A 115,343-nucleotide genomic window follows, 5' to 3' on the forward strand; every position below is an offset into this window, starting at 1 on the left:
CAACTACAAAGTATACAATTGCGTGTACGCTGGTAAGCTGCGCAACTAAAAGCTTATGTAAATAGCATTGAGAAAGCCTTTTTCAGTCTCTAGACTGAAGCTCGTAAGGCTTTCTCACGGCTGATATCCAAGGTGTATATAATGTTTAAACATGCAGTAACAGGTGCTTTGTTAGTGAGTGCTGGAGTGATCCTATCAGGCACAGCCCAGGCACAATCACTTAATCTGACGCAGCCGAGCTACACTCATTTTTCTGGCGGTGTTTCAGAAACCTCCAGTGGCAACCGTGGTTTCACCCTGGATGGCGAATACGAATTTGGCCATAAGTTTTTCATGACAGGCACCTACCGTCAGATACGACAACGCTTTTCAGATGGTTCCAGCTTTAATGAAAGCCTGATTGATGTCGGCGTTGGCCGTTATTTTAACGTCTATGATCGCACCACTTTAGACGCCTCGGTCTCTCTTGGACACTACGCATTAAGCAGTAATGTCTTCAGCAGCGACGGTTCTCCTTTTTACACTCTCAACTCCGGCATCCGGCAACGTCATGATGCCTTTGAATACCGGCTCGGTTATCGCTACATAGATATGGATGGTTATGACAGTACCCATGGTGCCGTCGCATCAGCTTACTTCTATTTCACCCCGCAAACCGCTATTGGCGTGCACTTTAATGACGTTTACTCCCGTTCCACCTGGAGTTTCGGCATGCGCTTCCTATTCTGAGCCCTCACTAACGCCATCGCGTTGAGAGGCTAAGGGGCACTGGTCAGTGCCCCTTAGCTCATGTATGCTTAGCCAGTTTTAAACCATTATTCTTATAAACAAGCACCTGCGCTAGACATACTGGGGAATAACCATGAGTGATAATAATACCGTCACGGAAAGCAAAGACGGCCTGCTCAATCGTATCCTGAACAAAGTAGAAGTAGTTGGTAATAAACTACCTGATCCAGCGGTAATGTTCGCTGGCCTGCTGGTCATTATCTGGGTACTGAGCTTAATCTTTTCGCAATTTAGCTTTAACGAACAACACCCGCTGACAGGCGAACAGCTTCAGGTTAACAACCTACTGGCCCCTGACGCTATAGCTGAATTTCTGGCCACCATGGTCACTACCTTTATGCACTTTGCGCCTTTAGGCGTAGTCCTGGTTGCTATGCTGGGTGTTGGCGTAGCTGAGCGCAGTGGTTTCATTAACGTCGGCATCAAACTGATGCTCAATGTAACTCCTAAAATGCTGCTGACTCCAATGCTTATATTGGTTGCTATTGTCAGCCACACCGCTGTAGACGCAGGGTACGTGCTGGTGATCCCGCTTGGCGGCATTATCTTCTATGCCGCAGGACGCCACCCGCTAGCAGGTATTGCGGCGGCTTTCGCCGGTGTATCCGGTGGTTTCAGCGCTAATTTCGTGCCCAGTGCTATCGACCCTTTATTGCAAGGTTTTACTCAAACCGCGGCTCAAATGTATGACCCGGCTGTACAGCTGAACCCCTTGAATAACTGGGGTTTCACGGCCGCTTCCTGTCTGCTGGTAGTTGCAGTCGGCTGGTGGTTGACCGATAAAGTCATTGAACCGCGCCTTAAAAATACAGAAATCGATGGCGACGCCAGCGATATGCCTGAAATAGAAGAAGTGAACTCTCGCGATCGCAAAGCTTTTTACAGCGCATTAGCGGTCATGCTTGCTGGTGTCGCGGTGCTAGTGGCGGTGACTATTCCTGAAGGCTCGGCTCTGCGTGATCCTGATACGGCCGAACTGGCTTCTTTCAATGCGCCACTGATGCAGTCTATTGTGCCACTGATCTTTTTAATGTTCTGGGTACCCGGCATAGTGCACGGTTATGTAGCCGGCACCTTTAAAGAAAGCCGCGACGTTATCATGGCCATGAGCAAAGCAATGGAAGGCATGGCGTATTATATGGTCATGGCGTTTTTCTGTGCACTCTTCATTAAAGCCTTTGGTGACTCTAATCTGGGCACTCTGCTTTCGATTAAGGGCGCGAACTTCCTGCAAGCCCTGGCTATGCCTGGCAGTGTGACTCTGGTCGGCATTATTTTCCTGGTTGGCTTCATCAATATGTTTGTGGGCTCGGCCTCGGCAAAATGGGCCTTAATTGCACCTATTTTTGTACCTATGCTGATGCAACTGGGTCTGTCACCAGATTTAACCCAGGCCGCTTATCGGGTCGGTGACTCGGCCACTAATATCATAACGCCGCTCCTGCCCTACTTCCCATTAGTTGTAGTGTACTGTCAGCGTTATGTTAAGGGCACGGGCATAGGCACCTTGGTATCCCTGATGCTGCCATACTCTATTGTATTGCTTATCCTGTGGTCGGCATTCCTGCTTTTATACTGGACCATTGGGCTGCCACTGGGGCTACAGTCAAGCTATAGCTACCCAGCAGGTTAACCAACGGCATAACTTATGCACGATAGATTTGAAAAGAGCATGCCCTGCATGCTCTTTTTTTGTATGCTGCATGGTATGCTCCTTATCAGATTCAGAATTCGTATTAAAAGGTGACCTATGTCCGCATTACCCAGCTTTCTGACCATGTATCGCGAGCTTATCGCGATACCTTCAGTTTCCTGTCTGGAGCCAGGCTGGGATACCAGCAACAAAGCCGTCATCGATAAGCTCGCAGGCTGGTTTGAATTGTTGGGTTTTAACGTGCAGATAAATGAACTTAGCGCGCAAAGAGGCAAGTTCAACATGCTCGCCTCTATTGGCCCGGGCACCGGTGGTTTACTGCTTAGTGGACATACAGATACCGTTCCCTGGGACGAAGGCCGCTGGACCCGCGACCCTTTTAGCCTGACTGAAGCCGATGGCAAGTTATATGGGTTAGGCAGTGCTGATATGAAAGGCTTTTTTGCTTTTATCCTGGAGTCCTTGCGCGATAAAGACTTAAGTCAACTGAAAAAACCTTTGCGTGTACTAGCCACTGCTGATGAAGAAACCAGTATGGCCGGTGCCCGGGAGCTGAAGAAATTTGCGGATTTAAAACCTGAATTTGCGGTGATCGGCGAGCCGACCAGCATGGCGCCAGTCATTATGCACAAAGGACATACGACCGAATGCATACGCATTACCGGTAAGAGCGGCCACAGCTCGAACCCAGCCGCGGGCCTGAATGCCATTGATGTGATGCATTCGGTCATTGGCCGCCTGATTAAAGTCAAACAGGACATGGCCGAGCGTTACAGCCAGCCGGCATTTGAAGTGCCCTATCCGACCATGAACTTCGGTCATATTCACGGTGGCGATGCCGCCAATCGTATATGCGCCTGTTGCGAACTGCACCTGGATATGCGGCCGTTGCCTGGCATGGACCTGCCATCGCTCTACGAAATGCTGCACGGCTCCTTAGCGCCCCTGCAACAGGATTATCCAGGCGTTATCGCCATCCATTCCATGCACGAACCTATTCCAGGGTATGCCTGCCCAGCAGACTCCGCCATTGTGAAACTGGCCGAAGAGCTCAGTGGCGAAAAAGCCATGCCCGCTAATTATTGCACCGAGGCACCTTTTGTTCAGGATCTGGGCTGCGAAACTATAGTAATGGGACCCGGCTCTATCCGTCAGGCACACCAGCCGGATGAGTTTATTACCCTGGCCGAGATCAATCCGGCCCAACAAAAAATCAGCGCCCTTATTCAGCGTATTTGCAATTAGAAGAAAAACATCTGTCATGAGCACAAACAAACTTATATGTGGTGTGGACGAGGCGGGTCGCGGGCCTCTTGCCGGTCCGGTCGTAGCCGCAGCCGTCATTCTCGACCCTGAGTATGTCATTGCGGGCGTTACCGATTCCAAAAAGCTCAATGAAAAAAAGCGAGCTTTACTAAGCACCGAAATTAAGCAACACGCCCTCTACTGGGCCATAGCGCAATGTGATGTAGAAGAAATCGATCAGCTGAATATTCTGCATGCCTCTATGCTGGCCATGTCACGTGCTGTCGCAGCACTGCCCGTTGCCCCCGACCATGTATTAGTCGATGGCAACCGTTTACCTCAGCTATCGGTGCCTGCTACCGCCATTATTAAAGGCGACGCCAGCGAAGCCTGCATCGGCGCAGCTTCAATTCTGGCGAAAGTAGAGCGGGACCGACAGATGCTGGAATGGCATGAACATTATCCAATGTATAACTTTGCTAAACACAAAGCTTATCCCACAGCCGCACATATAACACTTCTGCAGGAACATGGGGTTTGTCCTATCCACAGGCGCAGTTTCCGCCCCGTGCGTGAGCTACTTAATAAATAAAAAAGGCAGGTTATGAGCACTATTAACGGCAAAACGATTTGGGTCACCGGCGCATCTTCTGGCATAGGGCTTGCGCTGGCGGAACAGCTAGCGGCAGCCGGTGCAAACCTGGTGCTGAGCGCACGTAATCAAGATAAACTAAAGAGCCTTGCTGACCGACTTCCCGGCACGCATATCGTCTTTCCACTGGACCTTTCCCGGCCGGAAAAAGCCATGGCCAAAGCTGATCATTTCCTGGAAGACATTCAGGTTGATATACTGATTAACAACGCGGGCATATCACAGCGCAGCCTGGCGCTGGAAACCGACTTTGAAGTGTACCGAGACCTGATGGAGGTTAACTACTTCAGCGTCGTCGCGTTAAGCAAAATGCTCGCCCCGCATCTGATACAACAAGGCGGTGGTCATATAGTGACCGTATCCAGCGTCGCGGGCAAAGTAGGCACCAAACATCGTTCCGGTTATTCAGGAGCGAAGTTCGCAGTGATTGGTTTCATGGATTGCCTGCGGGCGGAATTAGCCGACAAAAACGTACGCTGCCTGACCGTTTGTCCCGGATTTGTACATACACAAATAGCCCACAATGCGTTAACTGGTGATGGTTCTCAGCTCGGCAAAGCGGATCCTGACAATGCTGGAGGCATTTCCGCCGAAGAATGTGCGCGCCAGATTATTCAGGCCATTCAGCGCAATAAAGATGAAATCGTCGTCGGCAAAGGACTCAGCAAAGTAGCACCGATGTTGCAGCGCTTCTTCCCCGGGCTCCTTCGCCGCCTCATCGCCAGGCGCTAGACCATAGGGCGTATACCTTTACTGTTTTCTTCAGGTTTACGCCAGAATCCTATAATGCCCGCTGAGCGCACCATCAACCAGGTTAAACCTACTAATACAATACCCAGTACCAAAGCCAGAAACCTTGAATACTTCGTGCCCGCATAGACACCACCATTACCTACAGGCACGGCTTCTTCAGGCGCTATAGGTAAACCATGCCGCTCAGCCATACTGCTAATTCCGATAAAATGAATAGCAGGAACACCCTCACGCAAAAAGTAACCCATCACAGTATCTACCGCAAAAGCACGGGCAGGCGCCGTACGTGACAGACCCGACGAGAACTGACTATCAATAGATGGAGGGCCCACGATAGTGGCACCGCCACCCACATTGACAAAAGCTTTGTAAGGACGGCCCCCTGAATGTTCACGAAACAGAGCAATACGATCCGCTACAGCTTCCTGATAACTTCCTGGCTCCAGCAAACGAATACCTGAAGCGCGAATAGTGTCACGTATAATCTCCACCCCTTCCGGAGACAGGTCAGCGCCCCGATCTTCAACACCACCGATAGATGCTGCCACAGGTCGGGAGCTTATAATACCCGCCTCACGCCAGGTGTTTTCCATATCTATCCACAACATACCGGGCACATTGGCGCCCCATTGTGACGACGAACCTGAAGCTATAATCACAGGTTCTGCTCCCATGGCTTCAATCGCTGTATAAACCGCCAGGTTTAACGCCGGAAAAGAGCCCGATACCGCAACCGCAACCAGATCGCCCTCTTCTACTCCAGCTTCTGCTATTAGCTTAACAGCCACAGCTGCCCAATTGGGATTGATCGTCGTCTGCTTAGACTGCAACCCACCTCGGGTAGTAGTCACATCGCTGGTCGCCACACCAATCAGGCCCGAGCGCTGAGGATCCGCTTCTGGATTAATCGGCCTGACACTGCCACGAACGGGTCTAATCACTTCAATCGCATCACGCATCTGTCGTGATGCGGCTACCATGGTTGAATAATTATCTTCAACAACAGGATCCCTTTGGGTAATATTCTCCACCGCCAACAATGCGCCAATCGACGCCACTATCAGGAACACCAGGCCCCAGGCGGGTATCTGCGAAGAGCGCCAGTAAATTTTTGTATAACGACTCATAACTATACTCTCCCTTACCAACCTGGCATTTGAAATACGCGTTGAGCCTCATAGGCATGTAACGCTTCAGGCATAATAATAATTAACGCCAACCGCACCAATACCGCGGTCACCGCTAATCCACAAAGGGTCTGTAAAACGCCCTGACGATCAAACCAGATAGCTATCAAGCCTGGGATAATATAACCCACAATGCTGGTTTCCATGACTGCCATTAACAACGGAGAATCCAGTTGAGCAACCTGGGCTTCAGCATCACCAGTCTCACCCATCATTTCAAGGTCTGCCCAGGCAACCATGCTGCCCAGAAATAAATCCAGCAAGCCTGCAATAAGGTATCCTGTTAAAATCATAATAATGGTTTGCCGACGACCATAAATCACCATATAACTGGAAACCATTCTTACAATAAAAAAAGTAGCGAGTGCAGCTACTAAAGTAACGCCTACATTGAGTGGATTCATTAACTGCAACGCCATATAACCAGGCACCACAAGACCACCAGCTGCTAAACCAAAAAACTGACTCAGTATTAAAGTAAAAAATAAACCAATGCCAATAGAAACGGCCAGAATATTAAGCGCAATCATAACTCTTCCTCTCGGGTAGCCCGGTTTTGGAAAAAGCGAGCCATTTCCTCGCCACCACCATGGATATTACACATTCCCACAACCAAAGCCCTATTACCGCATTCTGAAAAAAGCGTTTCCGTAACATCCACCATTGATGCATTCTCCATGACCACAAGTTTATTGGGATCCAATCCGTGTTTCATTGCTTTGCGCACAAACATCAAAGTTCCGGATCCTATTAACAAATACAAATCTGCAACTGGCCAGGAGGCAGCAGCTTCCGCCATTTGCTGCGAACGGTGAGGTCTGTCAGCACGACAATTAATGAGTGCTACATGAGTTCTGTCTTCACCATAGGAATTAATCATCTTGTTCCAGATACTACCGGTTGATTCAGGATCATTAGCGGCGAATGCGTTAACAAAAATAATATCCCGGCGAAAATATTCGACATGTAAAATACGCATAGCCCCGGCTTCAGGCTGCAAGCCGTACATGCCCTGCAAAGCTGCTTCGCGATTAACGCCAAGGTTTGCACAGACATGTAAAGCAAGAGCAACGTTCTCGGCGTGTTCGCTGTAATGAAAATGCTGCAAAATATCATCATCAATTTCCGCAACCTGTTGGGGCGTAATTTGATGAAGTTTGCTTCCACGATCATTACAAGAATGCTGAAACACCTTTATTAACTCCTGCTCTGCAGTGAATAACGCGCCTTTTACAGGCGTGCTGCCCGCCAAAGCCAGAGCAACATCTTCTTCCCCAGGCCCCATAACATCCAGGTGGTCAGGGCGCGCATTGGTAATAACCCCATGAGTAGAGCGCACCATTTTACGTTCAGTTAATGACTGGTAATGGGGCTGTAATGCCATGCACTCGACGATTGCGATATCGGGTTTAAACTTCGCCATTCGTTTCATCATGCGCATTTGTTCAATAATATTTGCACCACTGATGCGGAATAAGGAAAATTCACGCCCGTCAGGATCAGTAAATGCAGCCGCTGACCCTGTTGTTTTTGCACAGACTCGTTTACCTCCGCCCCGTAAACCCGCCGCAATTAAGCGAGTCACACTGGTTTTACCTCGTGTACCATTTACATGAATACGCACAGGAATTTGACTAACAACTTTTCTATGTCGCCAGGCTTCAAATATTCCAGCAAAAACTAAAAAAAACCAGAGCACGGCAACAACAACCAACATTTCAGGAACAGGCACCGTTTAACTCCTAATAGTGTTATTTAAAATCAGCCCTACTTATAAACCTAAACGTAAAGAAGCTAAAGCCTATAACCTTAACTTTACTTAGTTTTTAATAGCACAAAAAAATGGGGTCAGGGCTAAAAGTAACCATTTTAAAGTGGTTACTTTTAGCCCTGACCCCATTCTATTTACTCTTTAATAATTATATTCTATTCGTAATACTGAACACCGAGTTGAATTCGATCACGACCATTTTCCAGCCGCCATTTATTTGTATCCCGCAAAGAATATACACAACCACAATATTCCTGCTGATAAAAACGTTCACGTTTAGAGATTTCAACCATGCGCGCAGCTCCACCTTGCTTACGCCAGTTGAAGGTCCAGTAATGCATGCCTTCATAAGGTGCTACAGCACGCTGACCGCAGTCGTTGATCTGTTCCATATTCTTCCAGCGCGAAATCCCCAGACAACTGGTAATAGTGTCAAAGCCGTGCTCGTATGCATACAACGCGGTACGTTCAAAGCGCATATCAAAACACTCCGTACAACGCTCTCCGCGCTCTGGTTCCCATTCCAGGCCTTTAACCCGTTCAAACCAGTTTTTACTATCGTAATCGGCATCGATAAAAGGAACACCCAGCTTTTCTGCAAAACGAATATTCTCTTCCTTACGCAACTGGTATTCTTTTTCAGGGTGAATATTCGGATTATAAAAGAAGATGGTAAATTTAATCCCGGCATCTGCCATGCGTTCCATCACTTCGCCTGAACAAGGTGCACAACAGGAGTGTAAAAGCACATGATCGGAACCAGTCGGGGTTTCAAGAACAACGGTTTCCATAGATGATTTAGCCATATTAACTATCCTGCCTGAGAATAAAACAGCACACTATAACAACAAATAAGAGGCTGGCAAGGTCGCAAAAGGGTTAAAAGCGCCTTCCGTAGGGCTTTGTGTAAAACGAACTCGCACTGTGCAATCAGCCCGAATGCGTCCAGTGGTATAAATGTTTTCCTCACTCAGGCTGCCATTGCAACCGGAAACAGTATCCACTGTAAAATCCGGACCCGGGGTAATCTCGAAATCCACCTGTTGATTACGCCTCACTTCTATACTGCGTGGTGCCACATCACCTTCTGGCCCAACTACAGTGCTAACCACGAAGTATTCTGGCGGCACCAGATCTTCACGCTCAAAACCACAGGCAACAAGATGTATTGCCAAAAAGGTGCAAACGAATATATAGGTTTTCTTATGCATGATTATCTTATTTGCGGTCAGAGCCGAATTTCCCAGGCCACCTGGGTGGAACTTTCCACCAGGTTAACAACACCAGGGCCGCGAAACTTAAGTATATAAGGGTGAAAATCCAGCCAGGTAAATCATAATACAGAAACTGAGAGACCCAATAATCAATAAAAGAGCGATCATAACCGGCCTGTCCTGCTGCGCTCCTCAGATCCATTTCCCAGTAAGTCAACGGACAGTATCTGCCACGTAAAGCCTGAATGACAATCACCGCAATAATGCACAGATGTGTAGCTCTGAACCAGAAATTACGTATCCATTCCCAGTTTTTCGCCCAACCTATGCACACTAGCACAACAGCAATAAGTACAAAAAGAACCACAGCCGCATGCGCCAGCATCACGATATCGGCCAGTAAACCAGGCGCAGGCACTCGCTCATACCAAGGATTACTCATTCTTTTACTCTAGCAAATACTGCGACGGACACAATGAAAAAGGGCAAGCCTTACGGCTTGCCCTTTGAATTCTTTGCATTACAGGAGCCTGAAGCTAACCTGAATTGCTAAGCTGATGCGTAGATTATAGAGCTACGATGTTCTCAGCTTGTGGGCCTTTTTGGCCTTGAGTTACAGTGAACTCAACTTTTTGGCCTTCAGCTAAGGTTTTGAAACCTGAGCTAGAAATAGCGCTGAAATGAGCGAATACATCTGGACCGCCTTCGCGCTCGATGAAACCAAAGCCTTTAGACTCGTTGAACCACTTAACTGTACCAGTAACTGTATTAGACATAATAATAATCCTGAAATTTAAAATTTAAACGTGCCTCGTAGAGGCGATAGTGCGGGCAAAAAATAACTAAAACTTAAAACTACAGGACGATGAAATTACGAATAATATGGCAACGAATTGGAGTATCTAAATAAATATTTTTCTTTCCGACGCCCTGAAGTCTACTCCTCCTGCACCTAATGTCAAACATATTAATCAGTTATTTAGTAAATGCTCCCTGATCATACGTGTTCGTCGGTCGTGGACTTCAGATCGGTCCATAAAAGGATGACCAAAATCAGCTCCTTGATAGATACGCGCACCGAGCTCCTCTGCTCGGTCTCTTAATGGCGCTGTCATAGAGTCTCTTAGCACTGAATCTCTGTCACCGGTAATGATCATTAATCTATCTGCTGTATCCGGCGACAGGTGGCGAATGGGGTCTACAGATTCCGGACAGCCATGGTCAGACAATGTGGATGGGCTGGAATCTATCACCGCGGCGTCAAAATCCACTCCCGCGCCGATAGCGTTCATCATCACGATGCCACCAAAAGAGATACCATAAAGTAAAGCTCGCTCATATTCAGTGCTCAGCTGGTTAATCATCTCCTGGTAGTCTTTAAGTATAGCTTTCAATCGACGCCGACCATCAGAGTCAGCATAACCACGGTAGTCGTAAACATAGACATCATAACCCGCTTCAGCGTACTCACTCAGCGCTATAATCATGTCATCACTGACCATAGCATTCCCCATAGCAGCTAATAAGTAGCCTTCAGGCTCTCCGTTTGCCTGATATTTATAACCCCGCATGATCTTGCCGTCTCCGGCTCTGAATTCAGTAGTTTCGATTTGCGGATGGCGAATTACCTGCTGAGGATCGCGATCGGGTGCATTCATGCTCCATACCTGAAACATAAAACGTTCTTTTAATGCGCCACAAAGCGTAATTTCGCGATTGTCATTTGCCATCAAATCAGTACTCAACAGTAAAGACGCTAATATTGTCACCCAGGCTAACTGCTTCATAAAGACCTCCCTATCTGTTAAAGCATAGCTTACTCAGAGGCGTTGCAAAGTACGTAGCCGTACCTCCACCTGAACCTCTATATGCTGAAGTTCGGCTGCCAGGGCACGCCCTGCGGCGCTGGCGCGAAAAAGATGAGGAGTCATAAGCAGCAGGTCTGCAATTTGTTGTCCATCCGTGAGCCGTATCATGTAACTGATGGTTTCAATTGATTGCGTTGCGAAACCGGGAGGGTCGGTTTTTTCTTCAACACACTGGCTCTTAACTTGAGGATAGATGATTTCACGAAGCTGGCGCAGATGCTCTGGGCCAGGGTCCAGCATATATAGATGGCCGCCAGGTTTAAGTACCCGGGCAAACTCGGCATATACCGGAAAACCAAATACTGAAAACAGGCAGTCTACCGATTCGTTCTGCACCGGTAAACGCGCGTTACTGCCTACCACCCAACTTGGCCCTTTATCCTGCTTTGCAGCGCTAATTATCGCCGCTTTAGAAATATCCAGCCCCAGCATTTGTATAGATTTAGTCGTATTCAGGGAGGACAACACCCGTAAATAGTAGCCTTCTCCACAACCGGCATCCAGGCAGGCTAATTCATGGTGAGGGGAAGTTAATACAGCCTTAGCCAGAGTGTCAGCGACTGGCTGATAAAAGCCACTATTGAGAAAGCGGCGGCGAGCTGCAATCATTTCTTTGCTATCGCCGGGGTCGCGGGAGCGCTTTTGTTGTACGGGCAATAAATGTACATAACCCTGGCGGGCCTGATCAAAGCAATGATTATCGGGGCAGCGCCAGCTCTTATCCTGCAACTGCAAAGGCTTGCCGTCTATAGGGCAAGCAAGCCTGGTAAAACCAGCGTTAACCATAGCTTCAGTCCCAGATATGCCCATGTCGACGCCACCATTCGCGGGCAATGACTCTGTTTTCGTAATTATATCCTTCGTCCAACACAGTACCCAGACGAATATACTCGCCATTGGTTCGCCAGGTAATATCACCATCCTGAGTAGCCAGCTGCAATGCATACAGGGCCAGCATCACTTCATAAGGGTCGCGTGAGTTCAGCCGCTGCATAAGATGAGGGACGGCTGGCTTTCCTATCCAACCCAGGGCTTCAGCAGCGATATACCAGGTTTTCGGGTGTTCTTCCCCTCCATAGGTATCGGTATAGTCCCGATCTGGTAACTTAGAAATATAATACTTAATATCCTCTTCAATACTCTCAGCTGAGCGACGTGAAGATATCTCTGATCCCGCGCCCGTAGTACGTGTTGCGCCTGTTCCTGCTGAATCGGAGTCAAATTGAGCGCAGCCGGCAAGCAACAGAAAACAGGGAATCAAATAGGGCAAAAATTTCAAAGCTCGATCCTCAATGATACATATTCAACCTGAAGAGTCTGCTTATAATGCGTGCCGATTGCAAGAGCCTTAGGCAATGATATACTTGCCAACGCTATTTACCGATGTTGAAAGGCACACCATGAGAATTGTTATCCGCTACTTCTTTCGTACACTACGTCTGATTCTGACCCCAGTCATGCTGATTAGTGAAAAACTAACCACCCCCAAACCCATCCAGCGCGCTACGCAAGCGCAGGCTGCTATTGATAAAGCCTGTGAAGACCTGGCTCTTTATCAATTCCGCGCCTGCCCTTTTTGCATAAAGGTCCGCAAAGAGATGTCACGACTGGCGCTGCCGATAGAAATTCGTGATGCGCAACTGGATCCTGAACATAAGGCAGATTTAATCGCCGGCGGTGGCCGCGGCAAAGTGCCCTGCCTGCGTATTGGCAAAGAAGATCCTCAGGCAACCTGGATGTACGAGTCCGACGATATTATTCAATGGCTGCAAAAAGAATTTCCTGCTGAATCCCCTGCTGAATAAATAACAGCTCTTTTTGTTGTCTGTTTACGTATGTAATAAGCAGACAACAAAACAGGAGTTCCCCATGACCAGATTCATTCAGTGCAGTTTATTTATCCTCTGCTCATTCTCTTTACTCATCAGCACCGCCAGTGCAAACAGCCCGTATCCCCGATCCGCTGCTGAATTTAATAAACCCAGCGACTCTGAACTGCGTGAGATACTGACACCGATGCAGTATCGGGTGACCCAGAACGCCAGCACCGAGCCTGCTTTTGACAATACCTATCATGACAATCAAAGAGTCGGCATATATGTAGATATCGTCAGTGGCGAGCCCTTATTTTCTTCCCGTGACCAGTTCGACTCCGGCACCGGCTGGCCCAGCTTCACCCGTCCCATAAAAAGGGAAGTGGTTAGCGAACGCGAAGAACGGCACTGGTTATTCAGCACCCGGACTGAGGTCAGAAGCCGCATTGCAGATTCTCATCTCGGCCATGTGTTTGCCGATGGCCCACCACCAACCGGGTTACGCTACTGCATGAACTCAGCTGCCCTGCGCTTTATTGCCAAAGAAGATATGCAGGAGCAGGGATATGGTGATTATCTTAACTACCTGGGAAAACCAGATGACTAAGCCGACGAAGCGCCATCAATTTTGACATCGTCACCGTTCAGGAAAATAGCTTCTGGCGCTGTCAGATTCAATACCACGTCCGCCACCTCAGACGGCTGAGCAATACGCCCCATCGGGCTGTCAGCGCCGGCCCCTTCCAGGCTATCCACACCCATAAAACGCTTCAGTAATTCGGTATCAACACCACCCGGGGAAACACTGATCACCCGAATGCCATTTCCCGCCTCTCGCGCGGCAGCCGAGCGGGTAAAACCGATCACCGCATGTTTAGAAGCCGCATAAGCGCCGGCAAAGCTGGATCCGCGGTGAGATAACATAGACCCTGTGTTAACAATAACGCCCCCTTTCTCGCGCATTGCGGGTATTTCATAACGCAAAGCAAAATAAACACCGTCAGCATTGGTGCGCATCACATCCTGGTAACCATTCTCACCAACGACACTGATCTCATCTAGCCCGCCCCGAGGCCCTTCTATACCTGCGTTATTAAATGCAATATCAAGACCACCATAAGTTTCTATGCATTGCTGCACAAACTGGCTCATCTGTTCCTGTTCACGAACATCCGCGCGCATATAGGTAGCTTCCCCACCGTCCTCACGTATATCCTTTTGTACCTGTTTGCCCAGCTCCTCGCGGCGGCCACAAAAAAACACCCGGGCGCCCTGCCGCGCATAAGCATGTGCAGTAGCTTCGCCAATGCCCGAAGTGGCCCCGGTAATCAGCACTACTTTACCCTGATATCGCTTTGTCGGTTTGTTCTCTGCAGCATCCCCAGCAGCAAAAGAAGAAGCCGCCAGGGTCCCACCCAGCGCACTGGCACCAAGTGCCAAACCGGCTGCTCCCGCGGCTCCGCGCGTGATAAAGTCTCTGCGCCCTTTATTCAAAGTTGCCGACATTACTGGGGGATTCGCTTTTTCATTATCACTCATAATCAACTCCTATGGATTCATTTCCGCACTGTTCCGCCAATGCGTATTAGGCTTGTAAATGTGCATGCAATCTGCAGCTTTCCAGCTATTGTTTTGAGAGAAAATCTCTTTTACAGCTGAGGCATACTATGCAACCTACCCTTGAAAACCGTTTTTTCCTGCTGCTTCTGGCGACCATATCTATTGCATTCATGTTGCTGCTGATGCCTTTCTGGGGCGCCATCTTCTGGTCCATTGCCGTCAGTATTCTGTTTTACCCGTTATATCAATGGATAGAAGATAAAACAGGAGGTCGATCCTCCCTCGCCGCTGTCATCACCTTATTATGTTGCGTACTCATAATCTTGTTACCACTCACTTTAGTCAGTCTGCAAATTTTTCAGCAAGCGGCTTCTTTATACGAAGCCTTTGAAGAAGGTGAAATCAAACCTGCCGATATTTATGAAAATGTTAGTCAGGCCCTGCCTTTTATTCCAGATATGCTACAGCAGATGGGGATCAATATTGACAATATCGGTGAAAATATCGCCAGCGCAGCCTCAGCTTCCAGTCAGTATCTGGCTGAGGAAGCCTTTAAGTTTGGTCGGGGAACTATGAATTTAATCATCAGCATATTGCTGATGCTTTACCTCACGTTTTTTTTACTACGGGATGGTAAGTGGCTGGCCGACCTTATTTCCAAAGCCATACCTCTGGAGAAAAAGCGTGAAGATAATTTATCCAGCCGCTTTGTTAATGTCACCCGGGCAACAATAAAAGGCAGCGTGATCGTGGCCGTTATTGAAGGTGCACTGGGTGGTTTTATCTTTGCTATCCTGGGTATTCCCGGCGCGTTTTTATGGGGCGTTGTGATGGGACTGCTCTCTCTGGTCCCTGCTATCGGAGCCTTTCTCATCTGGGTACCCGTTGCTATCTATCTGTTTGTCACCGGTGACTGGGGCAAAGGGCTCATTCTGACTGTCTTCGGCACTGTGGTTATCGGCCTGACTGACAATATATTGCGCCCTATTCTGGTCGGCCGCAATATACGTCTGCCCGACTACTTAGTACTTTTCTCAATTTTAGGTGGTATAGTTATTTTTGGTGTCCATGGTTTAGTAATAGGCCCTATTCTGGCTGCACTTTTTGTAACTATATGGGGCATTTTCATGAAGGATTTTGATAAAAACGAAAAAGCCTGAATAAAATCAGGTATAAAAAAACGCTACCAGAGGTAGCGTTTTTTTTACTCTATCCAAAGGCTAAAAGAGTAGAATCAGCAACAGGATAAGCGGGATTGGTACACCTAAAAAGTATAATAATAAAAACTTCATTCTATATCTCCTTAATTCTCTGTTAATGAATCACGCTGACGACCACCAAAAGTAGCCATCAAGCTAGCGAAGAAAGCGCCTATCAATAATGCCAGGAACATCCATAACGCGGTCCGTGCAGCTGCACTACGAGCATCATCAAGGGCCTCTAACGCGGCTTCTGCCTGTTCCTCAGCGCGATTGTATATGTCACTTACACGCTGTCCGGCCTGCTGCTGGCTTAACTCAGTATGGCGCGCTACCAGATTGGCAAGATATTGTTGGTCATCCTGAATTAATTCACCTTCACGCAAACTGCGGACCACAATAGTTGTGACCTCACCCCGGACTTCTTCGCCAGGCCGCTGCTCAGCATCCTGGCCACGCAACAACGCATCAATATAATAATCCGGAGAATCAAAAGCCTCTTCGACTGAACGCTCGAGCGCAGGACCTGCAGCCTCAGTTAACTCGGCGCCCGCTTTGGCACCACTGCTTAACAGGCTATGGATACTACCCGCCATAAATATAACGACGACCAGGGTGGAAACTGACCAGGTAATCAAACCATGCGCGGTATCCCGAAAATAAACTTCATCGTTATTTATACCCGGCCATTTTACACGCAGTCGCCCAGCTAAATACCCGCCTAAACCAGAAGCAGCCAGCTGGATAACGATTACCCATATAATAGTTGAAACCCCTAGGGTTTCTGCACTGGCCCCGGAATCAGTCCAGGGCGATACTGCCGTCAGCCCAAAACCAAACCCCAGCATTAATAAAATAAATGACAGTGCTGAAGCACAAGCCGCACCTGCAAATACAGCGCCCCAGGAGACGGCTCCCGTATTGTTGGAAGATAAAGTTGGCATATATTTTCCTTAATCTGAATATGAAGTTAAAATGCTTTCACTTTTGAGCATAGACCAGGCATATAAGGGCTGCCTGTAAGTGCTGTGTAAAGGTGAGTGTTTACCAACCGCTTTTCTTTGCCTGCTTTGAAAACTCAACTATAAGATAGGTACGGATAAATATTTTCCGCATAAACACACAGTCAGGAGTACAACATGACAAGTATTAAGGAAGTTGCAGAAAACGCCCACAAAGGCATCGACCATGCGGCTGACGCTGCGATTAGTGCCAATGCAAGCATCCATCACAAAGGACAGCAGGTGAAAGCAACTCAGGAAGAATGGGTACAGGAGATCAAAAGTTACGTGCAAAAGAACCCAACAACCTCTATCGGTGTAGCCGTGGCTTCAGGTTTCATTCTGGGCTGGATGTTACGCCGCCGCTGAGTCAATAACCTTTACCGACTCCCATAATGGCATCACGATTGACTCTGGATGCCCGCTTTATCTGCAACAAACCCGCTACCAGCGGAACCTGAAAATCAGTGTCTGTGACCTGGCATGAAAGTAGCTCACAGGCACTGCAACGTTGCATCCTTCTAAAAACCGCTCAATTATAACTTTCACTGATCCAAATCCCCAATCAAAAACGTAACTGTATCCTGAGTTTTCGAAAAAATTGAAGTGTACATATACCAGCTGTAGTTACCAAGGGGTATGGGATGTCGAAGCAATCCTCTTATGAAATGCTGACCTCTATGGTGTGGCAACTACAAAGTACCCTCGACCACGTCGGGGCCTATGTATTTACAAAAGATCTGGAAGGCCAGTACACCTATGTTAACAGCATGGTGTGCGAGCTATTCGATCTACCCGCCGAAGCTATTATTGGTAAAACCGATGATAGCTTCTTTGATATGGATGAGTCCCAACAGCTTATTGAAAATGATCAGCGTGTCATTCAGCAGGGTATCAATATTGAAGGCGAAGAGCGCCACGTCCTTCAAGGTAGCGGCCGCATACGCTACTACTGGAGCGTCAAAGTTCCTTTACGCAATCCTGGTGGCAAAATTGTAGGTATGTGTGGTATTTCTACGGATATTACCGAACGTCGCGCCATGGAAAAACAGATGCGCGAACAAAAAGAATTGCTGGATACTGTACTCAATAACGCCGATGCTAATATCTTCATGAAGAATCACCAAAGCCGCTACCTCTATGCCAATCAGAATACAGCCCAGCTTTTTGGTTTGTCACAACAAGAGCTGATAGGGAAAACTGACTTTGAGCTGATGCCAGCAGAACAGGCAGAAAAGTTTGTTCAGTATGATCGCCAGGTTCTGAACTCAGGTGAAAAAACAAAAACTGAAGAAACGGTCATTGGCCACGACGGCGTCACACGCCATTATTGGACCATTAAAATTCCCTTAAAAAAAGAAATAGAAGAACCCGCTTTCATTGGTATAGCCACCGATATCAGCGATTTAGTCGAACTGCGCGAAAAATTTAAGTTACTGGCTCATACCGATGCACTTACCGGTATATATAACCGCCGCTTCCTGTTTGAAAATGCAGAACGTGAGCTGAAACGAGCTAAACGAACGAAAAAAAGCTTTTCAGTCATCATTATTGATATTGATCATTTTAAAAAATTTAATGACAGTTTTGGCCATGCTCAGGGCGACAGTGTGATTAAATCCGTCGTGGAAGCCTGTCAGCAAGTGGTGCGTGAAACTGATTTATTAGGCCGCATCGGCGGCGATGAGTTCGTTATCGTAACCCCCGAATGTGGAAGCCATGCAGCCTTAAAAGTCATCCATCGTCTGCAGGAGAAAATAAACTCTTTGCAGTTTAACTGGGCAGAAGGTAAATCGCTAAAACTCACACTCAGTATTGGTCTTGCTGTGTATAATGGGACTGAAACTTTCGATCAAATACTGGCCCGGGCCGATCGGGCACTGTATAAGGTTAAAAAGAACAACAGAAATGGTGTGGAGATGGCCGAATAAATGACCTGTCAACAGTCAACAGCACCCTGCCCATGCGGTAGCGGCAAGCCTTATAGTAGCTGCTGTCAACGCTACCACCAAGACCATGCAATACCCGCTTCACCAGAAGCCCTGATGCGTTCACGTTACACCGCTTTTGCCCTGAAGCTTGCTGACTACCTGATAACAAGCTGGCATCCCAGTAGCTGCCCGGCTGACCTGGATCTGGATAATTCACCGACATGGTTACAATTGCAGGTGCTGTCTTCGTCGCAACACGGCGATGAAGGAAAAGTTCACTTTCGGGCACTGCACACTGAGGGCAAGGGGATAGGTTTTCTCGAAGAACATTCAACATTTGTAAGAGAAGGCCAGCGCTGGTACTACCTGAGTGGCGAAACCACTCAGGGGAGGCTGACCTGAAGGACTTACAACGGCGTATGCTGATTCAGAATCAATTGTAACTTATCGTCTTCAAGCACGTACGTACTGCTAATCAAGGCTGCATAATCACCTTTATCTGCATGCTGCGCTGTAAGCCGGTAAATAAAAACAGCCACCTTATCAGATAACATTAACGCCCGTTCATTCTCAATCTTAAAGCCCTCCCAGGGCTCAGCTGTAATAGATTCAAGAATCTCTTTCTTACCCGCCAGGCGCTTATCGCCCGGACGCAGCATAACTGCATCATCATGCAAAATATCACTAAAAAACTGATGGCTTGTTTCGCTGTCAGTAGACAACGCTTGCCACCCTTCTTTTTCCAGTTTAATAATTTCTTTAATCATCTTAGCTCCTCCTGAGTCCAGTCAGAATGAAAGACGCCTGTTAAGTAAAGCACAGAAGCAGTATTTCTTCTAATCTCCCTGCAGCGTCAGTACCAGACTTCGACTACCTCCCCGGTTGCGATGTTCGCACAGATAAATACCCTGCCAGGTACCCAGGTTCAAACGCCCCTCGGTTACCGGAATGCTCAGGCTGGAGCCCAGAATGCTGCTTTTTAAGTGGGCGGGCATATCGTCCGGCCCTTCGAACGTATGCTCATAATAAGGTTCGTTTTCAGGCACCGCATGGCTAAAAAAGCGTTCAAAGTCGCCTCTTACCGTAGCATCCGCATTTTCGTTAATAGTTAATGAAGCTGAAGTATGTTGAATAAACACCTGCAGCAGGCCCACCTTTACTGCAGCCAGCTGCTCCAAGGCCCCCTCAACCTCTGAAGTAATCAGGTGAAAGCCCCGCGGTCTAGCGTCCAATTGAATCTGCGTCTGGTACCAGCTCATAAAAGTCCTCGTTTATATAATGTGATCAGCCATTTATCACTTATTTTGTCCGTTTATCATTTTATTTTAACAAAGGTCGATAATTTCTAATATGATGCAATTTAAACCAACAGGAGAAACCCTATGTTTGAACATCTTGCAATAATAGAAAAATTCAGTCAGATGAACCTGTTCTTAGTGATTCTGTTTGTGCCTTTGTTTCTGGCTGTGTACTTTATACCGGGCATACTGGCTATCTTCTTTAATCGCCGGCATGTTAAAAAGATATGGCTGGCTAACATTCCTGCGGGCCTTTCATTTATCGCCTGGGGCGCCCTTATTGTCTGGGCAGTCACCGGAAAACGCAAAGTCAGTGCCGACAGTAAAACAATCCCTGAATAATGCAAACAGATAATATCAAAGCCTTCTGGCGTTACAGCCTATACAGTTCGAAAGGTTATAAAATTGCCCAGGCGGGTGCTTTTATAGCCTTTATCAGTTTCTTTATTCTGTATGCCATTCCCTTCTTTGACATCAACAAGCCGTTGATAGCTTTGGCTTTTATCAGCCGCTCTTTACTTGAAGCCACTGTTTTTATTCTGCTTAGCCACTTTATTTTACGCTCTACATTTAAACTTTTCCTACTTCAGCAACAGTTTCGCGCCCGCCACTTCTTTATTTGCCTGTTTATGCTCACTCTGAGCAGCCTGATAATGACTGTGGTGTCCATAGGCATTAACTTGCTGCCATTGTTTCAGCTCACCGACATGAGTTCTATTGTGTATCAGGAAGTAGAGAGTACTCAGGGTTTGCATATTAGTTTTAATCTTCCCACCCTGCTGCTGATGTTCTTCTCCATGTACTTTTTCATGTTCATTGTATGGAGCTCAGCCTATGGTTTCTCGGCCATGCTCAAAGCCCGTAAACATCTGCAGCAACAGGTTCAGGAAGCCCGTATTCAACAACTCACCAATCAGTTAAGCCCGCATTTTTTATTTAACGCCTTTAATAGCATCCGCGCCCTCATCTATGAAGACCAGGACAAAGCGGCGCAAACCGTTACCGAGCTTTCTGAGCTGTTTCGTTTCCATTTACAGGCGCACTTAAGGCCCACTTCATCTCTTGCAGAGGAGTGGCAAATCAGCCAGAAATACCTGGAAATTGAAAAAGTGCGCCTGGAACAACGTCTGAACATCCAGGTCCATATTGCGTCTGACTTGTGGCAACAAAAATTGCCGACTTTAAGCCTGCTTACTCTGCTCGAAAATGCCATCAAACACGGTATAAGCCCCAGCAGCGAAGCAGGCCTGATAACCATTGAAGCCAGTCGTCAGGATAAACACTGGCGACTGGAACTATGCAATAGTGTCACGACAGGCAGCCAACAACCCGGTACCACAACAGGACTGAAGAACATAAAAAAATCGCTGCAACTGATGTATGGCGAAGGCATGAATTTGTGTTACGAAAAACAAAAAGAACGTTTTTGCGTCTGGCTGGAGTTACCCTATGTTCAAAACACTGATCGTTGATGACGAACGCCTGGCGCGTACTGAACTTAAACGTCTGCTGAAAGCTCACCCACAGTGTCAGCTGGTGGCAGAAGCTGCCAGCGCCAGCGAAGCCATCAACATATTATCTGAAGAAACAATCGACCTGGTGTTTCTGGATATTCAGATGCCAGAAGTAACCGGCCTGGAGCTAGCCGAACAGATACCGAGCCAGATACAGTTCGTGTTTTGCACCGCGTATAATAGCTTCGCTCTGGATGCCTTCTCACTGAACGCGGTCGACTATTTGCTCAAGCCAGTCGCGGCAGAGCGTCTGACCAGCACCATACAGCGTTTAAGGCCACCGCAGCATTCCAGCCAACCCGCCTACCTGCCCGATGATCATGGTTTATTGCTCAAGTTTGCTGACATTAACCGTATCGTCAGGCTGCATGAAATATCGCGTTTTGAAAGCATTGGCAATCATGCCGCTGTCTATACGCCTTATGGCAAAAGCTTCATTCACAGTTCGCTGGCAAAGATTGAGCAAAAACTGAATCCAGCGCATTTTTTTAAAGCCAGCCGCGGCGATATCATACGCATTGACGCCATCGCTCATATTGAACCGACCATGCAAAGTGGCTCGCTTATTGCTATTTTGACGGATAAGCAGCAAGTCGATGTCAGCCGCCGTCAGGCCAAAGCACTTAAAACCCGCTTTAGTGGTCTGTAGCGAATAGCGCTTTCAAACGTTGTATATCGGCTTCTTGCCAGCCTTCAGGTTCAGTTAGCGCCAGCCAGGCATCAATATAATGCTCAGCGGCGTATTCATGTCCATAACCGGGTGGCGAGGTGCCCGCCGCCAGATCCGCTGCTAGCTGTAAACCTGTGACTATTGGGAACCAACGCAAATCAGGAGACACATCAGGGCCTCGCGGCTCACGCATCCAGTCCGGTTCGCGGTAAAAAGCCTGGGGCTCAAAAAAAGTTACGGGGTCGCTGGCATATTGCAGGTAGGCAATACGGAAACTGCCCCACTCGCTACGGGCACGCTGCAGGCCCTGATATTGATTCATAAAACGCACTACAGATTCATCACGAAAACGTGGCAACCAGGCCGCTGAACCGGCCTCCCGCCGTGCCGTCACATTGCGCCAGGTTTCGCTGCGAAACGGAGGTCCACTCCACAGTGCGCCGTGAAAAGGATCGTCAATTACATCATAGAAATCAAAAGAACGGTCTGAATTCAAAGCTCCCAGACTCAAGCCATGCAAATACAAACGGGGTCGCTCATCCGTGGGCAGGTCACTCCAGTAAGTGTAGACAGCCTGAAACAGGGCGCGGGCCGTCTCTACGCCGTAATCCCCCTCCAGCACCAGCGACAGTGGGCTGGGCAAATATGAATACTGTGCTGTCACACTGGCAATATCGCCTCTTTGCAAGTATTCCAGCGTATTAATAGCTGCAGGATCGACCCAGCCGGTACCAGTCGGCGTGATTAAAACAAGTGTTGAACGCTGAAAAGCGTCCACCCTCAGCAATTCCTGCAATGCAAATTGAGCACGCTCTTCAGGGGTTTCCGCCGAATTGACACCCACATATACCCGTATAGGTTCAAACGCCTGATCATCACCGGTGAAATCACTAATGTCTTCTTGCGAAGGCCCTCTGACCACAAATCGACGTCCATGACGCCCCAAACCCTGCCAGTCAATTAAAGAAGCTTCACTGCCCGTTTTCAGTGCGTCGCCGGGCTGCTCAACTTCAGGTTCCAGTAATAAGTCCACTTCCTGATAAGTGCGATCAGCAGTGCGTAAAGCAAAAGAGAAGAACACTCCGTCGATAACAGACCAGAATACGAAAAACGCAATAATAAGGCCGCCCATATGGGACACTCGGGAAGGAATAAAGCGCTGCAACTTAGCCGCCAGAAACAAAAAAGTACGGCGAAACAGTTTAGCCATCAAGAGTATCGCGAAAAAGACCAGCAGAGCCACCAAACCAACTAACAAGGCTCTTACCCGAACATCATCTTCCATGCCCATGAGTAAACGCACTGAGTTCTGCCAGGTGCTCGCCTGCCATAAAAATGCGAAAGCAATAGCCGCACATAAAACACCAGCTATCAGGTGCACATAACGTTGCGCCTGAGCGGTCGGTAGCGGCAGCTGCAGGTAGCCCCATAACCAACGCAGAAAGACACCAACGCCATAACCAGCGGCCAGTGAGAAACCGGAGATCAGTCCTTGTACCAGGTCAGTGCGGGGTAATAATGTTGGCGTTAACGAAAGCGCGAAGAAGAAAATACCCACTAACCAACCCGTGGTACAAAAGAAGCTAGATTTTTGCATGCAACAGGACCCGTTGGTGAGTTTTATGCGTTCAAGATACAAAGGTTTCATCGGCATCACAAGCTACGCAAAAATTAAACTTGTACTAGAGCGCTCAATTGTTATATTTAAGTTACTTTTATAAGGCGCGTTTATGTGGATTATCCTGTTTTTTCTATTCAGTTTCATTGCCCCTGCTGAGTCTGCTAGCAATTCCGAATCAGCACCTCAAATCGTCAGATACCCGGCAGGTGAAAGCCCTCAGGATGCACGTCAAGAATACATTTATGATGTGCTTAAACTGGCTTTGCACCTGACAGAAAAAGAATTTGGCCCCTATGTATTAAAAGCCGAAGGTTTTGAGATGGTGCAGGAACGTCTGATTGCAGAACTGGCTGCGCAACGAACTATTGATGTAGTCCCTCTGCCCGCTCTGGAAAAGGGTTATACCGGACTGCAACCGATTCAGATTCCAATACGCCAGGGCTTACTTGGCTGGCGGTTACTGCTCATTCGCTGTGACGAACAGGTTCATTTTAATGATTTTGTTAACCTCCAGGATCTGAATCACAAGCAGGCAGGCTACAGCCTGAACTGGGGCGACCTGCCGGTCAGCGAATTCAACTTCGAACAACTGGCCAGCATTAGTGGTTATGAAGCTCTTTTTCAGATGTTAAGTACCGGGCGCTTTGACTTTATTCACCGCGGGCTGCATGAGGTCATAGCTGAGGCCGCGACCTTTACCTCACAATATCCCAATCTGTGTGTGGAGAAAAACCTGATACTTCAGTATCCGCTACCAGAGTATCTGTACCTTAATGAAGACGACGAGGTGCTTGCTGAACGTTTGCAAACTGGCTTAGAAAAAGCGGTTTCCAGTGGTCGCCTGCGCGCTTTAGCACTGAATGCCTATCAGGATATATTCAATCATTTCGATATTCACAATCGACGCCTTATTCAACTGCACAATCCGATGCCAATTGATAAGAGTAAGGTCGATAACAAGGACTATTGGATTCACCCGTCGCTATTACTTAATCATCATTAGTTAGTAGCGGCTTGCGAAAAAACAGTACTGACTATAAGGTATCGGAAATTAAAACGGGAACTCACATCAACATGCTTGCTCGCTGGCTAGGCTATCTGACTGTCATTTTCACCCTTACCCTCCCCGGACTCGCTTTATCTGCAGATTCGGACCTGGCTCAACGCCTGCAGAACCTGCAACAGCTGCACACAGAGCTGGCTCAGGATCGTGCCGATTTAAGCGAAGAATACAGGGTCTTAGCTGGCAATCAATTATTGCATCAAGTACTGCAGGAACAACGTAGTCAGTTACCGCAACTGGAAACCGAGGATGTCAGTCAACGATTGGCAGAGCTTCGCTTAAACTACTTCCAGCTACAAAGAGAACAACGCCAGCCGGGTCTATCTTTGCAACAACGTCAACAACTGCAGCAGGAACAGCAGGAACTAGGCGAGATAATTGAACAGCTGGTAGAACTCACCCGAGCCCAGTATTTATTAGCCGCAGACATAGCCGCTTTTCAGCAGCAACTGGATGAGTATCTGTTCTGGACACCCAGCAATCCGCCAATGAACGCGGACTGGTGGCGTCAGTTCCCGCAAAGAGCTCTGCAGCAAACTCAGCGTATCAGCAGCGAAATTACCACTATTCCTGCATCGATATCGCTTACGCTGACCCCCATTTCACTGCTACTGGCACTGTTATTAATATTGCTCATCGCCAGGCGCCGACGCATTAAAGCGCTTATAACCCTGTATGATACACGGATAAAAAAATCCGATGATCCTCCTCCGCCATGGATTATCCCGGCGGGGCTGGCTTTAAACGCGCTACTGGTGCTCCCTTTTTCATTGTCACTGTTACTGCTGGGCGAATTTATCAGTCACCGGGAAGCGGCAGGTATCAACCTGGGAGCGGGCTTTACCGCCGTTGCGCTGGCCTGGTTTATGGTGGCTTTTCTACGTAAATTAGTAAAACCCAGCGGTTTTGCTGAGCTTTATTTTAACTGGTCAACTGAGCGGTGTGACATATTACGCCGCTATCTCACTTACCTGGCCTATGGTCTGTTGCCAACCAGTTTTGTACTGGCTTTTACGACTCAACAGGAACTACAGATTTCCACTGACGTACTCGGCATGCTGATACTCAGCCTGGCCTCTGTCTACCTGATAGGTACTACCATCTATCTGCTGCGGGCATTGCCTCCTATGTATCATTCAACCTTCTGGCATCGTCTGATAGGCCTGGCCCTGTTGCTTTTACCCATCAGTCTGTTATTTATTTTAACCAGTGGTTATTACTACACAGCGCTCAAGCTCAGCGGTTATTACCTGGCTACCTTTTATATTGTGATTTTGTGGCTTATCACCGAAGCTAGTGTAGAGCGCTGGATGCAGTTTTCTTATGAACGCATGCGTCGTGATATCTCTGATGCGTCGACAGATGAACCCGCTACACTCGAGTTAATTGAAGAAAGCCAGACTCAAAACAGCAGTCAACAAGCTGAAATTGATCCTGATAAAGCGCAACAACAGTCACAGCGTCTGGCTCATTTTGCACTGCTAATTGCATTTTCTTTTATTCTCTATGCAATCTGGTCTGAAGCCACTGTCGCTCTGGAGTATCTGGATACACAGTTTCTATGGCAAAACATGGATGACGGAGAAAGCGCATTAAGCATCGGCAATCTACTGTCAGCCTTTTTCATCGCGCTCGTCGGCTACCTGCTGGCTCGCAACCTGCCGGGCTTGCTGGAAATGTTATTTTTATCACGTCTTAAGCTGGAAGTAGGTACTTCCTATGCAGTCACTTCACTACTTAATTACGTTGTAGTGAGCGTCGCTATTATCCTGTTTCTGGGCACGCTTGGGGTAAGCTGGAATCAGCTGCAGTGGCTGGCTGCCGGTCTTACCGTCGGTTTGGGATTCGGTTTACAGGAAATCTTTGCCAACTTTATTTCCGGCTTAATTATTTTCTTCGAACGCCCTCTGCGGGTTGGCGATATCATTACACTGGACAATCTGTCTGGCCGGGTGGCCAAAATCCGCATCCGCGCCACTGTCATTACTGATTTTGATCGCCGCGATATTATAGTACCCAACCGTAATTTCATAACCGGTAAATTTGTTAACTGGTCACTGAGCAATACCGTAACCCGACTGATTATAAAAGTCGGTGTCGCTTATGGTTCCGACCTGCAAAAGACACAGGAAATCCTGCTCGATATTGCTCAACAGGAAGAAATGATACTGGACGATCCACCACCTCAGGCCTTGTTCTTAAGCTTTGGTGAAAGCACCCTGGATCATGAATTACGGGTACATGTGGGCCATCTCAAGGACCGCAATCCAACCATAGATGCCGTCAACCGTGAAATTGACCGTCGTTTCCGGGAAGCAGGTATCGAAATAGCCTTCAATCAGGTTGATATACATTTTCGTAATGCTTTGGGTTTAGAACAACTGGTAGAACAACGCAAAGCATAAAAAAAACAGGACTCTAAGGTCCTGTTTCTTACTTCTGCTTAACCCGGTGTAGAAGACTCCTGCACCTTAGGGTTACGCCTGAATACAAAAGCAAACAAGCGTACCAGCTGACGTTTGAGGTCATCCAGGATCAGGTACAGACAAGGTACCAGAAGCAAAGTGATCATAGTGGCAAAGAGCACCGCAAAAGCCAGCGATATCGCCATAGGAATCACAAACTGCGCCTGCAGACTTCTTTCAAACATAATAGGTAACAACCCAAAGAAGGTCGTCAGTGAGGTCAAAATAATAGCCCGGAAACGCTTTCTACCCGCACCAATAACGGACTCATACATAGATATGCCCTGGGCCCGTGCATAATTTATATAAGAAGTCAGCACCAGGCTGTCATTAATAACCACCCCAGCAGCAGCTATGATGCCAAAGAATGACATAATAGATAAATCATAGCCGAGGATAAAATGCCCCCAGACTGCGCCTATCATGCCAAAAGGAATCACTGACATCACAATCAATGGCTGACCATAACTCTTCAGTGGAATCGCCAGCAAAATGTACACAGCCAGCAAACCTGCCACAAAGAACATCGCCATTTCAGTCATCTGCTGCTGTTGCTCAGCAAAGTCGCCTCCCAGTTCTGTAGTCACTCCAGGAAAGCGTTCACGCAATTCCGGCATAATATTCTCACGCACCGAAGTCGCCACATCGCCACTCGTGGTCACCGACTGATCGACACTGCCAAACACACGCACCGTGCGGAAACCGGATTCCCGGTTTACTCTGGCAATGCCGGGTACTTCCTGCAACTGTGCGACGTCGCCAAGCATAACGTAGTCACCATTACCCAGTCGTATACGCGTGTATTCCAGTTCAGATATCTGCTCCCGGCTACTACGCGGATACCGCACCATGACCCGCACTTCATCACCGTTACGAATCATCCGTTGGGCTTCAGCGCCATAAAAACCATGGCCAACCTGAGCCACTACTTCAGCCGGTGTCAGACCTAACTGATGCGCCAGCGGTTTAAGTTCGATATTGAACTCACGGGCTGAACTGTCAATGGTCGAACTGATATCGGTAAAACCAGGAATACGGCGCAGTTCAGCGGCCAGCCAGTTACCAGCATCGTTGAGTTCATTGAGGTTACGGCCAAACAAGCGGTAACCCAGGTCACCATCGCCGCCGCCAGACATGACCGAATCATCAATGTTCATTTCACGCAATCCCGGAATATCTGGCATTGCCTCACGCCAGCGACGGGACAACTCAAATGAATCATAAGGCCGGTCATCTTCCGGTACCAGTGTCATTAAAATACGACCCCGGGTCTGGCCATTTAAGAAGGCCAGTATATTGACCATCATAGGTTTGCCAAACTCTTCCTGACTTTCCTGCTCAACTTGATAAAACATCTGTTCAAGTGACTGTAATGCAGCCAACGTCTGTTGTTCAGAGGCCCCCTGATTCATCTCATAACTGATTGATGGGTAATCATGAGACACCTTAGGTTGACCCACATTGCGTACATGACCCGAAGTGATCAGACTGATACTGACAATAAGCAAAGCTACAAAGACTGCAAACGTCAGATAACGATGACGAATACAGCGGCGCAGGAAAGGCTGGTATACATTGTTGATAAACGCCTGAAAACGCCGGTTAAAACGCGCCCGAATGTCCTTTTCCTTAAGGGGTTTTAACTTAGTGTGGGCCAGGTGAGCTGGCAATATCAGTTTAGACTCAATCAGACTAAAAATCAGACAGAGAATAACCACGCCGGCAAGGGGTTTAAAGAAAGCGGCTTCCATACCCTGTGTCATCAAAAAAGGAGCAAACACAGCTATGGTGGTAAGCACACCGAAAGTGGCAGGTACAGCTACATGCTGAGCCCCCCGCACCACACTATCTATGCTGTGACCATTGACTTCAGTTTCAGCATAGGCGCTCTCGCCGGTAACAATGGCGTCGTCCACCACAATACCCAGCACCATAATAAAAGCGAACAAAGAGATAATATTAATGCTAATGCTGAAAAATGGCATCAGCCAGAATGCACCTAGAAATGCGACCGGTAGCCCCAGCATGACCCAGAAAGCAACCCGCGTGCGCAGAAACAGCATCAGCATCAGAAAGACCAGCACGCCTCCTTGCAGCAGGTTCGTCAGCATCATGTTTAAACGGCCATCCAGGTAGTAGGTCATATCGACCAGCACCTGCAATTCAAAACCTGGTGGCAACTCGGTATTTTTCCACTCCACAAAGTCGTTCACGGCACCAGCCACATCCGGCAACGACTGCGTGCTACTGGCGTTGACCCCCATAAAAGCGGCTGGCTGCCCGTTGTATCTCATGTAGTTAATGCGTTCTTCAAAACCATCATGAATAGTCGCAATATCGCCCAGCCGCACCATTTCACCCTGGCTACCCACAATCACTGGGATTTGTGCAAAATCGTCTCCCCGGTAAGCGCGCTGTTCAGAGCGAATGGCGATCATGCCGGACTCGGTACGTATGTTACCGGCTGACAGGTTGTCTGAATACTGGCGTATTGCGGTAGAAACATCCTGCAAAGTTATGGCATAACGGCGCAGAGTTTCCGGTGGGATTTCAACACCGATTTCCCATGCAGGCATGCTGTTAAAATCAACGAAGCTGACATTGTTCAGTTGCAACAGCTCGCGTTCAATATCACGGCCCATTTCTTTGAGTTGAATAGAATCATCGGTCCCCGTGAGCACCAATTCAACCGCTTGCTGACGAAACTCAACCTGGTAAATGGTCAACGGTTCCATCGCTCCCGGGAAAGTCGCTATGGCATCCACATTGAGTTTCACCTGATCCAGGCGCTGACTGATATTTTCGCCTTCATCCAGTTCAATAGAAACCTGGCCACCACCGCGCCAGGCAACACTACGAATGCGTTTGATACCCTCAACATCCTGCAATGCCTCTTCTATCTTGATCAAAATGCCTTCTTCAATTTCCTGCGGCGCCGCACCACGGAACACGGTATTTACGTGAATGTAGTTAATTTCCATCTGCGGAAACATCTGGCGTTGCGCAGTCGCATAACCAATCAGGCCAAGCACAATAATGAAAACCATCAATAAATTGGCTGCCACGGGGTTATTGGCAAACCAGGCAATAATGCCGGTAGGACGAGACTGTTCCTGAGTCATGCGCTTTACTCCTGCTGTGCTGTCTGCGTATCTTCAGCTACAGGGCGCACTCGCATCCCATGTTGCGGAAAGTTGGGGGGCATAACCACCAGGGTGTCTGATGATGAAATACCGTCACTGACCAGTACATCACGGCCTTCTTTGCGCAGAATATTAACCTGACGTCGTTGCAGGGTATTGTCATCGCTAACCAGCCAGATGCTGTCCCGCACTAAGGCTTCCTGCGGCAGGCGATAAACTTCTGCCACCGATTGCCCCTCAATGCGCACAGTAACAAATTGACCGAAACGCAAAACAGGTTCACCACTGTGCAACCCATAAGGGTCGTCCAGGCTCGCCACTAAACGTGTCATGCGGGTCTGACTATCAACAATGCCCAGATCGCGCACTATCTTCACTGCGCGAGTCACTGCCGGGGTTTCTATATAGGCCTGGCTACCAACCACCTGCTCCTGCAAAAAGTGCAGATCAAAACTGGCAATAGGCAGATGAATCTCAGCCTGTTCAATGTTATATATTTCGCCCAGCGTTGTGCCCATGGAAACCACCTGACCGACACCGGTATTACGGGATTTTACTAAGGCGTCATAAGGGGCGGTTATCTGAGTTCTGGATAAATCACGCTGCGCTTTTCGCAAACCAGCGTCTGCTGATTTAACCGCAGCTTCTGAACTTTGCAACTGAGGCAAACGTAAAGCCAGTGGCGTAGGATCCTTGGTGTTACGCAATTCCTGCTGGGCAACACGAGCCAGCGCCTGGTCCTCCTGCAGCTTAGCCTCTGCAGCAGCCAGGTTTGATTCCGCTGTGAGCAACGCAGACCGATAATCTGAATCATCCAGAGTCACCAGCACTTCACCTTCCCGGATCAGACCGCCTTCAATAAAGTTGGGGTGAAAGGCTATCACCCGGCCGGTCACTTCCGGCGTTAAGGTGGTTTTCTCCCTGGGCTGTAATTCGCCCCAGGAGGTCACATTATATTGATGAGATTGCGGTGTGATGCTGCGCACTGTCACCACAGGCCCCGGAGAGGCCTCGTTAACAGGCTCAACAGGCGGTGTGCCGGTTGCGTTGATTACGCTTGCGCCAACAATGCCAAGCACAACAACAGCAAGGGGTAAGGTGATTTTTAGCCAGGTTTTCATACATTCCTCTGGTATACTAACTCAGTAATATGAAATGCAGAATAGTGGCATTTTAAAATTTAGGCGAGCGTTATAATGTTAGAAGTTGTAACAGCGATGTTGTGAATAAGCGTTTTACTGTGGTCGAACTACCCACTCAGGATCCGCAAACTCACCAAGTGGCCGGATGTCACAGTAAGGCGCAGCACTGCGAATAATACTGGCAACCTCTTCATTATGTACTGACTCCATAACATCCCGCGCTGCTTTACTTTCCCAGTGCGCAATAGCAATCAATACCTTAGGGTCATCCAGCTTACGATGCAGTTCCGTACCTAAAGCTCCGGGGGCTTGCTGAATGATTTTACTTGCCTTTACCCAGGCTTGCGCATATTGCTCTGCGGTATAGCCTTCTTTAATCCGCACTTCAAAAATATATTTCATATGATCTCCTTTTTATTCAGGCTTACAGTCTCTGAACGACATTATATATGGCAGTGTAGCCCGTCTTACATCAACTCACAGCCGATATTCAATGCACTGAAAATATTAATAAAACTGACAGCAGCACAAATTTGTTCTACTGTTAACGGCAAAGACAAAAGGAGAACAATGATGAATAAAATTCAGGTTATAGGTACTACCTTTCTTGCTGGCAGTCTGTTACTTAGCCCAGCGGTGTCTTTTAATGCTCATGCAGACATAGTCAGCACTGAGCAGGTTGTTTCTGAACAGCAGTCTGGACTTGACCGGATCCAGCTGACTGAACAACTGGAACGAACGGATATTCAAAGCGAACTGATCCGTTATGGCGTGGATCCTGACGAAGCAATCGCCCGTGTACATGCTATGACAGACGAAGAAGTTATGGCTCTGACTGCAGGCATCGATGAGTTGCCTGCAGGTGCTGGTATCAGCATCAGCGTTATTCTACTGGGTATTATCATTTACTTACTCGTACGCTAATGCCGCAGCCCGTCACAAGCAGCCGTTTACCAAAGGTATTCTGGCTGCTTTTCTTTGTACTTTTTCTGTCCGCATGTGCAGGTGTCCCCCTACAATACCCTGCGCTGGCAGAAAACTCTGAACCCTTTAACCAGCCGGTTGAGCTGCACGACACGCCCTTTCATCCGCAAGAGGCGTATCAATGCGGTCCTGCTGCTCTTGCCACCGTATTGCAATACAGTGGAGTCGAACAGGCTAATCCTGAAGCACTGGCTGACCAGGTCTACTTACCCGACCGCCGCGGCAGCCTGCAACTTGAACTCCTGGGTGCTGCCCGTCGCGCCGATCGCATCCCTTATGTACTGGCCCCCAGCCTTGCAGACTTATTAACCGAAGTTAAAGCTGGCCACCCGGTACTGGTGCTACAGAACCTCGGATTACGCCGCTGGCCACAGTGGCATTACGCGGTCGTTATTGGGTTTGATATTGAACAGGAAAGCATTATTTTACGTTCTGGCACTACAGAGCGTGAGCAGTTGTCTTTACGACGTTTCGAACATACCTGGCAGCTGGCAGACTATTGGGCGCTTGTTGTCGCCGAACCTGGCAATACCCCGGCCACTGCCGAGGAACTAAAATACCTTGCTGCTGTGGCCGCGGTGGAAAATCAGCAGCGCCTGCACATTGCTCAACAAGGGTATGAAGCTGCCCGGCAACGCTGGCCAGATAATGCCACCAGCTATCTGGGGCTGGGCAATATTGCCTACCAACAACAGGACTACGCCGCCGCAGAACAACACTACCTTGCCGCTGCAGCACTAAAGCCTGAACAAGCGTCTATTTATTACAATTTAGCCTGGGCATTTCTGCGTCAGGGTAAATTCAGTAAAGCGCAGCAGGCGGCTCAGGAGGCTGAAATTCTGGCTCCGGAACATGAGCGGTACGGTAATGCTGTCGCTACTGTTGAAGCAGCTATTAGCGACGGTTAATTTCTGTTACAAAAAACCACGCAAAACAGCATAGAAACCAGCAATCGCCGAGATACTTAATAAAAAGCGTGTAAACCAGGAAGCTGGCAAGCGACCACCAAAACGTTGCGAGAGATAAAACCCGGCAAACATAGCAGGTGCTAATAACGCGCTCACTACCAGATCAGCCAGGCTAAAACGACCGATATGCCAAAGCGCGATGAGTGAGACTATACTGGCGGGAATAAAGGTTGCGGAGAGCGAACCCCGTATACGCCCTGGCGTGGCTTGTTGATAGGCCAGACCTATGGGTGGACCGCCGACACCGGTAATGGTGCCCATCAAGCCGGTACCATAAGCTCCTGCAAAAATTGTCACATTTCCAGGGCCGTCAGAATGTACACGGCTGTTACGCCTGAGGTAACTTACTACGCTCACTGCAACAGCAAGCAATATTAAACCACCAAAAATAATATCCCAGGCGGCGGCACTGAGCAGCCCTGCCACCAGCCAGGCGGTGAATACGCCAATGAAACTGCCGGACAGCGTAAAATACAGGTCTCGCCGGACCACATGCTGATAATTATCGCGCAGCACCAGCAAAGACATAATACCTCCCAGGATAATCAGAGGGGCAGGTACGAAGCCGGGATAGATCAAAAACAATAAAGGCGCACTGAATAGCGCAATACCATAACCAATGACGCCCTGAATAAAACTTCCAATGGTGATCACCAGAATAGCGATTAACCAAAGATACAACGATAGTTCCGGCAATAATGTCATAACAAAGGCGTTCCTTTAATGTTAAATACCGTAGGGCAGGTTCCACCTGCCGTGACAATCATCCACATACACAATGCAGCATTCGAAAACCCAACCCCTTATAGCCAACGTTTCAGGGTGGCTGAAGGATTTCCCCTGGAGGACACTAATATTTAAGCATTATCAAGCAAGATAGAAGGCATCACTATTACTGTTACAGCTCTGTTTCCAACGATTTCTTCAACCCTGAAAAGAACGTCACCTACCGTAAATTCAGCAAATTCAGCGAAGTCGCTTCCGAGTTGCTCTCTTGCTAATTCATCCAATGTAAAATGCTTGTTTATACCTTTATTAATCAACAACTCATAGCACCATTCAATATCTGCCAGCGTACTGGCACCTTTCAGACGCCAATGTGCCGGTAATTTGGAAGAGCGAAAACCTTTTTCAGAAAATACCTGTTCAACCATTTCCTTGTAATCATCTTTTAACACCACAAACAAATGATCTTTTGCTTCAAGTATCGTTGACCCTCTTGGTGGAATGATTTTTGCTCCACGGGAAATCATTGCAACCACTGCACCTTCAGGCAAAGCCATTCGCGCTAACCGCCGCTTCACAGCACGAGAATTTTCTGACAGCGTATATTCCACTATTTCGCCATCAACTTGTCCAAGTGCTGTTATTTCAAGCACAGCGGCTGCTTTTGCCGGAGTACGTTCAATCAGCCCTAGCTTCCTCGCTACGAAAGGCAATGTAGATCCTTGCAGGGTGGAGGAAATTAAAACAACAAAAAATACTGCATTGAAAATCAATTCAGCACCAGGAAGGCCAAACAATAAAGGAAAAATAGCAAGAATTATAGGTACAGAACCACGCAGGCCAACCCAAGACATTAAAGTAATTTCACGAAGGTTAAAGCCAAATATTTTCAGAATAGGAATCACAGCAAGTGGCCGTGCCACAAATAATAGAATGGCCCCAATCACCAGCCCTTCTAGCCAGACATCCAGCAGTGAACTTGGATTAATGAGCAATCCCAGCATCACAAACATAGTAATTTGGCTCAGCCAGGCAAGACCATCGTGAAACAGGAAAGTAGTACGCTGGAACACAAAACGCTTATTCCCAATCATGACACCACATATAAAGATGGCGAGAAATCCACTGCCACCAAAATAAGTAGCGATGCCGTAAGAGAGCAAACCAGCAGCAGTCACCAGAACCGGATAGAGGCCAGTAGCCTGTAAATTTATTTTATTAATCAGACGAACTGTAAAGTAGCCGGCTATCAGCCCACCCATTGCCCCACCACCCATCTGGAGGACAAAGAACAGAAGTAACCCTAAGCCAATTTCTGCCTCATTCAGAATAACCTCAAGCAACGCAATGGTCAGAAAAATAGCCATTGGGTCGTTGGAGGCACTTTCAATTTCCAGAGTCGCCTTAACACGATTATTCAGGTTAATGCCCGCGTTACGCAACAGGGAGAATACGGCGGCGGCATCAGTTGAGCCCACAATCGCACCCAACAACAAGCCCTCCATAAGGGTTATTGGCAGTATGACACTGGCTGCAGCGCCGGTTACAACAGCAGTGAAAACCACACCCAGGGTCGCCAATACTGAGGCCGGTTTCCATACACGCTTAATAGAGGCAAGCGGTGTTTGCAAACCACCATCAAACAGAATAAGTGCGAGCGCCAACGTGCCTATAGCATGAGCGATTTCCGGGCTGTCAAAAACGATACGCCCAAGGCCTTCCTCACCAGCTAACATTCCGACCATCAAAAACAGAACCAGCATCGGCAAGCCCAGTCGCGCTGAGAGCTTACTGGACAAAATGCCAATCAAAATAAGCGCGGAGCTTAACAGGATAAGCTGGTCAATTAAAAACATAGTGGTCTTACTCAGGATCGAAAGGTATTTGTGCCTCTAAGAGTTTCACATGCTCAGATAGTCCAAGGGCTTTGTCCACATCAAGCAAAAGCGCAATTCCTGTGTCCAGCCGCTCATCAAGTCCGCCTACTTTTACCACTTGCGCAAGCACATCATCAGCTCTGCGCTCCTCAACTAAAACCAACACCACATCCCGCTGGCTATGTACCTGGAAACCAAAAATGCCAATAGCTTCTTTTAAACCTACTCCCTTGGCGCTAGTTATAATTGTGGCACCAGTCGCACCTGCCTTTCGGGCTGTATCAATTAGTTTCTCTGTTTTATCCACATCAACAAAAGCCATTAAAAGTTTAAATTTCATAAGGCCCCCTAACCATTAATTGTTCCTAAGTGTAGATTACAAACCAACATACGCGTGCTCAATAAGTATATTATTTAACCTTGATATACATCGTTCTAATACGAGAAATAAAAATGTCACAGGCAAAGTCGTTTTAATAGATTTAATTTAATGCATTAAAAAACGCTCCCTCGGGAGCGTTTTTAGAAGTTTAGGCGTTAAGACATCTCAACCAGCATGGTGGTTGGGTCTTCGAGAAACTCCTGCCAGCGCTTATTGAAGTTGGCGATAGTACCGCCGTCAATAATACGGTGATCGCCTGACCAGCTTGCAGTCATAATCTCCCGTGCTACCACTTCCCCGGCTGCATCAAAACGCGGTAACTGCTGTACGCGGCCAAGGGCAACGATAGCAGCTTCCGGCATATTGATGATTGGAGTGGTCACAGTACCGCCAACAACACCAATATTGGAGATGGTAATAGTACCGCCTTTCATATCCGCCTGGGCTACTTTGCCTTCACGAGCGGCGTTGGTTAAACGGGTGACTTCTTCTGCAACTTCCAGCAGGCTCTTCTGATTCACCTGTTTAATGTTAGGCACCATTAAACCAATTTTGGTCGCCACGGCCATACCAATGTTGTGATCATCAAAATAAGTAATCTCATTGGCTTCTTTGTTCAGCTGGGCGTTCATAATCGGAAACTCTTTCATCGCCAGCGACAATGCTTTAATGAAGAACGGCATGAGGGTTAGCTTAATGCCTTTTTCTGCATACTTAGCTTTCAATCGCTTATGCAATGCACGAAGTTCCGTTAGATCAAAGTCTTCGGCATAGGTGAAATGCGGAATAGTGCGTACTGACTCGGCCATCTGCCGCGCCATAGCTGCCTTAACGCCCCGTAGCGGCTCTGTGCGGCTACCACCAGCCACTGGCTTGCTCTGTGTCTGGCTGCTTTGTTGTGCAGCTGCAGCAGGCTTAGCGCCACCTTCCACAAAGGCTTTAATATCGTCTTTTAAGACCCGGCCTTTGGCACCGGAACCTGGCACTTCACTGATATCAATATTTTCTTCCCGAGCACGACGGCGTACTGCCGGGCTGGCTAAAGCTTTGCCTTTAGCGGCGGCTTTCGGTGCTTCGGCCTGAGCTGAGGTTTCTTTCTTAACTTCAACTTTGGCTTCTTTACTCTGTGGCTCAGATGCGGCGGCACTGCCGCCAGCTTCCTGCAGCGCAAAAAGCGCTTTGCCCACTTCAGCAACGTCACCTTTAGCGTAATAAAGTTTGCTGACCACACCGTCCGACTTCGCCGGAATTTCGACTACGGCTTTGTCAGTCATTACTTCGACGACAACCTGGTCTTCTTCTACAGTGTCACCTTCCGCTACACGCCACTCAACAATTTCACACTCAACTATGCCTTCGCCGATATCCGGCAGGATAAAATCGGTCAAGGCACCATCTGAACTGTCTGCAGACTCAGAAGCTAATGGCTCGATGTCTTTTTCTTCGCTCTTAGAAGAGTCAGCCGGCTCTTTAGTTTGTGGTTTGGTTTCGCTTTCCGCTGGGGCCGAATTGCCCTCGGAATCAATCGAAAATAAAGGCTCGCCAACAACAGCGATGTCGCCTTTGGCGTAATAAAGCTTATTCACAGTACCGTCAAACTTAGCCGGAATTTCTACCACGGCCTTGTCGGTCATCACTTCAACCACGACCTGATCTTCTTTTACCGTGTCGCCTTCAGCAACCTTCCATTCAACGATTTCGCATTCAACAATGCCTTCGCCAATATCAGGTAAGATAAAATCTGTACTCATGCTCAGGCTCCTGTTAATAATTCAACGAACGCTTAATAGCTTCGTAAGTTTTCAGGTGGTCAGCCATGTATTCTTTTTCATGGGCTAGCGGATACGGGGTGTCTAAACCAGAAACCCTCATGATCGGAGATTCTAAGTATAAAAACGCCATTTCCTGAACCGTAGCGGCCACTTCACTACCAAAAGCATTAGTATGAGGGGCTTCCTGAGAAATCACCAGGCGTCCGGTTTTACGCACGGACTCAGCGACGGTGTCTTTATCCCACGGCAGAATGCTGCGCAAATCGATAATTTCACAGCTTACTCCGTCTTTTTCAGCCAGTTCTGCCGCTTTTTCGATGATTTCCATCTGCGCGCCCCAGCCGACCAGCGTAATATCTGAACCTTCTTTCATCACGTCAGCTTTGCCGAGCGGAATGGTATATTCTTCTTCCGGCACTTCACCCACCGCAGCACGGTACATGCGCTTAGGTTCCAGAAAGAGAACCGGATTAGGATCAAAAATTGAACTCAGCAGCAAACCTTTAGCTTCATAAGGATTACGTGGGATAACAATTTTCAGGCCCGGGGTATGTGCAAAATAGGCTTCCGGTGACTGTGAGTGATAATGGCCACCGTGAATACCGCCGCCGTAAGGTGTGCGTATGGTCAGGCCGCCAACATTAAATTCGTTACCTGAACGGTAACGGAATTTAGCGGTTTCATTCACAATCTGATCAAAAGCCGGGAAAATATAATCGCCGAACTGAATTTCAGCTACCGGGAAACTGCCCTGAGCCGCCAGACCATTGGCAAAACCAATAATGCCCTGCTCGACCAGCGGCGTATTGAAGCAACGGTCCCGGCCGTATTTTTCCTGCAAACCACTGGTGGCACGAAAGACGCCGCCGAAATGACCTACGTCTTCACCAAAAATACTGACTTTGTCGTTTTTTGCCATCGCCAGATCAAGGGCGCTGTTGATGGCCTGTAATAAATTCATTTTAGCCATTACTTCACCCCTTCTGATGTTTTTGGATAAGCATCCGGATACTTGCGGATATGTGCTTTCAGATCATCCAGCTGCTCTTTTAGCTGTTGAGTTGGAGTGTCGTAAACATCATTGATGATTTCGTCAATGTGAGGAACCGGGATTTTCTCTGAAGTCTTCAATTCAGCCAGTACCGCGTCTTTATGGCGTTTTTGCTGAGCGTCGGCTTCTTCTTCAGTAATCCAGCCTTTATTCAGCAGCCAGTTACGCATGCGCACTAACGGGCACTTATCGCGCCATGCCTGCTCTTCTTCGCGGGTACGGTAACCAGTAGGATCATCTGAAGTTGAGTGACCGGCCATGCGATACGACATCGCTTCGATCAATACAGGTTCATTTTCTTCTACGGCAAGACGACGGGCTTCTTTAGTAGCGGCATAAACAGCCAGCATATCGTTGCCGTCAACACGGATGGTTTTCATGCCATAACCAACACCACGTGGCGCTATGCCATCACCCGCTAATTGCTCATCAATAGGTGTGGAAATCGCATATCCATTATTACGGCAGAAGAAGATTGCGGGCACTTTAAGTACCGCGGCCATGTTCATGCCGGCATGGAAATCGCCTTCTGAAGCGGCACCTTCACCGAAATAACAGATAGTGCAGGTTTTCGACTTCTCTTGTTTTTGCCCGTAAGCATAACCAGCAGCCTGCGGGATTTGAGTTCCCAGCGGCGAAGAAATAGTCATAAAATTAAGCTCAGCAGAGCCATAATGTACCGGCATCTGACGGCCTTTACCTAAATCTTTGGCATTCGAGAACAATTGATTCATAAATTGTTCTACGGTGAATCCACGATAGGCTAATGCGCCCTGTTCGCGATATTGCCCCATGATCATGTCTTCAAATTCAAGGGCAGCAGCAGAGCCTATGCTCGTAGCTTCTTCACCCAACGAGGACAGGTAGAAACTAATACGTCCCTGACGCTGAGCGGCAAACATGCGTTCATCCAGAACACGGATAAACTGCATGGTTTCAAACATTTTTAGTGCCAGTTTCTTGTCTACATCCGGTAACTTCGCGCCTTTATGCGGAGTACCATCAGCTTTCAACAACTGAAACATTGGAATTTTCAACGCGTGCCCGTCGATAACATCGATCTCGGTGACTACGGTTGGCTGTTTCGTCGATACTTTAGCCATAACTTACTCTCGTTATACCTGAAATGAGCGCAACTTTACCTTTACGTCAACGGTGATGCAAATTGATTCACATCCAGCTGTCGTAAGGTGGTGTTCATCAAGCGCTACAGCAATAAAACACATGCTGTAGAGCCCTTTATTCACGTGTGCTGCAACCTTTGTCTCTGTTCTGGCGGCTGGCTGCCACAAACTACTCAGACCAGTTCAATCTGATCGGCGTCTACTTCAACCACTGTGATTAACGCGCGCTGGCCCAGTGCTACTTTAGCATTGGGAAAAATAATAGATTCGCCCTGAGTCTGCACAGGATAGGTTTTATCGCCATCCCGCGCCAGTTCATAACCGACTGCAAACTCGGTGAAGTTTGCCACGTCATCCGGGAAATTAAGTTCAAAGTCCTGTTGTGTCCGGTTGATACTGCGCAGAACCTGATAAATATGAAAATCAGATGGCTCAAAGTTGCCCAGTTTCAGTTCCTGATTACAAATCAGTTTCTGCAAAACTTCCTTCACCGCAGCAAATTTATGCATGTCATTGTGCCCGAAGGGGCGCACTTTACCCAATTCCAGAGTGAAAGCGTCGGCAGCAAAGTTACGTACACTAAAGTAAGAAAAAGTGGTCGTTGGGCCTTCATGCAAAAGCACGGTATTAACACCCATCGCACCCAATAACTGTAACTGGTGCTTTTTGTAAGGGGCACCATGAGTAAAAGGATAAACAGCAAATTTTTCGTGCTGCGAATCACGAATGGCAGTATGCATATCATAATGCAAACGCTGGCGTTTTCCCGCAGGCGCCTGCTCGTAGAAACGGGCGACGTACTGTTCCAGTTTTTGCGCCCGCACTCGCTCTTTATTGACCAGCCCCTCGCCTTCACTATGAGCGCCGCTGAATAAACGGTTCATATTCTCATCAACAAAACGTTTGCCAATATTAATGGCCGCTGGGTTAGCGATTAAGAACATCACCCGATTACCTGACTGAAGATACCCCTGCCGCAGCTGTTCAATCAGCTCATCACAAATCTCAATAGGGGCGGTTTCATCGCCATGTACCGCGCAGGACAAAATCAAATCCAGTGGTCCAGGATTGGCGGGAGTAAACACAATAACGCCACTGTCCCAGATCTCAACCTGAGTACCATCCGCCAGACATTCAGTCTGATCGATATCAACACCCCATTCATGCTCTCGGGTGAAAGTTAAAAAATTCTGTTCCGATAAAACTCGTAAATTCACTCAGATTTATCCTTTTTTTCACTAATATCCTGTACCTGGGTGCTCACAGCTGCATGTTGAGCGAGGCGCTCATGCTCTGGCATGGGGCCAGGTTCATAGCCCTTGGTAGCGAGCAACGCACGTAATACCCGTGAACGATATTCACGACGATAAAGCACACCCACCACCACAGCACTAGCGGTAATAAAGAACCAGGGGTTCGCGAACCAGCACAAATACGCAAGGGCAAAATAGTAGGCACGCAGGCCATAGTTATATTCATGGCCAGCCTGATCCAGAACCTTGGCTGTGTTGCGCGCATAACGATCGCGTTCTTCTTCGCTCACGGTTGAGCGACTCATGTTCGGTGCCATACCCAGTAATACGGAAACAAAACCAAACTGACGAATGGACCAGGTAAATTTGAAAAAGGCAAACACCATGATAGTCGCCATGCCAGCAAGCTTAAATAATACCAGCGTAGGACTTTGTTCGACGGTAAAGGGCAGCTGGTCAATAACCCGGACAAACTGCTCACTAGAGGCCAGTACGGTTAACACACCGGCCAGTACCAGAATGGTCGATGAGGCGAAGAAAGTAACGTTACGTTCCACATTGCCAATCAGCGCAGCATCCGCAATGTGTTGGTCTTTATGGGTGACTGCATACATCCAGTCCACCCTTAAAGTCCGTAGAATACTGGACAGGCAATGAATATGACGCGCCCGCTTTTTGGCAAACAGCGAATAGCCAACCCAAAGTAACAAAAACCAGCCAATGGCAATTAAATCAATTAGTGGAATATCTCGCATCCGTGGGTTCCTTGCGCCTCTGCTTATGCCTCAGCATCATAGACGCAAGCGCGCCCGGCATCAAGCCGGGCTCACTGATTGCTGAGTACTCTTATCGCCTCTGAAGTAATTTTTTAAATCATCCAGCACCAGATACAAACAAGGTATCAGCAGCAGGGTGATTACAGTCGCAAACAAAATACCAAACGCCAGCGAAATAGCCATTGGAATAACCATCTGCGCCTGCAGGCTGCGCTCCAGTACTATAGGTAGCAGACCAGCAAAGGTGGTCAAAGAGGTCAGCACAATAGCGCGAAAACGCGCACAACCCGCATCTACGACCGCTTGTTTAAGGCTGTCTCCGTGCTCCCTGCTTTTATTCACATAATCCACCAGGATCAGACTGTCGTTCACCACCACCCCAGCGAGCGCGATAATACCAAACAGACTCAGGATGCTAATCGGCATGCCTAAAATCCAGTGGCCAGCCACAGCACCAATAATACCAAAAGGTATGACTGACATGATAATCAACGGCTGACTATAAGATCGCAAAGGTATAGCCATCAATGCATAGATCCCGAAGAGGGCAAATATCGCACCTGTCGCCAGCGAGCCTAAAGCGTCCTGTTCATCCTGGCTGGCCCCTTCTAAACCAAAGGTCACATTCGGATACTGGGCCAGAATATCCGGAATATAGTTCGCCCTGATGTCACGGATAATAGTAAAAGGCTCAACTCTGTCAGTATCCACCCGCGCTCTTACATTTACCGAACGCACACCGTTAACCCGGCTAATGGTGCTGTAACCGTCCGCTTCGATAGCTTCGGCAACAGCATTGAAAGGGATCTGTCGACCATCCGCTGTGCGGATACGCATATTTTCCAGGTTACCTATGGATTGCCGCTCCGATAGCGGATAGCGCACCATCACCCGTACTTCTTCGTCATCCCGTTGAATACGTTGTGCTTCAGCACCAAAGAAAGCATACCGAACCTGGGTTGCCAGATCCTGCAAAGTAATGCCCAGAGCGTCAGCTTCTGGCTTCAGTTGTAATTGAATTTCTTCCTGCGGTGCGCCAAAGGTATCTGAGATATCAAAAACCCCGCCATACTCGGCCAGCGCGGTGCGGATATCCAGCGCGGCAGCTGACAGCTCGTCCAGATTACTTCCGCTTAGCTGGAACTCAATATCATAACCACCGCCACCACCAATGCTACCTTCAAAGTTTAGCGCCTTAACAGCGGCCATTTCCGGTACCCGCTCACGCCATTGGTTAACCACCGCAAACCCATCAATTTCGCGGGACTCGCCTTTTTCCAGTTCCACCATGATCATGCCCCCCTCAGCGGACTGTAAAAACACATTCACATGGGCAATCATGGGTTGGTTGTAACGTTCCTGATATTCTGCATCGACCTCATACAGCGCCGCGCGGATCTCATCCAGAGCTGCAATAGTGCGACCTTCATTGGTGCCGGGCTGCATTTCGACTGAAGCCTGCACGAAGTCACTGGGAATATTAGGGAAAAAGACCCAGCGCACCATGCCGCCAGCAATCAGCCCTATCATCAGAATGAATAAAGCAATGAAACTGGCAATCGTGGTGTAACGGTAATCCAGGCACTTTGCGACAAAAGGCCGATAACGAGTTTCGACGAATTTTTTCAGCTGATTAGCAAAACCATTGCGAAAACGTTGAAAGGCATTCTGTTTAGTTTCCGGGGTTTTAGAAAATTTCATGCGGTTAATATGCGCCGGTAAAATCCATTTCGATTCAATCAGTGAAAACGCCAGGCAAAGAATGACAACCCAGGCTATGGACTGCCAGATACCAGCCATAGCGCCACCCACCATCAACATAGGTGTGAAAGCCACCATGGTTGTCAACACACCAAAGGTAGCAGGTACTGCAACCCGCTTGGCCCCCCTTATGACGTTGTCCTCGGTCTTACCGTATTTTTCAATTTCCGAGTAGGTACTCTCACCTATAATAATAGCGTCATCGACCACTATCCCCAGCACTAATATAAAACCAAAGAGCGAAATCATGTTTACCGAAACATCAATCATGGGCAGCTGCATCATCATGAAAGCACCCAGGAAACATACCGGTAACCCCACCATGACCCAGAAGGCCAGGCGTAACTGTAGAAATAACGACAGGGCCAGGAAAACCAGAAGCACGCCGATATACATATTATTCAGCATCAGGTCGAGCCGACCCTGCAGATAATACGAACTGTCTCCCCAGTGCGCTACCTGAACCCCTTCCGGCAGCTGGCCACGCTTGTCCTCCAGATATTCTTTTACTGTGGCGGCTATCGCCAGGTCATTCTGATCGCCCACTGAATCCACCCGCACGAAGGTGGCAGGTTTGCCATCAAACTCAGCAAACCCTCTTCGCTCAACAAAGCCATCATTGACCTGAGCAATATCGCCCAGTGTTAAGCGCGTGCCGTCGTCACGGCGTAATAATACAATTTGCTCAAATTCATCACCGGTATAACTCTGATTTTTGGCCCGTAACAAAATATCGCCGCTGGGTGTGCGAATAGAGCCACCGGGCACATCCAGCGAGGTTCCGCGAATGGCTTCGGTAATCTCATTAAAGGTCAGATCATAACGTTGTAAATCGTGCTCTGAAATTTCTACCGCAATTTCATAGTCGCGAGCACCAATAACCTGCACCTGACTGATTCCCGGAAAGGTACGTAAATCATCACGTAATTCTTTTGCTAGCTGTTTACGCGACCCCTCATTAATATCGCCGTATACCGACACCCAGATAATCTGTCGCTGTTGCCGTGTCCTGTATATATTCGGGGGTTCTATCTGGGCCGGAAAGCTGGCAATGCCATCCACGCGCATTTTAACTTCGTCCATCACCTCCTGAACCGGATAACTGGTTTCAACTTCAATTGAAAGTGAAGCTAACCCTTCGTTCGAGGTACTGCGCACATTTTTGATGCCTTCAACGTCATCAATGGCATCTTCAATGCGAATAACGACGCCTTGCTCAACCTCTTGCGGAGCTGCCCCAGGAAAAGGCACCTGAATAGTAATCATATTCAGTTCCACGGTCGGGAACATTTGTTTACGAATCGACATCACCGACAAAATACCGCCGATAATGATGAAAGCCATTAATAAATTTGCGGCCACGGTATTACGGGTAAACCAGGCAATAAGGCCTTTTTCAGGCGGTCGTTGAGGTGGCGGGGTTTGTGGCGTTGAAGGTTCCATTAATCGTCCCCTCCGTTTTGCGTATCTGGCTGGACGCTGTCGTCGTCCATGCTTTCTTCAGCAGGTTCGACTTCATCACCGGGTAATCGCACTCGCTGTCCGGGTAACGGATTATCCAGCTGAGTTAGCAGCACTTTTTCACCAGCTTCCAGACCAGCACGGATAAACACAGTATGCCGATCGCGTCGCTGCACTTCGACTTCACGGCGTTCCAGAATGCGCTCTTCATCACCACTGATAATCCATACAAAACCACCAGAGTGAACCGCATAACGAGGCAGCTCTACCATATCCGCCAGCGTAATACCCTCAATTTGTGCTTCTACAAAGCGGCCAAATGCGAGTGGAATTTCGTGGCTCGGGCCTTGCCTGTTGTAAGGATCCTGCACTTCAGCGACCGCATAAGTCACCTGGCTTGTGGCATCCAGTACCCCTTCAGTACGCACAACACTGGCCTGCCAGAGCTGCTGGCGTCCGGAAATTTGACTGCTTAAGGTAACTGCCGGGCCCGCTTCATCGGCACGTAAACCGGTCGGAATATCAAGTAAGGCCAGGTCAAGATCAGTCAACGGCAGCCGCACTTCAGCAACGTCAGTACCATAAAGTCGTCCGACAACACTGCCTGTACCAACATATTGTCCCAAATTGGCCTGCTTTTGTTGCAGCACACCAGAAAAAGGTGCCCTGATGTTGGTCCGTTGCAGGTTTCGTTCAGACTGAGCCAGACGAGCCTCGGCAGATTGCAGGTTAGCCATAGCACTGGCTAACTGAGGTTCACGCAAACCTAACGCTGGAATCTCAATATCACCTTCCTGAATAGATCGCCATTCTGTTTCTGCCACCTGGCTTAATGCTCGTTCTTCTGCAACCTGAGCTTCCGCCTGGGCCACATTAGCCTGGGCTTCCTGACGCGCCGTTTCATAATCAGAGGGGTCAATACGCAACATCACATCGCCCGCTTCAAAAAAACCACCAGCGACAAACTTATCAGCAACATAAACCACCTGTCCGCTTACCTCAGCAACTAAATCTGTATCGTATTTAGGTTTAACTGAACCCTGAGCGGGTACACGGAAGGCCTGGTCTTTGATTTCGACCTCCTGATACTCCACCAGTACAGGTAAACGCTCCGGGCCTCCGCGCTGCGGCGGTGTGCGGGAGGAAGCCAGAACAAAAGCAATAACAAGTGCCAGAACCAGGATAATTACTGGTAAGAAAATACGTTTTTTTGAAGCCATAACGGTATACTATTCTCAGATTTATACAGGCGATAAGTAATTTGAGTTACTCAAAAAAGACAAGCACATAAGGTGCATTAGTTGATGACACTATTATGAAGTAACTTTTATCAGTAAGTAAGCAACAACTAGTAAACATTTGTAACAACTACAGGAATAATGTAACTAACTGTGTCCAGCGTAAATAACTATAGAGAGCCTGCGCTTATGCTAACCGGTGGCGGAGCGCGCGCTGCCTACCAGGTAGGCGTACTTAAAGGCATTGCAACACTTGTCCCCCGCGCTCACCCGCTGCCTTTTCGGATCATGTGCGGTACTTCTGCCGGCGCCCTGAATGCTTCTGCCATGGCCTGTTATGCGTCTAACTTCCACCTCGCGGTGAAAAAACTCGAACATGTCTGGGCTAACTTTTCTACCGACCAGGTGTACCGAAGCAGCAATACTGAGCTGGTAGGTCATTTATTAGGTCGTGTCGGCCGCTTGTTCCAATCAGAAACGATGGAGAACCCAGCTTCCAGCCTGTTTGACAACCAGCCTTTGCGGGAACTTATTATGAAAGTCGTCGATTTTAAAAAAATTGACCGTCATATCGCCAATGGCTACCTGCGCGCCTTATCGGTCTCCGCATCCTGCTATAACAATGGCCACTCTATCTCTTTTTACGAGGGCTCGTCTCACTACCGGGACTGGCAACGCTCTAAACGTCGCGGTATACGCACCCGACTAACTCAGGAGCACCTGATGGCATCGGCCGCGATTCCGCTGGTTTTTCCAGCAATTGAAATTCAGCATCAATTTTATGGCGACGGCGCTATTCACCAGATATCACCATTAAGCGCACCCATTCATTTGGGCGCCAGCAAAATACTGGTAATCGGAGTCGATGAAGCGCATATGGAAGACCCACTTAATCGCCATTATGTACCTTCCAGTGCAGCTATTGCAGGTCATTTGCTGGACACCATCTTTGCAGACACTCTGAACTCAGATTTGGAACGTCTGCAACGTATTAACGAAACTATCCGGCAATTAGATAAAGCAGGCATTGAACACCCACAACTGCGCCGTATTGATACCCTGATAGTAAAACCAGAACTGGACTTCAATCAGTTAGCCCATAAGCATTTTTTAACCATGCCAAAATCCGTGCGTCGTTTACTCAGCTTAATTGGTATTGACCAGGACACACCCTCAAGCATTGTCAGCTATCTGTTATTTGAAAAACCTTATTGCCGTGAGCTGATTCAGATTGGTTATCAGGATGCAATGAGACAACGCGAGGACATTCATCATTTTCTGGAACTGGGTGGCCGCCCCATAACCTGATTTTAATATAATAATTTCAGTTAAAGCATGTTACTTTTATTTATCACTGGCTAAAATATAGTCGATCAGGCAGCCCAAAAGGAAATCTGCCACTACAGTTTATAAGGGAGGCTTATAATGACAGTACCTACAGGTAACAAGGCAGCAAATGAACAAAAGCCACTGGTAAGTTCCTTGCCAGCCAGTGAGCAACTGCTTAAAGAACTGCAAACCAGCCTTAATATCAATAAAGTGCTGACTATTTTTGCTCAGTTCATTAGTCGCCACCTGCCTCTGAAAGCACTCTCTTTTTGCCACCACCAGGAAAACTTCCCGATACTCAACCAGGTTTCAGGCCATGAGCATGAAACCAGCTTATCGACCTTATATGTAGAACAGCAGTATTTGGGGGAGCTGACCTATACAACACAAGGCCGCCTCAATAGTAGTCAGAAGAACTGGATGAAAAGCTGCGAGCAACAACTACTCTATCCATTGCGTAACGCCTTATTGCATCATGAAGTCTGTAATCAAGCGGTGCGCGACCAACTAACTAACCTGGGTAACCGGGTGCTGCTTGAAGAAGTACTGGCACAATTATTAAATGTGCAGGAGCGTAGCGATCTGCAATATGCAGTCATGCTAATCGACTTAGATAACTTTCAGCAGTTTAACCAAAACCACGGCCATACTCAGGGTGACAAGGTTCTCATCGAATTTGCCCATTTACTTCGTGAGCAGTTACGCAGCTGTGACCAGTTATTCCGCTTTGGCGGCGATGAGTTTTTGATTATCGTAGCCAATCCGGATGAAAGCGCTTTACAACTTATTTTTCGACGTTTGCAGCTGGCTATCAGCGATAACTGCCCACTTAACAGCCAGAACATTAGTTGTTGTGCCGGAGCAGTCATGGTGAAACCGGCACATACTGCAGACAGTTTGCTGGAAGATGCCAGGCAGGCACTACTGCTAGCTAAAAATAAAGGGCCTAATTATTTAGAGGCCCCGCTATCTTTTAGCCAGACCGGGTGAAGATAACGTAATGGTGATTCAGGCTGGTAGTCTGCATTTACGCCTAACTGCGGAGTCCATGCAATTTGCCCAGCAACAACTAAAACCGGCCAACGCTGGCGCTCCCAGGGCTTAACACCCACCTTGCCCAGGCTGCGGCTTAACGACCGGCTCTGCTCCCGGCCCTGGCCGCGAAACTTGTCGCCCGGCTGCAGCAAACGCAGGCTTAACTGCGTCCCTTCACTAATCGCCAGCTCATCACCCTGCTGTGGATCAGCAACAATACTGCCGAGATTATCCGGTAACTGAAGTTCGCTTTCCCCATCCCAGTGCTGATAGTACTCCTTTAAGTCAGCAAAAAGCGGCAATAAATACAATTCGTTCTGATAACGACGCAACTGTTGTTGCCCCCAACGCACCTGAATATTGGCATCCTCAGCCGCAGTAGTTTGCTGCAACAGATTCTGCATTACTGACTGACTGGGCATACTGGCCCCACATTGTTGCAACCAGGCACGCAGTAACGCAGACCGATGTGGTAGCGACAACGACTGCCATTGTGTTAGCTGAAAGCAGTGGCCGCAGGCACGTTGCTTTAAATCATTCTGCAGCAACGAATCCAGCAGTTCCTGCTGCTCCGCACACAATTTAGCCGAGCGCGCGACCACTTGCTCAAACTGAGGCCAGCGCTGGCGCAACAGTGGAACGACATCGTGGCGTAAGAAATTGCGATCAATGCTGGTGTCCAGATTAGTGTCATCCTCTATCCAGGGCACCTCTCGCGTGCTCGCATAACGTATGATTTGCTCTTTATTATGCCCAAGCAGAGGTCGGCATAAACGCCGTTGACCGGTAAAAGGTGCCTGGGCCGCCATAGCAGCAAGGCCTTTCGGACCGGAACCTCGTTTCAATTGCAGCAGAAAAGTTTCGGCCTGATCACTTAAGTGCTGACCGAGTAAAATAATGGCATTGTCATCGGTGAGTTCAGCCAGACGCCGATAACGGGCGCTGCGTCCCTGAGCTTCTTTACTGTGCCGATTAAGCAGGTCTACCGGTAAAGATTCAACAATTGCGGGCATATCCTGAGATGCGCAGTAGTCACGCAAAAATTCAGCCCATTGCGGCGAGTCCGGATGAAAAAAATGATCCAGATGAATAGCCAGGTAATTAAGTTCAGGATGCTGTTCGCGGTAGCGCAGCGTCAGGTCAAGAACACTCTGAGAGTCTGCCCCACCGCCTAAAGCAACTACCAGTTGCTGTCCTGGTTCAGGCTGCAACGCCTGTATTGCAGAACAGTAACTGGCATATAAGTCGTCAACGATATTCAAGGCATCTGCCTGTTAGCAATAACCAAAAGACATCAGTTTCTTATAACGGTTATCCAGTAGCTGATCGGTGCTCAATCCCTGCAAAGAAGCAATGTCTTTTTTCAACTGAGCTTTTAGCAGCTTAGCTATATCTTCATAATTGCGATGAGCACCGCCCAGAGGTTCTTCAATAATAGTATCAATCAGACCCAGTTCATGTGAACGCTGGGCGGTCACACCCATAGCATCGGCAGCTAACTCGGCTTTACTGGCACTTTTCCATAAAATGGAAGCACAGCCTTCAGGAGAAATCACCGAATAGGTGCTGTATTGCAGCATATTGACCTTATCACCCACACCTATTGCCAAAGCACCGCCAGAGCCGCCTTCACCAATAACGGTACAGATAGTTGGCACTTTAAGGCGTGACATTACTTTCAGGTTACGCGCAATGGCTTCACTCTGACCACGCTCCTCAGCACCAACCCCAGGGTAAGCACCTGGCGTATCAATGAAGGTTAGCACCGGCATCTTAAAGCGCTCGGCCATTTCCATTAAGCGCAGGGCCTTGCGATAACCTTCGGGTTTTGGCATACCAAAGTTACGGCGTACTTTTTCCCGGGTTTCGCGACCCTTTTGCTGGCCTATAACCATTACCGGAGCACCGTCCAGTCGGGCCACGCCACCCACAATAGCTTTATCATCTGCGTAGGCACGGTCTCCAGCCAGATTATCGAACTCAGTAAACATAAGGTCGATGTAATCAAGCGTATAAGGACGCTGCGGATGACGTGCCAGCTGAGCCACCTGCCAGGAAGAAAGATCAGAGAAAATTTTCTCTGTCAGCTCTACCCGCTTTTTTTGCAGCTGTTTGACTTCTTTTTCAAGATCAATATTCAGCTCACCTTTCGCACCAACACTTTTCAATTCGTCAATCTGTGCTTGCAGCTCGGCGATAGGTTTTTCAAAATCCAAAAAATTCAGGCTCATTATTACATTCCAAGTCAGTTAAAAGGCCAGGTGTACCTGGCTTACGCCAAGGATATCCCAAAGCTCATACATCAGGGCGTCTGTCGGGTCTACATACCATGCCGCGCCCGGCTTCAAATTTACGCTGGCAGTTTCCAGCTGACAATGCATAGTAACGGGGCAAGTGCCGCCACTGGCATTACGCAGTGCCTGTTCAACCGCCTTCAGCTGTTGCTCTGCAACACTGGTCAGGTCCAGGGTAATGGCCAGCGCTTTAGCATATTGTGCTCGTGCCTGTTCGATTGTCATCAGATCATAAGCGGTCATTGTATTGCCCCCGCTGTATTGATCAAATCGGACTTCTCCTTTTACCCACAAAATCTGGTCTTTTTGCAGTAATTCTTCGTGTTTCTCAAATTCCTGATTATACAAACGTACATCAAGACGGGCACTCTTGTCATCCAGAGTCACTATAGCCCAACGCTGGCCTTTTTTATTTACCATAGGTCGGACATCGAGCACCAGCCCGGCACTACTTACGTGATTGCCCCGTCCGGTCTCATTTAAATCCGCAAGACGGCCGCTGGAATAATGTTTCAGCTCAGCCCGGTAACGGTTAATAGGATGTCCGGTTAAATAAAGTCCCAGAGTTTCCCGTTCACCATCCAGCCATTGTGGTTCCGGCCATGGTGAAACTGTTTCAAAAGCAGCTTCAATTTGTTCCGGTTCTGTAGTCAGCACACCAAACAGATCCGTTTGCCCCCTGGCTTCATCTTTAGCATGTTGATCGGCCTGGCGCATGGCTTTGCTTAAGCTCGCCATTAAAGTGGCCCGGTGTGGTCCCAGGTTATCCAGCGCACCGGCCTTGATTAATCGCTCCATGACCCGGCGATTCAGCTTTTTCAGGTCTACCCTACGGCAGAAATCAAAAAGATCGCTAAAAGGCCCATCGGCCTCCCGCGCCTCGATAATAGATTCAATCGGGCCCTCACCCACGCCTTTGATAGCGCCAATGCCATAAACCACACGCTGATCTTCATCAACACTGAATTTATATTCGCCTTTATTCACGTCGGGCGGCAAAATAGTCAGCCCCATACGTTCACATTCGTCCACCAGGGTTACTATTTTGTCGGTATTGTCCATATCCGCCGACATCACCGCTGCCATGAATTCCGCCGGGAAATGCGTCTTCATCCATAAGGTTTGGTATGACACCAGAGCATAAGCAGCGGAGTGTGATTTATTAAAACCATAACCTGCGAACTTTTCTACCAGATCGAAGATTTTAATTGCCAAATCAGGATCGATGCCGTTCTCTTTGGCTCCCTTCTCAAAAACCGCACGCTGCACTTCCATTTCTTCAGGTTTCTTTTTACCCATTGCCCGACGCAACAGATCCGCCGCGCCCAGACTGTAACCCGCCATGACCTGAGCAATCTGCATCACCTGCTCTTGATACAGAATGACCCCGTAGGTCGGTTCCAGAATGGGAATTAACGAGTCATGCTGGTAGTTCTGATCCGGATAGGAAACCTTTTCCCGTCCGTGTTTACGGTCAATAAAGTTGTCTACCATGCCCGACTGCAAAGGACCGGGCCGAAATAAAGCAACCAAAGCGATAATATCTTCAAAACTATCCGGCAACAGGCGTTTTATCAGCTCTTTCATGCCCCGTGATTCAAGCTGAAAAACCGCTGTGGTTTCAGCTTTTTTCAGCGAACGAAAACACTTAGCGTCATTCAACGGAATAGAAGTAATATCAATAATTTCGCGACCTTCCTTTTGCAGCCGCGGATTAACCATATCCAGTGCCCACTGAATGATAGTCAGCGTGCGCAGACCCAGGAAATCGAATTTGACCAGGCCCGCCGTTTCTACGTCGTTTTTATCAAACTGAGTCACCGGGAAGTTGCCATCTTCATCGCAATACAATGGCGAAAAGTCGGTTATCTTGGTGGGTGAAATTACTACACCGCCAGCGTGTTTACCCGCATTACGGGTTACACCTTCCAGACGCCGTGCCATATCAATGAGTTCTTTGACATCGCCATCTTCATCATACAGCTGTGGCAGTCGAGGTTCTTCTTCAAAGGCTTTCGACAAAGTCATTCCAGGCGTGCCCGGAATAAGTTTAGAAATACGGTCTACAAACCCATAAGGGTGGCTCAGTACCCGGCCAACATCGCGCACTGCCGCTTTTGCTGCCATGGTTCCGAAAGTAATAATCTGGGATACCGCGTCGCGGCCATAGAGATCGGCCACATGGTCAATCACTTCATCGCGCCGATCCATGCAAAAGTCGACATCAAAATCCGGCATGGAAACCCGTTCTGGATTCAAAAAACGTTCAAACAGTAAATCAAACTCAAGTGGGTCAAGATCGGTGATTTTGAGCGCATAAGCAACCAGCGAGCCCGCTCCGGAACCCCGCCCAGGACCGACCGGAATGTTGTTATCTTTGCTCCACTGAATAAATTCCATCACGATCAGGAAGTAACCAGGGAACCCCATGTCATTGATTACTTCAAGCTCGATCTGTAAACGCTCGTCGTAAGCTGGACGCTCTTTAGCTCTGAGTTCAGGATCTGGAAATAAAAACTGCAAACGTTCTTCGAGCCCTTCCTCTGATACTTTAATCAGGAAATCCGGAATGCTCATATCACCGGTTGGGAAATCGGGCAGAAAGTATTCGTTCAGGCGCACGGTGACGTTGCAGCGCTTGGCTATTTCCACTGTGTTCTGCAAAGCTTCCGGAATGTCTGCAAACAACTCCTGCATTTCTTCCGCACTGCGCATATACTGCTGTTCACTGTAGTGCTGGGGACGGCGCGGATCCGCTAAGGTGAAGCCATCATGAATAGCGACCCGGATTTCATGGGCATCAAAGTCTTTGCTATGCAGGAACACCACTTCATTGGTAGCCACTACGGGCAGGTCATGCTGGCTCGCCAGCGTTACAGCCGCATGTAGATAGTCCTCTTCCTGTGGCCTGCCCGTGCGAATCAACTCAATATAAAAGTGGTCAGCAAAATGCTGCTGGTAGAACTGCAGACTATTGGAAAGTGCCTTATCCTGACGTTGCAGCAAAGCGCAGCCGATATCCCCTTCCCGTGCACCGGACAAAATAATAACACCCTGCGCATGTTCAGCCAGCCAGCCTTGATCGATGCAGGGCACGCCGTGCTTATGGCCGCGAAGATAGGCCTTTGATATAAGCACGGTAATATTCTGGTAGCCCTCATTATTGGCAGCTAGCAGAGTCAAACGGAAAGGCTTGTCGGGCCAGTCATCGCTAAGCACCCAAAAATCCGTCCCAATTAAAGGTTTCATGCCCAGGTTTTCGGACTGCTGGTAATAGCGCACCAGGCCGCACATATTCATTTGATCAGTAAGAGCCATCGCAGGCATGCCAAGATCAGCAGCTCGCTGACAGAGCGGCACAACTTTCTGCACACCGTCGATCATCGAAAAATCGCTGTGTACACGCAGATGAACAAAGGCTGGCGATTGGTCCATAAACAAAAACCCTGGGTTTTTATACTCTTATATAAGGCTGCATATTGTGCCTGAAAGCTTGGGTTGGGGAAAGACAACCTTTGTAAAACGACACTCGTCGCAAGGATATCTTAAATAAGTTAACAGCCGGTAAAAAATTTGCTACACCTTAACGATTACTATTTTTTAACAATTGACTAGGGCTTTTCATGGAAGTACAAAACAGCCAGGGTATTAAGGCGCAACTAGACGAGGTGCTATCGACGTGCCCTTCAGTGATTTACACCATGTCTTACCAAAATGACATACCTGTCGTGGACTGGATCAGCGAGAATATCGAGAGCATTACAGGGCACCCGATAAAAAAAATTACCGAGCCGGGCTGGTGGACCCAGAATATTCACCCAGACGACCAGGTCGTCGAGAGCGAAGCCAATGAGGCACTGCTAAAGCACGGCAGTCTCAGTTATGAGTACCGCATTCGTTATGCCGACGGACAGTATCGCTGGATATATGACCAAATGAGGGTACTTCGCCATTCCGATGGAAGCCCTCGCCGGATTGTCGGCTCCTGGCATGACATTACCCGGGAAAAAAGCATGACCATGGCATTGGAGCAACGCGACCAACTGCTTTCCAGGCTCAGTAAGTGGGTGCCAGGTATGCTGTACCAAATGATTATGCAACCCGATGGCAGGTGTTATTTCCCCTATGTGTCAGCAGGTATTCAAGACATATACGGCGTCTCGCCTGACGCCGTAGCCGAGGATGCTGAAATCGCTATCCGTCACATCCACCCTGCAGACAAAGAGCTTTTTCATCGCAGCATACAAGAATCAGCACGGCAATTACGCACCTGGCATTGTGATTTTCGTATTCAGCACAACAAAAGAGGCTTGCGCTGGGCTCGTGGTGAAGCTGCCCCTGAACTATTAGCAGACGGCAACATTCTATGGCATGGCCACATTAGTGACGCTACCGAACAAAAAAACCTGGAAAATGCATTAAAGGAACAACGCCTAAGGCTGCAACAACTGGCCCATTACGACCCACTGACCGGTCTGCCCAACCGGGCGCTTTTCGCCGATCGCATTTACATGGCCATTGAACAGGCAAAACGTAAGCACCAGTGCCTGGCTGTGGTCTATATAGATCTGGATAATTTTAAACCGGTCAATGATACCTTAGGTCATTCAGCAGGTGACCAACTATTGCAGCAGGTCGCCAAACGCCTGCTCAAATCAGTGCGTAATACCGATACGGTAGCTCGTATCGGGGGCGACGAGTTTGTACTCCTGATTGCCGATACCGGGCCGCATGGATATATGCGCAGCATTAATCAAATTATCGACTTTATCCGTCGCCCTATCCCCTTACAAAACCAGTCCGTAGAGCTTTCTGCCAGTATAGGCATCGCCACCTACCCACAGGATGAAACAGAGCCCGACGCCCTGGTTCGCTACGCTGACCTTGCAATGTATAAAGCCAAAGAGAAGGGACGCAACCAGATCTGCCACTTCCATGATCTGAGTCAGTAAAAAGAACTACCTCTTTTGATATAAACATGCTCACTCTTATTGGGGTACCTATTCTACCCCTTGAAACCGCTTTACAGGTGTAAGCATGCGAAAGAACTTACCGGTAACCGAAGTTGAAAAAATTTATCCTGCCCATTATCGTCTCATTTCATCCACAGATACCCGGGGAGTCATTACCCACTGCAATCAGGACTTTATTGACGTCTGTGGTTTCAGCGAAGAGGAGCTAATAGGTGCGCCGCATAACCTTGTCCGCCACCCGGATATGCCGGCTCCGGTTTATAAGGCGATGTGGGAAACCCTGAAAGCCGGGAAACCCTGGATGGGTGCGGTTAAGAACCGCTGTAAAAACGGCGACCATTACTGGGTCAGCGCTTATGTCACACCGCTTAAAGATGGCAATAAGATCATCGGTTATGAATCAGTGAGGGTAAATCTGGACAACGCGTCTAAGCGTCGGGCTTTAAAAATGTATCAACGCCTCAATCAGGGCAAAAAACCGATCTCCCCGGTTCTGCAATTGAAAAGCTGGGTATCTCAGTTAGCGCCTATTGCCATTCCGACTCTGGTCGCCAGCGCTATACTGGCATTCAGCACCGGAACTATGTCTGCTGTAATTGCAGGTTTAGCGGGGTTCGGCGCGTTAGTCTGGCAACAAAGCGCACAGAACTCGATTTATCAAAAATTATTTCAACAACGCCCGGAAGCCTATGCTGACCCCCTGGTCGCGGAAACTTATTCTGACTGGCGCGGCCTGAAGGCCCAGTTAAGCCTGGTACTGATGAGCGAAGCCGCCCGCACCCGCACCGCCCTCACCCGTATCAGCGATGCCGCAACCCAGTTGCATAGTATTGTCGCGCAGACCCGCAAACAGGCAGAGTCAAGCAACCAGCTTATTCAGCAACAGAATCAGGCCACTGAACAAACCGCTTCTGCAATTAATCAATTAGCTACGTCCATTGTAGAAGTGGCGGGCCAGGTAGAAAATAATAGCAAACAGGCTGGTATCGCCGGAGACTATGTGACCACCAGCACCGGCCTGGCATCGGAAGCTATGCAGTCTATTCAGCGCCTGAATAATTCTGTGCACAGCGTCGCTGAAACCGTCCGCGCGCTGGCAGACTCGACTAGCTCTATAGGTCAGGCCGCTGATTTAATTTCAGAAATTGCAGATCAAACCAACCTGCTGGCACTAAATGCAGCTATTGAAGCCGCACGAGCGGGAGAACATGGCCGTGGTTTTGCAGTAGTCGCACAGGAAGTTCGCTCTCTTGCACAGCGCACCCGTGAGTCAACTGAAAACATTCACTCTATCGTTAACAATCTCAAAAGCAGAGCCGAACAAGCGGTTGAAGTTTCCATGCAGGGTGAGGAAGTTGCAAATGATGGCGTAGATAAGGTACAGCAAACCGAGGTTGCTCTGGGGACTATTGCTCATTCAGTCGCCGATATAAATACCGCGTCGTTACAGATGGCGACCGTCGTCGAAGAACAAAGTGAAGTCGCCGACCAGATTAATCAACAAATCGCTGCTATTTCTGGCATTGCCCAACAAAGCCAGGACAATGCTACCGGGACTTACCAATCCAGTGTTGAACTGGAGCAAACAACGCAGCACCTGTATTCACTCATTCAGCGTTTTGCTGCCCGTACCGACAATGTACGTTAACCTGATACAGGTAAAACTAAGCATAGCTAAAGGCAATAATGGCCTGATACCGCTAGATAATGCCAGAAACTGGCTACAAACAAGGTGAAGGATGTTGGCGGAGTGGACGGGACTTGAACCCGCGACCTCCGGCGTGACAGGCCGGCATTCTAACCAACTGAACTACCACTCCATAAAGCAGTGATTTACAGTGTCTTATCAAATTGCAGTTGGCGGAGTGGACGGGACTTGAACCCGCGACCTCCGGCGTGACAGGCCGGCATTCTAACCAACTGAACTACCACTCCGCATTCTGGATGCTGCAAATGATAATTGACTGTAAGCGAAAAAATGGCGGAGTGGACGGGACTTGAACCCGCGACCTCCGGCGTGACAGGCCGGCATTCTAACCAACTGAACTACCACTCCGCATCTTCTCTGCGTTGATTTAAAACAGCTAGTGTTTGCCCTCAACGCGGCGAGATAATACGAGTCTGCCGTCAGCGAGTCAACCATTTTTTGACGCTTTGTGCCTGTTTGCACACGAAATCGCCAAAAACCTATGATTATTACTTTTTCAGCTTCCGCTGACGCCACCAGAGGTAACCTATCCAGGCCAGCACCAGTACTCCATTAAAAGCAATCACCAGAATAATCAATGTACGGCGTTGTCTGATTTCCTGCTTCTCTGCCTCAATGCGCTGTTGCTGTTGTGCCTGACGTTCTGCAGAACGTTGCTGAGCCAGTTCCTGTTCTGTTGGAGGTGGCGGCTCAGGTCGACGTGCGGAAAATTCATACGTAGGAACTTGAGCAGCAAATTCACGACCGTCCCGGGCAGTTGCGAAAATCTCCAGGTTGATAGCAAAAGTTCCAAATACATAGTTGGGTATACGTTGGCGCAAAGAATCACCCTGTCGGGTTCTGATGTCCAGCCGCTGTACTTCCCCATTAGGGTATTCAATATCTCCCCGAATAATGACATCATCCACCTGCAGCTGATCTTCGCTCAAGCTGATTTCAAGCATATGAGGTTGTTCTTCACGAGGCCCAGCCTCGACATGCAAAGTCACAGGCAAGGATTTAACCACTATAGGATCCTGCTCGTAGTTGCGGCGAAATAATGGCGTTTCTGCACGATAAGAAGGAATGTACTCACCCGGTGTTACATTAAAATCTATTTCCCCGGTAAAAATACCGTCGCGCGCCCGCGCGTCCATGCCGCGACCGTCATCCCGAAACTCAGCTAATTCCCGCGGTGGCACACCAAAATTTTCATACTCAGGATTATTGGTGCTTACCAAAAATAATCGGGTAGTAATGACGCTACGAAAGTCGCGCTGCGGTATAGGTTCGCCAGCTTCTGTAAATGTACCCGTAATACGCAGCGTTTCACCAGCAAAAACAACTGGTGGTAACGAATCTGCATGAAACTGAATATCCGAAGTGATCATCACCCGGCTTTCCGGACGTAATGCACCTGAAATCTGCCAGGGCCCGCGCATAGGCTGTTCAATACGCACCTGATCGAAATCAGGACCGCTTTCCCACTGCACATGCTCAGGATGACGGGAGTGATACCACTTGGTTCCGTCAGGTAAAATCAGCACCACCGGCTGAGTTCCGTAATCGCGGAAAAAAACCATGCTGATCTCATCCACTGCCGAATCAATACGGAAACGATCGCCTAATAACGGCAATTGATTGTCCGGTGTCGCTTCCGCTAACTGAAAGGCCCGGGTTGGATTCTGGGGGGTGTCGTTAGCCATAGCTGGGGCTATGGCTAAAAAAACAGCCAGGGCTGCAGTGATGAAACAGGTTAAGCTGAACCGGGCCAAAGCGATTTTCCTCCGCTTGCAATAAGTTGCTCAAGACGTTGCCTGTGCGCTTCTTCTTCATCGGCAGATGCAGCTAAAACCTTTAATGCTGAGCGTTGTTCCGGCAAACGCCGAATCGCATCATGATCAATGCTTTTCTCCCCTTTACCTTTACCCGCCAGAGACAGCTTTCGTTGCCCTCCAGTCATCCAAAGGTAAACATCCGCTAATATTTCCGCATCCAGCAAGGCCCCGTGCAGTTCGCGGTGCGAATTATCAATATCAAAACGTTTACACAATGCATCCAGACTGGCCCGTTGTCCCGGATACAGCGTCCGTGCCAGGGCCAGAGTATCGAGTACGCTGGCATAATCTTTAGTAAAACCTTTGCCCGGCTGCATACGCTGAAACTCAGCGTCCATATGGCCGACGTCAAAAGGCGCGTTATGAATCACCAGTTCGGCGCCGTGGATAAACTCAATGAATTCATCGGCAACCTGAGCAAATACCGGTTTGTCTTCCAGATATTCATTGGTAATTCCATGAATATTAATGGCTTCCTGCTCTACCAGACGCTCAGGGTTAAGATAAACGTGAAAATGATTACCCGTTAATTTGCGATCAATTAATTCGACGCAACCAATTTCTATAATTCGATGCCCCTGACGCGGGTCAATACCCGTAGTTTCAGTGTCCAGTACGATCTGGCGACTTACCTTTGATTCCGTAATATCCTGCATTTGTTCCGACCTCAGTTCCTGCGTATACTCTGCTGGCATTTGCAGCTTATAGTAACAACATCAGGAACCGAGAAGAAGCATGACAACAAAGCAGGTTAGTATTTTTACCGATGGCTCCTGCCTGGGCAATCCAGGTCCCGGAGGTTATGGCGCTATACTACGTTATGGCAAACATGAAAAAGAGCTGGCTGCTGCTTTTCGCCTGACCACCAACAACCGCATGGAGCTCATGGCGACCGTAGTGGCACTGAATACCCTTAAAAACGGCTGTCAGATAGAACTATACACAGACAGCGAATATGTCCGTCAGGGCATTACTAAGTGGATTGATGGCTGGAAGAAAAAGAACTGGCGTACGTCAAACCGGCAACCTGTTAAAAATCAGGACTTATGGAAGCAATTAGATGAGGCCATAACCCGCCATAAAATCAACTGGCACTGGGTTAAAGGTCATTCCGGGCATGCCGAGAACGAGCGTTGTGACACGCTTGCCCGGCAAGCCGCAGAAAATGGCCCTCATAAAGAGGACAAAGGCTATCAGCCGAACGCTTAACGAATAAACAGACGGCGACTGATAAACCAGCCTAGTATCATCATGGCAACAAACACTAAAGTGCCTGAACTACCCGATGGAAGCGCGGCAATAGCCGGTCCAGGGCAATAACCTACCAGGCCCCAGCCCAATCCAAAAATCACCGCCCCAACGACCAGCGGTTTGTTAATGAGCCGACTGGAAGGGGTCGCAAAGCGCGCTTCGTAAACCGGTTTAGTACGCTTTTTCAGTAACTGATAACCAAGTGTATAAACAATAAGCGCGCCCACCATGACCAGCGCCAGGCTAGGATCCCAGTCACCCGCCAGGTTCAGAAAACCCAATACTTTCTGAGGGTCTATCATTTGCGAAACCGCAATCCCGGCCGACATTAACAGGCCACATAAAAAAGCAATTAAAATTGGCATCAGATTAAGCCTCCATGCACCAGACTAGCGACCAGCATGCCTACCAGCATAAAAATCAGAGTAGCTACCAGAGAACGCGGCGAAAAACGGCCAATACCGCAAATACCATGCCCTGAAGTACAGCCCGCACCCCAACCAGTACCCAGGCCAACCAGTAACCCAGCCACTACAACCCGCCAGTCAAGTGGTGGCGTACTATAAGTAAAGTCGCCCAGTGTGGCGGCAACCAGCAAAGGTCCGAGCAAGAGACCCAACACAAAAGCTAAGCGCCAACTACGCCCCTGGCGACTGAAAATAGCATTGCTTGCAATACCAGAGATGCCCGCAACCCGGCCTATCAGGGCATACATTAAAATAGCCCCCAGGCCGATCATGGCACCGCCGATCAATGCGCTGAACGGAGTGAAATTTTGCATTAACAGTTACCTTTAACCAGTGACGTTTTTATTTTCCTGCTTCCAGGCCTGCATACCGCCCGAAACCGAGAATACCTTGTTTAAACCCATATCCTGCAAAGCAGCGGCAGCCAATGCTGAACGCCCACCTGAACGGCAGATTAGATAGAGCGGGCGATCCTGCAACTGTTGCAACGCTACCTCAGGCGCACAACCACTGGCCGCAACCGCGGGATGGCTGCTCAATTGAAATTCAAGCACTCCACGAGGCAGGTTAATGGCCTCAGCGATGTGTCCCTCGGCATACTCCGCAGGCTCGCGTACATCAATAATCAATGCGTCATTATTGTCTAACTGAGCCAGGTCATCGGTACTCACTTCCTGAATTCGCTGCTTCACCTCAGCAACCAGTTGTTGAACTGTTTTCATAGCTATCTCCTGTTATTGCTAACATTTATAAAACGGATTGATAAATAACCACTATAGCCATGATCAGAAGGAAACCAGCAAAACCTTTTTGCAACTTTTCAGTTGCTAATCGCCGACCTATCCAACCTCCCGCATAGCTACCTATCGCACCTGCGAGAATCATGACCAAAATAACTTTCAAATCAAATTCGTAACCAGCCTGCTGCATAGGTACATAATACTGTGTAAAACCAACCAATGACTTCATCGCAATAATAACCAGGCTGGTGGCTACTCCTACCGGAAGACTTAAACCACCAATCAGCACTAGCGCTGGCACAATAAGAAAACCACCACCCACTCCGACAAAACCTGTGATAGCACCGACAGCCAAGCCTTCAAAAATAATTTTCAAAGGTTTTATTTTGCTAGCAGCGTTTAATTCAGGTAAGCGCGAACGCCACATGAAAACAGCCGCTACCGCCATCAAAAGAGCAAAAACAAGCAGCTGCCAGCGCGCATCAACGACCAGACCTGCTAAAGCGCCCAGCCAGGTACCAAAAATGCCAGGCACACCAAAATAAAGCACATGGCGCCAGCTAATAAGCCTTTTCCAGCCATTTTGCACCGACCCCAACAGGCTGATCCCACCCACTATTAACAGCGAGGAGGCAATCGCCACCTGGGGATCCTGTCCCAGCAGGTACAACAGCACCGGTACCGTAAGTATCGAGCCTCCGGAGCCAAACAACCCCAGACTCAGGCCTATTATTAAAGCACCTAAAAGAGCAGTCACCGATAATTCCTCATTTCTTATATTCAATTTTGAAATATACATATTCCCAAATTGAATTACAAGTTTTTCATTAACAGTCAGAAGTAATTATTTGAAGTGGCTACGTGCCTGCGCCGTACCCGGCACCTGCGCTGGCTGAGCAAAACGTAAAAAAGAAGGTTGCAGTTTCAACGGAAAGACCCGCTTCCGCGCCACTATGTAATAGCAACATCTTAATACAGGAGCTTGCTGCAGCAGCCAACTAGTGCCCCGCTCCGGGTCTTTGGATAAAGAGCTTAATGCACTGTTACCCAGGTATCCTTCAACCACGACCTCGTAATTCAATAAACCAAGCCAGTCCTGAATACGCCCTTTGCTAAAGTAGCGCCCAGACCAAGGCGGTCGATGCCGATTACCAGGCCAGAGTCCGGTCAGGCTAGCCAGGCTAAGCGGGTTATACAAAGTCAGTACCATATAGCCATCAAAGGCTAAGACACGGTCAGCTTCACGCAGCACCTGATGCGGGTCTTTCTGGTATTCCAGAACATGAGCCATCACCACGATGTCGATACTGCGACGGGCGAATGGCAAAGCACTCAGATCCGCCCGGACTCTGGCATCACTGCTGTTATGCACAGTGATTTTTTCAATTGCTTTACAGCCTCCGGCAACACCATTGCTCAATGGGCCCAGTTGCAAAGCATAATTGCCGGCCATGCTTGCCCAGTGAGGTTGTAAGGCCTCCCGTTGTAGCCGTTGTAGCCACTTTCCATGCGGCAATTGTTGCCAGCTTTTGGGTGACGTCAGGACCTGCTCTATCAGAGCGGGTTTTATTAGCATGCGAAAGCCCCTTATACTAAGGTTTTTAAAGCAAGCAGGAATGACCATTATGCATATACATGCCATACCAGCTTTTAACGATAACTATATCTGGATTCTGCAGCCAAAAGACAGTACTCAATGCGTCATTGTAGACCCCGGTGATGCCCAGCCTGTAATGAAGTTTTTAGCAGAGCATCAATTAACCCCGGCAGCTTTGCTTATTACCCATCACCACCATGACCATACAGGCGGTATTCAGGCACTCACTGATCGTTATGCTATGCCTGTCTATGGTCCGGCAGAAGAAGATATCAGCGGCGTTACCGATAAGCTCAGGGGTGGTGACTCCCTGCCGCTAACCGTACTCAACCTGACTTTTAATATTATCGACTGCCCGGGTCACACTAACGGCCATATTGCTTTTTATTCTGCACCCTTGCTATTTTGTGGCGATACTTTATTTTCTGCAGGATGTGGCCGTATGTTTGAAGGCACTCCTGAGCAATTTATAAAAAGCTTACGCCGCTTTAAAGCACTGCCGGACGAGACTCTGGTATACTGCGCCCATGAATATACTGCGGCTAATCTTGAGTTTGCAAAAGCAGTGGAACCGGATAACCAGGCAATATCCAGCCATCAACAATGGGTAGCAGAACGTCGACAGGCGAATGAGATTACTGTGCCATCCACGCTCCGGCTGGAACGCAAAATTAATCCTTTCCTGCGTTGCCATTTGTTCAGTGTGCAGCAATCAGCTCAACGGTACGCACAGACTTCATTAGCCGACGAAGTTGAAGTGTTTGCCTGTATTCGCGAATGGAAAGATAATTTCTGATTGCCTGAAAATTGCCTATTGGCCCAAGAATTGCTTAAGATAACGGCGCAGGATGCGCTGAATAATTATATGCGGGAATTTTGACATTAAAGCGGTGCGCTAAAATAAAGGTCTTCTATGAAAAAACTTTGTATCACTATGCTTGGCACTTTGTTGCTTTCCGGCTGCCAGGCTACACATTGGGTAAATGATTACCTCACCTCAGAACCCTATACTACTGAGGATAAGACCCATGAAATGAATGAAGGCCTGGCTTTGTATGCGCTGAATGCTCCCAGTCATGAACAGCCGCCAGCGCAGGGTTCAACCTCGTTGTCACCGCAGCAACAGGCTGACCTGTGGGACCGGATTCGATTACAAATGCAATTGGATATACCGCAGAATGAGCGGGTACTTACCCACCTGAACTGGTACAAAAGACACCCTAATTATATTGACCGCGTGGCTCAGCGAGCGGCGCCATTTCTATACCTGATTGTCGAAGAAATTGAAAAACGTGACTTGCCTCTGGAACTGGTAATGGTCCCTGTCGTCGAAAGCGCTTACGACACCTTTGCCTACTCGCATGGCAGCGCGTCAGGAATTTGGCAGTTCATTCCAAGCACCGCCACTCATTACGGCCTGGATATCAACTGGTGGTACGATGGACGCCGCGATATCATGGCTTCAACTGAAACCGCTTTGGATTACCTGGAACGATTACACCGCATTTTCGACGGTGACTGGTTGCACGCCATAGCGGCTTATAATGGCGGCCAGGGCCGTGTTGCTAATGCAATTCGAGCCAATCGACAGGCCGGCAAAGATACTGATTTCTGGTCTCTCAGCCTGCCCCGTGAAACACAAAACTATGTGCCTAAGGTTCTGGCCCTGTCAGAATTGCTACTGAACAGCAATGAACATGATATGAACTGGCGCTACGTAGCTAATCAGCCAGTAACCACCATTATAGATGTAGGACAACAAATAGATCTGGCGCAGGCCGCTGAAATGTCAGGCATGACACTGGCTGAACTGCATCGATTTAACTCCGGTTATAATCGTTGGGCCACCAGCCCCGATGGTCCCCACCATCTTTTATTGCCCATCGCTAATGCGGAGCAATTCAGTCAGCAAATGGGCGCAACCGACCCTCAGGACTGGGTCAACTGGCAACGCCATGAAGTTCAACGTGGTGAAAGCCTGATTGTGATAGCTAACCGATACGGCACCACCACCCGGGCAATCCAGCTGGCTAATGATATTGACGGTCATGTTATCCGTCAGGGCGACCACCTGATGATCCCAGTGTCCTCCCTTGATTTAACCGAATACACACTCACCGCTGAACAACGCCGTACCAGCAGTCAGAATCGTTCCCGCGGTAACCACCGCATTGATCACCAGGTAAAATCCGGCGACACCTTATGGGATCTCAGCCGTACTTATCAGGTGCCAATACGTAGTCTGGCCAGCTGGAATAATATGGCACCTGGCGACTTTTTACGTCCAGGGCAAACTCTGGCTATCTGGCGCGACGAACGTCCTACCAGCAGTCAACGTGAAGCCGTAGTGCGCACGGTACAATACCGGGTGCGTTCAGGTGACTCACTGGACCGTATTGCCAACCGTTTCAGTGTCAGCATTGCTGACATCGAACGCTGGAATCAGATTAGCCGTGATCGCTTCCTGCAACCTGGTCAACAACTGACACTTTATGTTGATGTAACCCGGGTTAATATTTAATTATGAAGTTGTTTATCGCTACGCTATGTTGCGCATTGTTCTTCGGGTTGTTTCTGACGCCCGTTAATGCCGAAACTGCTGACCGGGGCTTTTCCTACCGTATGACAGGAACAGTAACCACTATGGACGGGCAACAGAGCGACATTAATATGCTGCTAGGCTTTCAGGAAAATAGCAGAGGCTGGTATTTTCGCGCGGGTTCTGAGCAGTTGTATATGAAAAAACCGCCAAAAGCATATAACCTGATTATTAATCTGGATGGTCGCGGACAAGCTTTTGTCAGCGACTTTAGCCAGAAGCCGGTTACTCATTTTCAAATCAACATCGAAGATTACGAAATAGAGCTTTTTCAGGCCAGCGACATTGCCTACGGCATGCGGTTGCGTATTAATGATCGCCAGTTCCTCTTCGATAGCGCTCACCCACGTATTCGATTTGAGCTTAGTGAAGAGGGTCTGGGTCATGTTATTGCTGAAAGCACCTTACGCGATCTGTCCATTCGCCGCGCCAATTAAGCAGGCACGGCTAATGGTTTCAGCTTTGTAACAAGGTTGCCAGTTGCTCCTCATTCAGCACTTCCACGCCCAAAGCCTCGGCTTTGCTTAATTTAGACCCGGCCTTATCGCCTGCGATCAGTGCTGTAGTACTGGCCGACACACTGCCCGTTACTTTAGCTCCCAGCGCCATCAACTGCGCTTTTGCTTCCTCCCGGGTCATACTGCTTAAACTACCAGTCAATACATAAGTATGCCCTGCCAGGGGTTTATCATCAGCACTTGCCGCTTCGACCTGAGGCCATCGTACTGCTTTATCGCCCTCGGTCAGTGCCTTAATAATTTCTATATTATGGCCTTCACGAAAGAACTGGTACAAGTGTTCAGCCACAATAACGCCAACATCCGGCACCTCTTGCAGAGATTCAGGATCCGCCTGCATAAGCGCTTTTAAATCAGCAAAATGCGCCGCCAGCGACTGTGCTGTCGCCTCTCCCACTTCACGAATGCCCAGGCTATATAAAAAACGTGCCAGCGTAGTTTCACGGCTCTTATCAATGGCCTCTACCAGGTTGCGCGCCGATTTTTCACCCATACGCGGCAAACTCGCTAACTCCCGCACCTGCAGGTGATACAAATCCGCCGGACTCTTCACCCAGTCGCGCTCCACCAAAGCATCGATCAACTTGTCGCCCAGGCCATCTATGTCCATAGCTTTACGCGAAGCATAATGCATCAGGGCCTGTTTGCGCTGGGCTGCGCAGTATAAGCCACCACTGCAACGAGCAACTGCTTCGCCTTCCACTCGTTCTATCGCTGAGTCGCACACCGGACATTGCGTAGGAAACTCAATAGCTGATGTTTCCTGCGGGCGCTCATCCAGCACCACCCCGACAACCTGAGGAATGACATCGCCAGCACGTCTCACCGTGACTCTGTCGCCAATACGAACCCCTAAACGTTCAATTTCATCGGCATTATGCAAAGTAGCGTTCGACACCGTTACGCCCGCAACAGTGACCGGTTCAAGCCGTGCCACTGGGGTAATTGCACCAGTCCGGCCAACCTGAAAGTCAACACCACGTAACCAGGTCAGCTGTTCCTGCGCGGGAAACTTATAGGCAATGGCCCAACGGGGAGCCCGAGATACAAAACCCAGCTGTTGCTGGCCTTCAATAGCATCGACTTTAAACACCACACCATCAATTTCATAAGGCAAACCAGCGCGCTCTTCACCTAGCTTTTTGTAATAAGCCTCACAGTCTTTGCTATCCGATAGCCGACGGGTCTGCGGACATACCGGCAAGCCCCATTTTTTTAGCTGCAGCAAACGCTGATAGTGACTGTCATCGTCCAACTGGCGTTGCGGTTCAACCTGGCCCATCGCGTAAGCATAAAACTGTAAAGGTCGTTGGGCGGTAATACGGGAGTCCAGCTGACGCAAACTTCCAGCAGCTGCATTGCGCGGATTAGCAAATACTTTGTCGCCCTGTTGACGTGCTTTCTCATTAAATTTTTCAAAACCAGCCAAAGGCATAAACACTTCGCCCCGAACTTCTAAGCGTTGCGGAAAGTCCCCGCGTAGCTGCAAAGGAACATTGCGAATAGTGCGCACGTTACTGGTGATATTTTCGCCTTTGTAACCATCGCCCCGGGTCGCCGCCTGCACCAGCTTGCCGTCTTCATACAAGATACTGACGGCAGCACCGTCCAGCTTGGGCTCGGCACACCAGGCCACTGGCCGGGTTTGCAAACGCTCTTCTATACGCTGTAAAAAGGCATTCATGGAGGTCTCATCAAAGGCATTGTCCAGCGACAGCATGGGCACTTCATGAGTTACAGTGGCAAAAGCACCCGCTGGAGGCGCACCGACTTTACGGGTGGGTGAACTGTCACTGACAAGAGCCGGATGCTCTTCTTCGATCTGCTGCAGACGCTCAAACAGGCGGTCATATTCCGCATCCGGGACACTAGGCTGATCCAGTACATAGTATTCGTAGCTGTATTGCTGCAGACGCTGGCGTAAATCGGCCAGCTCTTTTTCAAGGCTGGCCTGTTCGGTTAGTTCTGACATTTTCTTTACCACTGACTAGGTTTTCGGTGTAAACGCTGTTGCCGTTCAAACTCACGAATACGCTGATAGGCGTGCTGCACCGATTGTTTGGTTACCGGGTTTCGATTTCCATCCAGCACCGCGGCTCTGGGCATCGCCTCGGCTATTTTGTTCGCTGCATTATACATCATAGTAAAAGCCTGATGACCGTCGCCTTCCACTGGTAACGTCATGAAAAGAACAATGCCTTCCGTTGAAAAAGTTTCCATGCTGTAAATATCGAAAGTACCGGGGTTAAACATATTTGCCACGCTAAATAACACCGGACCATGACCGGACGATTCCTGGTGACGATGCAGAATGTCCATATCGCCGTACTTAAGCCCCAGCTCAGTTGTCATTTGTAAAAGAATAGCGCCCTGTATGTCACCGGTGACATACAAAGTAATGACTTCCATTTCCGGTTCAGCTGCCGGTTTTTGTTGCTCTTCGGTTTCAGAGTTTGCAACGACTTCTTCATCCACACGCTGTTCAGTATCTTCTGCAGTCACCTCATGCAATTCATCCTCGGTCCACTGCCCATCGTCCACCGCCTTCACTTCAGGTGGCTCAGGACTGTTTGTGGGAGATACAACCCGGTTTTCTTCATCTGACTGCAAATCAGCAAACATGTCGTCCTGTTGCGCCTGTTCTGCTTCAGCGGCAGAGAGGTCAATTTCGATCTGCTCCAGAGTAGGTTCGACTTTACTGGTTGTTGCAGAGCCTTTTTTATCTTTAGCAGAAGCGCTTTTTTTTGACCGGCTCATCGTCAGGGGATCAAAGTCTGCCAATTCGTCATCATCAACCTCAACCTGCTCAGCTGCACTGAACAAATCTGCAGGTTCCTGCTGCTGAGCACGACGGCGTTTACGCTCCAGGTTTTCACGTTGCCCACGAGCCACCTGGTTATTCTTACGGATGTTTCTCAGACCCTGCGCAAGCAGTGCGAGAATCACCAGCAAACCGATAATCATAAGTACTACACGTAAACTATCCATCTTTACATCAAACCTTTTATTATCAGGAGGCTTCGGCCATTGCTACGGCTTCGTCGACGTCTACAGCCACCAAGCGACTGACGCCAGGTTCCTGCATGGTTACACCGGCCAGATGTGAGGCCATTTCCATAGCTATTTTATTATGACTAATATAAATAAACTGCACTGATTCTGACATTTCCTGCACCAAACGGCAAAACCGGCCCACGTTGGCATCGTCCAGCGGCGCATCCACTTCGTCCAGTAAGCAAAAAGGTGCTGGATTAAGACGAAATATAGCAAATACCAGCGATAAAGCGGTAAGTGCCTTCTCTCCTCCGGAGAGCAGGTGAATAGTGCTGTTCTTCTTGCCTGGCGGGCGCGCCATTATAGTCACGCCAGTTTCCAGCAGGTCTTCATCGGTCAGTGCCAGATAAGCACTGCCACCCCCGAATACTTTAGGAAATAACTGCCCTAAGTCGCTATTTACCTGATCGAAAGTTTTGCGAAAACGTTGGCGGGTTTCTTTATCTATTTTCTTAATAGCGTCTTCCAGCAAAGCCAGGGAAGCCTGCAGATCGTCATACTGATTATCTAAATAAGCTTTACGTTCTGCCTGAGCTTCAGCTTCTTCGATAGCCGCCAGATTAATAGCACCCAGTTGCTGCAGCGACCGGGCTATTTTATCCAGCCGTTGTTGCCAGCTATTTTCTTCCGCTTCTTCAGGCATAGCTTCAAGCACTGCCTTCAGGTTATAACCAGTTTCCTGCAGACCTTCCAGTAAACTATGCCCGCGCTCGCGGGAAGCCGCCAGTTCCATTTTGCTGGCCTCTACTTTCTCGCGCTGCTGATTGATTTTATCCAGCACACCCTGCTGCCCCTGAGTTAATACACCCAGCTCCTGTTCAACTGCAGCCAGTTTTTCTGCAACTTCATTTTTTGCCAGTTCAACTTCTTCCCGTCGTGCCAGCGCAATAGCCAGGTCTTCTTCCAACTGCGCAATATCATCGCCCTGTTCTTCATGCTGCAAACTATGCAACTTCTCCTGCAACTGCTGCAACTGATTTTCAGTGCGCTTACCGGCCTGCTTTAAGTGTTGCTCACTATTGCTTAGCTGCTGCACCCGCAGCTGTAGCTCATGGCGCTGTTGTTGCACCTGTTGCTGCTGTTCCCGGGCTTGCTGCAGTTCGGCCCGCTTTTGCTCGCCCTGCTGCTGGTAATCCGTTTGTTCGGGTTCGTCAGCAGCTAACTGCTCTGTCAGAATAGCCTGTTCATCTTCTATCATAAGCAAGCGTTCATGCTGCTCAGCCAGACTCAGGTCGAGCTCTTCCTGTGTTGCTGAAAGTTCGTCCCGACGTTTATCAGCTTGCGCCAGCTCCCGGGTTATTGACTGCTCGCGGGCCTGCAAAGCAGCCAGCTGTTGTTGTTCTGCCATTAGCTGCTGACGCTGTTTCTGCAGCTGCACACGAAGTTGCTGCTGGCGTTCCAGTAAATTCTTCTTTTGCTGCTGTAAAGCTTCGGCCTCTGACTGCAGCTTTTGTTGCTGCGCAACCACATGGTCGTGTGTTTGCTGCCACACCAACTGACTGTCCTCTTCCTGTTGACCGTCACCCACCAACCAGTCCCGGCCAAACTGACGACCATCTTTAAGCACTACCCGCTGCGCCTTGTTCTGGCTTAATAACTGCTGAGCCTGTTCCTCATCGTCAGCTACCTGCACTTCCTGCAACAACGATAAATAGCGAGCGTCTCCCTGTACTTTTTCCGCCAGACTACCCGCTGGTGGCAACTGAGCAGGCTGCACAAACAACAGGCGACCACTGTCACTGCCTTGTGGCAAGCCGGATACCGGTTCTAACACCACCGGAGCCTGTAACCAGGGTCCTGCGATAGCTTCTACCGCCAGTTTCCATTCATCATCAGTTTTTAAAATATGCAGCAGGCTTTTGCTGTGTTTTTTATCGGCCAGCCATTGCCCGGCTTGTTGCGAAACAGGTTTGTTTGCGCTCGCTAACAACTGCTCTAAGGATGAAGCCCGCCCTGACAACTGCTGTACTTCCTGCTGCTGCCGATGCAGCTCATCCTGCAAGGCCTCAAGCTGCGCATCCACCTGCTGCTGTTTACCTTCGGCCTGCGCCAGTTCTTGCCGGGCCTCCGTGCACTGCTGTTCCTGCTGTCTCACATTCTGCTGCAGTTCCGTAGCATCTTTTTGCAATTGCCCGGTATCCAGCTCCTGCAGCTGTTTTTGCAACTGGTCCATTTGCTGCTGCAAACGAGAACATAAAACCTGAATACCTTGCTGTTCGGTAACAAGTACCCGCTGCTGTTGTTCCTTGGCCGCACGCTGCTGTTGTATACTCTGCTGCTGATGCTGCCAGCTTTGGTAGTCATCATCCAGCTGCGCAACTTTATCGCCAACTTCCATCGAAGCGGCTTCCGCCAGTTCCATTTCAGGTTCAAGCTCTGCAAGCTGGGTTTGTATCAACTCAAGCTCCTGCTGTTCTTCTTCCTGATGTTGTCGAAGCTGAGTTAGCTGAATACGCCCTTCGTCTTCTTCACGACGCCTTTTATCTGACAACTGGCGCTGGTGCTGAATATTCTGCTCAAGGCGGGTGATATCATTGTTGGCCTGATAAAAAGATTGCTGCGACTCATCAAAGCTATTTTTTAGTTCCTGCTGAGTATCCCGTAATTGGTGCTGACCACGCTCCGTTCCGCGTTGTTCAGCCACCCAACGCTCCAGCTCGGTCTGCTGCTCACGCAACTGCTCTTCTACGCGGTCGCACTGCTGCTGATAATGCAGCCATTTAAGCGCCTGCAATTGTGCCTTGAGGGTTCGCTCTTCCGCTTTAAGCTCTTTATAACGTTTAGCGGCAGCCGCCTGGCGCTGTAATTTATGCAATTGACTGGTCAGTTCTTCACGCACGTCCGTCAGGCGTTCAAGGTTGTCCCGGGTGCGCTGCATACGATTCTCGGTATCCCGGCGACGCTCTTTGTATTTGGAAATGCCGGCTGCTTCCTCAATGAAAACACGCAATTCCTGAGGACGTGATTCAATTAAACGGGAAATCATGCCCTGCTCAATAATAGCGTAACTGCGTGGACCAAGGCCGGTTCCCAGAAAGAGATCGGTGATATCACGACGCCGGCACTTAGTGCCATTCAGAAAATAATTCGACTGCGCTTCACGGGTAACCAGACGTTTAACCGATATCTCCTGATAACTGCCATACTCACCCTGTAAGCGACCACTACTGTTGTCAAATACCAGCTCAACACTGGCTTGAGAAACCGGTTTGCGGGACGTAGACCCGTTAAAAATAACATCCGTCATCGCATCGCCACGCAGGTTTTTAGCCGAACTTTCGCCCAGCACCCAGCGCACCGCATCAATCACGTTAGACTTACCACAGCCGTTCGGCCCGACAACGCAGGTCATCTGCTCGGGAAAAGGAACTTTAGTGGCGTCAACAAAAGACTTAAAGCCAACCAGTTTTATATGTTTTAAACGCATTGCTTCAGCTTATGGCCTGGCTAACTAATAAACCTTAGTCTAGCGGTAAAGTGATGTTCACTACAACTCTCGAAAGATGTAAAAAATAAGGCCGCTGATTGCAGCCGTGACAGCAAAAGTTTATTATTAGCCGCTTCCGGGTCATCGCCTTTATTTTCTCAGTATTCGCACTCAGGGAGGTCAGTAGTGCTCAATCAGAAAAGGACGCTGTTAATCACTGCTGCTCTATTGATGGCTAGTGGTTCCGCGAGATCCGCCGAGTTATTTTATGATATTGCAGATTTTTACTCTTATTCCGTACAAACTTCGGTGTGGACTACACATTTTAACCCCCAGCCAGAGCATAATAACCATCAGGAATTAATAGGTATTGAACGCTTTGGTGATAATTTTGCCACGCAGCCCATATTAGATAGAACAACGTTATTAAAGAATGCGACACCGCTCATTGGCATAAGCTTTTTTCAAAACTCTTATTCACAGTCAACCGTCTATGCCTATGCTGGTTTCCGGCAGCCGCTAAGTGCGAATCAGCGAACACATATTTATGCCAAAATAACAGCGGGTTTTATTCATGGCTATCGGCATGAATTTCAACATAAGGTGCCTTTTAACCACTTTGGCATTTCTCCTGCTGCGGTTCCCAGCGTGGGGTTACAACATCAGCGTTTTAATGCAGAAATAATTCTATTCGGGGCTTCTGGAACTATGATTAATGTCGGCTATAGCTTTTAATCTTCTCCTGACACCGACTTTGCTATGCATTTAGTCATCATCATCCAGTAGTCGCTCAGGATTCAGCTTCTTACCGGGTTGCACACCTAACTCACGGAACTTCTCCACCCGGCTGACCAGGTTGCCGCGCCCCTGACTTAACTTATTAAAAGCACCATCCAGGTGTTTGCCTGTATTTTCCAGTGCACCCTTAACTTTGTTCATATCATCCACGAAACCAACAAATTTATCGTAAAGGCGGGCCGCGTCGCTGGCGATGCGCTGTGCATTCTGGCTCTGGTATTCATACTGCCAGATATTATGAACGGTGCGCAAAGCAACCAATAAGTTGGTCGGGCTGACCAACATAATATTATTATCCAGCGCCAGCGAGATCAGATCCGGGTCCTGATCAACAGCCAACAGGAAGGCAGGCTCAATGGGAATAAACATCAACACGTAATCCAGCGTCCGCACACCGTCCAACTGCTGATAACTTTTATTGCCTAACTGCTTAATGTGAGTACGCACTGAGCGCACATGCTCTTCAAGGGCTCGTTTACGGTCGCTGTCTTCGGCGGCATTAAAATAACGCTCATAAGCCGTCAGCGACACTTTCGAATCAATAACTACGTCTTTTTCATTCGGCAGATGCACTATAACATCCGGTTTAAATGCCTTGCCTTCAGCATTGCGGTGCTGACTCTGAGTCTCATATTCATGACCTTCACGCAGACCCGACTGAGACAACATACGGGCCAGGACCACTTCGCCCCAGTTGCCCTGCTGCTTACTGTCACCTTTTAACGCCTGAGTCAGTGCATGAGCTTCATCCATCATGTGTTTATTCAGGTCGCGCAGCTGAGTCAGCTCCTGTTTTAACGAAGCACGTTCTTTGGTCTCATCAGTAAACTGCTGGGCAACCTGCTGGCGGAAACTATCTATCTGCTGCTGTAACGGCGCCAGTGTATGCGCTAACGACTGCTGATTGCTTTTCTCAAATTGGGCAGACTTTTGCTCTAGTACCCGGTTGGCGAGACGCTCAAATTCCTTTTGCAAACGCTCTTCACTGCGTTGCAGCAAACTGATTTTCTCAGCCGCATTTTGTCGTGCCTGGTCCGCCTGCGCACGCAAAGTCGCCAGCTCCAGCTGCAACTCCTGCTGCTCGAGCTGGCTCGTTTCCAGACGCTGTTGCAACTGCTGGTTATGCTGCTCCAGCTGCGCTTTTTGCGCCTGTTCCAGCGCCCGTCCACGCTGTTGCCATAAGGCGCAAAGCAGGACGCCTGAAACCACCGCAGTGACTGCCGCCGCAGCCAGTTGCCACCAGACCAGAGTTAACAACATTATTTTTGCAGTGCCTCGTCAAGCTCTGCAATTTTAACCGCCCAGGTAGCCGGGCCTTCTTTATGCGCGTTATTGCCCATAGAATCTACGGCGACGGTAACCGGCATATCTTCAACTTCAAACTGGTAAATGGCTTCCATGCCTAAATCATCAAAAGCCACAACGTCTGCCTTCTTAATGGCTTTCGCGACCAGGTAGGCAGCGCCGCCCACCGCCATAAGGTAGACCGCTTTATGTTTCGCAATGCTCTGCACGGTTTTATCGCCGCGTTCGGCTTTGCCTATCATGCCAATAATACCGGTCTGCTCAAGCATAGTGTCGGTAAATTTATCCATACGGGTCGCTGTGGTTGGGCCCGCAGGGCCTACCGCTTCGTCGCCGACAGGATCCACTGGGCCGACGTAATAAATAAATTTATTGGTAAAATCTACCGGCAGCTCTTCGCCTTTGCTGAGCATTTCAGCAATGCGTTTATGGGCTGCATCGCGGCCGGTCAGCAATTTGCCGGAAAGCAATACGGTCTCGCCCATTTTCCAGTCCAGCACGTCTTCTTTTGTAAGGCTGTCCAGATTCACCCGGCGCACGTTTTCGCCCACTTCAAAGGTAATGTCCGGCCAGTCTTCCAGTTTAGGTGGTTGCAAATCGGCAGGGCCTGAACCGTCCAGCGTAAAGTGCACATGTCGGGTCGCCGCGCAGTTCGGAATCAAGGTGACGGGTTTCGAGGCTGCATGGGTTGGCAAAGAATTGATCTTAACATCCACCACAGTCGTGAGGCCGCCCAGCCCCTGCGCACCTATACCCAGTTTATTGATACGCTCGTAAATTTCCAGACGCAGCTCTTCTTCGGCGCTTTGCGGGCCGCGGGCAATCAAATCCTGAATATCGACCGGATCCATCAACGACTCTTTAGCCAGCACTGCGGATTTTTCTGCCGTACCACCGATGCCCAGTCCAATCATACCTGGCGGGCACCAGCCAGCGCCCATTTTAGGCAACGTCTCTACTACCCAGTCGGCGATAGAATCACTGGGGTTGAGCATGACCATTTTAGATTTGTTTTCAGACCCACCGCCTTTCGCGGCAATCATGACATCTACTTCAGCGCCTTTCACCATATCTAAATGCAGTACCGCTGGCGTGTTATCACCGGTATTTTTGCGGGTTCCTGCTGGGTCGGCTACTATCGAGGCTCGCAGTGGATTGTCCGGATTGTTATAAGCACGACGGGTCCCTTCGTCCAGCATCTCCTGAATTGTCATATCGGTTTTATCCCACTTCACGTCCATGCCCACTTTGACAAAGCAGGTCACAATGCCCGTGTCCTGACAGATAGGACGATGGCCCTGAGCCGACATCCGCGAATTTTGCAGCATTTGAGCAATGGCATGTTTTGCCGCTTCGCTCTGCTCGCGCTCATAAGCGTCGGCCAGTGCTTCCACGAAGTCCAAAGGATGATAATAAGATATAAACTGCAATGCATCAGCGATGCTGTCGATAAAGTCCTGTTGCTTGATGGTCGACATATATAACCTCATGTCCTGGCAAATGTGGTGACCCGGCCGCAGCCAGGAAAAGTGATTCTTAAGCGGCGCTTATGATACTCTGTTCTACATGAAGCTGCCAGTGAGTGAAACCTTCTCATGCCTGTTGAACCCTTAGCCAGTATCGAATTGCCCTATGACCAGTGGTGCGATGCCGGACTGCTGTTTGCCCCTTTTGCCGACGAACCCTGGGCGATGTTATTAGACTCAGCTGCCAGTCAGCATCCAGACAGTCGTTACGATATTTTATTGCGCAAGCCTTTGCATATCCTGTCGACGCATATCCTGTCCACGAATATCCTGTCCACGAAGAGCGCCGACAATAATTCTGACCCTTTTGCACAACTCACTTTGTATTTGCAACAAATGCCAGATTATCAGGGACAGCATGAATTGCCTTTTAGTGGTGGAGCCGCCGGATATTTCTCCTACGATGCAGGTCGCCGAATCGAGAAAATACCCACTCTCGCTGAGGCCGATATTAAGCTGCCTGACATCGCTCTGGGGTTCTATCAATACGCGCTGATTATCGATCACCAGCAGCAGCGCACCTATGCGCTGGCTCCGCAAAGCGAATTAAGTCAGCAAGCTGATTTCTGGCGTCCTCATCAATTACATCAAAATTCTCCGTTTCATTTACTCGGTGAATGGCAAAGCAATATGAGCAAAGCTGAGTATCAACTTAAAATTGCACAGATACACGAGCACCTGCTTGCCGGAGATTGTTACCAGATTAATCTGGCGCAACGTTTTCAGGCTCCTTATGAAGGCAGCGAATGGCAAGCCTATCAGCGTCTGAAAGAAGCGAATACGGCTCCTTTTTCCGCTTTTATTCGTTTACCCGAAGGCGCCGTACTTAGCCTGTCACCAGAACGTTTCTTGCAAAGTTCAGCCACTGGTGAAGTGGAAACTAAACCCATTAAAGGCACCCGACCACGTCAGCAAAATCCGAAGCAGGACGAAGCAGAAAAAAATACACTCCTGCATTCGGCTAAAGATCAGGCCGAAAATTTAATGATTGTCGACCTGCTGCGTAATGACTTAAGTCGTGTCTGCCTGCCCGGTAGCGTCAAGGTACCAGCCCTGTTTGCTATAGAAAGTTTTGCCGCTGTACACCACCTGGTCAGTACAGTGCGCGGACAGCTGCCACACCCCAGTGACATAGTGAACTTAATCCGCGCCGCATTCCCCGGAGGCTCTATCACAGGAGCCCCCAAAGTCAGTGCCATGACCATTATCGAACAGCTCGAACCGCATCGGCGCAGTGTCTATTGTGGCAGTATTGGTTATATCAGTAAGAACGGCCGCAGCGATACTAACATTGCCATTCGTACTCTGGTGGCCAGTGAAGGACAGTTATACTGCTGGGCTGGAGGAGGCATTGTCGCCGATTCCGAAGCTCTGGCGGAGTATCAGGAAACCCTCGATAAAGTGAATAAAATTCTACCGGTATTAGCAGATGATTAAGACCCGAGCGCAGTTTTTACATCAGTTTCACTTATTCCGTAGTAGCCCGGCAAGGCCCCTGAAAATGAAAGGCCTGCGACCGGCTGCGGTATTAATTCCGCTAATTGAAGGCGAGCGCAGTATTGAGGTCGTGTTAACCAAGCGTACTCAGCATTTACGCCATCATGCCGGCCAGATATGCTTCCCGGGTGGTCGTCAGGAACCGGCAGATGCGGATCTGAAAGCGACTGCACTACGTGAATACGAAGAGGAACTGGGCGTTAGCGCTGAAGGCATTGATATTGTAGGGCAGCTACCGGATTACCCGGTTATCAGCCAGTTCATTATTCGCCCTTATGTCGGTTTTTTATCCAGAAAACCAGAATGGAACCCCGATCCCGGTGAAGTCGCCGACATTTTCACCGTCCCTTTGCACCATCTACTCAGCCAGGAACAGCACTACGCTTACAAAGTGGAAAGATTTATTTACGATAAGATCTGGTTCATACCCTGGCAAGAGCGGGTTATCTGGGGGGCTACCGCCGGTATCATAAGAAATTTAGCCGAACAATTGGATCCGAAACAGACACAGCTGTACAGACCACTGAATTGAATCTTGCGTTAACTCTCTGTCACCCCCACACTATCTGCAACATCGCAAATTAACAGAACGGAGCACGCAACTGAATGATCAGTGTATTTGATATGTATAAAGTAGGTATTGGCCCATCCAGCTCTCACACTGTGGGGCCCATGCGGGCAGCTTATGACTTTATGCAGCAAGTCAAAGCGGAGTCTGATTTAGCCAGTGTCACCCATGTCGAAGTCGAGCTTTTTGGTTCATTAGGGCAAACCGGCAAAGGGCATGGTACTGGCAAAGCAGTCATTCTTGGCCTTGCCGGCGAACTACCGGAATCTGTCGACACCAGTAAAATCGATGACTTTCTGGCTCAGGTCGACAAAGAACAAAAATTAACGTTACTTGGCGAACAGAACATTAAATTCCCTCGCCAGGGCGCTATCGTGTTTCACCGCCGTAAGTCTATGCCCAAGCATGCTAACGCTATGGAGCTGCGCGCCTACGCGGGCGACAAACTGTTATTGAAAGACCTTTATTATTCGATTGGTGGCGGCTTTATCGTCCGTGATGCTGATTTTGATGAAACCCTGGAAGAAGCCATCGAACAAAGCAGCAAACCAGCCCCTTATCCGTTTGACAGTGCAGCTGATTTATTACGCCAGTGCGAGGAACACAAGATCAGTATCGGTGAGCTGATGCTGGCCAACGAGAAGGTAGTACGTTCTGAAGCAGATGTACGTAAAGGTCTGATGCATATCTGGCAAACCATGCAGGACTGCATCGACAAAGGAATTCAAACCGAAGGTACCCTGCCGGGTGGTCTGAAAGTCAGACGGAGGGCGCCGGATCTTTATAAGCGGCTAAGCGAAGAAACTGTGCAGGATCCAATGGGTGCTATGGACTGGGTTAATTTATATGCGCTTGCCGTCAATGAAGAAAACGCAGCGGGGGGGCGTATAGTCACCGCCCCTACTAATGGAGCAGCTGGAATTATTCCAGCGGTAATGAAATACGCCGATACCTTTATTCGGAAACTGGACGAAGACGCCGTCATTGATTTCTTACTGACCTCCGCAGCTATTGGCATTCTGTACAAGAAAAATGCTTCCATTTCTGGCGCTGAAGTCGGTTGCCAGGGCGAAGTCGGCGTTGCCTGCTCAATGGCTGCAGGCGCTCTGGCTGAGGTCATGGGCGGCACTGTCAGTCAGGTCGAATGCGCTGCTGAAATCGGTATGGAGCACAATCTTGGCCTTACCTGCGATCCCGTAGGCGGGCTGGTTCAGGTACCCTGTATCGAACGTAATGCGATGGGCTCAGTGAAAGCCATTAATGCCGCACGACTGGCTTTGCGCGGCAGTGGCGACCATAAGGTCTCACTGGATAAGGTCATTAAGACCATGTGGGATACGGGTAACGATATGAAAACGAAATATAAAGAGACCGCTCGTGGCGGTCTGGCTGTTAATATTACTGAGTGTTAAAAAAAGAGCCGCCCCTTTCTATATGCAGCGTACCTGTATGCAACGTACCTGTATGCAAAGTAATGGGCGGCTTTCTTAGTAAGTCGGCAATTCAATATCTTTAAACATCGCCTCAAGTTCATCATAACTGCGCATCGTCATGGCTTTATCGACCACATCCCGGGTCAGGTGGCTCGCAAAACCTTCAATAAAGTCATACATATAACTACGCAAAAAAGTGCCCTTGCGAAAACCAATTTTAGTAGTTGAATGGTCAAACAGATGCCCGGCTGGCAAGGCCACGAGGTCATCATCTTTACCCGGCTCATACGCCATGCTTGCCACTACACCAATACCCAGCCCCATACGTACATAGGTTTTAATAACATCAGCGTCGGTAGCCGTAAATACAATCTGTGGATCCAGTCCGGCTTTGCTGAAAGCCTTATCCAGTTCCGAGCGCCCGGTAAAACCATACACATAAGTAACTAACGAGAACTTAGCAACATCCTCAATACTGAGTTTATCCAGTTTAGTCAGCGGATGATCATGCGGCACCAGAATTGAGCGATTCCAGTGATAACACGGCAACATTACCAGGTCGTTGTACAAATGCAGTGCTTCAGTTGCGATAGCAAAATCAGCTTTACCTTTAGCTGCCGCTTCGCTGATTTGCTGTGGCGAGCCCTGATGCATATGTAAAGACACCTTCGGGTACTTATCAATAAAACGCTTAATCACCGGTGGCAACGCGTAACGCGCCTGGGTATGAGTAGTCGCAATATTAAGCTTACCCTGATCAGGTTGAGTATGTTCCGCAGCCACAGCTTTAATAGCATCCACCTTAGACAGTATCTGCTGTGCAATCTCAATCACATCCTGACCGGCGGGGGTAACGTGAGTCAGGTGTTTACCACTACGCCCAAATACCTGCACGCCCAGCTCATCTTCAAGCATACGAACCTGTTTACTGATTCCTGGCTGCGAGGTGTACAAATGTTCAGCCGTTGCTGATACATTCAGGTTATTATTAAGTACTTCAACAATGTAACGTAGTTGCTGCAATTTCATAGAGTTGCCTTGGTTGCATGCCAGCGTAAAAGCAGGTGGCGTTTTAATGTACTTATATTCCCAATAAGTCTAAGATTCTCAATATCTATGCAAGCTGTCAAACAATTATAAGCAGATTCAGGAGTTCTGAATGTCAGATAAAAACCAAGCCGCTGATTTTTCGACCATATTAGGTGCTGCAGTACATGATATGAAAAACTCGCTCTGGCTTCTGCTGCAAAATATCGAAGAAGTGGCTGCGGATTTAGAAGGGTCTCCTGCCGCCCGCTCACTGGCTGACATTCAGTATGAAGCACAGCGCCTGAATACTGGCCTGGTTCAGCTGCTAAGCCTGTATCGTAATGAACAGGATGCACTGCCAGTGAACCTGGAAGAACAGTTTATCGATGAATTAGTTGAAGAGTTAATAGCCGAGAATGAATTCTACGCCAAACGCCATAATATTGAACTGCAACATTCAGTGGAAGCCGGGCTTACCTGCTTCATGGACAAAAGTCTGATTACTGTGTTATTACAGGACGTTGTCATTAACGGGTTACGTTATGCCCGTTCCAAAGTCACCATTGAAGCAAGCAGAGAGCAATCGTCAGGCATGTTATTACTCAGAGTCAGCGACGATGGCGAGGGTTATCCGCCAGCTATGCTAAATACTCAACATCAGATGGCAACTGCCGATATAAGTTCTGGGCGTACTGGACTCGGCCTCTATTTTGCGCACCGCATAGCAAGCGCTCATGTGCGACAACAGGGCTGTGGTCAGATAACGCTACAAAATAGTTCGCAGGGTGGCAGCGTTTTTGAACTGCGGCTACCGTAAAAGCCAAAAGTCAGTTAACATTGGCCAGGCTATAAGCAACATAACAACGATAAAGGATCGCCAAGCGCATGCCATTTACCATTATTATTGTACTTATTATTGTCCTGGTATTGCTCGCCATTGGCGTCAATGCCATCCAGCAACATAAACAGCGTCAGGAATTAGAGCGTCGGCAGAAAGTTGCGCGTTATCGCCATATTCTGGATGAATCTGAGACTCTGATTAATAACGCGGTTTCATTTCCGGTAGGTAGAAGTTTAATTTACGTATTGCATGCCCGTGCCCGCGATGCTTTGCAAAACCTGGTTGAAGCCTCCCCTAAAAACAAAAGTTATCAGGATCGTTTACGTGACTATCAGGAAAACATGAAAAACCTGAAACCCGATGATCACAGTCTGATGACTGAAAGCTTCGTCTTACCAGAAAGTGATAAGCAGATTATCACTATGATTCAGTCATTAAAAAAACTACGCGCGGTACTTAAAAGCGAGCATGCCCGCGGTCGTGTCGACTCTCAGAATTTTCACGAAGAAGATCGCCGACTGGAGTTTACTCAGTTACGGATTAATGTTGAAAGTCTGGTGCGACGCGCAGATACTGCCTTTAAATCGAATAAAACCGGTTCGGCACGCCAGTATTACGAGAAAGCCCTGACCACCTTAAAAGATCAGGACTACAGCAACGATTACATTACAGAGAACAAGCAAAAAATTCAGAATCGCCTGGAAGAGATTACAACCTCTCTGCGCGAGGAGAACTCACGAGACGCCGCCGAGCGTGCTAAAGATGTCGATGAGTTAGACGAATTATTTCAACCCAAGAAAAAATGGTAACCCATGTCTGAAGATAACCGTCTGGTTTACAGCACAGATAAGGGTCGTGTGGAGACTCCTGAAGCACAACCCAAAAGAGCAGCAAGCGATGGCGTAGTACGCATTCAACGGGAAACTAAAGGCCGTAAAGGCAAGGGTGTGACTCTGATTACCGGGCTACCCTTGTTACCCGATGAAATGAAAGCACTCGCTAAGAAACTAAAAAAACACTGTGGTGTCGGTGGCAGTGTGAAAAATGAATGCATTGAAATTCAGGGTGACCAGCGCGATAACTGCAAGGTCTGGCTGGAGAAAGAAGGCTATACAGTCAAACTGGCGGGCGGTTAACTCTCTAATCTCTGAGTGGCAGAGTAAACGCCACCGTCCGGCCCTGATTTTTCCAGTGCAGGTTTACCGAAAGCTCCTCGACTAAACGTAAACCACGACCAAAATTATCGTCCGTCTGGTCGTTGTTAGTCTCCGACTGACGATTAAAGCCCTGACCCGAATCCGTTATCTCGAAATTTATACAGCGAGTTTCAGCCTGATAGCTAATAAAAATATCTATGCAACCTTGCTGTAGCTCGCCTAAACGGCGCTGATACTCCTGATAGTAATATTCAAAACCTTCCGGCGCACTTTTCCAGGATGAATCCAGTTGTAACAGACCATGCTCCAGAGCATTACTGTAGGCTTCCGACAGCAGTGTAAAAAATTGCGTCTTATAACGTGCGAAACCCTCTACGTGCATGAGATCGCTAACCAATCGATTAACCGGGTTCTGTTGCCTTATATGTTCTGCTTCGAGCTTCAGTCTGAGTTCAAACGACAAAGGTGACGGCAAACTATGATCAGCCTGAGGAGCTATACCAGTTGGCTTACAGCGCAATAATGCCAGAGAGATATCATCACGTTGCGGCTGCTCGGTAAAAAGCGGAACCAAATCCCGACTTAGCGACAGTTGACTGGCATTCGACTGCCCGACAAGCTCGCAGAGGCCATCAACGCCTAACATGCCAGTCTTCCTCTGATATTGCTCAATAACCCCGTCACTATAAAGCAGCAACGAGTCACCCTCTTCTACGCTAAGACTGCTAAGTCCGCTATCAAACTGAGCATCCTGCAAAATACCTAGTGCCAGATGTTGCGGCTGCAAAGTGGGCTGTACCTTATTATCAGTTGTAATCAGAAGGCCAGGAGGCATACCGCCATTCCAATAGCTCAAGCGGGTTCCTGAAGCTGAAATTTCCAGAATAATCGCGGCCAGGAACATATCTGAAGGCAATAACTGATGCAGGCGTTTATTGATCTCGCGACTCAATTCCCCGACCGAGGAGCCATCCCGACTCATACTAAAAAATGTTTCAGCAGTAGGCAGTGCACCAATAGCCGCTGACAGACCATGCCCGGTAAAGTCACCCAGTAAAAAGTACATATTGCCCAGCGGACCAGGAGAGGCCAGCAATAAGTCACCATTAAACATCGACATTGAGGACAGGTAAGTCTGTAAATGGGGGTAATCGAGATGATTACTAAGCAATGAATTATGGAAAATATGCTCTACTATCTGATGTTCGCGCTCTACTCTGGATGAGTGGTAAGCGAGCGCCTTATTCTTCTCTGCCAGTGTAATACTAAGTTCCCGACTGCGTTTATGTGCCAGCAACTTAGCTTCCAGCACTACCGGTTCAAAAGGCTTACTGACAAAATCATCGCCTCCCGCCTGCAAGCAGCGCAACAAGGTTTGCTGGTCATCCAGGGCGGTAATGAAAATTAATGGCAGGTGTACATCTCCAGCAACCTGTTTAAACTGCGGTGCTGCCTCTATACCGTCCATTTCAGGCATTAATACGTCAAGTAGTACAATGTCAGGCTGAAACTGTTGAAAAGCCGCCAGGCCCTGTTTAGCACTACTCACGCTCAGGCACTGAAAACCAAAACCACTCACCATATCGCTTAACAGAACACGATTAGGCGCCTGATCATCAACAATAAGAATGCGCATGATCAGTCGATGTGAAAGAGTTTGTCGAAACGGGCGATTTCCAGAATGTTACGGATTTCCGGGCGACAATTTACCAGGTATAGCGGACGTTCACCTGCCCCTAAGGATTTACGCATGTTGAGCAACATGCCCAAAGCACAACTATCAATATATTCCGTTTCCCGAAAATCCACCACTACGGCTATAGGTTCATCAGCAATATCCGCGTAAGACTGACGAAATTGTTGCACCAGGCCAAAATCAAACTTACCCTTTACGCGAATAATAAATTGCTTACCATCATTAGAATATTCAGTAAATAACGTCATTACCTATGATTGCCTCTCAATTTAATTACGTCTCAATTACCTGTTGTCCTGCACAAACAACTTCTGGTCGTGGTTCCTACTGATAAAGCTTGTCAAAGCTATCCTTATTTTTTACTCTTAGACTCACTTTTTCCGTTAGGAAGACCCTGCATGTCGGCAAATTTAAAAGCCAGCCAGTTATCCATTCTACTCATCGAACCTTCTGAGGTACAACGTAAAGTGATTAGCCGGCATCTCGCTGATGCGGGCGTAAGCCAGGTTGACACTGCTGCCAGCATTCAGGAGGGCAAGCAAAAACTGGCTTATCTGAATCCTGATTTAGTCGTCAGCGCCATGTACTTTGCTGACGGCGATGCTGACCAATTGCTGCACTTTATGCACGAGCAGCCTCAATTGCAAGCAACGCCTTTCATGCTGGTTTCCAGTGAGCATAAAAAAAGCCAGCTGGAGCAATTCAAACAGGCTGGTATCATTGCGATTCTGCCCAAACCTTTCACGATCGAACACTTACAACGCGCACTGAACGCCACCGTTGATCTAATGGAACCCACAGTACTGCAACTGAACAATTTCGATGCCGAAGATCTGCGTGTGCTACTTGTCGACGACAGCATGACCTCACGCCATTATCTGGCTCGCGTCTTACGTAGTCTGGGCGTAGAAAATATCAGTGAAGCCGAAAATGGAACTGATGCTATTCAGCACTTAGAAAGCCAGCAATTTGACCTCATTGTCACCGATTACCACATGCCGGTTATGAATGGGCAGGAGTTTGCAGAAACTGTGCGTATGCAGCCAGGTCAGGAACATGTACCTATCCTTATGGTATCAGCCCGTGCCGACGAACTGCAGTTGGAACAAATCGAGCAAAGCGGTGTAAACGCGCTGACCGACAAACCTTTTGAACCTGAAACCTTACGTAACCTACTGGCACGACTGCTTGACGATAGCATCTGATAAGCAATCTCCACGAAAAAAAAGCCCGTCAGTTAATAAACTGACGGGCTTTTTCAATTAACGCCGTTACTTAACGCTGCTTATATTTTTCATATAACTGACGCTGCCGATTACTTAAATCAACCAAACGACCGTCAATGAACATAAACTCAATAGACTGCCCTAAAGGATCCAGAATATCGCCAGCTGATACCACCAGGCTTGCCTGTTTGCCAACTTCCAGCGACCCCAGTTTATCTTCAGCGCCCATCATTCTGGCCGGAGCCATCGTAATAGCATACAGAGCCTGATCATAATCCAGACCAAAAGCTACCGCATGACCGGCGGCAAAAGCCAGGTTCCGGGTGTCCCAAAAACCTGGATAAGCAATCGCAAAGTCGACGCCAGCTTCAGCCAGTTTTTTCGGTGTAGTAAAGGCCGTATCGTAAGCGTCGTCAGTGCGTGCAGGTATACCGTAAGGGTCACCAAAAATAACTGACACCTCTTCTGCTGCCAGTTGCTCAGCGATCATCCAGGCATCCCGGGCGCCAACTAAAGTCAGTGGCATACCCTGTTCTTTCGCGAAGTCTATCGCCTGTGTCATCTGACGTCGATCATCAGCGTGAACAAAGAGTTTTTTGCTACCATCAAACAATCCAGCCATGCCTTCCCAACGTACATCCTGCTTTGGTTGCCGACCGGCTTCACGGGCATTGTAATAGGCACGAGCCGTAGTAAACGCCTCTTTCAGCTCTTCCAGTTGTTGCGCATTGGCACGACGCTGTTCTTCTGGTGAACGGCGTTCCCAGGGCGAAGTATTCAGACCTACACGAGGCCAGCTTACATGCATACCTACATCAGCCTGTTCCAGACCGTCACGATAGTTCCAGCTATCCAGTTTCATCAGGCTTGAATTACCACGCACCAGGTTACCCTGAGGCACTGCCTGAGCGTGGGTAATGCCGTTGTAGCGGATAGTCGGAATAATCTCGGAGTCTGCATTAAAAGCATGATGAGCGCTGACCTCCGGTGTCACACTACCTACTTCTGTAGTATCTACCGTTGCACGCACTGCTGACATCTCCACTAAACCTAAGGTGGTGTCCAAAGCGATTAGCCCCGGATACACCTGATGGCCTGAAATATCAATCACCCGAGCCCCTTCAGGGACCTCCAGGTTAGCGCCCATAGCTTCAATTTTGCCGTCTTTAAATAGCAGGTCAGTATCTTCCAGACGTCCCTGAGTCACCGTATTCAAAGTGCCGCCCTGCAACAATACGGCTTCAGCCTGCTCACTACCTGGAGTCAGGTTATGAGCGGCGGCGGGGGTTGCCAGCAACAAAGTTGCCAGAATAGGTAATGTTTTCATTAGTGATGTCCTCCATGCTGATGGTGAGACGCTGAAAAGACATCCAGCCAGACGTCATGATTACTGTCACAGTGCCAGCTTGGCTGCTCTGACTTATAGCCATTACTTGCGCCACGCTGCGCATCATCGCCCTCACTCAGTACTTTCTGGATCAAAGCCTGATGCTCGGTTTGCACCAACTGACGACGTTCCAGATCCTGTTCCCGGTCGAAATATTTACTGCCTTCTATCCAGGTCTGTTGCACCTGTGCATAAGCTGACAGAGGATGTGCATTCCAGAACACCAGATCTGCATGCTTACCCGTGGTAATACTGCCCACATACTCATCTATCTCAAGTTGCTGGGCCGGATACAGCGTAATCATTTTAAGCGCATCCTCTTCGCTCATACCGCAATAACGAACAGATTTAGCCGCTTCAATATTCATCCGTCGCTGCAGGTCATTACTGTCCGAATTAATACTGGTCAGTATGCCTTTATCCATCATCACACACATATTATGCGGAATGGCATCAAAGGCTTCGATCTTAAATGCCCACCAATCCGCAAAACTGGACGCGTTGGCACCATGAGCTGCCATTTCATCAGCGACTTTATACCCTTCAAGAATATGTGTGAACGTGTGGATATTAAAATCCAGGTCGTCAGCCACTTCCATCAATGCCAATACTTCCGACGCGATGTATGAATGCGCATGCACATGGCGCTCGCCATTCATAATCTCAAGCAGGGCTTCCAGGCGATAATCACGACGCGGCGCAGCTGTACGGCGACGCTCCGCACGACTCAGGTTATCGTAATCACGACGAGCCTGTTCATACTCTTTAGCACTGCGGAAGAAGTCATGAATCAGCGCGGTAACCCCCATACGGGTTTGCGGGTAACGATTATTATCGATTCCCCAGTTACTCTGTTTGACGTTTTCACCCAGCGCCATTTTAATAGTGGGCGGGGTTTCCGCAAACTTCAGTGCCTCTGCATTTTCGCCCCAGCGCAACTTGATGGCCTGGCCTCGTCCACCTACTGGATTAGCAGAACCATGCAGTAAGTGAGCAACGGTTGCGCCACCAGCCAGCGAGCGATAGATATGCACATCATCCGGATTCACTACATCGCCAATATGAGTTTCCGAGGTAATGGCTTCAGTACCTTCATTCACACCACGAGAAATCGCGATATGCGAGTGTTCATCAACAATGCCCGGCGTCACATGCATGCCTTCAGCATCAATTACCTGGTAACCACGTGGCGTAGACAGGCCTTCACCGATGCGATGAATAACACCGTTACGCACAATGATATCGGCATTTTCAAGCACACCCTGATCGTCAGCCGTCCATACCGTCGCATTCTGAATATGCAGGTTTTGCTGCTCTGGTGGCGCTTTCACACCCATACCTATGTTAGGAAAGGTCAATTCACCCGTATAAGCTACTGAACCGGCCTGGCGGCTTTCGCTCACCTGTTCTTCGGCCTCTTCACGCTGCGCTGTCACCGCCACTTCACGTCCCATGGGATCAGCTGCTGTACCACTGAACTGCTGTCGTGCGCTTTGCGAGAGTTTAAAACGGAAAATACCCGGTTGACCGAAAGCCGTCATATTAGCGATGAAACTAATGGAATGCTCATCACTACTCAGATGACGCAACTCGACTTCTTCATCATCACGACTTAGCGTACCGCGCAACTGGCCGGCGCGATCTATTTTAAGCTCGTAACTCTGGTTATCCAGCTGCAATGCATAAGTACCCTGAAATTCGGTGGGATGCATTGGTTTTAACGAGGTTTCCTGGCCTTGCAGCCATACCGAAACAATTTCACCATCGCTAAAAATGTCGCCCCGACTGACGACAATGTCAGCCTGGTAACCCGTCGCAATTTTACCCGCTTTATCTTCTACCCCAGCAATTCTCGCCGCTGTTGTCGTTAAAGCAGCCAATGCCCGTTCCGGTTCCAGTCCGTGATCAATGGCCTTGCGTATGTTTGACCAGAAATCGTCATTGCTCTCCATACCATTCAGAGTAAAGGCAAAGTCGATCCCAGCCTGAGCCAGCGCAGCAGGGTTGCCAGGGGCACGTTCCCAGTGACGAAGGTCGGCAATAGAAACATCCAGTTCGGCATGTTGTTCTGACACTTCAGGCGCTGCCGGGAAATTAAGAGGCAGAATCAAATCACCTCCGGCGGCTGCTATATCGCCTGCACGGGCATATTCGAAACCTGAACCTACATAAGTAACCGGAATTTCAAACTCACCAAAAACCTGAGCTATACGAGTAATATCAAGTTCATCCTGAGCCTGAAAAATCACTCCCTGCTGATCAAGATGAGTCAGTGCCTGCAAAGCAGCATTATATTCGATGGCTTCACCATGTAATGTCTGCAAACCCGAAGCATCTTTATACCAGGCTGCATCAGACAAAGTCTGGCGAATCAGCGCAATACTGCCCATCAATGAATTGGGATATTGCTGCATGGAGCTACCTTTATCAAAGGAAGCAAACTGGCGTGAGGTTTCACGATAAACCAGGTTATTTGGAATGCGGTCAGCTAAGGATACGGTGCTTGCCTGGCCCTGAAAAATACCATCCATACGCGCTGTCTGCACACTGGTAAAACCCTGTTCTACATAGTCCTTGGCTTTGTCCTGCTGATTAGCCAGATGTTCTACCCAACGCACCTGAGCGTGAATGGCATCATTGGAAGCATTGCCACCTTCGCGCTTATTGTTGTACTCAGGACGTTGACTACGATCCCAACGCTCACGTTCTTTTGGCCCTGGCACGCCATAATTCGAATAAGGGTCAATAAATCCGGGATAAAGCGTATAACCGGTAGCATCAATAACCCGTGCCCCTTCCGGAGCCCGGTTATTACGATTAACAGCGGTGATTTTACCGTTTTCCATAACCAGAGTTGCATTAGTTAACTGCTGGCCCGGTTCTGTAACTATGGTTGCATTTTGCAGTGCCACCAGACTGGGGCTGTTATCATGCAGCCCACGCACTGGAGTTGTCTGGTCCGCAGCTGCGGTTACCGACAAAGTCCCCAGCGCGGCGAGTGCCGTACTCGCTAAACGCCATCTCACCTTCATGTGATTTCCCCTTAATGATTATTATACTTGCGTTTGGAATTGTTAAAAAAACACTTATCGCATTTAAACGTGGTCGTAAAGTTTACACAAGTATTAACATGTTCACTCAAGCTGAGTCGCATGTTAAGTTCGATGAACTGATTTAATTTCTCAATCTTTGCTAAGCTGTTCAGTAGTATACAAACGACTACTACAATAAATGAGGAAAAAACAATGCCAAAAACAAGCAACAAGTACCTCAGTCTAGTCACTGCTGCCGTGCTATCTGTCGGCGCCGTCGCCAGCTCAACCTCTTTTGCAACAGCGTTTACCGATGGTGATAAAGCCGTTGAATACCGTCAGCAGGCACTACAGTTAATCCGCGAGAATTTTGCTTTTATGGCCAGCATGGTGCGCGGCGATCGTGATTATGATGGTGAACTATTTGAAGAGCGCGCCCAGGCTCTCTATCATTTAAGTTATGTGCCCTGGGACGGTTTTATCAATGCAGGTTACCAACACAGCGGAAATGGCGATGCCCTGCCAGCTGTGTGGGAAAACTGGGATGACTTCAAAGAACGCAGTGAACAACTGCAAGCAGACGCGAAAGCGCTTGCAGAAGCAGCAGCCAGCCATGATATGGGCGACATCCGGCCGTTATTCATGAGCGCAGCACGCAACTGCCAGCAATGCCATGAGAACTATCGGGCCGACTAAATGAATACTGTGGTTCGTCTATGGGATAGTTTTATCCGTGGCTTTCACTGGATTCTGGTGCTGGTCCTTGCCGGTTTATGGATGACCGGCGGGGATCTTGACTATCTTGACTGGCATGTACGGCTAGGCTTACTTATGCTCGCGCTACTGATTACCCGCATCATGTGGGGCATTTTAGGCAGTCAAAACGCCCGTTTTAGTCACTTTGTTCGCTCACCAATAGCAGCTTTTAAGCACCTCAGACAGGAAGTCAAAGGCCAGGCTAAAGAGCCTCTGGGGCACAACCCGGCCGGTGGTTATATGATCTTAGTGCTGCTGGCGTTGTTGCTTATTCAGGCATTAACTGGCTTATTTACTGACGATGATATTTTCTTTCGCGGCCCCTTAGCGCATTGGGTGGACAGTGATACCGCACGCAGTTTAACTCGCCTGCACCGCAATAATTTTGACTGGATACTAATTGCAAGTGGTATACATATCGTGGCTATATTCTGGTACCTGGCACGTAAGAAAGATCTGCTAACCCCCATGATTACAGGTAATAAAGAAGTTGAAACTAAAGAACAACAGCAAGTACCCACTATTCGCCATGGCGGCTGGGGCTTCGCTTTGCTGGCCTTCAATCTGATTTGGGTGTTCTGGTGGCTGGGTTAGCGCATGTACCTGCTACACGCTTTATGCTAGGCTGAATTTCTATTTGCAGTAAACAAGAGTAATATTCATATATGCATACCGTGCTTATTGCAGACGATGACAATATCAGTCTGGAAGTTTTAAAAGCCATGCTCAGTTCCTACCCTCTGACCATCATTACCGCAGAAGATGGTGAGCAGGCGATACAACTGGCCACCCAGGAAGACCCCGACCTTATTATCCTGGACTATGACATGCCGAACCTGACCGGAGCCGATGCCTGCCGTCAGTTACGTCAGCTTAGCCAATTTGAGGATTTGCCTATCATCGCGCTAACGGGTCACCAAAGCGTATCGGAACTAAATGCCTGCCGCACTGCCGGCATGGATGCTACCTTGCATAAACCGGTTTCACCGGACGCTTTGGACAGCCTGTTACGTGAACATCTGAGCCTTTAACTTAACGCTGCGCGCGGGCATCGTCCGCGCGTTGTAGTAGCCCCTTAGACTCCTGCAAAAAACTATCCGCGTAGTCACCAAACCAATCTGCGACCTGACTAAAGTCCTCGATAAAAGCATCCCGGCCTTCGGCTTCCAGGCGATCCAATAAAGTACCAAAACGCTCTAAGTAACGCCTAATAACTTTAAAGTTATTAGGGCTGGCTAAAATAATATCCGCATAAAGATGTGGTGACTGCGCAAACAAACGGCCTACCATCATCAGCTCAAGACGGTAAATAGGTGAGCTTAATTTTACCAATTGCTCCAGGCTGGCATCTTCCTGCATCAAATGCACACCATAAGCGAAAGTCGTAATGTGGCGCATGACCTGAATCAGGGTCATACTTTCATCATGCTCTTCCGCTAATAGCCATTCGATATGAGCGCCCCAGGTTTGCAGCTGTTGCAATAACCATGCTGCCTGCTCCTTTTGCCGCCCTGGGGTGGCCACAATAAGTTGCTTGGCAAAGCTTGGCACTCCGGGTCCAAACATCGGATGCAGGCCCAGCACAGGCCCATGGTGAGCATCCAGCATCGATTGCAGCGGCGCTGCTTTGATTGAGGTCAAATCAGCCAGAATGCAGTCATCCGGCAAGCGGGGTAAATCAGCTATAACTTCGGCGGTTTTTGCGATGGGCACACTAATCAGTACCAGTGATGCATTCGTCACTGCCGTTGCTAACTCTTGCTGGTTATCTTTATCAATAATAATGACCTGATAACCTGACAGCTCAAACCATTGCACAAAAAGTTGACCTAACTGACCACGGCCACCAACAACCACAATATCTCTATCCGCCGGGCCTGATTGTTTAAACCCACGAGCTTTCTGACTCAGATAAGATTCGCGCATAATGCGCCGCAACACGTCTTCGACCAGATCTGGAGCAACGTCCTGCTGTTCCGCCTGCTGGCGGCGCGCTGCAATTAAGTCACGCTCTCGACTTGGCACATAAAGTGGCTGCCCCAATTTACTTTTTATATCGCCAACCGTGGTCGTCAATTTCAGGCGCCGCGCCAGCAATGTCACCAAATCACTGTCTACAGCATCTATCTGGGCTCGCAGACTCGTCAGTTTCTCGTTATGGTCAGAAGCGCTCATCGCAATTTTAATCTCTTCTCTTATTTAATTACCTGAAATACCATGCTCTAACGCCTGCGTCAAAATCTGATACGCCTGTTGCAATGACTGCATAGCTTCTGCACTACCGCCTTTATCCGGATGTTTCACGTGTACCTGCTGACGAAACTGGCGCTTTAACTGACTCTGGGTCTCGGGCATGGTTTCCAGTTGCATAATCATCATAGCCTGGCTGCGTTCGTCTGCTGTCACTGCCTGCCCCGACATATCCAGTTCACGCCAGAACCCATTCAGCAAAGCATCTACTTTAGCGGTGGTGGTGCTTTCTAAGTGAGTCAGGTCCAGATAATAGTCTCGCAAAGGGTCCCGGTTGCTCAGAGTACGGCCCGTTTCTGCGCTGTTATTAGCCCCCTGCTTTTCGCAGGCTATCGCCAGCGGTTCTATGCGCAGCTCGCAAAGACCCTCTTCACGCCATTGATCACGCAATAAATAAAGACAATGAAAAACCAGGAAGTGGGTTTGAAAAAGGCTCAGGCTTCCGCGCAAAGCCCGCTCACTCAGTAATTCATAGGGCTCATTCTGTAGTATCCGTATCAGTTCAAACTCACTCATCGGCTCAACCTGCGCCAGCAGAATGTCACTGATAGCCTGTTTCATTCGTTGCATCAGCACACCATAACAAAAAGCTCCGCCGCAGCGGAGCTTTTTTTAAACACAAAAAAGCCCGCCGATAAGGGCGGGCTTAATACTGCCGGAAGCAACGCTTATTTTCTTGGCGTTAACTTCTCTTTGATACGTGCAGACTTACCTGAACGCTCACGCAGATAGTAAAGCTTAGCACGACGAACCGCACCACGACGCTTAACTAATAAGCTGTCAACCAATGGGCTGTGCGTCTGGAACGTACGCTCTACGCCTTCACCATTAGATACTTTACGAACCGTGAAAGCACTGTGCAGACCACGGTTACGCTTACGAATGACAACGCCTTCAAAGGCCTGCAAACGCTCGCGGGTTCCTTCTTTAACCTTAACATTCACCACAACGGTATCACCCGGAGCAAACTCCGGTAAATTTGTTTTCAGCTGCTCTTCTTCAAGCTGCTTGATAATATTTTGACTTACTTTTGCCATTTTAATCTCTCTTCCTAGGTTTCACTGTCCATTTCGCCATCATTTAACTGGTAGTTTGCTTTAAACTCATCCAGTAAACGTTGCTGCTCGTCAGTCAGAGCTAGGTCGGTTAAAAGTTCCGGTCGTCGCAACCAGGTTCTGCCTAGAGCCTGCTGCAAACGCCATTGTCGAATTTTATCGTGGTTGCCACTCAGTAACACTGAAGGCACCTTCTTACCATCAAGAGTTTCAGGACGCGTGTAATGTGGACAATCCAATAAACCCGCTACAAAAGAATCTTCTGCGGCCGAATCCTGATGTCCGAGAACGCCTGGCACCTGTCGGGCCAATGCGTCTATCATCACCATCGCTGGTAACTCACCGCCACTTAATACAAAGTCGCCAATTGACCATTCTTCATCAATGTCCGCCTCAATGACGCGTTCATCAATGCCTTCATAACGCCCGGCTACTAATACCAGTGATGAAAACTGGCTCAGATACTGAACGCCTTGCTGGTCAAGCTTCTTACCTTGCGGTGACAGATAAATTACCCTGGGATTATCCCCCACTCCCTCTTTTGCTGCCGCGATAGCCGCGCGCAATGGCTCTACCATCATCAGCATGCCCGGACCACCGCCATAAGGCCGGTCATCAACCGTTCGGTGCTTATCATGCGTGAAATCACGAGGATTCCAGGTATGAAGCTGCAACAATTGTTGCTCCACCGCACGGCGGGTCACGCCGTATTCAGTAATTGCCTGAAACATGTCAGGGAATAAACTTACCACCCCAACCTGTAATGCCTGCGCCATTTAAAAGTCCGCAGGCCAGTCAACGGTGATACGTTTGTTGTCTCTATCCACGTTCACAATATATTGCGACTGAATAAAAGGAATCAAACGCTCACGCTTACCAAAGGCGTCGTTGCTATTGGCTGTCACCACCAGTACATCGTTGGAAACAGTCGGCAACATCTGGCTTACTTTACCCATGTCGTAATTTTCTGTGTTTACCACATTCAATCCAACCAGGTCACGCCAGTAAAACTCATCATCCGGTAATTGCGGCAATTTCTCCGCCGCAACCGCAATATCCTTCCCGACTAACTGCTGAGCAGCGTCGCGATCGTCAATTTGCGCGAATTTAGCAATCAGACCTTTATTATGCCAGCGCCATTGCGCGACTTCGGTCTCCTGCCACTGACCATTACGGCCAGTTAACCACGGGCGGTATTCGAAAATACCTTCGTCCTGGTCTGTAAAACTAATGATCTTGACCCACCCTTTAATGCCATATACAGCGCCAATAGAGCCTAAAATGACAGGTGCGTTATCGCTCATAGCTACTCCAGAACTTAAAGCTAAGGTAAATTACGCAGCAGTTTTCTGTGCGTCTTTTACTAATTTATTCACACGCTCTGACAATTGAGCGCCCTGGCCAAGCCAGTGCTCAACACGTCCTAAATCAACGCGTAACTTTTCTTCCTGACCACGTGCTACCGGGTTGAAAAAACCGACATTCTCGATAAAACGACCATCACGGGCGTTGCGGCTGTCGGTTACAACCATTTGGTAGAATGGACGCTTTTTAGCGCCACCACGTTGTAAACGAATGGTTACCATACCGTCCTCTACATATTAATGAATGTTTCTAAGGTTAAAAAAAGCCTCCCGACTAAAGTCAGGAAGCGCGCCAATTGTACGGATTTTCCCGCCAAATGCAACTAAAACCCCGTTCTAATTCAGATGCCGGGCGGGTTTATGGTCCGGCTTCCGGTGCCAATAGGTTTGGCCTTGCCAGGACGCCGTGAACCCTTCCATGGGGGCTTAACTCGCGCATCCATGCGCTCGACACCTGGCAACACCAATACCTTCAGTCACCTCACGCCTTGCGCCAACCACCTCAACACATGATGCTTAAAACACCTGCACACGTCATTTAGCTATCACAGCAGGCGCGGCCTGCCCTACCAAAATCAGGCAAATGTAACCGTAGGGCAGGTTCCACCTGCCGTGGTAACAACCCGCGTGCACCATGTAACGTGCAAAAACCCATTTTCATCCAGGTTAGACAGGGCGGATACAAGGTAAAACGAATATCATCGAGGTGCCCCATGGTGTCCACGGCAGGCCGAGCCTGCCCTACCAAAATCAGGCGAACGTAACCGTAGGGCAGGTTCCACCTGCCGTGGTAACAACCCGCGTGCACCATGTAACGTGCAAAAACCCATTTTCATCCAGGTTAAACAGGGCGGATACAAGGTAAAACGAATATCATCGAGGTTGCCCATGGTGTCCACGGCAGGCCGAGCCTGCCCTACCAAAATCAGGCAAATGTAACCGTAGGGCAGGTTCCACCTGCCGTGGTAGCGATTCGCGTGCACGATGTAATGTGCAAAATTCATTTTCATCGATGTTACACAGCCCCCGACGGGAAGGACATTACCGCCCTGGAGGCATCATTCCCGGGGGCATTTTGCCACCCATCTGGCGCATCATTTTCTGCATACCGCCGCCTTTCATTTTCTTCATCATCTTCTGCATCTGGGTAAACTGCTTCAGCATTTTGTTCACGTCCTGCACCTGAGTACCCGACCCCTGTGCAATGCGGCGTTTACGTGAACCTTTAATAATATCCGGATGTTTGCGTTCCTGCGGGGTCATGGAATTAATAATAGCTTCCATACGGCCCGTCATCTTGTCGTCCAGCTGGCCTTTCATCTGGCCCGACATCGCGCCCATGCCCGGCATCTTATCCAGCATGCCCATCATACCGCCCATGCTCTTCATCTGTTGCAGCTGATCACGGAAGTCTTCGAGGCTGAATTTACCGCTTTTCATCACTTTTTTAGCGACTTTCTCAGCCTGTTTTTTATCAACCTTAGATTCCACTTCCTCAATCAGCGACAACACATCGCCCATGCCCAGAATACGTGAAGCCACACGATCCGGATGGAAAGGTTCAAGAGCGTCGTTTTTCTCACCAATACCGAGGAATTTAATAGGTTTGCCAGTAATATGGCGAATCGACAAAGCTGCACCGCCACGGGCGTCACCGTCTGTCTTAGTCAGAATAACGCCGGTAAGTGGCAGAGCTTCGTTGAAAGCTTTTGCGGTATTAGCCGCATCCTGACCGGTCATAGCGTCGACTACAAAAAGCGTTTCAATCGGATTGATGGCTTTTTGCAAACGACCAATTTCGGCCATCATATCTTCGTCGATAGCCAAGCGACCTGCGGTATCCACCAACACTACGTCAATGAACTGCTTACGCGCATGAGCAATAGCAGCTTCTGCGATATCCACCGGATCCTGCTCTATAGTGGAGGGGAAGAAGATAACATCCACCTCAGCAGCCAGAGTTTCCAGCTGTTTAATGGCCGCCGGACGATAGACATCGGCACTCACTACCATCACTTTCTTTTTCTGTTTTTCTTTCAGGTAACGGGCAAGTTTGCCCACGCTGGTAGTTTTACCCGCACCCTGCAAACCCGCCATCATGATCACTGCAGGAGGCTGGGTCGCCAGGTTAAGGGGCACATTGCCCTCGCCCATCGCCGCTTCCAGCTCGGACTGTACAATCTTAATAAAGACCTGACCGGGGTTAAGGTTTTTATTCACCTCCGCGCCGATGGCCCTTTCTTTCACAGCCTTAATAAAGTCTTTAACCACGGGCAAAGCAACGTCGGCTTCCAGCAGCGCCATACGCACTTCACGCAGGGTGTCTTTAATATTGTCTTCAGTCAGGCGGCCACGACCACCGATGTTACGCAGGCTTTGCGACAGACGTTCACTTAAATTCTCGAACATATAGCCTTCCTGTGGGAAAAGTTTGCGGTATTATACCTTAAGATGGTTGGGTTTGGCGATGTTGCACAGTATACTCAGTCAAATATCTCATGCTTATCAATGGACAGGTTACAAGCACATCATGATCACCATACTGCTTACTATTAGCATTCTCGGCTACGGCCTGGCGGTGTTATTCATGGGACAGAGTTTTACCAGCTCCGCACGCTGGGGCCAGCGCCGTATCTGGGCCACCAGCACCGCGGCACTCGCCGCCCATATTCTGGTTATCGCGCTTATTCTGAGTGAAACTGGTTTTCGACAGTTCAATATGGCCGCGACCCTCTCCATCATCAGTGCGCTTCTGGTTATCTTTAATGTAAGTCGTGGCAGCAGCCGTGAAAGTCAACTCCTGCGCCCGGTTATTTTTACTTTTGCCCTGGTTAGTCTGGTCATTGCTGCTATTACACCACTGCAAGCGGGTCAGGCATTAACGACGCGCCCCGGCGTAACCATCCATGTTGGCCTGTCGCTGGTTGCTTTCAGTGTATTGGCTTTAGCTGCCCTTTATTCATTACAGCTTTATTATCTCAACCGCCTGCTTAAAAACAAGCGAGCCCATGCCCTGAGTGAGCGCTTGCCTCCGTTAATGACGGTGGAATCTTATTTTTTCCGTCTGTTAACTATTGGTACCGCTATCCTCACCCTCGCTATTATGTCGGGCTTCCTTTTTCTGGAGAATATGTTTGCGCCTGGTCAGTTACACAAGACAGTGCTCAGCATTGCCGCCTGGTTAACTTTTAATTGCATACTGATTGTGCATTACTGGCGTGGTGTGCGTGGTAAGCCCATTATTATATTCACTCTGATTGCCAGCTTTATTCTGATCCTGGCTTACTACGGTAGCCGTTTCGTGCGCGACATTATTCTAAGTTAAGCCTGGGGCACTCAGGCTTGACATAGTCACGAATCACCCTACAGTAGAATCTTCTGCAACTATATAGGAACCCCTCTTGGACGACATAGCTACGAGTACGCTATTCATTGTATTAGCCGTACTGATTTTAATATCGGCTTATTTCTCTGGTACCGAAACCGGTATGTTATCGGTGAACCGTTATAAACTGCGCCACCTTGCGCAAAGCGGCGACCGCGGAGCTAAGCGGGTCAGCAAGCTACTGGATCGTCCGGATCGTCTTATCGGTCTTATCCTGATTGGCAATAATCTGGTCAATATTGCTGCTTCTGCGATCGCGACTATTATCGGTCTGCGCCTTTTTGGCGATTACGGTATAGCGATAGCAACAGTAGTGCTGACGCTTATTATCCTGATATTTGCGGAAGTCACACCAAAAACTATTGCAGCGCTGCATCCTGAACGCGTGGCCATGCCCAGTTCCTTTATATTAACCCCCCTGCTGAAAATACTTTTGCCAATAGTCATTGCCATCAACTTTATTACCAACAATATGATGCGTTTATTTGGCGTGAATCCGACTAATAATGAACGGGATTCTTTAAGTGCTGAAGAGTTGCGTACCATCGTAAATGAAGCAGGTCCACTGATCCCCACACGACATCAGGATATGCTGGTCAGTGTATTGGATCTGGAAAAAGTCACTGTAGACGACATCATGATTCCACGTAATGAAATTGTGGCTATCGACATCAACGAAGACTGGCATCAGTTGATGAAACAACTGATGAATATGCAGCACACCCGGGTGCTGCTGTTTCGCAGTCAGATAGACGACGCCATCGGTTTTTTGCATGCCCGCGACATGATGCGCCTGGTAACCCGCTATCAGGCCGAACCCGATAAAGCGTCACTGGTACGCGCCGCCCGGGACATCTACTTTATCCCGGAAGGTACCCCGCTGAACGTGCAACTGGTTAAGTTTCAGCGCAATAAAGAACGTATTGGCCTGGTTGTTGATGAATATGGCGACATTCAGGGGCTGGTTACTTTAGAGGATATTCTGGAAGAAATTGTCGGTGATTTCACCACTAGCATGACGGGAACCACCAGTGACCACGTTAGCATCCAGGCTGACGGCAGTTACCTGATAGACGGCACCAGTAATCTGCGTGAACTGAATAAAGATCTGCACTGGAATTTTCCTACGGATGGACCTAAAACTATTAATGGTCTTATCGTTGAAGCCTTTGGTGACATTCCTGAATACCCAATGTGCCTGACCGTCGGCCCTTATCGCATAGAAGTAACCGACGTCGATAATAATATGATCAAATCAGTTCGGGTACTGCCAGCTAAACGTAAACGAAAAATAGTAAACTAGTTCTCTCGGTTCTGGCAGTTATTGATAAGCCGACTCAGTCGGCCTGCAAAAATAACAGGGAAGCCTTATGAGAAAACTATCCATCACCCTTAGTTTCAGCATTTTATTCAGTATCACTGCAGGTTGTGCAAGCACACCAGCTGAGGATCGCCAGCAGTCTCAGTTTGAAAACTTACTACAACAGACTTATGCTGCCGATCAACCCGGTGCCGTGGTGGTTATTTCGCGTGACAACCAGGTAGTCTATTCTGCGGCCAGGGGCATGGCCGACATAGAGCTGGATGTACCACTTACGAAAGAGCATATTCTTCTTCTTGCATCGCTTACCAAGCAATATACCGCGGCTGCTATCCTGCAACTGGCCCAACAGGGCCACTTAACACTAGACGACACAGTAGCGGAGCTGCTGCCTGATATTGAATTGCCCGACATCACGGTTCATCAGTTACTAAACCACACTTCCGGCATTAAGAGTTATACCAATATACCCGGATACTGGACAGATGAGCGCATGCGTCGTGACCTCACTACAGAACAGCTTATTGAAGTAATTATGGCTGAAGAAGCCGACTTCGCTCCCGGCGAAGACATGCGTTATAACAACTCAGGTTATGTCTTATTAGGCGCTATTATTGAACAGCTCAGTGACAAGCCCTGGTATGAGTATATTGCAGAAGATCTACTGCAACCGGCGGGAATAGAACACACCCGTTTCTATCCGGCAGCAGACATAGTACCTGGCCGGGTGTCCGGTTATGACTACCAGGAAGGTCCGGTAAACACTCCCTGGATCAGTATGACGCAGCCCCATGCTGCCGGGGCCTTGTCGGCCACGGCATTGGATGTCGATCGCTGGCAACGCGCCTTGCATCAGGGCCACATTATTGATTCTGAATGGTTACAGTTAATGACCCGTGAAGACGATATATCCGGAAGCTACGGATATGGACTGGTGACGGGTAGTCTGCGAGGACAACCGGCTGTTCTGCATAGCGGGGGCGTGAATGGCTTTTCGTCATTTGCCCTGTGGTTGCCAGAGCAACAGCTCTCGGTCGTTGTACTCAGTAACTATTTTCTGTATCAGCCAGACACTCAGAAAACTGCTTTCCGACTGGCGGCTATAGCACTGGACCAGCCATTCCCCATTGAGAAGGAGGTTGTTCAGTTAAGCGCTGAGCAACTCAACAAAGTAACAGGCACCTATGAGATAGAATCCGGTACTAAGCGAACCCTGCACTTGCAGGATGGCCAGCTTATCAGCCACCGTGAAGGAGGCCGCTCAGTGCCGGTAGAGGCCGTGGATGAGAATCAGTTTGTATTGCAAAACAGCCTGGTCTATTTCGAAACACTGAGTAACCAGGAGGGTAAGGTGACCGGGGTGAACTTCTATCAGCTAGGGGAAGCCGAACCTGAATACGCAGAAAAAGTCAGTGACAGCGTGGAAACACGCTTACGCATAGAACTGGACCCAGAGCAGATGGAGCGGCTGATGGGTGACTACGAAATACAGCCAGGTTTCATCATAAGCATAGCTACAAGCAATGGACAGATAACTGGCCAGGCGACTGGGCAACCGGCTTTCCCGTTGTATGCTGAAGCTGAAGATGTTCTATATAACGATGAACATGGCATTGAACTCAGATTTGAACTGGAAGCAGATCAGCCTGCATCCGGTCTGGTTCTGCACCAGGCTGGCCAGCGTATTCCGGCTTCACGTTTATAACTGAAGAGGGCCGCTTCAATTAAGCGGCCCTCTTTAACTTAACCAAAGAACAAGCGGCGGAACCAGCCCCGATTAAGCTTATCCTCACAGCCGCGCAGTTGTTGAGCATAAGTTCCGGAACGTTGATCAACCGTACGTGAAACCTGCACCAGCCATTGTTTCTGCAAATAAGTTCGGCGTTGATAACCACCCCAGCCTTCATGGTAGTTCAGATACTGAGCGTAGGCATCCCACTTAGACACCCCGTTAATTTGCTGGCTTTTAGTAATAAACCAACCCATAAAATCAATCGCATCGCCAAAATTGTCACGACGCGCCCGACGGTTACCGGTTTCCCGGATATAGTCATCCCAGGTCATGGTTTTGGCCTGCGCAAACCCATAAGCATCCGACACCCGACCCCAGGGAATAAAACGCAACACATAACGGCGAGGAGGCAATGCCCTGGAGCGGAATGAGCTTTCCTGGTACATCATGGCCATAGGCACATGAATAGGAACGCCCCATTCATCATTCATTGCCTTAGCAGAACGCCACCAGTCGCGACGCTCCTCAAAAATATTACAAATATTTTCTGGATTCTTGGGCGGCGAAGTACTACAGGCACTGAGGAAAAGCGTTGCAGCAAGGGCTGTAGCGACTATTAAAGCTTTTTTTTGCTTTTTTCCACTTCCATGGAACTTTCTTTCACTACTCGTCTCTGAGTAAGTAAGCGATTTAAACATGATTGGTCTTCCCCTGGACTACATCCACTTCACGCGCCTTTAACAGGCGCGTTTTTTTTTCTCTTCAGCAGCGACAAAATAAGCGGCCAGGTAATCAGCAAAACTTCCCTGCTGCTGATTTTCAATATCCCGTTGCTCGACCAATGAACGCGAAGCCACCTCATCAAGTTCCTGTTCTGTATAAAAATCCAGATCTTCACTGATAAGTTGTTCGCGATAACTGCTCGCCAGGCGCATTGCAAACCCCCGACCATGCTGCTGAGCTTCACGCATAGCACGAATTAGCTGACCAGAAATACTTTTCTCAGGGTTTTCTATAATCCCCCGAAGACTATCCAGTACACAGCTATAGGCGTCAGCGTGATAGGCATTGTCCAGTACTTCCGCGACCTGATCCAGCTCCTTGAACAAATCTTTAAGTTTCTCTTTCAAAGTCACTTCACGCTCACCCTGATGCAGTCTGAGACGTGGCTCACGTCCTCGTAATACGACCAGGTTCAGATTCTTCTCAGCTTCCTGCTGTTGCTCCCAGTCCAAAGTTGGGCTGTCAGAGAACAAACAGTGCAATAGCAATAAGTCGAGAAAATACATTTGCTCAGCCGTAATACCGACCGGCGTAAACGGATTGACATCCAGTGCACGCACTTCAATATATTCGACTCCACCACGCTCCAGTGCCTGAGTCGGTGTCTCGCCGGACTCAGCGGTACGTTTTGGACGTATCGGCGAGTAAAACTCATTTTCAATTTGCAGGATATTACTATTCAGCTGGCGGAACTCATCGCCATCACGGACACCAATTTTGGCAAAGCGCTCTGAAGGCGTAGACACTGCACGTCGCAGGCCATCAATGTAGCCTTGCAGTGAATTATAGGTAATACCTAATTCAGCCTGCTCCTTGTTGGTATAGCCCAGGTCGCTCATACGCAATGCGGTGGCAAAGGGTTTAAACAACATGCCGCCACCAAACTCCTGCAAATCCAGATCGCCCGGGCTGTGGCGCACAAAAGAGCTGCACACCACTGGGGAAGCACCAAAGAAATAAGGAATAACCCAGGCTATCTTTTTAAAGTTCCGAATAAGGTCAAAATAGCGTTGCGAACGATATTCAACGCAATCACGCATACCTTCTTTTTCAGCCAGCACAGCCCAGGCTTCTTCGGGTACCGAAAAGTTATAATGCACCCCGGCAATCGTCTGCATCACTGCACCGTAGCGATGCGTAAGTCCACGCCGGTAGACGCTTTTCATCGTACCTACATGGGAGCTGCCAAAGTCCGCAATATGGATATCTTCCGGCTCGTTCACATAACAGGGCATACTGAGTGGCCATAATAGTTCGTCGCCAATGTGCCTGTATGTATAGCGATGCAGATCCCGTAGCTGATTTAACGTATCACGCACGGAACGCGCAACGGGTGTAATGAACTCCATCAGCGATTCTGCGTAATCAGTAGTTATCAGAGGATGAGTCAGAGTTGAACCCAGACTTTCAGGATGTGAGGTCAGGGCAAGCTGGCCTGCAGGCGTTATGCGCAGGGCTTCACGCTCTATCCCGCGGCAAATGCCAGCAAGTTTTTTCTGGGTCGAGGGATGCCTAAACGCGTCAAGTCGCGCAGATAAGTTCATGGGCACAGCAATTCCTATATATTTCCTGCTATTATGCGGCCTAGTGTGCCATATTCCAACGCAAATTACAGCGCAGGGAGTGTAACTTGAAAGTTTTGTTTAGCCCTCAACGAGTTAATATTTTACAACGGCATTTCTGGTGGCTTTGTCTAGTAATGGTGCCCGCCATACTGCTCAGCCCTCCTGTAGTGTCACTGTTAAGCGCTTTTTTATTAGTGCTTCTGGGTGCCATTGTGAGCATGAAACCGCAGCCGCTGAAGGCAGAAGACAATCTCGCCTCAGACAGTTCTCAGGTCTTACAGCAGGTTTTTAATGACTTGCCCAACCGGGTCTACTGGCGCGATCAGGACTTACGAATTATCGGTGCCAATCGGGCCTTCCTCGACGACTTTAGCCTTGCGGATAAAATATCGGAGGCTGGCCTGCTCGATTCTGAAGTAAAAGAATTGCAAAATAATCCCTGTCTACTGGAACGTGACCGCAGCACTCTAAGCTGCCAAAAAGCTACCATCAGTACCGAACTTAAACTAACACTCAGTAGTAAAAATCAGTATAAAGAGCGTTGGGTTGAACACGCCAGCGCGCCTTTATACGACAAAGACAACCAATTGATCGGTGTGCTCGGTAGTTATTACGACATTTCAGCGATTAAAGCTGCAAACACTGAAATGGCCGCCTCTAAAGAAGCTACCGAAAAAGCTAACCAGTCGAAGAGCGACTTCCTGGCCAATATGAGCCATGAAATACGCTCCCCTATTAACGCTATTGTAGGTATGGCAAACCTGGCTTTAAAAACCGAACTGGATCCTAAACAGCAACGTTATTTGAAAGTCATTAATTCATCATCCAACGCTCTGCTTGGCGTTATCAACGACATTCTGGATTTCTCTAAAATAGAAGCCAATAAGTTAACCATAGAGCGCATTCCTTTTGATCTGGATGAGGTTTTAAGCACCCTGGCAGATATGTTTGCTTACAAAGCCTACGATAAAGATCTGGAATTTATTATTAACCTGCCAGCTAATATCCCAACGATGCTGATTGGCGATCCTATGCGTCTTAATCAGGTACTGGTAAATCTGGTCAGCAACGCCATTAAGTTCACCGATGAAGGTGAAATTAACGTCTCCTGTACCCTGCTGGACTTAAATAAAGAAAAAGTCTGGCTACGCATATCAGTAACAGATACTGGCATTGGCATGGACGAAGAGCAACGCGCAAACCTTTTCCAGGCTTTTACCCAGGCAGATACCTCCACCACTCGTCAGTTTGGCGGTACCGGACTCGGGCTTGCCATATCACGGCGTCTGATTCAGCTGATGCAGGGTGATATTGGCGTGATTAGCTCAACTAACCAGGGCTCAACTTTTTATATTGAAATCACCCTGCCCATTCAGGACAGTCAGGACGTATCCCATCATCAGTTACTGTTGGAGCGGCTGCAAGGCACCCGGATCCTGGCTATCGACGATAATTTAAGTACCCGGGAAATGCTCTATGAGCTACTCCGCTCCTATCACATGGAAGCTAAAGTCTGTCGCAGTGCAGAGCAAGGGCTTGAGTTAATGCAACAGGCACAGGACGAAGGCAATCCCTATCAGGTTGCCTTAATCGACTGGCGCCTGCCCGGCATGGACGGCTTGTCCTTAGTGGAACGCATGCAACAGGAGCTGGACCCGGACCAACTGCCCAAAACCATACTGGCCACAGGTTACTACGCCGAAGAACTGGCCGAGAAAGCGAAAACAGTGGGCGCCTCTGATTTTATTACCAAACCTTATACAACCGCCACTCTGGCCCGCGTGCTCAGCTCCGCGATATATGGCAACAAACAGGAAAAAAGTAAAGCTGCCAGCGCGCTTTCAGAAAAGATACCCAAAGCACTCTACGGCGCTCCTTTGCTGGTTGTGGAAGACAATGAAATCAACCAGCATGTGGCCCGGGAAATGCTTAGCGGTCATGGTTTTGAAGTGGATATCGCCGAGCATGGTGAAGTTGCCCTGCAAATGGTGCAGAAAAAAGCCTATGCGCTAGTACTGATGGACATACAAATGCCGGTCATGGACGGTTATCGCGCGGCAGAGAGCATTCGTCAGCTCTACAGTTATCAGCAGTTGCCCATAGTAGCTATGACCGCGAATGCCATGAGTGGCGACGCAGAGAAGTCGCTGGCGGCAGGTATGCAGGGGCATATACCTAAACCTATTGATGAAGACGCTCTGCTAGGACAAATTATCAAGTGGGCAGTGCCCGGCCCTTATGAAGCAGATTCAGAGCCGGCAACGGACTTTGTTACTGAACCCAGTACAACCGCTTATAAATATCCCCAGGTAAAAGGCATCGAGTTTGCGTCCGCTCTGGCTCGCTTAAACCATAACAGTGAGCTTTATACACGCCTTATCTCGCAGCTCGTAGAGAGCTACTCCCAAAGCGCCATGAAAGTCTCGGAATTCATAACACGGGGCCAGCATGACGAAGCCCGACGTTACTTTCACTCATTAAAAGGCGCGTCAGCAAACTTAGGTCTAATTAATATCGAGAAAAAAGCCAGTCGCCTTGAAGAAGCGATGAAAAAAGGCGATATTGCCGGGGTTGCCGATCAAATTACCGGGCTGGATAAACTGCTCAATGAAGCGGAGCAGGCAGCGCAGGATCTCACCAGACTCAATCAGTCCAAAGACGGAGAAAATGCTTCATGATACGACTTTTATTTCTTATTCCACTGGTTTTATGTCTGCTTTGGATTACTTACCTGACCATGAACGGACATCGCCTGAAAGATGGTAAACAGGGGTTTATCTACATCCTGGTGATCAGCAGCGTCATTGCCGCTTTTTATACCCTGATGTGGTTTGTTACCTGAGACAAGTTTCACTGCGGTCTGATTCGCCGCTGTGCCTCGTCTACAGTGGCACTGGCTACACAGGCCGCAATAGAGTAACAGACAACCAGGATCATTATTGTTATCACTACTAAATTAGTACTCATAGAGGCTGCAAATATAGTGATAGTCCCATAAAAAAGCGCGAGAAAACCGAAAAAATAAGTTTCATTAATGCTCGCCAATAGCTCTATGAAGGTCTTTTGTTTATTAACCTCAGCGGAAGACCGATCAGTATTATCCACACTTTTTGCCTGGTTCGACAGGATCCTGGATAATGAGCGCTGTCTGCGTAGCGCTTTATCGATAGTGGCATCGACTATGTATTCAGAAATAGCCACACAACTGGCTAAAATCGCCCATATTAACAACAGTAAACTACTCGAGGTTAGTGCAATAAGGAGAGCCATACCGGTAGTAATCAACGCCAGAATCGCCGAATAATAGACACTTGTCACGATATTTACAAAGGTCATTTGCTTCGACCTTTCACTGCTAGCGCTTTCGCCTTCGTTTGAGGTGACCTCGGAAAATACCTCTTTTTTGCCCTTTATTCTTGTTACCCTTGCATTTATTACAAGTATTGAAATAAATGCCCCACTACCTAAAACAGCCAGGGTTATTAACAGTGAATCATTGTAATTCACTGCGACAAAGAAGGTAAAACAAACACTAACTAAGGCGACTGCCCATAAATAATAACGGGCGCGAGTACCTGCCACCAGAGCTATGAACTTCATCAGACGGTGTCCTCATCAGTCGATCTTAGCTAAGGGCCCAATTACTTAGCCCCTTCCTGTAATCCAATTCATCCACAAAGTACTCTGGTTTGGCTGATAATATTGCCAAAGCCCTTTTTGTATGAAATTTAACCAGATTTATTTAGAGAGTATATGCAACCTGGATGAAGTTCAATATGGTGGGAGATGCTTTTTTAATGGTTGAGCTAATATGATCACCGACTTCACATTATGCCAGGAAAGTCGGTGATTCATTTTTATAAAGTGCTTACACTAAAATTTAAACCACCAGCGCCAGCAGAATACCCGCGGCCACTGCAGAACCCAGTACACCAGCTACGTTAGGACCCATAGCGTGCATCAGCAGGAAGTTCTGCGGGTTCGCCGCCAGGCCTTCTTTGTTTACCACACGAGCTGCCATCGGCACTGCAGAGACTCCTGCTGCACCAATCAATGGATTGATCTGCTCTTTACTGAGCAGATTCATGAGTTTTGCCATCAGCACACCTGCTGCTGTGCCTATCACGAAAGCAACCGCACCTAACAACAGGATGCCTAAAGTCTGCAGGTTAAGGAATGAAGTCGCCGATAATTGCGCGCCGACCGCCAGCCCCAGAAAGATAGTTACTATGTTGATAATTTCGTTCTGCGCGGCATTACTCAAACGATCCACTACACCTGATTCACGCAATAAATTACCTAAACACAACATGCCCACCAAAGGTGCCGCTGTGGGTAATAACAATGCCGTCAGAATAAGGACCATCAGCGGAAACAGAATCTTCGCCTTTTTAGACACCGGCTTAAGCTGCTTCATCTTGATCTGACGTTCAGCTTTCGTGGTAAACAAACGCATGATCGGCGGCTGAATCACCGGCACCAGTGCCATGTAGGAATAAGCGGCTACTGCAATGGCGCCCAGTAACTCAGGTGCTATCTGCGACGACAGATAGATCGCCGTAGGCCCGTCTGCACCACCGATAATGGCTATAGCGGCCGCCTGCTCCAGAGTAAACTCCATGCCTGGCACCCAGTTCAGAGCAACGGCTCCGATCAGAGTCGCAAAAATGCCAAACTGTGCCGCAGCGCCCAGAATGAACATCTTCGGATTCGCCAGCACAGCACTGAAATCGGTCATCGCACCCACACCGAGAAAAATTAGTAAGGGAAAGACACCCGTGCTAATACCTATTTCATAAACATAATAAAGCAAGCCGCCAGGGTCGCCCATGCCGGCCAGTGGGATGTTGGTCAGGATGGCACCAAACCCTATAGGTAATAATAAAAGCGGTTCAAATTTATAACGAATAGCCAGGAAAATAAGCAAGGCACCTACGGCTATCATCAGCAGCATGCCCCACTGCAGATTCGCCACGCCAGTGCTGGCCCACAGGGTTTGCAAGTCTTCCACGTGTTAAGCTCCTTTTACCGCGACCAGCTCATCGCCAACCTGCACACTATCACCTTCTTTGGCGATCAGGCGGGATACGGTGCCTCCCTTCTCAGCGCGAACCTCAGTTTCCATTTTCATGGCTTCAAGGATCACCAGAATATCGCCTTCTTCGACTTTGTCGCCCACTTTCACTTTATGTTTCCACATATTGCCAGCTAAAGGCGCAGTAACTACGAACTCATCACCATCAGCAACGGGTTCTTCTTCAGAAGCGCTCTCGCTAGGTTCTGGTTTATTGCTTTTCTCACTGGCCGCCAGGCTGCCATCAGGCCCCACCTGCACCGCAAAGGTTTTACCATCTACACTAACGTCATAACGCTCTACGCCGCCTTTACGGCTCTCAGAAGAGGATACCTTCTGGCCTTTAGTGTCGCTTTCAGGGGCCGCGTCGGACGCTGCCTCAGAACCAGGTTTAGGTTCGAACGCATCCGGGTTACCCCGATTTTTCAAAAACTTAAGCCCAACATCAGGGAACAGCGCATAGGTTAAGACGTCATCTTCCTCAGCATCCGCCAGCTTAAAGTCCATTTCTTTCGATTTTGCTTTCAGCTCTTTGCTCAGACGCTGCATTTCGTCGTCCAGCTTATCAGCCGGCCGACAGGTCATAGGTTCCGCGCCCTCAAGCACCCGTTTCTGCAGTTCTTCGTTAACCGGTGCTGCCGTGGCACCGTATTCGCCTTTTAATACCGCAGCGGTTTCTTTGGAGATCGACTTATAGCGCTCTCCGGTCAGTACATTCAATACCGCCTGAGTGCCTACAATTTGTGAAGTTGGTGTAACCAGCGGGATGTAGCCCAAATCTTTACGTACGTCAGGAATTTCCTGCAGTACCTGGTCAAATTTATCCAAGGCACCCTGCTCTTTCAGCTGCCCTTCCATGTTAGTTAACATGCCGCCTGGCACCTGGGCCAGTAAAATCCGCGCATCTACGCCTTTCAATGAGCCTTCAAACTGGGCGTATTTTTTGCGTACTTCACGGAAATAAGCCGCGATCTCTTCCAATAAGGGTAACGACAGCCCGGTATCCCGTTCTGTTCCTTCAACCATAGCGACTATAGTTTCTGTGGCTGAATGGCCGTAGGTCATGCTCATTGACGAAATAGAAGTGTCCAGCATATCAATGCCAGCATCGATAGCTTTCTGGTAAGTCGCTGTACTCAATCCTGTGGTCGCGTGGCACTGCATCGCGATGGGAATATCAATCGCCTCTTTAAGCGCCGTGATGAGCTTTTCAGCTTCATAGGGACGTAACAAACCGGCCATGTCTTTGATGCAGATTGAATGGCATCCCATATCGGCCAGTTCTTTTGCCATTTCTACCCACTTTTCCTGGGTATGCACTGGGCTTACCGTATAGGACATAGTGCCCTGAGCATGGCCATCATTAGCAATAGTGGCCTCAACCGCTGTGCGTAAATTGCGCACATCGTTCATGGCATCAAAAATACGAAACACATCCACGCCACTTGTTTTAGCCCGTTCTACGAAACGTTTTACTACATCATCCGCGTAGTGGCGATAACCGAGCAGATTCTGCCCGCGTAGTAGCATCTGTTGCGGTGTATTCGGCATGGCTTTTTTCAACTCCCGAATACGTTCCCAGGGATCTTCCCCGAGGTAACGAATACAGGAGTCAAAGGTGGCGCCGCCCCAGGTTTCCAGTGACCAGTAGCCAACCTGATCCAGTTTTTCGGCTATCGGCAACATATCATCCAGGCGCATGCGCGTAGCCAGTAACGACTGATGTCCATCGCGCAGCACCACATCGGTGATATATAAAGGCTTACTCATGAAGTGCACTCCCGAGGTATTAGTTATTGTTTTGACTTGCGATATTGCTGCACAGCGCTGCTGATAACAGCCAGTTGCTCAGAACTGGGCTGACCGGACGAACTGGCTGCCGGAGTTTCAGCTGCTACCGGAGCCTCTGCGGTAAAATGGGTCAGCGCACTGACACAGGCAGTCAGAACGAGTAAAAAGCAGAATACAGTAAACATGCCAATTAGCATTAAATTGCCAGCATCAGCAAATAACGAATTCATAACGAAAGTCTCTTCTTCCAATTTGTGTTTATTACAGCGGAAAGGAAGCAAAAATGCAATGTTAATAAGTTGTTAGCAGCTTGCAACTAAAGTCGGAAAGAGAAGAAAAACTAAAAGAAATGGCGCGCTCGGGAGGATTCGAACCTCCGACCGCCTGGTTCGTAGCCAGGTACTCTATCCAGCTGAGCTACGAGCGCGCTGTATTGGGGTAATAGATAATAAGAAAAAATGGCGCGCTCGGGAGGATTCGAACCTCCGACCGCCTGGTTCGTAGCCAGGTACTCTATCCAGCTGAGCTACGAGCGCGTCGTCTTTTCCTAATACAAGCCACTTCCAGTTTTAGCAAACAAATAAAAACTGGCGGTGAGGGAGGGATTCGAACCCTCGATGAGGCTACAAACCCCATACTCCCTTAGCAGGGGAGCGCCTTCAGCCGCTCGGCCACCTCACCGCGACTTGTGGGGCAGAATGATAGCGACTTGCCAAAATATGTCAAACGCTTTTTTCAATGGCGGGGGCTGTTTGCAGGTTATTTAGCCAATACGGTGAAATAACCTGCACTCTATGTGTTCAGTTGCAGGGAATAAACAAAAGCTGGCTAAAGCCAGCTTTGTGTCTAATCATTTTGCTCGTCGGACGCTTCACCTTTCTCAGCCTGAATGCGCATATAAATCTCTTCCCGATGTACCGACACATCTTTCGGTGCATTCACTCCAATTCGAACCTGATTACCTTTCACACCCAATACTGTGACAGTGACATCATCACCAATCATCAGGGTTTCGCCAACTCGGCGGGTTAAGATCAACATTCGTCTGCTCCTTCAATACAAATTCCCAGTATGCCCGGCTCCGGCAACAATTACTTGCTACAGGAAGAGGCATACTACCAGCCTCTATTTGAATAACACTATAATAAAACTCATAGTGCCATGACGTGCTACACGCTCGGTTACCAGCCTAGGTTAGCTTCATAAGCATAACACAGGTTCCCTGAAGCCCTTTAAAACCTTAGTTCAGAGTTTTTCAGTTAGCCAGTTCTCCACGCTAGCCAGGGCACTGCCGATATTCTCAGGCTGATTGCCTCCAGCCTGCGCCATATCTGGCCGTCCACCACCTTTACCGCCTACCTGGGAGGCAAGATGATTGACCAGTTCCCCGGCTTTAACTTTGTCGGTGAGACTCTTAGTAACGCCCACGATCAAGCTAACTTTGTTAGCTTCGGAAGTAGCTAACACTATAATACCTTCACCCAACTGATTCTTAAGATCATCGACCATACCCCGTAAGGCCTTGGCTTCAGTACCCTTCAGTTCAGCCACTATGACTTTGTGGCCAGCAATATCCTGAACCTGGTCAATCAGATTTGCACCAGCCTGCTGGCTTAACTGTTGCTGTAATTCTGCAATCAGCTTTTCTTGCTGCTTTTGCTTGTCAGTCAACTGTTGTATACGGGGAACCAGGGCAGATTGATCAGTACGGGTTAACTCTGCCAATTGTTGCAATTGTTGTTGTTGATGCTGGGTATGTCGAATGGCTGCACTACCAGTGGTCGCTTCTATGCGACGAACTCCCGACGCTATACCGCTTTCCTGTAAAATACGGAAACAACCGATATCACCTGTACGGTGGACGTGCGTACCGCCACAAAGTTCCAGTGAATAGTCCCCCATTTGCACGACTCTTACCTTATCATCATACTTTTCACCAAATAACGCCATTGCACCTTTGGCTTTGGCGTCTTCAATGGGCATTACCGCGGTAGTAAGTTCAGTATTACGACGTATTTCTTCGCTCACCTGTGCTTCAATCGCACGCAGCTCTTCAGCAGTCACTGGCTGACCGTGGGCAAAGTCAAAACGCAGTCGTTCGGCATCCACTAACGAGCCTTTTTGATTAACATGTTCACCGAGTACACGACGCAGGGCTTCATGAATAAGATGCGTCGCGCTGTGATTGCCCTTTATCGCCTCCCGACGCTGAGCATCAATCACCGCACTTAACTGCATGCCACAACTTAATGCCATCACAGCTTCGCCCTGGTGACCTATGGCTTTGCCCAGGTACTGGGTATCAGTCACATTAAAGGCCACTGCATCACCCTGACTAAGGGTACCTGTGTCACCTACCTGACCGCCACTCTCAGCATAAAAAGGTGTGCGTGCCAGCACAACCACACCACTTTGCCCGGCTTCCAGACGCTCCACCGATTGCCCTTCATGGAATAATTCAACCACTTCAGAACTGTCTTCAGACTGCGCATAACCACTAAATTCAGTAACCTGTTCGGACTTAATCTGCTTGCTGTAATCAGTGGTGAATTGAGAAGCCTGTTGGGCGCGGCTGCGCTGTTCATCCATCGCATCCGCAAAACCCTGCTCGTCGACCTTAACACCGCGTTCGCGTGCCACATCGGCAGTTAAATCCAACGGAAAGCCGTAGGTATCGTAGAGTTTAAAAGCAATGTCGCCCGGGATAATGTCGCCGCTAAGCTCGCTTAAAGCGTCATCCAGAATGCTCAAGCCACGCTGCAAAGTTCGCGCGAATTGTTGCTCTTCCTGCAATAATGCCTGTTCAATGCGCTGCTGATTTTGAGCAAGCTCAGGATAAGCCTCACCCATCTCTTTAATCAGGCCATCGACTAAACGATAGAAAAAGGGTTCATCAGCGCCTAGTTTATTACCATGGCGTACCGCACGACGGATAATACGGCGCAGTACATAGCCACGGCCTTCATTTGAAGGCAATACGCCGTCTACAATTAAAAAAGAGCAGGAACGGATATGATCAGCAATGACACGTAACGA

The 115,343-nt window shown here is 48.7% G+C and carries 107 protein-coding genes and 6 tRNA genes (2 of these 113 cut by a window edge); 43 read left to right on the forward strand and 70 right to left on the reverse strand.

The annotated features are described in order from the left end of the window. From CWE09_RS04670 to CWE09_RS04695, 6 genes are all read left to right on the forward strand, one after another. A protein-coding gene (locus tag CWE09_RS04670) for a hypothetical protein (protein WP_126802842.1) crosses the window boundary here: on the forward strand, nt 1-36 show its 3' end. Its footprint begins 588 nt before the window's first position; only the last 36 of its 624 coding nucleotides appear in the window; its start codon lies beyond the left edge, outside the window; the stop codon is at nt 34-36. 105 nt (nt 37-141) lie between these two features. Continuing rightward, nucleotides 142-729, forward strand: a complete 588-nt coding sequence (locus CWE09_RS04675) for a hypothetical protein (protein ID WP_126802843.1) — start codon at nt 142-144, stop codon at nt 727-729. Between the two features lie 133 nt (nt 730-862). After that, a complete protein-coding gene (locus CWE09_RS04680; protein WP_126802844.1) occupies nt 863-2,422 on the forward strand; it encodes an AbgT family transporter in 1,560 nt (519 codons plus the stop codon). A 117-nt stretch (nt 2,423-2,539) separates the two neighbouring features. Further along, a complete protein-coding gene (argE, locus tag CWE09_RS04685) occupies nt 2,540-3,688 on the forward strand; it encodes an acetylornithine deacetylase (RefSeq protein ID WP_126802845.1) in 1,149 nt (382 codons plus the stop codon). Between the two features lie 16 nt (nt 3,689-3,704). Then, nucleotides 3,705-4,280 carry a ribonuclease HII gene (gene rnhB, locus CWE09_RS04690; protein WP_126802846.1) on the forward strand — a complete coding sequence of 192 codons (576 nt, stop codon included), beginning with the start codon at nt 3,705-3,707 and terminating at the stop codon, nt 4,278-4,280. A gap of 12 nt (nt 4,281-4,292) precedes the next feature. Continuing rightward, nucleotides 4,293-5,072, forward strand: coding sequence for an SDR family oxidoreductase (locus tag CWE09_RS04695; RefSeq protein WP_126802847.1), 780 nt, complete (start codon nt 4,293-4,295; stop codon nt 5,070-5,072). Here the strand turns inward: CWE09_RS04695 and pgsW are convergent. From pgsW to CWE09_RS04745, 10 genes are all read right to left on the reverse strand, one after another. Continuing rightward, nucleotides 5,069-6,220: a poly-gamma-glutamate system protein gene (gene pgsW, locus CWE09_RS04700; protein WP_126802848.1), complete on the reverse strand. Its 1,152-nt coding sequence runs from the start codon at nt 6,218-6,220 to the stop codon at nt 5,069-5,071. The two genes, CWE09_RS04695 and pgsW, sit on opposite strands and share 4 nt — an antisense overlap. A gap of 14 nt (nt 6,221-6,234) precedes the next feature. Further along, the gene (pgsC, locus tag CWE09_RS04705) at nt 6,235-6,810 is read right to left on the reverse strand and encodes a poly-gamma-glutamate biosynthesis protein PgsC (protein ID WP_126802849.1); all 576 of its coding nucleotides are present in this window, start codon (nt 6,808-6,810) and stop codon (nt 6,235-6,237) included. Then, the gene (gene pgsB, locus CWE09_RS04710) at nt 6,807-8,012 is read right to left on the reverse strand and encodes a poly-gamma-glutamate synthase PgsB (protein WP_126802850.1); all 1,206 of its coding nucleotides are present in this window, start codon (nt 8,010-8,012) and stop codon (nt 6,807-6,809) included. The genes pgsC and pgsB overlap by 4 nt, the downstream gene beginning before the upstream one ends. A gap of 194 nt (nt 8,013-8,206) precedes the next feature. Then, entirely contained in the window at nt 8,207-8,857 is a 651-nt protein-coding gene (locus tag CWE09_RS04715; RefSeq protein ID WP_126802851.1) for an epoxyqueuosine reductase QueH, read from the reverse strand. Nucleotides 8,858-8,890: 33 nt separating this feature from the next. Continuing rightward, on the reverse strand, nt 8,891-9,262 hold the full coding sequence (locus CWE09_RS04720) for a hypothetical protein (RefSeq protein WP_126802852.1): 372 nt from the start codon (nt 9,260-9,262) through the stop codon (nt 8,891-8,893). Nucleotides 9,263-9,269: 7 nt separating this feature from the next. Beyond that, nucleotides 9,270-9,707 carry a DUF2784 domain-containing protein gene (locus CWE09_RS04725; RefSeq protein WP_126802853.1) on the reverse strand — a complete coding sequence of 146 codons (438 nt, stop codon included), beginning with the start codon at nt 9,705-9,707 and terminating at the stop codon, nt 9,270-9,272. 124 nt (nt 9,708-9,831) lie between these two features. Next, nucleotides 9,832-10,041, reverse strand: coding sequence for a cold-shock protein (locus CWE09_RS04730; RefSeq protein WP_126802854.1), 210 nt, complete (start codon nt 10,039-10,041; stop codon nt 9,832-9,834). Between the two features lie 195 nt (nt 10,042-10,236). Then, complete coding sequence (locus CWE09_RS04735) at nt 10,237-11,052, reverse strand: alpha/beta hydrolase (RefSeq protein ID WP_126802855.1); 816 nt, start codon at nt 11,050-11,052, stop codon at nt 10,237-10,239. Nucleotides 11,053-11,085: 33 nt separating this feature from the next. Further along, entirely contained in the window at nt 11,086-11,943 is an 858-nt protein-coding gene (locus tag CWE09_RS04740) for a putative RNA methyltransferase (protein WP_241974299.1), read from the reverse strand. Next, complete coding sequence (locus CWE09_RS04745; protein WP_126802856.1) at nt 11,924-12,412, reverse strand: HEAT repeat domain-containing protein; 489 nt, start codon at nt 12,410-12,412, stop codon at nt 11,924-11,926. Before CWE09_RS04745 ends, CWE09_RS04740 begins: the two co-directional genes overlap by 20 nt. Nucleotides 12,413-12,533: 121 nt before the next feature. Here CWE09_RS04745 and CWE09_RS04750 point away from each other — a divergent pair, with 121 nt between their 5' ends. Together CWE09_RS04750 and msrB are read left to right on the forward strand one after the other, a co-directional pair. Beyond that, nucleotides 12,534-12,938, forward strand: a complete 405-nt coding sequence (locus tag CWE09_RS04750) for a glutaredoxin family protein (RefSeq protein ID WP_126802857.1) — start codon at nt 12,534-12,536, stop codon at nt 12,936-12,938. A 64-nt stretch (nt 12,939-13,002) separates the two neighbouring features. Beyond that, entirely contained in the window at nt 13,003-13,554 is a 552-nt protein-coding gene (gene msrB / locus CWE09_RS04755) for a peptide-methionine (R)-S-oxide reductase MsrB (protein ID WP_126802858.1), read from the forward strand. On the opposite strand, the gene CWE09_RS04760 is transcribed toward msrB, so the two are convergent. Next, a complete protein-coding gene (locus tag CWE09_RS04760) occupies nt 13,551-14,486 on the reverse strand; it encodes an SDR family NAD(P)-dependent oxidoreductase (protein WP_126802859.1) in 936 nt (311 codons plus the stop codon). The genes msrB and CWE09_RS04760 overlap by 4 nt on opposite strands. A gap of 128 nt (nt 14,487-14,614) precedes the next feature. Here CWE09_RS04760 and CWE09_RS04765 point away from each other — a divergent pair, with 128 nt between their 5' ends. Continuing rightward, entirely contained in the window at nt 14,615-15,667 is a 1,053-nt protein-coding gene (locus CWE09_RS04765) for an AI-2E family transporter (protein WP_126802860.1), read from the forward strand. A gap of 143 nt (nt 15,668-15,810) precedes the next feature. On the opposite strand, the gene CWE09_RS04770 is transcribed toward CWE09_RS04765, so the two are convergent. Next, nucleotides 15,811-16,650, reverse strand: a complete 840-nt coding sequence (locus CWE09_RS04770; RefSeq protein ID WP_126802861.1) for a hypothetical protein — start codon at nt 16,648-16,650, stop codon at nt 15,811-15,813. A gap of 195 nt (nt 16,651-16,845) precedes the next feature. Here CWE09_RS04770 and CWE09_RS04775 point away from each other — a divergent pair, with 195 nt between their 5' ends. Next, the gene (locus CWE09_RS04775) at nt 16,846-17,076 is read left to right on the forward strand and encodes an ElaB/YgaM/YqjD family protein (RefSeq protein WP_126802862.1); all 231 of its coding nucleotides are present in this window, start codon (nt 16,846-16,848) and stop codon (nt 17,074-17,076) included. 1 nt (nt 17,077) lies between these two features. Here the strand turns inward: CWE09_RS04775 and CWE09_RS14150 are convergent, their stop codons facing one another. After that, entirely contained in the window at nt 17,078-17,224 is a 147-nt protein-coding gene (locus tag CWE09_RS14150) for a hypothetical protein (protein ID WP_157982813.1), read from the reverse strand. 127 nt (nt 17,225-17,351) lie between these two features. On the opposite strand from CWE09_RS14150, the gene CWE09_RS04780 reads away from it, so the two are divergent. Continuing rightward, entirely contained in the window at nt 17,352-18,638 is a 1,287-nt protein-coding gene (locus CWE09_RS04780; protein WP_126802863.1) for a sensor domain-containing diguanylate cyclase, read from the forward strand. Beyond that, entirely contained in the window at nt 18,639-19,040 is a 402-nt protein-coding gene (locus CWE09_RS04785) for a YchJ family protein (RefSeq protein ID WP_126802864.1), read from the forward strand. A 5-nt stretch (nt 19,041-19,045) separates the two neighbouring features. On the opposite strand, the gene CWE09_RS04790 is transcribed toward CWE09_RS04785, so the two are convergent. Then, a complete protein-coding gene (locus CWE09_RS04790; RefSeq protein WP_126802865.1) occupies nt 19,046-19,405 on the reverse strand; it encodes a nuclear transport factor 2 family protein in 360 nt (119 codons plus the stop codon). A gap of 69 nt (nt 19,406-19,474) precedes the next feature. Continuing rightward, nucleotides 19,475-19,897 (reverse strand): secondary thiamine-phosphate synthase enzyme YjbQ, encoded by a 423-nt coding sequence (locus CWE09_RS04795; RefSeq protein ID WP_126802866.1) that lies wholly within the window; start codon nt 19,895-19,897, stop codon nt 19,475-19,477. Between the two features lie 123 nt (nt 19,898-20,020). Here CWE09_RS04795 and CWE09_RS04800 point away from each other — a divergent pair, with 123 nt between their 5' ends. From CWE09_RS04800 to CWE09_RS04810, 3 genes are read left to right on the forward strand one after another with little or no spacing between them, the layout of a single operon-like run. After that, complete coding sequence (locus CWE09_RS04800; protein WP_126802867.1) at nt 20,021-20,278, forward strand: superinfection immunity protein; 258 nt, start codon at nt 20,021-20,023, stop codon at nt 20,276-20,278. After that, complete coding sequence (locus CWE09_RS04805) at nt 20,278-21,408, forward strand: sensor histidine kinase (RefSeq protein WP_126802868.1); 1,131 nt, start codon at nt 20,278-20,280, stop codon at nt 21,406-21,408. Before CWE09_RS04800 ends, CWE09_RS04805 begins: the two co-directional genes overlap by 1 nt. Beyond that, nucleotides 21,386-22,099, forward strand: coding sequence for a LytR/AlgR family response regulator transcription factor (locus CWE09_RS04810; protein ID WP_126802869.1), 714 nt, complete (start codon nt 21,386-21,388; stop codon nt 22,097-22,099). The genes CWE09_RS04805 and CWE09_RS04810 overlap by 23 nt, the downstream gene beginning before the upstream one ends. On the opposite strand, the gene CWE09_RS04815 is transcribed toward CWE09_RS04810, so the two are convergent. Beyond that, on the reverse strand, nt 22,086-23,717 hold the full coding sequence (locus CWE09_RS04815) for an alpha/beta hydrolase (RefSeq protein ID WP_126802870.1): 1,632 nt from the start codon (nt 23,715-23,717) through the stop codon (nt 22,086-22,088). The two genes, CWE09_RS04810 and CWE09_RS04815, sit on opposite strands and share 14 nt — an antisense overlap. A gap of 133 nt (nt 23,718-23,850) precedes the next feature. On the opposite strand from CWE09_RS04815, the gene CWE09_RS04820 reads away from it, so the two are divergent. Both CWE09_RS04820 and CWE09_RS04825 read left to right on the forward strand, forming a co-directional pair. After that, nucleotides 23,851-24,744, forward strand: coding sequence for an ABC transporter substrate-binding protein (locus CWE09_RS04820; RefSeq protein ID WP_126802871.1), 894 nt, complete (start codon nt 23,851-23,853; stop codon nt 24,742-24,744). Nucleotides 24,745-24,755: 11 nt separating this feature from the next. Then, nucleotides 24,756-27,209: a mechanosensitive ion channel domain-containing protein gene (locus CWE09_RS04825; RefSeq protein ID WP_126802872.1), complete on the forward strand. Its 2,454-nt coding sequence runs from the start codon at nt 24,756-24,758 to the stop codon at nt 27,207-27,209. A 38-nt stretch (nt 27,210-27,247) separates the two neighbouring features. On the opposite strand, the gene CWE09_RS04830 is transcribed toward CWE09_RS04825, so the two are convergent. The 3 genes from CWE09_RS04830 to CWE09_RS04840 form a co-directional block, all read right to left on the reverse strand. Continuing rightward, nucleotides 27,248-30,391: an efflux RND transporter permease subunit gene (locus CWE09_RS04830; RefSeq protein WP_126802873.1), complete on the reverse strand. Its 3,144-nt coding sequence runs from the start codon at nt 30,389-30,391 to the stop codon at nt 27,248-27,250. Between the two features lie 5 nt (nt 30,392-30,396). Beyond that, nucleotides 30,397-31,533, reverse strand: a complete 1,137-nt coding sequence (locus CWE09_RS04835; protein WP_126802874.1) for an efflux RND transporter periplasmic adaptor subunit — start codon at nt 31,531-31,533, stop codon at nt 30,397-30,399. 114 nt (nt 31,534-31,647) lie between these two features. Further along, complete coding sequence (locus tag CWE09_RS04840; RefSeq protein WP_126802875.1) at nt 31,648-31,956, reverse strand: antibiotic biosynthesis monooxygenase family protein; 309 nt, start codon at nt 31,954-31,956, stop codon at nt 31,648-31,650. A gap of 168 nt (nt 31,957-32,124) precedes the next feature. On the opposite strand from CWE09_RS04840, the gene CWE09_RS04845 reads away from it, so the two are divergent. Continuing rightward, on the forward strand, nt 32,125-32,478 hold the full coding sequence (locus CWE09_RS04845) for a PA2779 family protein (protein ID WP_126802876.1): 354 nt from the start codon (nt 32,125-32,127) through the stop codon (nt 32,476-32,478). Then, entirely contained in the window at nt 32,478-33,446 is a 969-nt protein-coding gene (locus CWE09_RS04850; RefSeq protein ID WP_126802877.1) for a PA2778 family cysteine peptidase, read from the forward strand. Before CWE09_RS04845 ends, CWE09_RS04850 begins: the two co-directional genes overlap by 1 nt. A 6-nt stretch (nt 33,447-33,452) precedes the next feature. Here CWE09_RS04850 and CWE09_RS04855 read toward each other — a convergent pair whose 3' ends face one another. From CWE09_RS04855 to CWE09_RS04900, 10 genes are all read right to left on the reverse strand, one after another. Beyond that, complete coding sequence (locus CWE09_RS04855; RefSeq protein WP_126802878.1) at nt 33,453-34,211, reverse strand: sulfite exporter TauE/SafE family protein; 759 nt, start codon at nt 34,209-34,211, stop codon at nt 33,453-33,455. 152 nt (nt 34,212-34,363) lie between these two features. Beyond that, a complete protein-coding gene (locus CWE09_RS04860) occupies nt 34,364-36,088 on the reverse strand; it encodes a potassium/proton antiporter (protein WP_126802879.1) in 1,725 nt (574 codons plus the stop codon). Between the two features lie 7 nt (nt 36,089-36,095). After that, nucleotides 36,096-36,449, reverse strand: coding sequence for a P-II family nitrogen regulator (locus tag CWE09_RS04865; RefSeq protein ID WP_126802880.1), 354 nt, complete (start codon nt 36,447-36,449; stop codon nt 36,096-36,098). A gap of 197 nt (nt 36,450-36,646) precedes the next feature. Beyond that, on the reverse strand, nt 36,647-38,242 hold the full coding sequence (locus CWE09_RS04870; RefSeq protein ID WP_126802881.1) for a dihydrolipoyllysine-residue acetyltransferase: 1,596 nt from the start codon (nt 38,240-38,242) through the stop codon (nt 36,647-36,649). 13 nt (nt 38,243-38,255) lie between these two features. Next, entirely contained in the window at nt 38,256-39,233 is a 978-nt protein-coding gene (locus CWE09_RS04875; RefSeq protein ID WP_126802882.1) for an alpha-ketoacid dehydrogenase subunit beta, read from the reverse strand. After that, nucleotides 39,233-40,417 (reverse strand): thiamine pyrophosphate-dependent dehydrogenase E1 component subunit alpha, encoded by a 1,185-nt coding sequence (locus tag CWE09_RS04880; RefSeq protein ID WP_126802883.1) that lies wholly within the window; start codon nt 40,415-40,417, stop codon nt 39,233-39,235. Before CWE09_RS04880 ends, CWE09_RS04875 begins: the two co-directional genes overlap by 1 nt. 194 nt (nt 40,418-40,611) lie before the next feature. Then, complete coding sequence (gene astE, locus CWE09_RS04885) at nt 40,612-41,655, reverse strand: succinylglutamate desuccinylase (protein ID WP_126802884.1); 1,044 nt, start codon at nt 41,653-41,655, stop codon at nt 40,612-40,614. Beyond that, the gene (locus CWE09_RS04890; protein WP_126802885.1) at nt 41,652-42,446 is read right to left on the reverse strand and encodes a DUF599 domain-containing protein; all 795 of its coding nucleotides are present in this window, start codon (nt 42,444-42,446) and stop codon (nt 41,652-41,654) included. Before CWE09_RS04890 ends, astE begins: the two co-directional genes overlap by 4 nt. A gap of 60 nt (nt 42,447-42,506) precedes the next feature. After that, nucleotides 42,507-45,671 carry an efflux RND transporter permease subunit gene (locus tag CWE09_RS04895; protein WP_126802886.1) on the reverse strand — a complete coding sequence of 1,055 codons (3,165 nt, stop codon included), beginning with the start codon at nt 45,669-45,671 and terminating at the stop codon, nt 42,507-42,509. Then, nucleotides 45,671-46,909, reverse strand: a complete 1,239-nt coding sequence (locus CWE09_RS04900) for an efflux RND transporter periplasmic adaptor subunit (protein ID WP_126802887.1) — start codon at nt 46,907-46,909, stop codon at nt 45,671-45,673. Before CWE09_RS04900 ends, CWE09_RS04895 begins: the two co-directional genes overlap by 1 nt. 171 nt (nt 46,910-47,080) lie before the next feature. On the opposite strand from CWE09_RS04900, the gene CWE09_RS04905 reads away from it, so the two are divergent. Continuing rightward, nucleotides 47,081-48,235, forward strand: a complete 1,155-nt coding sequence (locus CWE09_RS04905) for a patatin-like phospholipase family protein (RefSeq protein WP_241974300.1) — start codon at nt 47,081-47,083, stop codon at nt 48,233-48,235. Between the two features lie 117 nt (nt 48,236-48,352). Beyond that, complete coding sequence (locus CWE09_RS04910; RefSeq protein ID WP_126802888.1) at nt 48,353-49,246, forward strand: GGDEF domain-containing protein; 894 nt, start codon at nt 48,353-48,355, stop codon at nt 49,244-49,246. On the opposite strand, the gene tilS is transcribed toward CWE09_RS04910, so the two are convergent. Genes tilS through dnaE form a run of 3 tightly spaced genes read right to left on the reverse strand, consistent with a single transcriptional unit; the run spans nt 49,207 to nt 55,020 of the window. After that, nucleotides 49,207-50,553 carry a tRNA lysidine(34) synthetase TilS gene (gene tilS, locus CWE09_RS04915; protein ID WP_126802889.1) on the reverse strand — a complete coding sequence of 449 codons (1,347 nt, stop codon included), beginning with the start codon at nt 50,551-50,553 and terminating at the stop codon, nt 49,207-49,209. The two genes, CWE09_RS04910 and tilS, sit on opposite strands and share 40 nt — an antisense overlap. Before the next feature lie 12 nt (nt 50,554-50,565). Then, on the reverse strand, nt 50,566-51,522 hold the full coding sequence (gene accA / locus CWE09_RS04920; RefSeq protein ID WP_126802890.1) for an acetyl-CoA carboxylase carboxyl transferase subunit alpha: 957 nt from the start codon (nt 51,520-51,522) through the stop codon (nt 50,566-50,568). A gap of 18 nt (nt 51,523-51,540) precedes the next feature. Then, nucleotides 51,541-55,020, reverse strand: coding sequence for a DNA polymerase III subunit alpha (dnaE, locus tag CWE09_RS04925; RefSeq protein ID WP_126802891.1), 3,480 nt, complete (start codon nt 55,018-55,020; stop codon nt 51,541-51,543). 188 nt (nt 55,021-55,208) lie between these two features. On the opposite strand from dnaE, the gene CWE09_RS04930 reads away from it, so the two are divergent. Further along, a complete protein-coding gene (locus CWE09_RS04930) occupies nt 55,209-56,537 on the forward strand; it encodes a sensor domain-containing diguanylate cyclase (RefSeq protein ID WP_126802892.1) in 1,329 nt (442 codons plus the stop codon). An 85-nt stretch (nt 56,538-56,622) separates the two neighbouring features. Continuing rightward, nucleotides 56,623-58,206 (forward strand): methyl-accepting chemotaxis protein, encoded by a 1,584-nt coding sequence (locus tag CWE09_RS04935; RefSeq protein WP_126802893.1) that lies wholly within the window; start codon nt 56,623-56,625, stop codon nt 58,204-58,206. Between the two features lie 95 nt (nt 58,207-58,301). Here CWE09_RS04935 and CWE09_RS04940 read toward each other — a convergent pair. From CWE09_RS04940 to dnaQ, 5 genes are all read right to left on the reverse strand, one after another. Further along, a tRNA-Asp gene (locus CWE09_RS04940) sits at nt 58,302-58,378 on the reverse strand. A gap of 38 nt (nt 58,379-58,416) precedes the next feature. Beyond that, nucleotides 58,417-58,493, reverse strand: a tRNA-Asp gene (locus CWE09_RS04945). Nucleotides 58,494-58,537: 44 nt separating this feature from the next. Beyond that, a tRNA-Asp gene (locus CWE09_RS04950) sits at nt 58,538-58,614 on the reverse strand. Nucleotides 58,615-58,754: 140 nt separating this feature from the next. After that, nucleotides 58,755-60,020 (reverse strand): TIGR03503 family protein, encoded by a 1,266-nt coding sequence (locus tag CWE09_RS04955; RefSeq protein WP_126802894.1) that lies wholly within the window; start codon nt 60,018-60,020, stop codon nt 58,755-58,757. Then, entirely contained in the window at nt 60,002-60,739 is a 738-nt protein-coding gene (dnaQ, locus tag CWE09_RS04960) for a DNA polymerase III subunit epsilon (protein ID WP_126802895.1), read from the reverse strand. Before dnaQ ends, CWE09_RS04955 begins: the two co-directional genes overlap by 19 nt. A 79-nt stretch (nt 60,740-60,818) precedes the next feature. Between dnaQ and rnhA the strand changes: the two genes are divergently transcribed. Further along, nucleotides 60,819-61,292, forward strand: coding sequence for a ribonuclease HI (rnhA, locus tag CWE09_RS04965; protein WP_126802896.1), 474 nt, complete (start codon nt 60,819-60,821; stop codon nt 61,290-61,292). On the opposite strand, the gene CWE09_RS04970 is transcribed toward rnhA, so the two are convergent. The 5 genes from CWE09_RS04970 to CWE09_RS04990 form a co-directional block, all read right to left on the reverse strand. Further along, nucleotides 61,289-61,699 (reverse strand): DUF6691 family protein, encoded by a 411-nt coding sequence (locus CWE09_RS04970; RefSeq protein WP_126802897.1) that lies wholly within the window; start codon nt 61,697-61,699, stop codon nt 61,289-61,291. The two genes, rnhA and CWE09_RS04970, sit on opposite strands and share 4 nt — an antisense overlap. Further along, nucleotides 61,699-62,115: a YeeE/YedE family protein gene (locus CWE09_RS04975; RefSeq protein WP_126802898.1), complete on the reverse strand. Its 417-nt coding sequence runs from the start codon at nt 62,113-62,115 to the stop codon at nt 61,699-61,701. Before CWE09_RS04975 ends, CWE09_RS04970 begins: the two co-directional genes overlap by 1 nt. A gap of 12 nt (nt 62,116-62,127) precedes the next feature. After that, nucleotides 62,128-62,523, reverse strand: coding sequence for a rhodanese-like domain-containing protein (locus CWE09_RS04980; protein WP_126802899.1), 396 nt, complete (start codon nt 62,521-62,523; stop codon nt 62,128-62,130). A gap of 25 nt (nt 62,524-62,548) precedes the next feature. Then, nucleotides 62,549-63,298, reverse strand: a complete 750-nt coding sequence (locus tag CWE09_RS04985; protein WP_126802900.1) for a sulfite exporter TauE/SafE family protein — start codon at nt 63,296-63,298, stop codon at nt 62,549-62,551. An 87-nt stretch (nt 63,299-63,385) separates the two neighbouring features. Continuing rightward, complete coding sequence (locus tag CWE09_RS04990) at nt 63,386-64,117, reverse strand: class I SAM-dependent methyltransferase (RefSeq protein ID WP_157982814.1); 732 nt, start codon at nt 64,115-64,117, stop codon at nt 63,386-63,388. A 49-nt stretch (nt 64,118-64,166) separates the two neighbouring features. Here CWE09_RS04990 and gloB point away from each other — a divergent pair, with 49 nt between their 5' ends. The 3 genes from gloB (at nt 64,167) to CWE09_RS05005 (ending at nt 67,174) form a co-directional block, all read left to right on the forward strand. After that, nucleotides 64,167-64,934: a hydroxyacylglutathione hydrolase gene (gene gloB, locus CWE09_RS04995; protein WP_198679620.1), complete on the forward strand. Its 768-nt coding sequence runs from the start codon at nt 64,167-64,169 to the stop codon at nt 64,932-64,934. A gap of 117 nt (nt 64,935-65,051) precedes the next feature. Continuing rightward, nucleotides 65,052-66,659, forward strand: a complete 1,608-nt coding sequence (locus CWE09_RS05000; protein WP_126802903.1) for a lytic transglycosylase — start codon at nt 65,052-65,054, stop codon at nt 66,657-66,659. 2 nt (nt 66,660-66,661) lie between these two features. Next, complete coding sequence (locus CWE09_RS05005; protein ID WP_126802904.1) at nt 66,662-67,174, forward strand: hypothetical protein; 513 nt, start codon at nt 66,662-66,664, stop codon at nt 67,172-67,174. A 19-nt stretch (nt 67,175-67,193) separates the two neighbouring features. On the opposite strand, the gene ligA is transcribed toward CWE09_RS05005, so the two are convergent. From ligA to smc, 3 genes are read right to left on the reverse strand one after another with little or no spacing between them, the layout of a single operon-like run. Next, nucleotides 67,194-69,227 (reverse strand): NAD-dependent DNA ligase LigA, encoded by a 2,034-nt coding sequence (ligA, locus tag CWE09_RS05010; protein WP_126802905.1) that lies wholly within the window; start codon nt 69,225-69,227, stop codon nt 67,194-67,196. Between the two features lie 5 nt (nt 69,228-69,232). Further along, complete coding sequence (zipA, locus tag CWE09_RS05015; RefSeq protein WP_126802906.1) at nt 69,233-70,243, reverse strand: cell division protein ZipA; 1,011 nt, start codon at nt 70,241-70,243, stop codon at nt 69,233-69,235. 22 nt (nt 70,244-70,265) lie between these two features. Continuing rightward, nucleotides 70,266-73,736 (reverse strand): chromosome segregation protein SMC, encoded by a 3,471-nt coding sequence (gene smc / locus CWE09_RS05020; protein WP_126802907.1) that lies wholly within the window; start codon nt 73,734-73,736, stop codon nt 70,266-70,268. 186 nt (nt 73,737-73,922) lie between these two features. Here smc and CWE09_RS05025 point away from each other — a divergent pair, with 186 nt between their 5' ends. Continuing rightward, nucleotides 73,923-74,471 (forward strand): sn-glycerol-3-phosphate transporter, encoded by a 549-nt coding sequence (locus tag CWE09_RS05025; protein WP_126802908.1) that lies wholly within the window; start codon nt 73,923-73,925, stop codon nt 74,469-74,471. A gap of 30 nt (nt 74,472-74,501) precedes the next feature. Here the strand turns inward: CWE09_RS05025 and CWE09_RS05030 are convergent, their stop codons facing one another. Together CWE09_RS05030 and CWE09_RS05035 are read right to left on the reverse strand one after the other, a co-directional pair. Beyond that, the gene (locus tag CWE09_RS05030) at nt 74,502-75,794 is read right to left on the reverse strand and encodes a DNA recombination protein RmuC (protein WP_126802909.1); all 1,293 of its coding nucleotides are present in this window, start codon (nt 75,792-75,794) and stop codon (nt 74,502-74,504) included. After that, nucleotides 75,794-77,317, reverse strand: a complete 1,524-nt coding sequence (locus tag CWE09_RS05035) for a fumarate hydratase (protein ID WP_126802910.1) — start codon at nt 77,315-77,317, stop codon at nt 75,794-75,796. Before CWE09_RS05035 ends, CWE09_RS05030 begins: the two co-directional genes overlap by 1 nt. Nucleotides 77,318-77,434: 117 nt before the next feature. Between CWE09_RS05035 and pabB the strand changes: the two genes are divergently transcribed. The 3 genes from pabB to CWE09_RS05050 all read left to right on the forward strand — a co-directional run bounded on the left by pabB (nt 77,435) and on the right by CWE09_RS05050 (nt 80,842). Further along, nucleotides 77,435-78,802, forward strand: coding sequence for an aminodeoxychorismate synthase component I (gene pabB, locus CWE09_RS05040; RefSeq protein WP_126802911.1), 1,368 nt, complete (start codon nt 77,435-77,437; stop codon nt 78,800-78,802). Further along, entirely contained in the window at nt 78,795-79,394 is a 600-nt protein-coding gene (locus tag CWE09_RS05045; protein WP_126802912.1) for a CoA pyrophosphatase, read from the forward strand. Before pabB ends, CWE09_RS05045 begins: the two co-directional genes overlap by 8 nt. A 74-nt stretch (nt 79,395-79,468) precedes the next feature. Continuing rightward, on the forward strand, nt 79,469-80,842 hold the full coding sequence (locus CWE09_RS05050) for an L-serine ammonia-lyase (RefSeq protein WP_126802913.1): 1,374 nt from the start codon (nt 79,469-79,471) through the stop codon (nt 80,840-80,842). A 75-nt stretch (nt 80,843-80,917) separates the two neighbouring features. Here the strand turns inward: CWE09_RS05050 and cysB are convergent, their stop codons facing one another. Continuing rightward, nucleotides 80,918-81,892, reverse strand: a complete 975-nt coding sequence (gene cysB, locus CWE09_RS05055; protein ID WP_126802914.1) for an HTH-type transcriptional regulator CysB — start codon at nt 81,890-81,892, stop codon at nt 80,918-80,920. 130 nt (nt 81,893-82,022) lie between these two features. Here cysB and CWE09_RS05060 point away from each other — a divergent pair, with 130 nt between their 5' ends. The 3 genes from CWE09_RS05060 (at nt 82,023) to yciH (ending at nt 83,869) form a co-directional block, all read left to right on the forward strand. Then, nucleotides 82,023-82,709 (forward strand): sensor histidine kinase, encoded by a 687-nt coding sequence (locus CWE09_RS05060; RefSeq protein ID WP_126802915.1) that lies wholly within the window; start codon nt 82,023-82,025, stop codon nt 82,707-82,709. A gap of 68 nt (nt 82,710-82,777) precedes the next feature. After that, complete coding sequence (locus CWE09_RS05065) at nt 82,778-83,542, forward strand: hypothetical protein (RefSeq protein WP_126802916.1); 765 nt, start codon at nt 82,778-82,780, stop codon at nt 83,540-83,542. Between the two features lie 3 nt (nt 83,543-83,545). Next, entirely contained in the window at nt 83,546-83,869 is a 324-nt protein-coding gene (gene yciH, locus CWE09_RS05070) for a stress response translation initiation inhibitor YciH (RefSeq protein ID WP_126802917.1), read from the forward strand. A gap of 4 nt (nt 83,870-83,873) precedes the next feature. Here yciH and CWE09_RS05075 read toward each other — a convergent pair whose 3' ends face one another. Beyond that, entirely contained in the window at nt 83,874-85,526 is a 1,653-nt protein-coding gene (locus tag CWE09_RS05075; RefSeq protein WP_126802918.1) for an ATP-binding SpoIIE family protein phosphatase, read from the reverse strand. 2 nt (nt 85,527-85,528) lie between these two features. Continuing rightward, the gene (locus CWE09_RS05080) at nt 85,529-85,834 is read right to left on the reverse strand and encodes an STAS domain-containing protein (RefSeq protein WP_126802919.1); all 306 of its coding nucleotides are present in this window, start codon (nt 85,832-85,834) and stop codon (nt 85,529-85,531) included. 150 nt (nt 85,835-85,984) lie between these two features. Between CWE09_RS05080 and CWE09_RS05085 the strand changes: the two genes are divergently transcribed. After that, nucleotides 85,985-86,791 (forward strand): response regulator, encoded by an 807-nt coding sequence (locus CWE09_RS05085; protein WP_126802920.1) that lies wholly within the window; start codon nt 85,985-85,987, stop codon nt 86,789-86,791. 70 nt (nt 86,792-86,861) lie between these two features. On the opposite strand, the gene CWE09_RS05090 is transcribed toward CWE09_RS05085, so the two are convergent. Next, entirely contained in the window at nt 86,862-88,139 is a 1,278-nt protein-coding gene (locus CWE09_RS05090; RefSeq protein ID WP_126802921.1) for an amidohydrolase family protein, read from the reverse strand. Next, on the reverse strand, nt 88,139-91,231 hold the full coding sequence (locus CWE09_RS05095; protein WP_126802922.1) for an amidohydrolase family protein: 3,093 nt from the start codon (nt 91,229-91,231) through the stop codon (nt 88,139-88,141). Before CWE09_RS05095 ends, CWE09_RS05090 begins: the two co-directional genes overlap by 1 nt. Before the next feature lie 213 nt (nt 91,232-91,444). On the opposite strand from CWE09_RS05095, the gene CWE09_RS05100 reads away from it, so the two are divergent. The 3 genes from CWE09_RS05100 to CWE09_RS05110 all read left to right on the forward strand — a co-directional run bounded on the left by CWE09_RS05100 (nt 91,445) and on the right by CWE09_RS05110 (nt 93,018). Further along, nucleotides 91,445-91,927, forward strand: a complete 483-nt coding sequence (locus tag CWE09_RS05100) for a c-type cytochrome (RefSeq protein ID WP_126802923.1) — start codon at nt 91,445-91,447, stop codon at nt 91,925-91,927. Beyond that, nucleotides 91,928-92,581, forward strand: coding sequence for a cytochrome b/b6 domain-containing protein (locus CWE09_RS05105; protein WP_126802924.1), 654 nt, complete (start codon nt 91,928-91,930; stop codon nt 92,579-92,581). It begins immediately after the preceding gene. Between the two features lie 71 nt (nt 92,582-92,652). Then, entirely contained in the window at nt 92,653-93,018 is a 366-nt protein-coding gene (locus CWE09_RS05110; protein ID WP_126802925.1) for a response regulator, read from the forward strand. A 1-nt stretch (nt 93,019) separates the two neighbouring features. On the opposite strand, the gene tyrA is transcribed toward CWE09_RS05110, so the two are convergent. The 7 genes from tyrA to ffh all read right to left on the reverse strand — a co-directional run bounded on the left by tyrA (nt 93,020) and on the right by ffh (nt 99,065). Further along, nucleotides 93,020-94,162, reverse strand: coding sequence for a bifunctional chorismate mutase/prephenate dehydrogenase (gene tyrA / locus CWE09_RS05115; protein ID WP_126802926.1), 1,143 nt, complete (start codon nt 94,160-94,162; stop codon nt 93,020-93,022). A gap of 24 nt (nt 94,163-94,186) precedes the next feature. Continuing rightward, nucleotides 94,187-94,807 (reverse strand): DNA-J related domain-containing protein, encoded by a 621-nt coding sequence (locus tag CWE09_RS05120; protein WP_126802927.1) that lies wholly within the window; start codon nt 94,805-94,807, stop codon nt 94,187-94,189. A gap of 98 nt (nt 94,808-94,905) precedes the next feature. Then, the gene (gene rplS, locus CWE09_RS05125; protein ID WP_126802928.1) at nt 94,906-95,274 is read right to left on the reverse strand and encodes a 50S ribosomal protein L19; all 369 of its coding nucleotides are present in this window, start codon (nt 95,272-95,274) and stop codon (nt 94,906-94,908) included. A gap of 14 nt (nt 95,275-95,288) precedes the next feature. Continuing rightward, complete coding sequence (gene trmD, locus CWE09_RS05130) at nt 95,289-96,068, reverse strand: tRNA (guanosine(37)-N1)-methyltransferase TrmD (protein ID WP_126802929.1); 780 nt, start codon at nt 96,066-96,068, stop codon at nt 95,289-95,291. Then, nucleotides 96,069-96,596, reverse strand: a complete 528-nt coding sequence (rimM, locus tag CWE09_RS05135; RefSeq protein WP_126802930.1) for a ribosome maturation factor RimM — start codon at nt 96,594-96,596, stop codon at nt 96,069-96,071. Between the two features lie 30 nt (nt 96,597-96,626). After that, nucleotides 96,627-96,878, reverse strand: a complete 252-nt coding sequence (rpsP, locus tag CWE09_RS05140; protein ID WP_126802931.1) for a 30S ribosomal protein S16 — start codon at nt 96,876-96,878, stop codon at nt 96,627-96,629. An 819-nt stretch (nt 96,879-97,697) separates the two neighbouring features. Next, nucleotides 97,698-99,065, reverse strand: a complete 1,368-nt coding sequence (gene ffh / locus CWE09_RS05145) for a signal recognition particle protein (protein WP_126802932.1) — start codon at nt 99,063-99,065, stop codon at nt 97,698-97,700. A 121-nt stretch (nt 99,066-99,186) separates the two neighbouring features. Here ffh and CWE09_RS05150 point away from each other — a divergent pair, with 121 nt between their 5' ends. The 3 genes from CWE09_RS05150 to CWE09_RS05160 all read left to right on the forward strand — a co-directional run bounded on the left by CWE09_RS05150 (nt 99,187) and on the right by CWE09_RS05160 (nt 103,067). Further along, the gene (locus tag CWE09_RS05150) at nt 99,187-99,981 is read left to right on the forward strand and encodes a cytochrome C assembly family protein (RefSeq protein WP_157982815.1); all 795 of its coding nucleotides are present in this window, start codon (nt 99,187-99,189) and stop codon (nt 99,979-99,981) included. A 76-nt stretch (nt 99,982-100,057) separates the two neighbouring features. Next, complete coding sequence (locus tag CWE09_RS05155; RefSeq protein ID WP_126802934.1) at nt 100,058-101,344, forward strand: HlyC/CorC family transporter; 1,287 nt, start codon at nt 100,058-100,060, stop codon at nt 101,342-101,344. A gap of 67 nt (nt 101,345-101,411) precedes the next feature. Then, the gene (locus tag CWE09_RS05160) at nt 101,412-103,067 is read left to right on the forward strand and encodes a serine hydrolase domain-containing protein (protein WP_126802935.1); all 1,656 of its coding nucleotides are present in this window, start codon (nt 101,412-101,414) and stop codon (nt 103,065-103,067) included. 38 nt (nt 103,068-103,105) lie between these two features. Here the strand turns inward: CWE09_RS05160 and CWE09_RS05165 are convergent, their stop codons facing one another. Together CWE09_RS05165 and gshA are read right to left on the reverse strand one after the other, a co-directional pair. Next, a complete protein-coding gene (locus CWE09_RS05165) occupies nt 103,106-103,792 on the reverse strand; it encodes a transglycosylase SLT domain-containing protein (RefSeq protein WP_241974301.1) in 687 nt (228 codons plus the stop codon). 39 nt (nt 103,793-103,831) lie between these two features. After that, on the reverse strand, nt 103,832-105,421 hold the full coding sequence (gene gshA, locus CWE09_RS05170; protein WP_126802936.1) for a glutamate--cysteine ligase: 1,590 nt from the start codon (nt 105,419-105,421) through the stop codon (nt 103,832-103,834). 86 nt (nt 105,422-105,507) lie between these two features. Between gshA and CWE09_RS05175 the strand changes: the two genes are divergently transcribed. Beyond that, on the forward strand, nt 105,508-108,120 hold the full coding sequence (locus CWE09_RS05175) for a response regulator (RefSeq protein ID WP_241974302.1): 2,613 nt from the start codon (nt 105,508-105,510) through the stop codon (nt 108,118-108,120). Then, nucleotides 108,117-108,284, forward strand: a complete 168-nt coding sequence (locus tag CWE09_RS14195; RefSeq protein WP_198679621.1) for a hypothetical protein — start codon at nt 108,117-108,119, stop codon at nt 108,282-108,284. Before CWE09_RS05175 ends, CWE09_RS14195 begins: the two co-directional genes overlap by 4 nt. 8 nt (nt 108,285-108,292) lie before the next feature. Here the strand turns inward: CWE09_RS14195 and CWE09_RS05180 are convergent, their stop codons facing one another. The 9 genes from CWE09_RS05180 to alaS form a co-directional block, all read right to left on the reverse strand. After that, nucleotides 108,293-109,042, reverse strand: a complete 750-nt coding sequence (locus tag CWE09_RS05180; RefSeq protein ID WP_126802937.1) for a hypothetical protein — start codon at nt 109,040-109,042, stop codon at nt 108,293-108,295. 280 nt (nt 109,043-109,322) lie between these two features. After that, a complete protein-coding gene (locus tag CWE09_RS05185; protein WP_198679728.1) occupies nt 109,323-110,396 on the reverse strand; it encodes a sodium ion-translocating decarboxylase subunit beta in 1,074 nt (357 codons plus the stop codon). Nucleotides 110,397-110,456: 60 nt separating this feature from the next. Beyond that, entirely contained in the window at nt 110,457-112,286 is a 1,830-nt protein-coding gene (gene oadA / locus CWE09_RS05190; protein WP_126802939.1) for a sodium-extruding oxaloacetate decarboxylase subunit alpha, read from the reverse strand. A gap of 23 nt (nt 112,287-112,309) precedes the next feature. After that, a complete protein-coding gene (locus CWE09_RS05195) occupies nt 112,310-112,537 on the reverse strand; it encodes an OadG family protein (protein WP_126802940.1) in 228 nt (75 codons plus the stop codon). Nucleotides 112,538-112,657: 120 nt separating this feature from the next. After that, nucleotides 112,658-112,734 (reverse strand) — tRNA-Arg (locus tag CWE09_RS05200). Nucleotides 112,735-112,766: 32 nt separating this feature from the next. Next, a tRNA-Arg gene (locus tag CWE09_RS05205) sits at nt 112,767-112,843 on the reverse strand. A 52-nt stretch (nt 112,844-112,895) separates the two neighbouring features. Then, nucleotides 112,896-112,988: transfer RNA gene (locus CWE09_RS05210), tRNA-Ser, on the reverse strand. Nucleotides 112,989-113,153: 165 nt separating this feature from the next. After that, nucleotides 113,154-113,348, reverse strand: coding sequence for a carbon storage regulator CsrA (gene csrA / locus CWE09_RS05215; protein WP_126802941.1), 195 nt, complete (start codon nt 113,346-113,348; stop codon nt 113,154-113,156). A gap of 204 nt (nt 113,349-113,552) precedes the next feature. Further along, nucleotides 113,553-115,343, reverse strand: partial view of an alanine--tRNA ligase gene (gene alaS, locus CWE09_RS05220; protein WP_126802942.1) — the 3' portion only. Its footprint extends 810 nt past the window's final position; only the last 1,791 of its 2,601 coding nucleotides appear in the window; the start codon falls outside the window, past its right edge — the gene reads right to left on this strand; the stop codon is at nt 113,553-113,555.

Source organism: Aliidiomarina minuta, from assembly GCF_003987145.1.
GTDB lineage: Bacteria > Pseudomonadota > Gammaproteobacteria > Enterobacterales > Alteromonadaceae > Aliidiomarina > Aliidiomarina minuta.

Bases quoted from the DNA above. Each gene is read 5' to 3' on its own strand.
- CWE09_RS05195 (WP_126802940.1), bottom strand. From the start codon at position 112,537: ATGAATTCGTTATTTGCTGATGCTGGCAATTTAATGCTAATTGGCATG.
- CWE09_RS04980 (WP_126802899.1), bottom strand. From the start codon at position 62,523: ATGAAAACAGTTCAACAACTGGTTGCTGAGGTGAAGCAGCGAATTCAG.
- CWE09_RS04975 (WP_126802898.1), bottom strand. From the start codon at position 62,115: ATGCAAAATTTCACTCCGTTCAGCGCATTGATCGGCGGTGCCATGATC.
- CWE09_RS05050 (WP_126802913.1), top strand. From the start codon at position 79,469: ATGATCAGTGTATTTGATATGTATAAAGTAGGTATTGGCCCATCCAGC.
- CWE09_RS04900 (WP_126802887.1), bottom strand. From the start codon at position 46,909: ATGGCTTCAAAAAAACGTATTTTCTTACCAGTAATTATCCTGGTTCTG.
- CWE09_RS05035 (WP_126802910.1), bottom strand. From the start codon at position 77,317: ATGTCGACCATCAAGCAACAGGACTTTATCGACAGCATCGCTGATGCA.
- CWE09_RS04725 (WP_126802853.1), bottom strand. From the start codon at position 9,707: ATGAGTAATCCTTGGTATGAGCGAGTGCCTGCGCCTGGTTTACTGGCC.
- CWE09_RS05075 (WP_126802918.1), bottom strand. From the start codon at position 85,526: ATGCGCATTCTTATTGTTGATGATCAGGCGCCTAATCGTGTTCTGTTA.
- rpsP (WP_126802931.1), bottom strand. From the start codon at position 96,878: ATGGTAACCATTCGTTTACAACGTGGTGGCGCTAAAAAGCGTCCATTC.
- CWE09_RS05185 (WP_198679728.1), bottom strand. From the start codon at position 110,396: ATGCTGCTGATGATAGCCGTAGGTGCCTTGCTTATTTTCCTGGCTATT.
- CWE09_RS05105 (WP_126802924.1), top strand. From the start codon at position 91,928: ATGAATACTGTGGTTCGTCTATGGGATAGTTTTATCCGTGGCTTTCAC.
- csrA (WP_126802941.1), bottom strand. From the start codon at position 113,348: ATGTTGATCTTAACCCGCCGAGTTGGCGAAACCCTGATGATTGGTGAT.
- CWE09_RS05090 (WP_126802921.1), bottom strand. From the start codon at position 88,139: ATGAAAACATTACCTATTCTGGCAACTTTGTTGCTGGCAACCCCCGCC.
- tyrA (WP_126802926.1), bottom strand. From the start codon at position 94,162: ATGAGCGCTTCTGACCATAACGAGAAACTGACGAGTCTGCGAGCCCAG.
- CWE09_RS05120 (WP_126802927.1), bottom strand. From the start codon at position 94,807: ATGCAACGAATGAAACAGGCTATCAGTGACATTCTGCTGGCGCAGGTT.
- pgsW (WP_126802848.1), bottom strand. From the start codon at position 6,220: ATGAGTCGTTATACAAAAATTTACTGGCGCTCTTCGCAGATACCCGCC.
- CWE09_RS05165 (WP_241974301.1), bottom strand. From the start codon at position 103,792: ATGTTTAAATCGCTTACTTACTCAGAGACGAGTAGTGAAAGAAAGTTC.
- CWE09_RS04675 (WP_126802843.1), top strand. From the start codon at position 142: ATGTTTAAACATGCAGTAACAGGTGCTTTGTTAGTGAGTGCTGGAGTG.
- CWE09_RS04790 (WP_126802865.1), bottom strand. From the start codon at position 19,405: ATGATTAAAGAAATTATTAAACTGGAAAAAGAAGGGTGGCAAGCGTTG.
- rplS (WP_126802928.1), bottom strand. From the start codon at position 95,274: ATGGCAAAAGTAAGTCAAAATATTATCAAGCAGCTTGAAGAAGAGCAG.
- trmD (WP_126802929.1), bottom strand. From the start codon at position 96,068: ATGGCGCAGGCATTACAGGTTGGGGTGGTAAGTTTATTCCCTGACATG.
- CWE09_RS14150 (WP_157982813.1), bottom strand. From the start codon at position 17,224: ATGCAACGTTGCAGTGCCTGTGAGCTACTTTCATGCCAGGTCACAGAC.
- CWE09_RS05180 (WP_126802937.1), bottom strand. From the start codon at position 109,042: ATGAAGTTCATAGCTCTGGTGGCAGGTACTCGCGCCCGTTATTATTTA.
- CWE09_RS04750 (WP_126802857.1), top strand. From the start codon at position 12,534: ATGAGAATTGTTATCCGCTACTTCTTTCGTACACTACGTCTGATTCTG.
- CWE09_RS05160 (WP_126802935.1), top strand. From the start codon at position 101,412: ATGAGAAAACTATCCATCACCCTTAGTTTCAGCATTTTATTCAGTATC.
- CWE09_RS05095 (WP_126802922.1), bottom strand. From the start codon at position 91,231: ATGAAGGTGAGATGGCGTTTAGCGAGTACGGCACTCGCCGCGCTGGGG.
- CWE09_RS04970 (WP_126802897.1), bottom strand. From the start codon at position 61,699: ATGCCAATTTTAATTGCTTTTTTATGTGGCCTGTTAATGTCGGCCGGG.
- CWE09_RS04785 (WP_126802864.1), top strand. From the start codon at position 18,639: ATGACCTGTCAACAGTCAACAGCACCCTGCCCATGCGGTAGCGGCAAG.
- CWE09_RS04890 (WP_126802885.1), bottom strand. From the start codon at position 42,446: ATGCGAGATATTCCACTAATTGATTTAATTGCCATTGGCTGGTTTTTG.
- CWE09_RS04850 (WP_126802877.1), top strand. From the start codon at position 32,478: ATGCCGCAGCCCGTCACAAGCAGCCGTTTACCAAAGGTATTCTGGCTG.
- CWE09_RS04680 (WP_126802844.1), top strand. From the start codon at position 863: ATGAGTGATAATAATACCGTCACGGAAAGCAAAGACGGCCTGCTCAAT.
- rnhA (WP_126802896.1), top strand. From the start codon at position 60,819: ATGACAACAAAGCAGGTTAGTATTTTTACCGATGGCTCCTGCCTGGGC.
- dnaE (WP_126802891.1), bottom strand. From the start codon at position 55,020: ATGGACCAATCGCCAGCCTTTGTTCATCTGCGTGTACACAGCGATTTT.
- zipA (WP_126802906.1), bottom strand. From the start codon at position 70,243: ATGGATAGTTTACGTGTAGTACTTATGATTATCGGTTTGCTGGTGATT.
- CWE09_RS04930 (WP_126802892.1), top strand. From the start codon at position 55,209: ATGGAAGTACAAAACAGCCAGGGTATTAAGGCGCAACTAGACGAGGTG.
- CWE09_RS04695 (WP_126802847.1), top strand. From the start codon at position 4,293: ATGAGCACTATTAACGGCAAAACGATTTGGGTCACCGGCGCATCTTCT.
- argE (WP_126802845.1), top strand. From the start codon at position 2,540: ATGTCCGCATTACCCAGCTTTCTGACCATGTATCGCGAGCTTATCGCG.
- CWE09_RS05080 (WP_126802919.1), bottom strand. From the start codon at position 85,834: ATGACGTTATTTACTGAATATTCTAATGATGGTAAGCAATTTATTATT.
- CWE09_RS04810 (WP_126802869.1), top strand. From the start codon at position 21,386: ATGTTCAAAACACTGATCGTTGATGACGAACGCCTGGCGCGTACTGAA.
- CWE09_RS04870 (WP_126802881.1), bottom strand. From the start codon at position 38,242: ATGAGTACAGATTTTATCTTACCTGATATTGGCGAAGGCATTGTTGAA.
- yciH (WP_126802917.1), top strand. From the start codon at position 83,546: ATGTCTGAAGATAACCGTCTGGTTTACAGCACAGATAAGGGTCGTGTG.
- accA (WP_126802890.1), bottom strand. From the start codon at position 51,522: ATGAGCCTGAATTTTTTGGATTTTGAAAAACCTATCGCCGAGCTGCAA.
- pabB (WP_126802911.1), top strand. From the start codon at position 77,435: ATGCCTGTTGAACCCTTAGCCAGTATCGAATTGCCCTATGACCAGTGG.
- CWE09_RS04895 (WP_126802886.1), bottom strand. From the start codon at position 45,671: ATGGAACCTTCAACGCCACAAACCCCGCCACCTCAACGACCGCCTGAA.
- cysB (WP_126802914.1), bottom strand. From the start codon at position 81,892: ATGAAATTGCAGCAACTACGTTACATTGTTGAAGTACTTAATAATAAC.
- CWE09_RS04735 (WP_126802855.1), bottom strand. From the start codon at position 11,052: ATGAAGCAGTTAGCCTGGGTGACAATATTAGCGTCTTTACTGTTGAGT.
- oadA (WP_126802939.1), bottom strand. From the start codon at position 112,286: ATGAGTAAGCCTTTATATATCACCGATGTGGTGCTGCGCGATGGACAT.
- CWE09_RS05100 (WP_126802923.1), top strand. From the start codon at position 91,445: ATGCCAAAAACAAGCAACAAGTACCTCAGTCTAGTCACTGCTGCCGTG.
- rimM (WP_126802930.1), bottom strand. From the start codon at position 96,596: ATGAGCGATAACGCACCTGTCATTTTAGGCTCTATTGGCGCTGTATAT.
- rnhB (WP_126802846.1), top strand. From the start codon at position 3,705: ATGAGCACAAACAAACTTATATGTGGTGTGGACGAGGCGGGTCGCGGG.
- CWE09_RS04795 (WP_126802866.1), bottom strand. From the start codon at position 19,897: ATGAGCTGGTACCAGACGCAGATTCAATTGGACGCTAGACCGCGGGGC.
- CWE09_RS05045 (WP_126802912.1), top strand. From the start codon at position 78,795: ATGATTAAGACCCGAGCGCAGTTTTTACATCAGTTTCACTTATTCCGT.
- CWE09_RS04720 (WP_126802852.1), bottom strand. From the start codon at position 9,262: ATGCATAAGAAAACCTATATATTCGTTTGCACCTTTTTGGCAATACAT.
- CWE09_RS04800 (WP_126802867.1), top strand. From the start codon at position 20,021: ATGTTTGAACATCTTGCAATAATAGAAAAATTCAGTCAGATGAACCTG.
- CWE09_RS04990 (WP_157982814.1), bottom strand. From the start codon at position 64,117: ATGCTAATAAAACCCGCTCTGATAGAGCAGGTCCTGACGTCACCCAAA.
- CWE09_RS04760 (WP_126802859.1), bottom strand. From the start codon at position 14,486: ATGAGTGATAATGAAAAAGCGAATCCCCCAGTAATGTCGGCAACTTTG.
- CWE09_RS04730 (WP_126802854.1), bottom strand. From the start codon at position 10,041: ATGTCTAATACAGTTACTGGTACAGTTAAGTGGTTCAACGAGTCTAAA.
- CWE09_RS05030 (WP_126802909.1), bottom strand. From the start codon at position 75,794: ATGTTGTTAACTCTGGTCTGGTGGCAACTGGCTGCGGCGGCAGTCACT.
- CWE09_RS04820 (WP_126802871.1), top strand. From the start codon at position 23,851: ATGTGGATTATCCTGTTTTTTCTATTCAGTTTCATTGCCCCTGCTGAG.
- msrB (WP_126802858.1), top strand. From the start codon at position 13,003: ATGACCAGATTCATTCAGTGCAGTTTATTTATCCTCTGCTCATTCTCT.
- CWE09_RS05085 (WP_126802920.1), top strand. From the start codon at position 85,985: ATGTCGGCAAATTTAAAAGCCAGCCAGTTATCCATTCTACTCATCGAA.
- CWE09_RS04840 (WP_126802875.1), bottom strand. From the start codon at position 31,956: ATGAAATATATTTTTGAAGTGCGGATTAAAGAAGGCTATACCGCAGAG.
- CWE09_RS14195 (WP_198679621.1), top strand. From the start codon at position 108,117: ATGATACGACTTTTATTTCTTATTCCACTGGTTTTATGTCTGCTTTGG.
- CWE09_RS04860 (WP_126802879.1), bottom strand. From the start codon at position 36,088: ATGTTTTTAATTGACCAGCTTATCCTGTTAAGCTCCGCGCTTATTTTG.
- CWE09_RS04910 (WP_126802888.1), top strand. From the start codon at position 48,353: ATGACAGTACCTACAGGTAACAAGGCAGCAAATGAACAAAAGCCACTG.
- CWE09_RS05150 (WP_157982815.1), top strand. From the start codon at position 99,187: ATGATCACCATACTGCTTACTATTAGCATTCTCGGCTACGGCCTGGCG.
- CWE09_RS04855 (WP_126802878.1), bottom strand. From the start codon at position 34,211: ATGACATTATTGCCGGAACTATCGTTGTATCTTTGGTTAATCGCTATT.
- dnaQ (WP_126802895.1), bottom strand. From the start codon at position 60,739: ATGCAGGATATTACGGAATCAAAGGTAAGTCGCCAGATCGTACTGGAC.
- CWE09_RS04835 (WP_126802874.1), bottom strand. From the start codon at position 31,533: ATGAAAACCTGGCTAAAAATCACCTTACCCCTTGCTGTTGTTGTGCTT.
- CWE09_RS04815 (WP_126802870.1), bottom strand. From the start codon at position 23,717: ATGCAAAAATCTAGCTTCTTTTGTACCACGGGTTGGTTAGTGGGTATT.
- smc (WP_126802907.1), bottom strand. From the start codon at position 73,736: ATGCGTTTAAAACATATAAAACTGGTTGGCTTTAAGTCTTTTGTTGAC.
- CWE09_RS04830 (WP_126802873.1), bottom strand. From the start codon at position 30,391: ATGACTCAGGAACAGTCTCGTCCTACCGGCATTATTGCCTGGTTTGCC.
- gloB (WP_198679620.1), top strand. From the start codon at position 64,167: ATGCATATACATGCCATACCAGCTTTTAACGATAACTATATCTGGATT.
- CWE09_RS05005 (WP_126802904.1), top strand. From the start codon at position 66,662: ATGAAGTTGTTTATCGCTACGCTATGTTGCGCATTGTTCTTCGGGTTG.
- CWE09_RS04865 (WP_126802880.1), bottom strand. From the start codon at position 36,449: ATGAAATTTAAACTTTTAATGGCTTTTGTTGATGTGGATAAAACAGAG.
- CWE09_RS05065 (WP_126802916.1), top strand. From the start codon at position 82,778: ATGCCATTTACCATTATTATTGTACTTATTATTGTCCTGGTATTGCTC.
- pgsC (WP_126802849.1), bottom strand. From the start codon at position 6,810: ATGATTGCGCTTAATATTCTGGCCGTTTCTATTGGCATTGGTTTATTT.
- CWE09_RS04880 (WP_126802883.1), bottom strand. From the start codon at position 40,417: ATGGCTAAAGTATCGACGAAACAGCCAACCGTAGTCACCGAGATCGAT.
- CWE09_RS05060 (WP_126802915.1), top strand. From the start codon at position 82,023: ATGTCAGATAAAAACCAAGCCGCTGATTTTTCGACCATATTAGGTGCT.
- CWE09_RS04740 (WP_241974299.1), bottom strand. From the start codon at position 11,943: ATGGGCATATCTGGGACTGAAGCTATGGTTAACGCTGGTTTTACCAGG.
- CWE09_RS05110 (WP_126802925.1), top strand. From the start codon at position 92,653: ATGCATACCGTGCTTATTGCAGACGATGACAATATCAGTCTGGAAGTT.
- CWE09_RS04845 (WP_126802876.1), top strand. From the start codon at position 32,125: ATGATGAATAAAATTCAGGTTATAGGTACTACCTTTCTTGCTGGCAGT.
- CWE09_RS04715 (WP_126802851.1), bottom strand. From the start codon at position 8,857: ATGGCTAAATCATCTATGGAAACCGTTGTTCTTGAAACCCCGACTGGT.
- CWE09_RS04770 (WP_126802861.1), bottom strand. From the start codon at position 16,650: ATGCCAACTTTATCTTCCAACAATACGGGAGCCGTCTCCTGGGGCGCT.
- CWE09_RS04775 (WP_126802862.1), top strand. From the start codon at position 16,846: ATGACAAGTATTAAGGAAGTTGCAGAAAACGCCCACAAAGGCATCGAC.
- CWE09_RS04765 (WP_126802860.1), top strand. From the start codon at position 14,615: ATGCAACCTACCCTTGAAAACCGTTTTTTCCTGCTGCTTCTGGCGACC.
- gshA (WP_126802936.1), bottom strand. From the start codon at position 105,421: ATGAACTTATCTGCGCGACTTGACGCGTTTAGGCATCCCTCGACCCAG.
- CWE09_RS05000 (WP_126802903.1), top strand. From the start codon at position 65,052: ATGAAAAAACTTTGTATCACTATGCTTGGCACTTTGTTGCTTTCCGGC.
- ffh (WP_126802932.1), bottom strand. From the start codon at position 99,065: ATGTTCGAGAATTTAAGTGAACGTCTGTCGCAAAGCCTGCGTAACATC.
- CWE09_RS04935 (WP_126802893.1), top strand. From the start codon at position 56,623: ATGCGAAAGAACTTACCGGTAACCGAAGTTGAAAAAATTTATCCTGCC.
- CWE09_RS04805 (WP_126802868.1), top strand. From the start codon at position 20,278: ATGCAAACAGATAATATCAAAGCCTTCTGGCGTTACAGCCTATACAGT.
- CWE09_RS04875 (WP_126802882.1), bottom strand. From the start codon at position 39,233: ATGGCTAAAATGAATTTATTACAGGCCATCAACAGCGCCCTTGATCTG.
- ligA (WP_126802905.1), bottom strand. From the start codon at position 69,227: ATGTCAGAACTAACCGAACAGGCCAGCCTTGAAAAAGAGCTGGCCGAT.
- CWE09_RS04780 (WP_126802863.1), top strand. From the start codon at position 17,352: ATGTCGAAGCAATCCTCTTATGAAATGCTGACCTCTATGGTGTGGCAA.